We start from the raw sequence: 96,925 nt of genomic DNA, 5'->3' as shown, positions 1-96,925 counted from the left end.
GCTCCGTCAGACTTGCGTCCATTGCGGAAGATTCCCTACTGCTGCCTCCCGTAGGAGTCTGGGCCGTGTCTCAGTCCCAGTGTGGCCGATCACCCTCTCAGGTCGGCTACGCATCGTCGCCTTGGTGAGCCGTTACCCCACCAACTAGCTAATGCGCCGCAGGCCCATCCGTAAGCCACAGCTTGCGCCGTGTTTCATGATTCCTCCATGCGGAGAAACCAGCTATCCGGTCTTAGCTACCGTTTCCGGTAGTTATCCCGGTCTTACAGGCAGGTTGCCTACGTGTTACTCACCCGTCCGCCGCTAACCCCGAAGGGTCCGCTCGACTTGCATGTATTAGGCACGCCGCCAGCGTTCGTCCTGAGCCAGGATCAAACTCTCCAATAAAGATAAAACTTTATCGAACAGAGCTGATTAAGCTCAAATCTTAATGCTGACGAGAATTTTCATTCTCTTATTGCACTCACTCGTTGTTCAGTTTTCAAAGAGCAATTCCTCGTCGCTTCAACGTCATCCGTCAAAGGCGACTCGATTAATATACCACATCTTCAACTTTCAATGCAAGCTTTTTTAAAAAATTTCTTTTCGCTTGTCATTTCAAATTGCGCCGGCTCATGGCCGGAATAAGAATATATCATGGATCGCAATAAGAAATCAAGCATTATTTTCGAACATTTTTTCCCATCCAAGATTGCTTATCAGGCTGCTCCTATTGGTGGGGTGTCCGCTCGTTTTTAGCGGAATTAACGAAAAAAGCAACCGGCCCTTATATCGGGACCGGCTGCTTCTTCTTTCGTCAGCTTTCGCTATTCGTCATTATGCTCATGGCATGCATGCCATCACTTTCATGCTAGTAGCCCGTTGCGCCGGCAGAAGCCAGTTCATTCACAAGTTCTTGATGAATATGTCCATTGGTAGCCAGCACATGACGTACACCAAGATGATATGGATTCCCAAGGGTATCTGTAACCTTGCCCCCGGACTCCGTAATCAGCAGCGCACCTGCGGCCATATCCCATGAATTAAGGCCGATTTCCCAGAATCCGCTCAGACGACCTGCCGCCACATACGCCATATGAAGAGCGGCCGATCCGGCCACGCGAAGATTGCGCACCTTGGGACTAACGGCTTGAATGCCCGCAAAGTTCAACGGCAGCGCCCAGTTCCGGTCCGCCGGAAAGCCGGTCGCTATCAAGCTGTCGCTAAGTCGCAGCTCCTTGGAGACGCGCATGGTTCTCCCCTTCAAATAAGCTCCCTTGCCTTTCTCGGCAACGTACAGCTCGTCATGAACGGGGTTGTATACGACGCCGACGATAACCTCGCCATTATAGGCCAGCGCAATCGATACCGAGAAGAACGGAAATCCGTGAACGAAGTTCGTCGTACCGTCAAGCGGATCGACGATCCATAGATATTCCTCCCCGCTCACTTGATCGAGCGCCGCCTGGGAAGCGGCAGGTCCGGGCTCGACGCCTTCTTCCCCGAGAATCGCATGATGGGGAAAATGCGTTTGAATCAGGTTGCGGATCATCTTCTCCGCCCCTTTATCGACTTCCGTCACAAGGTCATGTACGGAATATTTTGTCTGCAGATTATTGTAGTCCCCCAATTTGCTTTGGATCCATTCCCCGGCCTTGGAGGCCGTGTTGATCGCAACCGCTGTGAAGCTCTTGCTTCCGACGGCAAAGGATTGGGCGTTCGTTTCGGACATCATCCATCATCCTTTTCTTTCCCACAGATTCCGCTTTCAAGAATTCTATGAAATCATTACTCACAGTATAGTTAATATACGAGTTTTTGGCTACAGCGTTTCACCCAAATTCCATCGTGGGATGTGACAAAAAAAGCAACCATCCGTTCCTCGGAACGGATGGCTGCCCGAAACCTCGCGGGGTTACACGCCTACAATATGGTAACCGTTATCCACATAGATCACTTCGCCCGTAATCCCGCGGGACAAGTGGCTCATCAGGAAGAGCGCGGTATCGCCCACCTCCGCGGTTTCGGTCGTGCGGCGCAGCGGAGCCTTCTCTTCGACCTGGCGGAGAATCGAGTTGAAATCCTTGATCCCCTTGGCCGCCAGGGTACGGATCGGTCCTGCCGAGATGGCATTCACGCGGATGTTAAACTGCCCGAGGTCGTTCGCCAGATACCGGACGCTCGCTTCGAGAGCGGCTTTCGCCACGCCCATCACATTGTAATTTTTCATTGCGCGCTCGGCGCCGAGGTATGTCATCGTCATGATGCTGCCGCCTTCGGTCATGAGCGGGTACAGCTTCTGGGCTACCGCCACAAGCGAGTACGCACTGATGTCATGCGCAAGCGCGAAGCCTTCGCGAGACGTGCCGACGAACAGGCCTTCCAATTCCTCGGTCTTGGCGAAAGCAATGCTGTGTACGATGCCGTGAAGAACGCCGAACTGTTCTTTAAGCGACTCGGCCAACCGGTCGATATCTTCATCCACGGTTACGTTGCAGGGAAGAATCGCCGCATTCGGAATCGTCTCCGCCAGCTTGCGGACCCGCTCCTCCACCCGTTCGTTCTCGTATGTAAACACCAATCGAGCGCCTTGACTCGCCAAGGATTGGGCAATCGCCCAAGCGATACTCCGGTCATTGGCGACCCCCATGACCACGATATTTTTACCGGCTACCAGATTCATAACCAACCGCTCCCCTCTCATCGCTTAATAGGGCTTGTTCCCTTTGAACTCTACCTCAAGGTACCCCATTTTACCGAATATTTCAAGAGAGTTTTACATTTCAAAAGAGGCCTGGCTCAGGATCGCGATTCCGGGCTCATCCTTGATTGAATCCATCAGGCGCAGCAGGGCTTCGTCTTTCATTTTGGCCTCCAGCATAAGGTCGAGCCTAGGGGTCAGCGGAGCGATTTCGCGCAAAAAGGGCAGCAGTTCAGCTGTGTCGACAAAATCGGCATGAGCCCGGACATCCTTCGTGTTCCTAGGACTCGACACATGAATTTTGGGCGGCAGCGGAGCCGGATCTTCGCCTTCGGCCAGCTGCGCCTTCTGGCCTTCCCACGTGCGCAGGATGCGGGGCCACAGCTCGCCGGCGGATTCGCCATCGTTATTCACGGCATGGTGATGCACATCCAGTACCATCGGCACGCCGACTTCTTCACAGACCTGGAGCGTTTCCCGGGCGGTGAACGTTTTGTCGTCGTTCTCCAGCGTCATCCGGCTGAGTATCCGTTCCTCCAGCCTTCCGAACTGCCGGATGAACCGATCCCGGGCCGCCGCTTTGTTCCCGTACGTACCCCCGATATGAATATTGCACATGGCCGATTCATCCAATCCCATCGATTCAAGCATCCGCACATGCCGGTCCAAGTCTTCACAGGAATGCTTCAACACGTCTTCCCGGGGCGTGCTGAAGACGGTAAAGTGATCGGGATGAAAGCTAAGCCGCATCCGGTGCATGCGCGCGTAAGCGCCCAGCTCGGCAAAAGCGCCGCTTAAGATTCGGATCGGGTCCCAGTCCGCCAATTCGCCATGACCCAATAGCGGAATAAGCCTCGACGAGCAGCGGTACATCTCGATGTCATACGCGCGGTTGTGCTTCAACAAGCGAAGCGTGTTATGTATGTTTTCCTCGGCGATCCGTTCCAGCTTGCGGATGCCCGCTTCCCGGTCTTCGAGCTTGGAGAAGCTTGTAAAGGTCATCGTCTTGGAAGGCGAAGCGTTCTTAACCAGCGTGGACATGGCCACGTACCCTAAGCGGACAATCATGCGGAAGGCTTCACTCTCCTTGAAGAAAACAGCTTAGGGTAGCTTGCCCTTTTTTCACAAAAAGGAACACACGCAAAAAGCCCTCCCGCCGCATCTGCGACAGAAGAGCTTCTTGGTTAAAACTATCGTTAAACCTGAGTCCGTTCTCCGAAAAACATTTCATGAGCGAGCGCCGTCTGAATGCGGGACTCCTCGTCGGTCAGCTTGCGCACCAGCTCCATCTCCACCTCGGTCACTTCTTCGCCCTGGAAGTTGATTTCCGCGATTGAAACGACAATCTTCACGATGGCGATGGCACGGTTGTCGGGGGTGTAGGCAATCACTTTCTGTCCCGTAGGAAACACGCGAAAGCCGCTTTTTACCATTTTGCCGCGTCCGTATTCCAGCAGCTCGTAGAGCTCCTGCTCCGATTTGAATTTGCAAACGGAATTGAATTCGGTTTGAAAACCCATGCCCATCGCTCCTTTGTATACGGCTAAGTTTCCTTTGCACAGCTTTAGCGTAAACAAAACAAGCACCTATTGCAAGCGGCCGGCGGCCTACAGGTCGAAGGAATAATGCAGCCGCTGCTTCTCGGCATGACGCTGCAGCGCCAGCTGAATGAGATGATCCAGCAGCTCTGCATACGGCTTGCCGGATTCTTTCCACAGCAAAGGATACATGCTGAACGGCGTGAAGCCGGGCATCGTATTGATTTCATTAATGAAGATCCGGTTGTCCTCCTTGCGCAGGAAGAAATCGACGCGGGACAGCCCCGAGCCGTCGATGGCGAGGAACGCCCGAACGGCCAGCTCGCGGATTTGCTCGGAGAGCTCTTCCGGAACTTCCGCCGGGATGATCATGGACGATTTGCCGTCGATATATTTGGCCTTGTAGTCGTAGAATTCGTTGGAGGATACCACTTCGCCGACCACGGACGCTTCCGGCTCGTCGTTGCCGAGCACCGCCACTTCCAGCTCGCGAGCGTTGATGAACTCCTCAACGATGACCTTGCGGTCGTAGCGGAACGCTTCATCTATAGCGTGCATCAGCTCATCGCGGTTGCGCGCTTTGTTGATGCCGACGCTGGAGCCGAGATTCGCCGGCTTCACGAAGCAAGGGTAGCCGATCACTATCTCGATTTCCATCAGGAAGAAGGACTTGTCCTTCTCCCACTGCGTCTTCGTGAAATGGCGGAACACGCACTGCGGCAGCCCTTCCTGGGCGAACACCCGCTTCATCATCACTTTGTCCATGCCTACGGACGAGGCAAGCACCCCCGTGCCGACATAGGCCATGTTGGCCATCTCGAGGAGGCCCTGGATCGTGCCGTCTTCGCCGAATGTGCCGTGCAGCAGCGGGAAGACCACATCGAACGGAGCGGACGGCGCCGCTTCTCCATTCGTTACAGAGGAAATGGTGGCCTGAGCCGGAGGCTCCGCCGAACGGAAGAATGGCTGCAGGGCAAACCCGCTGTCTTCCGCTCCGCCCGGTTCGAACGTGAGCGCCGCCACGGATTCGGCAGGTCCGGTAAGCATCGGGCCCGATCGCCATTCTCCCTGCTTCGTTATATAAAAAGGATGCACCTCGTATTTGTTCATATCGAATGCTTTGATCACGGCCAGCGCGGTCTGAAGCGAAACCTCGTGTTCTCCTGACTTGCCTCCGTAGATCAAGCCTACGCGAATTTTGTCGTTCATAGCAACCTCCGGATGAGATGTGGTGGAATTTCAGTGCATGGCTGCGGCTGAAAAAGCGAACCCTAGAATGAGCTTACAAGGTATCAAGGATATGTAAGAAGCGGTATCGCGTTCGTTCCGTCCATGCGGGGGAATCTGTGTAGCTCCAATACCGGTGCTTGCTGCTGACCGTATGCGCGTTGACGAGCGGCATGCCGTTCGGATCTATGGCCGTGACAACGGTGCTGTGCTGGAAGCGGCCGTCGCCCTCCCAGTCATAGCTGATGACGTCGCCAAGCTCCAGCTGCCCGGCGCTGCCGACCTCTACGGCCCGCAGCCCGCTGCGGCTCGTGAGCAAATAAAACTGAAGGCTGTCCGCCACGGCCCAGCTGAAGCTCCAATGCTCCTGGCCGCCTACGCGCCCGCGATACCACCAGCCCGAATTCCTTTTACCAGTATAGTTCATGGGGGCCCCGCCTGCAAAGAGGCACTGAGACACATAATTGCTGCAGTTGACCTCGAAGTGGATATAAGCGGGATTGCTCTGCTCCCACCAGCGGTCCGCGTATTCAGCGGCGCGCTCTCGATTGTAAGGGATTCTGGAGGCGGCTTGCATGGAAGGAATGACTCTCGGACTGAGAAAGGGAACCGATGGCGCGCTCATCAGCCCTACTTCGGCAAACGTATCGTCCGCCTGCATGAGCGCCCCCGGTACGGAGGCTCTGATCCGGAGCGCCTCCTCGGTATCGGCAGGCTCGATCCGCGCGATAACCCAGTCGCCGTCCCCCGGGACCAGCGTGACGCGCTCCTTCTCCACCCGCTTCTCCTCCACCTGATCTTGTCCGATCGTGCCGACGGAGGAGCGTTTCAGAATGATGTCCGCTATTACGCGCCCGTTCTGCTCCGAGGTGCCCGAGATGGAAAGACGGGTTTCATTCTTAAGGGGAACGAAACGCCTTCCTTTGTCCGTGTCCTCCCGCCGCGAGAGGAGCTTCGCCTGGGACTCCAGATAGGCGCGGTCCTCCACGAACGGCAGCATCGGCTCGGTCGAATAGTCGATGTCCGTTTGATTGCGGAAGTGAACGTAATCATAAAGCGTCGTTTTCCAAGACATGGGCACCCGGGCTCCCTTCTTCAGATCAGAATTCAGAATGGCGGCAAGTCGAATGCGCCCTCATCCGGCGATCAAGCATTCATTCCGAATTATATGAAGGGAAAGCTTTAAAAATGATTGATTTCAACCTTTACGAGCAGGGTGAAGTGGTTGTATACTGTAGTAAGAGTTAATTATGAAATCAAGTTTCACTAAGCGAAACAAGATGAGACAGCTGAATTTCTTTAAGGAGGAAATGCCACCATGTCTAACAAAGACCAATACTCGGTCCGCAAGCAGCTGAACGTCGGCGGTAAAACGTACAACTTCTACAGCTTGCCTGCATTCGAAGCGCAAGGCAACGGCAAAGTCGCCAACCTGCCTTTCTCCATCAAAGTGCTGCTCGAGGCGGCCATCCGTCAATTCGACGGCAAGGCGATTACAAGCGAGCATGTTAAACAAATCGCTGGCTGGGCTTCCGAGCGCGACGCGAACAAAGAAATTCCTTTCATTCCTGCACGTATCGTGCTGCAGGACTTCACGGGCGTACCTGTCGTCGTAGACCTCGCAGCCATGAGAGACACCATGAAGCGCGCCGGCGGAGATCCGAAGCGCATCAACCCGCTCGTTCCGGTCGACCTCGTTATCGACCACTCCGTTATGGTCGACGCCTTCGGCTCCAAGGACGCGATCGGCATTAACGAGAAGCTCGAATTCGAACGCAACGAAGAGCGCTACCGCTTCCTGCGCTGGGCGCAAACCGCATTCGACAATTTCCGCGCGGTTCCGCCGGATACCGGTATCGTGCACCAGGTGAACCTGGAGTACCTGGCTTCCGTAGCGGCTACCAAGACGGTGGACGGCGAAACGTACGTATACCCTGACTCCCTCGTCGGCACGGACTCCCATACGACGATGATCAACGGTCTCGGTGTCGTCGGCTGGGGCGTCGGCGGCATTGAGGCGGAAGCCGGCATGCTCGGACAACCGCTTTATTTTGTCACGCCGGAGGTTATCGGCTTCAAATTGACCGGTACGCTGGCTGAAGGCGCAACAGCGACCGACCTCGCCCTGACGGTAACGCAAATGCTTCGTAAAAAAGGCGTTGTCGGCAAGTTCGTCGAGTTCTACGGCCCGGGTCTCAGCAATATCTCCCTGGCAGACCGCGCAACGGTAGCGAACATGGCACCGGAATACGGCGCTACGATCGGCTTCTTCCCTGTGGACGCCGAGTCCCTCAACTACCTGAGAGGCACCGGCCGCGAAGAAGAGCAAATCGCCCTCGTGGAAGCTTACTACAAAGAGCAAGGCCTGTTCCGTACGGACGCTACGCCGGATCCGGTGTTCAGCGACGTCATCGAGCTTGACCTCGGCTCCGTCGTTCCTTCCCTGGCCGGCCCGAAACGCCCGCAAGACCGCGTCGAGCTGACGGGCATGAAGGAATCGTTCAACAGCATCATCCGCACGCCGATCGAAAAAGGCGGCTACGGCCTCTCCGACGAGAAAATCGCCGAAGTGGCGGACGTAAAGCATCCGAACGGCGAAACGAGCAAAATGGGCACCGGCGCCGTCGTCATCGCGGCGATCACGTCCTGCACGAACACGTCCAACCCAAGCGTTATGCTGGCGGCAGGTCTCCTCGCGAAGAAAGCCGTTGCCCTCGGTCTCCGCAAACCGGGCTATGTAAAGAGCAGCTTGACTCCGGGCTCCCTGGCCGTTACCGAGTACCTCGGCAACGCCGGCCTGATCGAGCCGCTGGAAGCGCTCGGCTTCCACGTAGCGGGCTATGGCTGCGCAACCTGTATCGGTAACTCCGGCCCGCTCCCTGAGGAAGTCAGCCAAGCGATCGCCGACAACGATATGACGGTAGCTGCCGTATTGTCCGGCAACCGGAACTTTGAAGGCCGCGTGCATGCGCAGGTTAAAGCCAACTATCTGGCCTCGCCTCCGCTGGTTGTGGCTTATGCTCTGGCAGGCACGGTCAACATCGACCTGGCGAACGATCCGATCGGCCACGATCACAACAACAAACCGGTCTACCTGAAAGACATTTGGCCGTCCAATAAAGAAATTTCCGATGCCATCCAAGCGGGACGCGGCGCTGCCCTGTACCGTGAAAAATATGCGGACGTGTTCCGTTCCAACAAACGCTTTAACGAGATTAAAGTTCCGCAAGGCGATCTGTACGAGTGGCCGGAGTCCACTTACATCGCCAACCCGCCGTTCTTCGCGAACCTCGGTTCCGAGCTGAACGACATCGCCGATATCCGCGGCGCGAAGACGCTGGCTCTGATGGGCGATTCCGTAACGACGGACCACATCTCCCCGGCGGGCAACATCAAAGTCGACAGCCCGGCAGGCAAATACCTGATTGAGCACGGCGTGAAGAAAGAAGACTTCAACTCCTACGGCTCCCGCCGCGGTAACCACGAAGTGATGATGCGCGGTACGTTCGCGAACATCCGCATCCGCAACCAAGTGGCTCCGGGCACCGAAGGCGGCGTAACGACTTACCTGCCGACCGGCGAAGTGATGTCCATCTACGATGCTTCCATGAAGTATCAAGAGCAAGGCACGAACCTCGTCGTTATCGCAGGCAAAGAGTACGGCACAGGCTCTTCCCGCGACTGGGCGGCCAAAGGCACGTTCCTGCTCGGCGTGAAAGCCGTTATCGCGGAAAGCTTCGAGCGGATCCACCGTTCCAACCTGGTCGGCATGGGCGTGCTGCCGCTGCAATTCGCCGAAGGCCACAGCTGGTCTTCGCTGGGAATCACCGGCACGGAAACGTTCGACATCGTCGGCCTGAGCAATGATGTGCAGCCGGGCCAAAAGGTCACGGTGAACGTTACGCGGACCGACGGCTCGACGTTCAGCTTCGAAGCGGTGCTTCGTCTGGACAGCTACGTTGACGTGGATTACTACCGCAACGGCGGCATTCTGCAAACCGTGCTTCGTCAAATCATGGCGTAAAGCCAGTTTCAAATCCCTGCTCCTCTATTCGAGGGCAGGGATTTTTTTCGTTATACGGGCCGGGCGGGGCTTCTCTATCCGGAGGCGGACGACAAGCGTGGTATAATCGGAATAACTGACTGTAGACTAAAGGAACGTGATGTTATGATTATTCTGCGGAGCTTGTGGGGCCGGCTGCTGCTCTCGCTTGCTTTACTAATCGCAATGCACAAGACGTTGACGGCGGGTCCGGCGATCAATATAGGCGTCGGATGGCTTGTGCTGTTAAGCTACCTTGCGCTGTTCTGGTACCCCCGGGATCGATGGAGTCCCGCCAAGCTTGCGGCTGCAGCCGTATGGTTAGGCTCTCTCCACCTGTTCAACGTGCTTGCGCTCGGCTCCGGCTTCTGGAATGTCTCCATGCAGCTCTTGCTGATCGCCTATACCGCAGTACGGGAGCGCTCCTCCTTCGGCACTTGGCTAAGCGCGGCCATTGCCCTTGAAATCGCGCTGCTTTCCTTATATTTTGGCGATTCGCTTCTGAGCCAGGTGTGGTTTCTAATGAGCATTGCCGGCGTCTATTTCGGCGTTCGCACCTCCCTTTACCGTTCGGAGCTCTACCGTTCGACCCAAGAGCATCTGCATGCCCTGCAGCACGCGCATGCGGAGCTGCAAGCCGCCACGGTCGCTTCCATGCAGTACGCGGTGCTGGAAGAGCGCAGCCGCATATCGCGGGATATTCATGATTCCCTCGGCCACAGCCTGACCTCGCTGATCGTACAGCTTCAAGCGCTCCAGTATATGGTGAAGGATGGCCGACCGGAAGCGCAGGAAGCCGTGAAAAGCATGCTAACCGTGGCCAGGCAGGGGTTAAGCGAGATTCGCTCCGCCATCCATGCAATGGCGGACGATCAGCAAAGCCTCGGCCTCGTTTCCCTCCGGGCCCTTGTGTCCCAAACGCGAAGTCATACAAATATGAACTGTACGTTCCAAGCCGACGAGACGCTGGAGCTGCCGACGGACGTAACCGTCGTCCTCTACCGCATTCTGCAGGAAGCGTTGACAAACATTACAAGGCATGCGGAGGCTTCGTCCGTACAAGTGACGGTCGAACAGCAGGAAGAGGAGGTCCATATGGAAATTGCCGACAACGGCAAGCTGACGCATATCGGAGCCGGGCTGGACGGCTTCGGGCTGCAGGGCATGAAGCAGCGCGCCGCGGCCGCCGGGGGCAGCTGCAGCTTTGCCGTGGGGAACCCGGGCGGCATGATCGTTCGGGTGCGCATTCCTATGAGCTTGAAGGGAGAGGAAACGAAATGAGCGGCGAACGGGAAATCTTGCGCGTGCTGCTAGCCGACGACCAGACTATGATTCGTCAAGGACTCGGGTACGTCATTCGAATACAGACGGATATGGAGGTCGTCGGAGAGGCGGCGGATGGCCAGGCGGCAGTTGAGCTGTGCTCCGCCCTGGAGCCGGATATCGTGCTGATGGACGTGCAAATGCCGAAAAAAACGGGGATAGAAGCGACGCGTGAAATTATGAAAGCTCAGCCCCAGACGAAGATCGTTATTTTGACGACGTTCGATGTGCACGACTACGTGATCGAAGGGATCCGGGCGGGAGCGGTCGGTTATTTGCTTAAGGACGCGGATACGGACGATATGCTCGAAGCGATCCGCGCCGCCTCCCGCGGTGAAGCGGTGTACCGGACGGCGAGAGCTGCGGAGGCGCTGTCGGAGGCCTTGCAGCAGAGCGGCGAAGCTTTGCCGCAGGACAGCAAGCGGCCCGGGCCGTTCGGAGGCGCACTGCTGGAGCCGCTTACGGAACGCGAGCTCGACGTGCTGCAGCACATGGCTTACGGCCTGCGCAACGACCAGATCGCGGCGAAGCTTACGATCTCCGAAGGCACCGTGAAAACGCATGTCCACCGGATTCTGCAGAAGCTGGCGGTGGAGGACCGGACCCAAGCGGTTGTCTTTGCGCTGCGCGAGGGCATGGTGGAATGACGTCCGGCTAGTGGCGGTCAACCGGAAATACCCCTCTATCCAGAGATAGAGGGGGCCCGAAGCAAAAGTTCGATAATAGGATAGACTCGCGCAAGGCCGCGATCGGGTTATGATGGGTTCATCCAAAAGACGCCGGCGGTTCCCGCCCGTCCGAAAACAAAGGAGAACCTACGATGACTTTGACTCATGTGCTTATCGGCCTTGCGATTATTTTCATGATCGTCAAAAGACAGCTCGGCACAAAGCCCATTAAAAAAAGAATGTTTGTTATGCCGCTTATTTTACTCGGATATGGAATTTATACTAGCCTGCAAATCCCGGATATGGATACGGCGGGATGGGTGCTGCTGTCTCTTGGAACCCTTCTCGGCATTCCGGTCGGGGCGGCTCAAGGCTACTTTACCCAAGTGTTTAAGTTGAACGGGGTATGGATGATGAAAGGCTCGCCGGCAGGCCTTGTCCTCTGGCTCTGCTCCATCCCCATTCGATACGGTTTGAAGTACGGTCTTAGTTTCGTTATTCCGACACATGCGTTATTTACCGGAGACCACGCCTTCGCCCCGTTTCTATTCTCGATTGCAGGGATCGTAGCCGGGCGTCTGTTGGGGATCTATTGGAAGCACCCGCAAGCCGCCCGACAGCTGGTGGAGGGAGCTTAGGATTACTTCACCATCTTGCCCATACGTCTGGACGCTTCCATTAATATGGGCGCGATCTCTTTCATCTGCTGCGGCGTCAGCCGGTTCGACGGGCCGGATACGGCCAAGGCGGCGACAAGCCGTTCGCCGCGGCCCATGATCGGCACCGCTACGGCGGCCGCGCCGGGCTCGCGCTCTTCCACGCTGGTGGCGTAGCCCAGCGCCCTCACTTCCTCCAGCTGCTGTCGGAATGCAGCGGGCTCTCCCGTCGCGGGCCACTGCGGATCGTGCAGCAGCTCCTGCTGCACCGCCGCATCCGCGAACGCGACCAAGATCTTGCTCGAGGCGCCGACATACAGCGGCAGCCTCGCCCCGATCGGAGCAACGCGGCGGATCGCCTGGTTGCTCTGTACGGCCTGGACGCGGACGCGCTCCAAGCCGTCCCGCACGTACAAGCTGACGGTTTCGCCTACCTGATCGCGCAGACGCTCCATCTCCGGAAGCAGGATCAGCGCCGGATCATCGCTGTGCGTCAAGTTGGCGGACAGCTCCCAGATACGGAAGCCAAGGCGATACCGCTCCGAGGCTTGGTCGCGGATAATAAAGCCTTTTCCCTCCAAAGAAGCGAGCAGACGGTGCACCGTGCTCTTGTGCAGCCCTACCCGTGCCGATATTTCGGTCAGGTTCAAATCCTCCGCTTCCGCGAAGCAAAGCAATATATCCAGCGCACGCTCCACCGCACGCACCGTTAATTTACCGTCTTCCATGATTGTTCCCACTCCCCGAGATTGCGTTTCACTGGTTGAAATCTATTATACCGGATATGCGGACAATTTCCTACAAGCATTTGTTGCCCGGCAGGAATGAGACGGCGGCTGCTCCCCGAAACGAATCCTTCCATTCTTACTGTTACAGGTACATTACAGCAAGTTTACATTTTCCGAGGTTTATTGACGGAAAAGCCTACAACTTATACTATTAAATTATCAGAATATTTCATCGTTACCGATCGATCGGAAATAAAGAGCACGCAAGGGTCAAGGTTACGCCGACGTCAACAATCCCCCATGGAACTCTCCAACACCGGTCGCCTTATCGTCACCAATTGCCACGACAGTCATCTCAGTTTCAACCGGGAGGGATCACATGGAAACGAACGCACAACCTTCTGTACCCATGAATCAACAAGCCGTCGGAACCGCCATCCGGCGCGTTTCTTTTCTGCGGAGACACCGGGCACTCCTTATTGCCCTGCTCTCCATATTCGTGTCGCTGTTCAGCCTGACGATGGCCTTTCATGCCTACGTCGCCTGGAAGCTGGCCCGTCCGCATATCGATCCGCTGCGCTCCAATCCGGCGAAGGCGATCGGCACCCCGTATGAGGACGTTACGTTCCCGGGTCTCGGATCCGGCTCCAACCTCTCCGGCTGGTACATTCCCGCCGAGTCGGGATCAGCGAAAGCCTCCCGTCAAACCGTCGTATTCTCGCATGGCTACGGAGGAAACCGCGAGGAAATTTGGGTGCCGCTGTACGATCTGGCCAAAGCCGCCCATCAAATGGGCTTCAACGTGCTGATGTTCGATTACGGCTATGTGCAGCCGCAGCTCAGCGTAACCGGGGGAATCCGCGAATCGGAGGAGCTGCTCGGCGCCGTCCGCTATGCCAAGGACCGCGGAGCCGACAAAGTATTCGTCTGGGGCTTCTCTATGGGAGCCGGAACGGCGCTGCAGGCCGCGCTGCAAACCCGGGATATCGACGGCATGATTCTCGATAGCACGTTCATACTCGAGCCCGATACGCTGTACCACAACATGAAGCAGGAAGCCAATCTGCCGAAATTCTCGCAGCCGCTCGTCCATATGTTTTTCCCGCTGCTGAACGGCGTAAGCCTGAACCAGATTCCTTACACCAAAGTGAAGGAGACGCAGTACAACATCCCGATTCTGTTCATCCACGGCAAGAAGGACCTGAAGGCGCCCTACGAAATGGCCGAGGAAATCTTCGCCAACCAGAAGGCCAATTCCGGCTCCGAGCTGTGGCTGCTCCCTAATGACGGACACGAGCTGATCTATAAGGCGCATAAGAAATCATATCTTCAGACGACGACCGGATTCCTCAAGGCGTTGTCCCAAGCGAAGAGCGAACCGGTGAAATTTAGTCAATCGCGTTAACATAGACCCGAACCTTCCCGAATACAATGTTCTCGTAGAACCGTCCTGCCTCGGTGCAGTAGTCGGGCGAGAACTTCGGGGAGGTTTTTTGTCATGCTGACCGTGTACGGCTCGTTAATGCCGCTCAGGCTGCTCGAGGAAATCCGCTTTTGGAAAATGCAGGAGAAGGAGCATACGGTAGTCATACGCGAGCTTGCCCCGACGCTGGAGCCGGGATACACCGCGCTGATGTCCCAATGGGAAGGCGTGTTCGCAAGAACGGAGGCTGCGGCCCAGCAATGGATTGAAGCGCTCGTGAGAAACCCGGCCGCGCTAAGCCCTTACGTGTACGGACAAATCAATGAGCTGCTGCGCGTGTCGATGGTGCAATCGCGGGAATGGATTCGCCATCTGTTTGATATCGAGGCGCAGAGCGCTCCCGTGCAATCGAATCCGATCGTGAAAACGGTCATCGAGCATATTATCCGGGAATCCGAGTATTTCCTCGGCGTACTGCATGCCGCAGCGCTGAGCGAGCAGGAGTCGGGGCCCGGCTTATGGCGGGAGCGCGGGAACGTGCTGGAGGATCATTCTTCCGCCGCCGCTCCGGCCGAGCGGAAGGAAGCTTACCTGCACCTCGTCCGCGAGGATACGAAGCCGGACGGCGCAGAACTGACGGCCACGCAGGAGGGAGTATGGTCTCAGGGCATTCGTCCGATGCCGCCGCAGGATAAGCCGGTGCCGATCGGCGGGCACAAGCTGCCCCCTCTGCCTTACGCGTACGACGCGCTTGAGCCCTATATCGATGCAGAGACGATGCGGCTGCACCATGACAAGCATCATCAATCGTATGTCAATGGGTTGAACAAAGCCGAGACGATGCTGGCGCGCGCCCGGGAGACCGGCGACTTCTCGCTGGTGAAGCATTGGGAACGCGAAGCGGCCTTCAACGGTGCAGGCCACTACCTGCACACCGTATTCTGGAACATCATGAAGCCCGGCGGGGGCGGCAAGTCTACCGGCGCGATTGCTGCGGAGCTTACGCGCTGGTTCGGCAGCTTCGAGGCGTTCCGCAAGCAGTTCAGCGCTGCTGCCGAGCAGGTGGAGGGCGGCGGCTGGGCGCTGCTCGTCTGGAGCCCCCGCAGCCACAGGGTTGAGATTCTACAGGCGGAGAAGCACCAGAACCTGTCCCAATGGGATGTCATTCCGCTTCTGGTGCTGGATGTATGGGAGCATGCCTATTACCTGAAGCATAAGAATGAACGGGCTCCTTATATTGCCGCTTGGTGGAACACGGTGAACTGGGACCATGTCAACGAACGTTACGCCGCCGCGCGGATGCTGAAGTGGACCGCATACTGAGGCTAGCCGGGCGGACAGATACGGGCAGGCTGAACACGACAAAAGCCCCGCCGACCGGTCTCCCGGAATCGGCGGGGCTTCTTGCAGCCCGCGAATGGATTAAACGCGAATTAATGACAAAAATTCGGCACGCGAAGCGGAGTCCGTCCGGAAAAGGCCGCGTACGGCCGATGTGACCGTCTTGCTGCCCGGCTTCTTCACGCCCCTTGCGCACATGCACAGATGCTCGCCTTCAACGACGACCATGCAGCCGTGCGGCTCCAGCTCTCCATCGATAATGTCCGCAATCTCGGACGTGATGCGTTCCTGCACCTGCAGACGACGCGTGACCGCCTCTACGAGGCGGGCGAACTTGCTGAGTCCGGCAATTTTGCCGCTCGGAATATATCCGATGTGGATTTTGCCGAAGAAAGGCGCCATATGATGCTCACATTGGCTGTAGTAGACGATGTCCTTCACGATCACAAGCTCCTCGTGCTTTTCATCGAACGCTACGCCAAGAATATCCTTCACGTCCGCCTCATAACCGGCGAAAATTTCCTCATACATCCGCGTTACCCGGGCCGGGGTGTCCAGCAGTCCCTCCCGGTCCACATTCTCGCCGATCAGACGCAGAATTTCCCGCACATGATGCTCGATTTCCTCGCGATGATCGGCTACCTTACTGTTCCGATACTCCTTAGCCGGCATAGCTCTAGCCTCCTCCTTCGTCCGCATCCATCGCAAACGGGTTCGAGATGACATCAGCCTCCTCTGTCAGCATACAAGAGGCCTGTTGATCCTCGATACAAAAAGCCCGAGCTTCCGGGCTTACGGACGGAATTTCTGTTTTTTCATCATTTGCTGCATCTTCTGCATTTGCTGCTTGTTCAGGTTATAGCCCATCTGTTTAGCCATTTGCTGCAGCATCTCCGGATTGTTCTGCATCTTCTCCATCTGCTTGCGCAAATAAGTAACTCCGGCAAAAAAACCGCCGACGCCCCCGACGATCAGAGCGACTGCAGCGGCGATCACATAACCCCACATCCGCTAATTCACCTCTACCCGATCATGATCTTTGAATTTGCCATTACCTCACATCATAGCATGTTAGCCCGCCAGTTACAAACACCTGTCCCCCTGAACGCAAGCTACTGCAGGACGCTGTCGATGAATACGGTCGTCTGCTTGGCCAGGTCCACTTCCTTGACTTCAAAATCGTTCGAGTCGCCGTTCCGGACCACTCGCACCACGGGCCGTCCCGGCAAGCCCCGATGCTGGCCGACGACCACGCCGGTCTCCCGCGTGGAGAGCTTGACCGAGGTGCCGGTCGGATAAATGGAGACGGTACGAAGGAATTGAATGACCACTTCCCGGTCGAGCTTGCCGCCGGCCAGTACCATCATATGCTCGCACGCTTCATGCGGCAGCATCCGTTTGCCCGTAGCCGCATCGAACAGCAAATTGTCATACGTGTTCGCAACGGCGACGATTTTGGCGTAAAGATGGATTTCCTCCCCGTTTAAGGCGCGGGGAACGCCCTGCCCGTCCATCGTTTCATGGTGCTGAAACGCGACGTGGGCAATCAGCAGGCTGAGCTCCCGCTTCTGCTTGAGCACTTCGAAGCCGCGCCAGGTGTGATGCTTCTTCGGATCCGGGCTTTCATCGTCGGTAACGAGCTCCAGCTTGCCGACATCATGAAGCAGCGCGCCGGTAGCGAGCTCCCGGAGCTGATTGGACGATAGCCCCATATGTATGCCGATCAAAACCGACATCATGCATACATTCAAGGAATGCACGTACTTTTCATTATCTTGCGAACGAATATCGGATAATTGCATAAGCACTTCTTTATTTTTCAGAATCTCCTCAAGCAGATGATCCACGCTAAGGTTGAGCTGCTTTGTATTAATTTCCTTGCCCGAGCGGATCGATTCATACGTCTCCCCCATGCGCTGCATGACGGCCCGCTTCGTCTCCTCGGATACGATATCGACAATCTCGACATCCTCGAAGAGCTCATCCTTGATATAGACCATCGTCACGCCGATCCGGCGCAAGGTCGTGATCATGAATACCGTCAGCTGAACGCCTTCGGACAACAGCACCGCGCCGTTTGCCGAAAATATCGTCCGTCCGAGAAACTGTCCCGGCTCCACATTGTCTACATGAATATATCTCATTCAGATTCGCCCCTTCAATGGAAAGCCCTCATGCTGCAACAAAAATGTTTTGATGGAAAGTCCGCCGCCGTATCCCACCATGGAGCCGTCCGCCCCGATCACACGGTGGCACGGAACGATAATCGGAACCGGATTCCGGTTGTTCGCACCGCCGATGGCGCGGACCGCCTTCGGCGAACCGATGCGGATGCCGATATCCTTATAGGAGCAAGCTTCCCCGAACGGGACCTCGAGCAACGCCGTCCATACCTTGCGCTGGAACGGGGTGCCCTGCAGGTCAAGCGCCAGGTCGAAGCGGTCAAGGCTGCCCGCAAAATAAGCCGTCAGCTGCTCCGCCGCAGCGGCGAGCGGCTGCGGATCGCGGAGCCACTCCCGCGTGCCGTACCAACGCTCGGACCAAGCCGTCAGGCGGTCCGACGTTTCCTTAAAGCCGCCAAACTCGATATGGCACAGTCCCTGACCGGGCTTCGAGCCGCTGGAAGCCAGGACCAAAGCGCCGATCGGCGTAGCCAGTTCGTCATACCGTATGCTCATGCCTCCGCTTCACCTGTCCCCTCACCTGCTACAGCCGCCTGCGCCTTCTCGATCTCTCGCCGGGCGGCGACGTCCGTCTCCTTGGCGACCGCCGCCGCAAGCGCCTCCGGCACGGCCTCGCCCCCGATCCGGCCGAGCGCCCAGGCGGCCGTCGCCCGGATCTCGGGACGCTCGTCCGCCCGCAGCAGCTCCAGCAGCTGCGGTACGCTGCTCGCGTCCCGGAAATTGCCCAGCGCCAGAATCGCGTTGCGCTGGATCGGCTTCTTGCCACGCCAAGCCGCGGCGCTCGTGCCGAACCGCTCCTTGAATTCGCGGTTCGACATCGACAGCAGCGGCTTCAGCAGCGGCTTGACCTGCTCCGGATCGGGCGCCAGCTCCGGATGACGATCGAAGTGGATGCCCTTGTTCTTCGGGCATACGATCTGGCACGTATCGCATCCGTACAGCCGGTTGCCGATCTTGCGCTTCAGCTCGTCATCCTCGATGATCCCCTTCGTCTGCGTCAGGAACGAGACGCACCGCTGCGCATTCAGCTGCCCCGGACCGACCAGCGCCCCGGTAGGGCACGCGTCGATGCAGATCGTGCAATCGCCGCAGCTGTCCGTGATCGGCTGGTCGGGCGGGAACGGAATATTCGTAATCATCTCCCCGAGATACACCCATGAGCCGAACTCCGGCGTTATGACTGCACAGTTGCTGCCGACGTAGCCGATGCCCGCACGCTCCGCCACCGCCCGGTCGACGAGGGCCCCGGTATCGACCATACTCTGCATCCGGGCCTCCGGCACCCGCTCCTGGATCCAGGCTTCGAGCCGTTCAAGCCGGCTGCGCAGCACGTGATGATAATCCGTGCCCCAGGCCGAGCGAGACAGCATCCCTCTATAAGCGCCGGGCTCGGAGCGCGGCGGATCCTTCAGCTTGGACGGATAGGCCACGGCGATGGAGATGATCGATTGCGGTTCCTCCAGCGACAGCGCCGGATTCACCCGCTTCTCGATATCCCGCTCCTCGAAGCCGGATTCGAACCCTTTCTCCCGATGCTTCAGCAGAATCCCCTTCAGCTCGGTGAACGGGTCTGCAGAGGCGAAGCCGATCTTGTCGATCCCAAGCTCCGGCGCCGCTTCTCTCAGCTCTTCCCGAAGACGAAGCCACTGCCCGTCGCTAACGTTCATGCTGTCCATTCCCTCCCTTCGGGCTGACTCCGATTCCTTACAAGCTTCTCCATTTGCCCAGCGGCCATACGATCCACTGCGCCTTACCCTCGATGTCGGTGAGCGGTACGGAGCCGAAGGACCGGCTGTCATAGCTGGCATTCCGGTGGCGGTTATCCCCCATCACGAAAATCTGCCCCTTCGCGACGGTGTAGGGCTCGAACCGTCCGTCCTCAATGACCGCGTCGGTATAGGTTTCCTTGACCTCTTCCCCGTTGACGTAGAGCTTGCCGGAGCGGACCGAGATTTCGTCTCCGGCGACGGCCACGACGCGCTTCACCAGAAACGGGTGAGCCTTATCGGTGCCTGTCGGTTCTTGAATGACAACGACCTCTCCGCGCTGAACGGAGCCGGTAATGCGTACGATTTTATTAATAAAGAGCCATTCTCCATCTTCCAGCGTCGGCTGCATGGAAGTTCCTTTCACGGTGGAGAGGTGGAATATAAAATGATGGAGCAGAAAAACGACAACCACCGCAAAGATGATCGACTTGAACCAATCCAGCGCCTCATGCAGCAGGCTTGATTCGGTTTCCCCCCGTAAGGGCGGGTCCAGAAGCTCCCGGTTTGCTTTCTTCGGGGACATGCTGTCCATCTTATTCCTCCGATCCGCCAGCTCTCCACTGCTCCCACAGTTTATAGTAGGCGTACACCGCCTCGTCATGAAACGGCGGCTTGCCGCCGCGAACGCGATCAAGCACTTCCTGCATCCCTTGCTTCACCTTCGCATCCACTACCGGAGAATAGTGGTAGCTGATCTTATGACGCTCATATTCCTCTTGATCCACGACGTGCACGTCCCCGTCCGGCATACGGATCACATCCAGATCGTAATCGATATAAGTAACGACCCGTCCCGAAACGTAAGGCGGCGATGCCACGTTGCAGTAATAGCGGACGCCGTGCTCTTCGATCAGCGCCACGACATTAAACCATATCTTGGGGATAAAGAACGATACCCCCGGTACGCGGCTAACCCATTCCTTGCCGTCCGCTTCCACGATCTTCGTCTGGCTGTTGATGAACACCATCGTTTGATCCGAGCGATGCGTTTCGTGAAGGGCCTCTTCCGGTACAAGCCAATTCTCCAGCCACATCCGATGCAGATGACCGTCATGTTTGAAGCTCTTTATAATAAAAGGAGTAAAATTCGCCATGACGTCCATACCTTTCTACAGCGGATTTAGGATAAGCATAATTAAGGTAAGAACGCCGAAGTTCTTCTTCATTCTAGAATAAACTTATGTTGCACCGCTTTCAAGGGTTGTCCGCTCCCATGGATACAAAAAAAGCATAACCCGAAGCCGCAGCGTCGAAGTTATGCCATATGGAATGATTGCTTGAAATTAATCTTATTTATCCGTTCACAATGCTGAGCCGATGCGGCGTGCGGGAAAAATCCGTGTCGTGATACCCGGCCTTCTCGTAAACCGGCAGCACCACTTCATTATGGACATCCACGGTAACCATGATGCGGCGTACCTTGCGCTGCAGGAACCGCTGGCGGAGCGACTCGATCAGAGCTTGACCGATCCCCCGGCGCTGATGCTCTTGTTCAACCGCGATGCGGTAGTAATACCCGTTGTCGTTGTCGATCGTTCCGACAATAACGCCTACGATCTCGCCCTCTTCCGCCGCGACAAGGACAAGCTCGCTGTCCCAGGACAGCTGTCTGGCGAAGGCAGCCATCGTTTCTTCGTAGCATTCATCCGAGAGCACGCTCTGAAAACAGTCGGTGACAGAAACATAATCTGACAGTTGAAAGGAACGAACCTGATAAGAACCGACTAGCATGATGAATTCCCCCGCAACATGGTTTGGTTAATATATAAATACGACAATTCTCGGAAAAATCCTGCTTAATCTTCAAAAAAAGTTTAGAATTCTTCAATTTTTTTTGAATTCCTTCTGAAAACGCTTTATTTTAAGCGTTTTCATTCTCTATGCTCATTCTCGCACGCGATTGCTTCGTTTCTTACCTGTTTCCATTCTATGCGGTTCGTTTTCGAAACATCCTCTTTTCCTTGGATGATTTTCGGCTTGCATAAAAGACGGCGCCTTGTGAAACCATATTCCGGTAATGATTACAGGGAAAGGAGGATCATTCAACCATGAGCAGCCAAATCAGACGCATGCAACAGCTGAACGATCTAAAGACGCCCGAGTGGACCTCGGAGGAGCTTCATTACCACCAGCGCGTAATGAGCGACCTCTCGCCCTGGCTGAATGCGCAGGGAACGGCGATGCTGAACCAGATTATCGACGAGCTCGTGAGCCGGGAGAAATAGACGGCAGTCCGGGTTACCGAGGCTTTCGCCGGCCCTGGGTGACTTAGTATACATACTTGTTGATTTTATATAGAAAATCGGCGATAATTGAATTGAAATACATATTACATTTTGGGAGGTATTTAAGAAACCATGGCACATCAATTACCAGCTCTTCCTTACGCCAACAACGCACTTGAGCCTCACATCGACGAAATGACGATGATGATTCACCACGATCGTCACCACAATACTTACGTCACGAACCTCAACGCGGCTCTTGAGGCGCATGCCGACCTCCAATCCAAAAGCGTTGAAGAATTGATCTCCGATCTGAAAAGCCTTCCGGAAAGCATCCAAACCGCAGTCCGCAACAACGGCGGCGGCCATGCCAACCACTCCCTGTTCTGGGAAACGATCGGCCCTAACGGCGGCGGCACTCCGTCCGGCAAGCTGGCTGACGCGATCAACAGCGAACTCGGCGGCTTCGATAAATTCAAAGAAGATTTCGCCAAAGCGGCAACGACCCGTTTCGGCTCCGGCTGGGCCTTCCTCGCCGTATCCAAAGACGGCAAGCTGAAAGTGTACAGCCTGCCTAACCAGGACAGCCCGATTATGGAAGGCGAAACGCCGATCCTCGGACTGGACGTATGGGAGCATGCCTACTACCTGAAATACCAAAACAAACGCCCTGACTACATCGCAGCGTTCTGGAACGTTGTGAACTGGGAAGAAGTCGGCAAGCGCTACGAAGCTGCCGCAAAGTAAGAATAATTGCTAACGACCGGTGAAGCCCTCGCTTCACCGGTTTTTTTTGCGTTGATAAGAATTTATAAGTTTTCACAACTTACAGCTTCGCATCAACCTTGATAAACGCGCTGGTCCTTGTAAGACAAGGACGGCGTAGCCGTTTATCCTGGATTCCTAGGCTCCTATCAGCCACCTGCTCTCAACATTTTTACCGTTATTGTTACGCAGGTTACAGAATGTTTAGGGATTTTATGGAATAATAATCATAACAAATTAAGTCTAAAGAACGATGCACCCCGCACCTTAATTCCTATCATTCCCAGAAGGAGAACCAGGTCTATGAGACTACTCCCCATCCCCTCCGTACGTCCAGGCATGAGGCTTGGAAAAGCGATTGTTTCCGACGAAGGCAAAACTTTGCTGGGCGACGGCATGGAGCTGACGCAAGGACTCATTCATAAGCTCCGGCAGCTTGGGTACCACCAGCTTTATGTCGTGGACCCGCGAACCGAAGATATCGTGACCCACGAGCCTCTTCGCGACGAGACGCTTCGCTTCGTCCGCACGAATCTGATCGGCCTCTTCCAGCAGCTGCAGCGGGGCGGACTGGCGACACCGGCGGACCGGAAGCGCTTCTCTGCGACGGCCGAGCGCTCCATTCAGCTCATCATGGAGGATTTGAACGACCGGTACTCTCCCGATGAGGACACGGTCATGCTGCTCCACTCGAACCGGCGGCATTTTACGATGGTGGAGCATTTCTTCCACAACGCGCTGAACGTCTGCGTCTACGCCGCACGCATCGCCATGCTGGAGCATTACGACGAGGAGAACACCGTCGCCTTCTCCATGGGCGCGCTGCTGCACGATATCGGCAATACGCAAATCTCCCCGGCGCTGCTGCAAAAGGCTTCCGCCCTCTCTCCGCTCGAATACGCGGAAATTCAGAAGCATACGGAATTCGGCTATCGGCTGCTGAAGGATTTGCCCGGCGTCCCGCCGCTCTCCGCTTTTTGCGCGCTCCAGCACCATGAGAAGATCGACGGTACCGGCTATCCGGACGCATTGACCGGCCCGGACATTCACCCTTTCGCCCTGTGGGTGGGCATGCTGGATGCCTACGACGCCATGACCAACCCGAGGCCTTACCGGCCCGCCATCTCTCCGGACCATGCGCTCGAGCTGCTGTTTACCTCGGCGGGTACGCATTACCCGAAAGCCCAAGTGGAATATTTCCGCAACCGTGTCGCCATTTACCCCCTGGGCGTCAGCGTCCGGCTAAGCACGGGAGAAACCGGCATCGTCTGCAAAATCAACCTGGCCCGCCATCGTCCCGTCGTCCGCGTACTGACGAACCCGAAAGGGGAAGATCTCTGTACGCCGTACGAAATCGATCTATCCCGCCATCTTCATATTATGATTCATCGCGTCGGCGAAGAGGCTCTGGTACATTCGTAGGATGAGCGCTATAATAAAAGCAACCAGACCTGTCCCGAAAAGGTGAAACTTAATGAGCAAATTGATCCCCCTCCTGCAGCAGGTTCCGCTGTTTCAAGATTTAACGGCTGCGGAGCTGGAGACGATCTCGCCTCTATTTGTAGAGCGCAAATATAAAAAAGGCACGATCCTGTTCTTCGAAGGGGACGCCGGAGACGAATTTTTTCTCATCCAGTCCGGCGTCGTCAAGATTTACCGCATCGATAATTCGAAGGAGATCATCCTCTCTCTCTTCCGGGAGGGCGATTATTTCGGGGAAATGGCGATGCTTCACAAGGGCAACCCGCGTTCGGCAACAGCCGAAACGCTCGAAGCGACTTCCGCTTATACGCTCGTCCGGGCCGAATTCCAGCAGTTTATGGAGCGCTCCCCCAAGCTGTGCCTTCGTCTGCTGGAGGTAACTGCGGAGCGTTTGCGCCGGGCCAACGAGCAAATCTACGATCTGACGTTTCTGGATGTACGCTCCCGTGCGGTGAAGACGATTGTGCGTCTGGCGGACGAGCATGGCGTGAGGAAGCCGAACGGGACTCTCGTGGATGTGAAGCTTACCCACCAGCAGCTGGCCAATATGATCGGAACCGTTCGCGAGTCCGTCACCAAAGTGCTGCAGGAGCTCCAGGAGGAGCATATTCTTTCGATCGACAAGAAGCAGATCCTCGTACGGAATATCGACGCCCTGCGGGCGATGATCTAAGCCGGTGGGCGTCAGCCGGACTTCACCGACCCCTTCAGCCCAAGTACATAGTTAATCGACTCCAGCACCCGGGCCGAGGCCGTCGGCTTGATGAGGAAGTCCCTTGCCTTAAAGTAACTTAAAGTAACTTAAAGTAACTTAAAGTAACTTAAAGTAACTTAAAGTAACTTAAAGTAACTTAAAGTAACTTAGAGTAACATAGTGTTACACTATGTTACGGTATGTTACTTTACCTCTCTGATCGCAGAAAGAGACCCACATCAACGGGATGTGGGTCTTAATTTATATATTAAAAAGGGGGTCGAGATTTATTATAAGCGCGATTCATTAATGCCACATGAAAATCAGATTGCATGTTGATTACAAATGTCACCGCGGCGGATCTTCAAGCGATCATTGTTCAATGAAAATAAACCTTTAGTCTGAAAATAAAGTATTAGACCGGAAAATATACAACGAACCCAGTACCATTGAGGTACTGGGTTCGTTTTGCAGTGCTCTCTAAAAGTGTGCATTTTCTCAAAATTGACTTATCTATATGAAAAACCATATAAAACTTCACCTGAATTTGCATCAATAACAAGATTATATTCATGATTAACGGGTACTTTCTGTTTGATAGATGAAACATGTCCTTTTTTTGTGATACCTTTAAAAGTTACAATATACACTGGGGTATCATTTAGTTTCCCGTCTATTTTTAGTTTAGGATTTTTCTCTTTTGCTGAATCTGAGAACAATGTAAGTTTATCGTTACTCAATAAATGATATTCAGCAATTATTTGTTTTGCTTCTTGAGCATAACCCTGAGCGTATTTTGATGCTAAATCAATAGCTTGCGCCTGTGTTATTGTTGGATTATCAATGGTTTTTTTTAGCTTTACTCCTTCTTTAGCTAGTCTTGAGATATCGTGAGAAGTTTGAACTGTACTCTCAGAGATGTTAGGTTGGGCCATCGCAACACCGATTGAACAAATGGAAACAATCGCCATAGTCATAATTAAAATATTTAGTTTCTTTTTCAACTCTAATCACTCCTATTTTATTAATAGCGCAACATTAGCTATTCCACGAGTACCAATACCCACTTGACCCACTTGAGAAATCTAATGAACTGCCAGTTTCGCTAAGTGGCGTCAATGAAGGTAGGTGCCAAACCCCACCTAATGATTGCTTTGGACATTAAACATTTTCAATTTGTCATTGGCTGTACCTATATATGGTACGCCAAGACTTGAAATTACCTTATAATATTCAAGATGATTTGCATTGATGGTTACAGCAGTTGAGCCTATTTGTGCAGTATCCTCATAACCTACCCAATATCCATTTTCAAGTTGCACTTTGTAAGTATGCGTACTTCCAGTAGCTGGACCAACAGTAGTGTCAGTTTCAGAATATGTCCCTGCATCAAAATAACCAAAAAAATAATGCGGGTTGGTTTAAAGAAAGAGATAGAGACTAACTTCCTTAAAAACAATAAGTTTTTATGAAAGATCAAAAGAAACTAAGTGTTATATGGGCTCCTTAACAAAACGCGGATTTCATAAAAGAGGAAAAATTCAGTAAGATCAACTGATTTTTCGTACGTAAAAGTTGAGTGACTGGCACAACACGGGCCCCTTTTTCAGTAAGTTGCCCAGCTATTCCGAGCAATCCAGAGAAAAACAAAAAACGGCCCTCTCGCAAACATGCGAACAGAGCCTTTTTTTTGCCATTGTTCCACGGAAAGAAAATCGCCGATCCCTCGCCTTGAATAGGGCGAGCGGCTTCGGTTCAGCTTTCAAAATAGGTATCCAATATACGCAGGAACACGTTCGGGAAAGCGAGCTGGTCCATGTCCTCGCGGCGGATCCAGCGGTAGTGCGATGGCAGCAGCGGCGGCACGTCGGCGCCGAGCGGCGAAGGCTCGGGCCTGCATACGTACACCTCCATATCCCAGCGGATATGGCTGAACGTATGCTCCGCGTGCATCAGCCACGCGGCCGGGCCAAGCCCGAGCCCGTCGGCCGCGAGCGCCGCGGCGAGCGCCTCGTGCGCAGCCGCAGCGGCCAAGGGCGCCTCCGGGGCGTTCTCGCCGGCTTTGGGAGCTTCCGTATGCGGAAGCTCCCAAAGCCGCGCGAGCAGCCCCTCGGCCGGCCGCTGGCGCACGAGGATGCGGCCCGCGTTCGGGCCGTCGCCGAGGATGAGCGAGACGACGCGGCGCTCCGGGCGCGGCGGCTTCGCCTTCTTCTTCACCGGCAGAGCTTCCTCCATGCCGGCAGCTCGTCCGGCGCAGTGCGCCATCACCGGACAGGTGAGGCAGTTCGGCGATTTAGGCGTACAGACGAGCGCGCCGAGCTCCATCAGCCCTTGGTTGAAATCGCCTGCCGCCCCTTCCGGTATGAGCTCCTGCGCCAGCTTTTCCATCGTCACCCGCGTGCTTCCCTTCATGATATCTTCCTCTATGAGGAAATAGCGGGACAGCACGCGCATGACGTTGCCGTCGACTGCGGGCTCAGGCTGGTTATAGGCGATGCTGAGAATCGCCCCCGCCGTATAGGGGCCTACGCCGCGCAGCGAGAATACCTCCTCCTTCGTGGAAGGCACGACGCCGCCGTACCGCTCGTGCACCTCGCGTACGGCGGTCTGCAGATTGCGGGCGCGGGAATAATAGCCAAGCCCTTCCCAGGCCTTCAGTACTTCCTCCTCCGGAGCCTCGGCGAGCGCTTCGGTCGTCGGGAATTTCTCGATGAACCGGTGAAAGTAAGGGATCACCGTGTCCACCCGCGTTTGCTGGAGCATGATCTCGGACACCCAGATATGATACGGGTTGCGGTTCCTTCGCCAAGGCAGATCCCGCTTGTGCCTGCGGTACCAGGCGAGGAGCTCCGCGGAAAAGTACGATTTTTGTTCCGTCAGTCGGTCTATGGTCATCGCTTGCAATTTCTCCTTCTCTTCTTCTCAATGCACACGTGTTCGGAGTATAATGAGGGCAACGGATTTGTAACTACTGATAAAAGAGAGGTGCCCTATGCTGACACCGGGTGAGATGGCTTCACGCCTGAACCGGCTGGTCTTGTCCATCCTGCTGGTAGGCCACCAGAAATGCGCGCCGGATTGGCATCAAAAAGCGCGCGCCATCAAATATTACTCGCTGTGGCTTGTCATCAAAGGCCGGGGTACCTTCACTATCGGGGGTACGCTTTATCCGGCTGAGCCGGGGAAGCTGTTCTGCTTCGCCCCAGGCATGGTCGTCGAACGGACCACCGACCCCGAGCAGCCGCTTGAATACTACTTCCTCCGCTTTCATTATACGGAATGTTACGAAGAGAAGGAACAGTGGATTGTAAACAGCGCCGAGGAATCCCGCTTCCCGCTGGAAGGAATGTATACGGTAACAAATACGCCTCAGCTCATCTACCTGTTCGAGCAGCTCGACATGCTGTGGAAGCGCAGAGGCCATATGACCGCCATGCGGCGTAAAATCCTGCTGCAGGAGCTGCTGCTCACCCTGGTGACGGACTTCCGCGCGCAGCGGGCCGCCGGCGATACGACCGCAACGATCGAACAAACGCAGGATTACATGATCGGCCATTATCAGGAACCGCTTACACTCGAAGGCCTTGCCCAAATGGCGGGTCTGAGCGTCAGCCACTACTCGCGGCTGTTCAAGAAATATATCGGCTACAGTCCGATCGATTACTTGACTCACCTGAGGGTAGACCGGGCGAAGGAACTGCTCGTGTTGTCGGATTACCGCCTTAAGTCGATCGCCGGCAGCGTCGGGTATACGGACGAGTTTTATTTCAGCCGAATTTTCAAAAAGGTCACCGGCGTCTCCCCCCGGGAATACGCCAAGAAACACCGCTTCACGCCGATTCAATGAGCGGCTCCGCCGGGTTTGACTTCACTTCGCGAAAAGTGTACTCTACGAAAGAGTTGCAAGAAGTACGGCGCTTTTTGAAGAGGTGAAGCAATGATGGAAAGGCAAAGGTCGGAACACGACATGAAGACCGGCCGGCTGGGCTCCGGCAGCCTTGGGGAAGCTTGGGCTTCCGCCCGGCCTTATGTCCCGTTCCTGTTCATTTGGGGCGGGCAGTGGCTTGCTTCGTCCGTGCTCGGCTTCTGGGGCCAGTGGCGGGAGGTCGAGGGCTACCAGCCGCTTACGCTGGCTGCGGCGATTGCGCTATCCGTCGCGGCACTGGCGTTTGAAGCAACCCGTTCCCGCCGCCGGCCAAGGCCGGAAGCTGCTCCGCTCTCGTCCCGTGCAGGGGCTCCCTTCCTGGGCGCGGCCGCCCTGCTCGCTGTGCTGCTCTATGTGCAGATGCTGGACTGGCATGTGCTGCCCTTGCTGAAGGGCATCGCGCTCGCGCTGGGTTACATCATCGCCGGCGCCCGCCTGTGCAGGCCGCTCCTGCTGCTGGGCCTATGGATGCTGATGCTGACCGCAACGGTAGGGTATTGGTATTTGGGCTATGCCACCATCGTACTGGACGGCTTCGGCGGCCTCAGTCTGATCGGAGCGGCTTGCCTGATCATTCTAGGATATAGGGGAGAGATGAGGACATGACACGCACACGAAGAAGCTTGACCCTGCTTCTCGGTCTAGCCGCCCTGATGTCGCTCTCGGCCTGCGGCGGCGCTGCCAAGAGCCCCGAGCCGTTCGGCGGCGGCAAGGCGGGAACGGCCGCCCCTGCCGATGCGATGGCCGGAGCATCGGAGCAGGTGCAGGCGATTTATAAGCAGAGCTGCATTTCCTGCCACGGCGGCGGGCTGGAAGGCCGTGTCGGTCCGGCCACCAACCTTCAGAAGGTCGGGGAACGGATGAGCAAGGACCAGATCGCCAAACAGATTACAAGCGGCGGCAACGGCATGCCGGGCTTCGGCACGAAGCTGAAGCCCGAGGATGTCGACGCGCTGGCTGCCTGGCTTGCAAGCAAGAAGTAAGAAAAACTCCTTATCGGAGTCTTTCAAAGTAGCCAGACCTTCGGTTTGCTCAGCAAACCCGCTTCGTAAGCAAGTAGTTTTTCATGGTACAGAAAGTCGCAGTCCGCTTTAATGCTTTAGCGAACTTATACTTTCTGTAGCGTTAAAGAAACCGTCCTGTTCCCCAGCTTGATTCGCTAGGTGGGCAGGGCGGTTTCTTATTGCGCCTCGGTTGACTCCACTATGGCATATGCCATCGCGCTCGTCCCGCTGTGCGTGATGCTGAGATGGACGGCAAACGTATGGGGCTGAAGCGACAAGCGGCACAGCGCCTCGGGGGCAATACTTACGATGGGCTTGCCTTTGGCGTCCGGCAGTACCTCGATATCCTGGAACGAGACCTCTTTGCCGATTCCGCAGCCAAGCGCCTTCACGACCGCTTCTTTCGCTGCGAACCGCCCGGCCGTATATTCGGCCAGCCTCCCCTTGCGCGATAACGCCAGCTCCCGCTCCCCGGGCGTCAGCACCCGCTGCAGGAAGCGCTCGCCGGCGGCTTGCCCCAATATCGCTTGAACCCGGGCGATATCCAATAAATCGGTGCCGATACCGATGATCATGGCGGATCCTTGTCCTTTCTGTAGTTCAGTGACGTTCCCTTGGTCTATGGGACCATGGTAGCTTATCCGGCCGGTAAGATCAAGGGAACGAGCCGCTCTTCTGCCGCACTTATTGCTCCGCTATCGCTCTACATAGGATACCCCACCTACTACTTACTGCATTTCTGGGCTTCTTATCAATCTGAGTGAACTTATGTTCACTTGTAATGCATATCCGGGCTTCTCGTTATCTGAGTGAACTTAGGTTCACTTGTAATGAAGCCAAGTTCACTATCAACCGCCAATAACCATACTTATCGGCTGTAATGAATCCAGGTTCGATACAAGTGAATCTGTGGGCGCCAAAATGACCCTAAGGTTCACTAAAGTCCCACATCTCCCGTTCAGTCCGCAAATAGCGCCCCCAGGTTCCTTACTAGTGAACCGTTGTTCACTAACTCCCCGCAAGCCCGCCCCTCCCCGGCACAATCGCCAAAAAGCCGCCGGCGCCCGCGGCAAGCTCCGTCCCAGCGGACAGAGGCGCGCGTAGTGCCGGCGGCCATCTATGCGGTGCTCAAATCACTACCGCAGCGGTTGCTTCTTATATCCCTGGAATCGAAGCCCGCTTGTGCTCCGTCTTCAGGTACTGCTTCTCCAGCTTCTCCTGGGCTTCAGCGGAAATTTGCTTGCCTTCCAGGTAATCGCTGTTGTCGCCATACGTAATGCCGAGCTCGTTCTCGTCGGTTTGGCCCTCCCACAATCCTGCGGTCGGCGCCTTGTCGAGCACGCTTTGCGGCACGCCGAGCGTGCTGGCCAGCTGGCGCACCTGGCGTTTGTTCAACGAGCTGAGCGGAGTGATATCCACGGCGCCGTCGCCATACTTGGTGAAGAAGCCGGTAATCGCCTCCGAAGCGTGGTCGGTGCCGACGACAAGCAGATTGAGCTCAAACGCCAGCGCATACTGCACCACCATCCGCGTTCTCGCTTTCACGTTGCCCTTGCCGCCGCGGCTGAGATGACGATGGATGCCGATGGACTTCAGCCCGTATTCCGCTTCCAGGGCAATTTCGTTCACCGCCTCCTCAATGTTCGTCTCCACCCGGTATTTCAGCTGAAATGCCTCCGCCACCGCATAGCTGTCCGAGATATCGACCTGCTCGCCATAGGGCTGGAACACGCCGACGGTTTTGTACTCGCGTCCCTTCTCTTCCGTCAGTTCGTCGGTCGCTTTCTTGCACAGGCCCGTTGCCACCGCGCTGTCGATCCCGCCGCTGATGGCGATCAGCAGTCCGTCCACTCCGGCTTTCAGCACATATTCCTTTAAAAAGTCCACACGTTTGCGGATCTCCGCATCCACATCAATCTCCGGCTTCACGCCCAGTTTAGCGATGATTTCCTGCTGCAGGCTCATAGCGCAACGCTCCCATCTTAAGTTAGAAGTCAGGCCTCGCGGCCGCTTCATTTTTCTACCAGTATACCAAACCTGCGGCTGCAAGGAAAAACAAAAACTCCCGCCACACCGGCGGGAGTTTAACGGACTTTATTTGCAGTATTGCTCGAAAGCGCCGATCAGGTCGTTCGCGATCATTTCGGCCGAACGGTCTTCGATCTGGTGACGCTGAATGAAGTGAACCAACTCGCCGTTCTTCATCAACGCGATGGACGGAGAAGAAGGCGGGTACGGAGCGAAATATTCGCGCGCTTTGGCCGTAGCTTCTTTGTCCTGCCCCGCAAACACGGTGAGGAGCCGGTCCGGCTTCACGGCGTTCTGGAGCGCCTTGGCCACGCCGGGACGGCATTGGCCGGCGGCACAGCCGCAAACGGAGTTCACGACGATTAACGTGGTTCCCTCTTGGCTGTCCAGCGCCTGGGCGACCTCTTCGGGCGTACGAAGCTCTTCTACCCCAATACGCGTCAATTCGTCGCGCATCGGCTGCACCATATCTTTCATATATGAATCAAACGAAAACGTCATGTTCGCCTTCACTCCTTATCAACATAAAGTTACCTACTTATTTATGTTTATTATACATCGACCAGGGGTGAAAGCAAAGCGACATCGCCTAAAAATTTTTGAAGCCCCTTATTCCTTGCGTTCCTCTTCGTCCTGCTCGGTTTCAGTCCCGCGGAAGCTTTTGTAAGCTACGTCCTTATCGGGATGCTGAAACGGATGTCCCTTAGGAGGGATCGCCTGCTCAAACAAATCGCGGTTCTCCGACGTCTGGAAGCCCACATCCTTATAAGGATGAACCCACTCGTCTCCCGACATGACGGACGGGTCGGTGTCTTTGCTCCAACGGTTCAGAGGCGAATTGTCCGATTCGTAGATGTGATCCCCGATCAGGACGCCGTGCTCATTGACGAAGGCTTCCTTCGGCCCGCGGCCCTGACGGAATTCCGGGCGAAACTCGATTTCAAAAGGGTCCAGCTCCGGATCGTTATTGCGGTTGTATTCGATATCCGTGCTAACCTTGTCATAGGTATCGTTCCGTATATCCTCGCTCATCGCAGCATCTCCCGTCCTTGTTAAGTCGAGGGACGATTCGGCCCGTTCAGCCTTTTATCCTGAACCCCGCTGTCCGCATCGGTTTTCGTTTTGTTTTGAGCCGCTTGCAGCTCCTGTTCTTTCGACGCATTCTTTTGCACTGTCATGGAACTCATCCCCTTTCGCTGTTATTAGTATGCTTTACCGCAGCTAAGCTCAGTCAACCTCCCGGCTTCAAAAACTGGAAGGTAAAAGACGAGTGGTTCAGTGTCGCAAACGCGTAGCCCTGCTGCTTGAAATAGCGGATGATCTCCGGCAGCGCCTCAACGGTCGTCGTTTTCCCGTCCAGATCGTGCATGAGCACGATGGCGTTCTTTTTCCCGCTGCTGTTCGCCCGAACCGCATCAACGATATCGGACTTCCGGGGAACGGCGGCGGCCGCGTCCGTAGAGCTTACGTTCCAGTCAAAATACCGGTACCCAAGACCCGACATTTCGCGGGTAATCTGAGACATGATGCGAGGCCCGCCGGCTTTGCGGCTCGGCACATTGTTCGAGCCCCCCGGAAACCGCAAAATATCCGGCTTTACCCCCGTTTCCTTGAGCAAGAATCGTCCCAGAGCCTCCGTATCCTCGCGGAAAGCCCGGACGGAGGAGTAAATCCGGCGGTAGTCGTGGCTGAAGGTGTGATTCCCGAGAGCATGGCCGGCAGCGGCGATTCTCCGGTACATCCCCCGGTATTCCGGTCTTGTTCTTCCGATAACAAAAAAGGTCCCGTGGATATGCTCATTCTCCAGTATGTTCAGGATCTTTTCCGTATTGGCGGAAGGTCCGTCGTCAAACGTCAGATAGGCGGTCTTCCCGCCCCCGTCCCGCGGAACGCCGATATCCCGATCATACGGCTTCGCTCCGTAGGCCTGCGTCATCTCCGCCGTGCTGAGCACCCCCGGCGCATACAAGCCGCTTCCTTCCTGCGGCTCTCGAAGCGTCTCCTCCCGCAGGACGGCGGACGGCTCTCCCCCCGCCTGCTGCAGATCGCCCGACTTTGCGATGCCGAGCAGTACCGCTATCCCGATCAAACCGGCTCCCGCCAAACCAAACCAGGCTTCTTTCCTCAGGCTCTTCCTCCCCCTCTCGCCAATGGAAACTATTCCATGGATAGTATGGCTAGAGGAATGGATGAGGCCGCTGTAAAGTTGTTGGAAGCCGTGGAATATTTTACAGCAATCGATATGCGTCAGCGGATCAACGGAAAGCAAGTACCAAATGGATGCCGCTTGCCGTCAGCCGCTCCGAATCGGCGGCAAAGCCTTGTGCGCGAAACCAGGCCGAAAGCCCCTCCGCGGAGGGGAAAGCTTCGCCAGGCTCGTTACGTGTGGCGTACCCTTCGCCCTCGGCCGTCCCTTCGCCGTCCATCCAATCGACAAGAGCGATCCGGCCGCGGCTCTTCAGCACCCGGGTCAGCTCGGCCAAGGCTAATGGCTGCTGCTCCGGTGTCAAATGATGAAGCGCAAAGCTGGTAGCGATAAAATCAAACCGTCCGTCCAGACAAGGAACGGCTAATAAATTCCCGTACCGGGTCTCGATACCCGGCACGCGCTCGCGGCAGCGCCGAAGCATCGACCGGGACTGGTCCATCCCCGTCATCGCTACGCCCGGACGGGCGAGCTTCGCGGCGAATGCCCCGTCACCCGTACCGGCATCCAGCCCGGCTTCCCCGGGCTGCGGCGACAACCGCGCCGCGGCGGCCTCCAACACGCGCTCATGCTCGGCTGCGGACGGCAGATGCATGGTCCGGCCGCCCTCCGGCTGGTCCCACCGTTCGGACAGCGCATCGAAGTTCCAGCGGTCGACCCAGGCTTCGCGAAGCGAGCTCAAACCTCTCGACCGGTCCGCCAGCTCGACCCAGCGGCGGGAGGCCGATGCCGGCTGCTCCGCAGTCCGCGCGATCATCTCGTCAAGCAGCAGCAGCGTCTCCCGAAGCTCCATCCATCGGACGAACATGGCGGAACGCTGCATCTCGAGATAATCGCGCACCTCCAGCCGGGCCGATAGCTCGCTGATTTTTATGGGGGGTCCCTCCTCCAAGCTTTGCGTAGCAAAGCTGCTTCGTAAGCATTATCTTAGGTTTTGCTTTAGCAAACCGCAGGCTATTGAGAAGCCCATGAAATAGAGAAATCTGCCTTGGTACTCCGGTGGGGTATCCCCTTCCGGCCGCTGTTGTTACCCGTAAAAATTTCAATTTATACGCTATACAGCGGTCATTTTCCGATAACAAAGGCGGACGCTATCGCTCCTGCAAGGGATACCCCACCTACTACCCTTTTGCATTTTTTCTGCATATCCGGGTTTCACGTCAATCTTGGGGTTTTGCTTCAGCAAAACCGTTTTTTCAGTATAAAGCTTCACGCCGCGTCAAAGTAAAGCCAAAAAGGCCGTATATGCTCCATGTCGTAACAAATTAGCTCGATTTTCCCGTTTAATGAGGTTCTGGCCCCCCATGAGTCCCGCTCAGAGGTTCCCCCTCGTATTGAGCGCCCTCTCCGATATACGATATAATGTATAGCAAGTATATCATCATAAAAATACATGTTCTCTCTCGGTAAATATACATCATGGCACGGACAGCATGCGCTGTTTCCGAATTTGAACATCCAAGGAGGTGTACCTATCGCCGCTGACGCGGCGGATAGGGAATGATTGAGTAGTGACCCGTTACCCTTATTGTTTAACGTGGTTTTGATTGTGGTTTTAGTGCTGTTGAACGGCTTCTTCGTATCGGCGGAGTTCGCCATGGTGAAGGTACGCAACACCCGGATCGATACGTTGGCCCAGAGCGGCAACATAAAAGCAAGATTCGCGCAGAAAATTTCCAATAACCTGAATGCTTATTTGTCAGCCTGCCAGCTAGGTATTACGCTCGCTTCCCTCGGACTCGGGTGGGTGGGCGAACCGACGGTTTCGGCCCTGCTGATGCCGGTCTTGAAAAGCTGGTTCAGCTTGAACGATGTCGCGATTCATACGATTTCCTTCATCATCGCGTTCTCGGTTATCACGGTATTCCACATTACGCTCGGGGAGCAGTTCCCGAAGACGTATGCCATCCGGCAGTCGGAGGCCATCACGCTATGGTCGGCCGCACCGGTGCTTGTGTTCTACAAGCTCATGTTTCCTTTCATCTGGCTGCTGAACGGATTGTCCAACTGGATGCTCCGGCGCGTAGGCATCGAGCCTGCGAACGAGCACGAATCGGCCCATACGGAGGACGAAATTCGCGTGCTGGTTCAGGAAAGCCACAAAAGCGGGTACATCGACAACACAGAGCTCACGCTTTTTGACAATATATTCGAATTTACGGAGACGAACGCAAGGGAGATTATGATCCCCCGGACGGAGATGGGCTGCTTGTACGCGAACCTGTCGTTCGAGGAGAACATGGACCTGGCGCTGAAGGAAATGCGCACGCGTTATCCGGTCTGCGACCCTGACAAAGACAATATTATCGGCTTCGTTCATATAAAGGACCTGCTGAAAGCCAAATCCGAATCTCCGGATATCCGCAGCATTGTCCGATCGATCACGAAGGTGCCCGATTCGATGCCTATCAGCAATCTGCTGAAGCTCATGCAGAAGAAGAAGGTGCAGATGGCGCTGCTGATCGACGAGTACGGCGGTACTTCCGGACTGGTCACGCTCGAAGACATCATCGAGGAAATCGTCGGCGAAATTCAGGACGAATTCGATACCGAGGAACGCCCGAGCATCGAGAAGAAGGACGAATGGACTTATTCCATCGACGGCAAGGTGCTGATCGAGGATGTAAACGACCAGTTCGGCCTCGACATTCCAAGCCAGGATTACGATACGATCGGCGGCTGGATATATTCCCAGGTCGAGATTCCGGCCAAGAAAGGCCAGTTGGCCTCCTTCATGGACTTATACGATTTCATTATTGAAGAAACGGACGATCTGCGGATTTCCAGGGTGCTTGTGCGCAAGACCCAACCGCAGGTGGAAACGGCATCCTAATCTATACGGAAACAAGGCTCCGAGGCGGCTCGGAGCCTTATTTCTTGTCGGAACGCTCCGGTTAGAGACCGTACCGCTGGAGCATCCGGATATGATTAAGCTTCCGCCCTAGTTCCATCATGTGACGTTTGCTCTCGTGAACGGCTTCCCTCGTTTGTTGAACCATTTCCGCATGCTCCTGCGATTTCTGCAGAAGGCCCCTATTCCTCTCTGCTAACAGGTTCATTCTAGCCTCCATTTCGTTCAAACTGAGTTTGTAGGAAGTGATAAGCCCGTGCATACGTTCTTCATTCTCCTTTATTTTCCAGAATTCGCCCCGGCCCGGGACAACGAAATTAGTATAGATGATCCGCTCCAAAAAGAATGTCGGAGTGAGCGGGCGAATCGCAACTATTTTTCAGAATTGCTGTCGCACGCTGTCTTATGACTTTCTTCGCGAAAAAGGTTACAATAGACTCGAAAACCATGGGGCCATCCCATGTCCGGGTAAGCGGGAGGATCAGGAATGAAATATGATGTAATCGTTGTCGGCGGAGGCTCCGCAGGACTGATGGCGAGCATTGCCGCCAGCGCGCATGGTGCCAAAGTGCTGCTTGTCGATAAAGGCGATAAGCTGGGAAGAAAGCTCGGCATTTCGGGGGGCGGCCGATGCAATGTGACGAATAACAAAGAAATGGACGAGCTGATTAAGCATATCCCCGGGAACGGGAGATTTTTATACAGCGCGCTCTCGAATTTCGGCAATAAGGACATTATCCGTTTCTTCGAGGACCTCGGCATCCGTCTCAAGGAAGAGGATAACGGCCGCATGTTCCCCGTATCGGATAAGGCGAAGACGGTTGTGGATGCGCTTGTGAACAAGGTGCGGGAGCTTGGCGTAGAGATTAAGGTGAACAGCCCGGTGGAAACGGTGCTTTTTGAGGGGGGCCGTACGGCGGGCGTGCTGCTGAGGAGCGGGAAGCGTATGTCCGGCCGATGCGTGATCGTAGCCAGCGGCGGAAAATCCGTCCCTCATACCGGATCGATCGGCGACGGGTATGCCTGGGCGGAGAAAGCGGGACATACGATCACAGAGCTGTTCCCGACCGAGGTGCCGCTGACGTCCAAGTCGCCTCTCATCCGAAGCCGGGAGCTGCAGGGGCTGTCCCTGCGAAGCGTGGCTCTGACCGTCTGGAGTCCCAAAGGGAAGAAGACGATCACGCATGAGGGAGATATGATCTTCACCCATTTCGGCATTTCCGGCCCGATTGCGCTGCGCTGCAGCCAGTTTGTCGTGAAGCAGCTCCAGGCCTCCGAGGCGAAAAGCGTGCTGCTGACCATCGATTTGATGCCGACCCGGAGCGCAGACGAGGTGTACAGGGACAGTCTCGAGCTCGCCAAGGCGGAATCCAGGAAGGCGGTCAAGAACTTGCTCAAGGGGTTTGTGCCGGAAAAGCTCATTTCGATTCTGCTGGAGTCATCCGGATTGGACGAGACGGTCACCTACGATCATATTCCCAAGCAAAAATGGCTGGAGCTTGCCAAGCTCATCAAGGCTTTTCCGCTGGAAGTGAACGGGACGCTCTCGATCGAGGAGGCTTTCGTGACAGGCGGAGGGGTGAACTTGAAGGAGATCGATCCGAAGACGATGCAGTCGAAGCTCATGGAGGGACTTTACTTCTGCGGCGAGGTGTTGGACGTTCACGGTTATACCGGGGGATACAATATTACGGCCGCCTTCAGTTCGGGATATACGGCCGGCAAGAGCGCGGCTCTCTCACTCTAGACTTCTGGGCGCTATCGCTCCTACAGGGGAATACCCCATCTACTACCTTTTGCATTTTTCTGCATATCCGGGTTTCTCGTCTATCTGAGCCTTTCCGCGGAAAGGCTCTTTCGCTTGGGTCCGGGGTCACGCCCATTACATACAAATATGCCTCCGCGCTTCAGCATGCGGAGGCCATCAACCCGTCTTCAACCGTATCATCCGTTTATAAATCCAGGAAGCTTTGGATCAAGAAATAAGGCAGGGTACCGATCGCGATAAAAGCAAACAAAAATCCTTGCAACATGGCTTTGAGGTTCTTCATCTATCATTCCTCCCGAAGTATTTTTTTGTCTAATTTGTGAACTTGTAATGATTATAAACCCCTTCTGTGAATTAAACATTACAAGAACCTTAATCCTGCATTAAAAAATGTAAAGCGCTCCCATTCCTCCCCTTCGGGACGACAAAAAGAACAGTCCCGGCCGGACATCCGAGACCTCTCATCAGCCGTTGTCGCCGCTACCTCTCCTGCTCCAAGTACGGCTCGATATGGACATGCACCTTCTCGATCCGATGCTCGTCCAGCATCCGTTTCTCGATATCGTCGCTGATCCCGTGGCTCTGCCCGACGGACAGCTCTGCGTTCACCTCGACGACCACATCGAGCAGCACGCTGCTGCCATGGACTCTCCCCCGGATATCGCGAATCCGCTTCACCCCCGGCGTGTCCGTAACGGTCTGACGGAACACCTTCAGCTTCGCGTCATCGAACCCGTCGGTTAGCGCGTGGGTCGCCTCCGAGAAGATATCCCAGGCGGTCTTGCAAATCACGATACCCACCGCCAAGGCGGCCGCGGGGTCGAGAATCGGAAGACCGAGCCGCGAGCACAGAATGCCTGCTGCTGCGCCTAAACTGACAAGGGCATCCGACCGGTTATCGTAAGCCGCCGCCATCAGCGACTGGCTGCCCACCCGCTTCGCCAATCGCCGGTTATACCAATAGACGAAGCCCATGACGACTGCAGAGCCCAACGCCACCCAAGCGGCGGAAAGATCGGGTATGCCGTCACTCCTGTCCCAAAAGCTGCGGGCTGCCTGAAGCACCACCTGCAGCCCGGCGACTGCCATCACGAAGGAAGCCACCATCGAAGCGATCGTCTCGGCGCGCATATGCCCGTACGGATGATCCGAGTCCGGCGGCTTGCGCGCCATGCGCAGCCCGATCAGCACGGCCATCGATACTGCGATGTCGGTCGTATTGTTAATGCCGTCGGCGGTCAGCGCTTCCGATCTTGTGAAGTAGCCCGTGCCGATTTTGACCAAGGACAGGATCACGTAGGCTCCGATACTGAGCAAGGCCCCTCTCTCGCCCTGCTTCAGCTTGTGCTCGTAAGATTCCACGACGGTTTCCCTCCATTCTTTCAAGCGGCAATCGATTCGTTACGCAGGTTCGTTACACAGGCAGTCTCCAAGGACCGCCCGCTCCCCGGCAAACGGAAACAGCGGCCCGACCCTTGCGGGTGAACCGCTGCCCAGTGCTTAGGCTATAAATGGACGCCCGCGTCGAAACGGTCGTAATCTTCGTCCGAAGGGTCGAACTTCCCCGTCTCGTCGTTATAAGCGCCGCTGGACTTATTCACGTAGTCGGAAGCGGACCGTTCCAGCTCGCTGTCCGCCCAGTCCTCATTAACGATATGCGCCGGTATAGGGATCATGCTCTCCATGTCGTAAGCCATCGAGTACGTCTCATGCTCATCCGCGGCACCCATTCCTTCGGCCAGCTCTCCGCCATGCGCCTGAGCGATTTCGAGCGCCGAGGTAAGGTCGTTCCGGTCAACCATGATATGGAGCGTTGGCCGCTCGGTCTCGGGATGCAGGCTTACCCGGTAGCCCAGCTCCTCCATCGTATCCAGAGCCAGCAAGGCTGCTCGCCTGGAATCGAATTGAAAAAAAATCGGTACGCCGCTCATCGCAAACGCCCTCCTTTGTCACATCAATTTTGGCAATGATCGGCTATAGCTTTCCCGGGCACCAGGAAATCTATTCCTCCGCTTCCGGCGGGACATACCGGAGATCGGGGAGGCATAGGATGATAGCGGCAGGATGTCCCTGCCCGCCCATTCCAAGAAAAAGAAGGGAGTACTGCCCCATGTCCACTTATCCGCCCGAACGGCCGGAAGCCGACGAGCCGAACCAAAGCGGCGCCGAACCGCCGAAAGCGACGGCAGATGATGTGCAAGCGAACAAATGGGCCGCCGTGCTGGCCTACATCCTGTTCTTCCTGCCGCTGCTGGCCGCCAAAAATTCCAGATTCGCCATGTACCACGCCAATCAAGGACTCCTCCTGCTGCTGGCCGCCATTGCAGCCAATATCGTGCTCGGCCTGATCCCGCTGCTCGGGCTCCTGCTCGTGCCGCTGGCCAACCTGGGCGTGCTGGTTCTGACGATTATCGGGATTCTGAACGCCGCTAGCGGGTTCTTGAAGCCGCTCCCGGTCATCGGTTCCCTTTTTACGCTGATCAAAGCGCCCTAGCCTGAACCCGCGGGATGAACGACGCCAAGCCGCCCTTGTACTATCCGAGGGCGGTATTTTTTTGCAACCAGGATAAACGGCTACGCTGTCCTTGTCTTATAAGGACCAGCGCGTTTACCAAGGTTGATGCGAAGCTATAAGTTACGAAAAACTTATATTCTTAATCAACTAAAAAAAAGACCGCTTCTGATTCTTAAGAGAACCAGATAACGGTCTTCGTTTCTTGCCGTTTCATTGTTAAAGCCCTTTCTAGGGCAGCCGACTATTTAGGCAGCGGGCCCCAAGTATGGTCGGGACGAAGGCAAACTTTTTCCGGAGGATGGGTATTGTCCACCGTGGCGACTTTGATGCAGCTTGATAAACCGGTCTCAAATTGGATTCCCTCATGCTTAAGCACTGCCGGCTTGGAGTACCGTTTCTTTTCCATAGCCTTTCACCTCCTTGGCATCGCATTGATACTTTTTGTATCATAACTTTATTATAGAAGCTCGTATTTGCGAAAAATAGGTATTTTTTGTAAATAGCCAACGCGATTTTTTTGCTGAAAGCAAGTGAATAGTGCTGTCTGATTGAAATTTTCATCGATTCTTAGCATGCGAAGAAAAAAGATTGCCGGTTGAAGCGGAACGGGCGAAAGCATTGTCTACTTAAAGCGGCTCCGGCAAAAATCAACTTTCCGCGGGATATGTACGCAAATCGGCTTTCTTGCTGCAGAACGATGGAATACCGTGTCAGAATGAAGTGAATTTAGGCTATAAAATGTATCTTTTCCGTTTGCCTAGCTCTCTGGAATTTGTTATCATTGACAAGTGGAAATTGTTATGACATATTAGAAAAGTAATAGAGATACTTTATCGCTTGAAAGCTTAAAAGCCGAAAAGTACCGAAAGCCGGAAAAGCTTGCCGGCCGCTTCGGATCAATTGCATGCCCGACCGAAGCGTCGTTCGGCCCCATTTTTGAGAGGAGTAATTGTACCATGACCAGAGACAATCACAGTATTCTCGACTGTACCATCCGTGACGGAGGATTAGTCAATAATTGGGACTTTAGCGTCCAATTCGTGAAGGACATGTATTACGGTCTGAGCGAAGCCGGCGTAGAATATATGGAGATCGGCTACAAAAACTCCGCCAAGCTGCTTAAAGGCGCCGATGCCGGTCCTTGGCGCTTCCTGAACGAGGATTTCCTAAAGGAAGTCATTTCGGAGAAGAAAGAAACGAAGCTGTCCGCTCTAGTGGATATCGGCCGCGTCGACGAGAAGGACATTCTGCCCCGCGAGCAAAGCCAACTGGACCTGATCCGCGTGGCCACCTACATTAAGGATGTAGACAAAGCGATCGACCTCGTGAATAAATTCAACGGCTACGGCTACGAGACTTCGATCAATATCATGGCGCTCTCCCACGTGATGGAGAATGACCTGAACGAAGCGTTCGAGGAAATTGCGAAGTGTCCGGTAGACGTTGTGTATGTCGTAGACTCCTACGGCAGCATGGATCCGAAGGACATCGACTACCTCATCTCGAAATTCCAGCGCCAGCTGCCGAATAAGAAGCTCGGCGTCCATATGCACAACAACATGCAGCTTGCCTTCGCCAACACGATCGTGGGCGCGAACAAAGGCGTGCAGTTCCTCGATTCCTCCGTATACGGCATGGGCCGCGCTGCGGGCAACTGCCCGACGGAGCTGATCGTCAGCTACTTGAAAAATCCTAAATACGACCTTCGTCCGTTGATCGACATTATCGAGAAGCATATGATTCCGATGAGCCAGAAGTGGGAATGGGGCTATGTTATTCCTTACATGGTGGCCGGCGTCCTGAACGAGCATCCGCGCGCGGCCATGGCGCAGCGAGCAAGCGACGAGAAGGATAAGCTGGTTGAGTTCTACGACAAGCTGACCTCTCCCGAAGTTATGCCGACCAACCATCATTCGGACTGATTCGGAGCAGGGGGATGACCCCGAACCTATCGCATAGCAGCACCCGGCACGGTTAGCCTATCGGCTCCTACTGCCGGGTGTTTATTCTTTTACAAGGAAGGGTGATACCATGCAAACTCTGGAGGCTCAAGTCTTGGCCGTACTGGCAGCGCGGGAGCTGGACTCCTTCATCACCCGCCGGGAACCTTCGATTGAGGTCGAGCTGGGCGGAATCCCGGGCGACCGTCATTACGGGCTGCTGCGGCCCGCTGACTCTCGGCAGAAGTTTTACCCGAGGAATACTGATCGCCAACCGGCTTCAGCTCAGCCTTGTCTCCGCAGAGGAGCTCCGAGCGACCGCTCTTGGGCTGGATATTGAAGACATTCTGCCGGAATCGCTGGGCGCCAATGTTCTGCTCTCCGGCCGCCCTGAACTGACGCAGCTGCCGCAGGGGGCTCGTCTCCTTTTTCCCGATGGGACGGGACTCATTTGCGAAGGCGAGAACCTGCCGTGCACCGGACCCGGCGAAGTGATCGCCGAAGCGCTGGGGCGGGAAGAGCTCAGCACCCGCTTCGTGAAGGCGGCGAAGAAAAAGCGCGGCATCGTATGCTCGGTGGAACGCGAGGGCCGGATCTCGGAGGGAGATGCCGTCCGCATTCTCATTCCTTAGGAGGCGGCTTATGAACGAGGAACGAATGGGCCCCGTCGCCATCCAGTACCGTCCCCCTTCCCGGCTGCTGAATCCGGCAAGCGGTTACTTGACGGGCTACACCCATACCCTGAATCCGTATGCGGGCTGTGCCTTCGCCTGCAGTTACTGTTACGTTAGAGAGATGCCCGTCGCCAAATTCCGCAAAGACGCCTGGGGAAGCTGGGTGGACGTCAAACAAAACGCCGCGCCCCTCCTCGCCAAAGAGCTCCGCCGTGCGAAGCGCAAAGGCCCGGTCACGGTGTTCATGTCCTCTTCCACCGATCCGTACCAGCCTGCGGAGTACAGCACCCGGCTGACACGCTCCCTTCTTGAGATCATGGCAGAGTCGGAGACGATGCCGGACTTCCTGCTCGTGCAGACGCGCAGTCCGCTGGTGACCCGGGACATCGATCTGCTGCAGCGCCTTGGCGAACGGGTGCGTGTGAGCATGACGGTCGAGACCGATCTGGAGCCCGTCCGCAAAGCATTTACACCGGCAGCGCCGCCCATCCCCGGACGGCTGCAAGCGCTGCGCCTGCTCGCGCAGGCCGGCATTCCGGCTCAGGTAGCCGTATCGCCCGTGCTGCCGTGCAGTGATCGGTTCGCCGCGACGCTCGCTTCCACGGGCGTCCACCGGCTATGCGTCGACGACTTCTTCCTGGGTGACGGCAGCCTGGGCAGGCGCACCGAACGGCTCGGCATTCGCCGCATTCATGACGCCGAAGGCTACGGCGCCTGGTATTCGCCGGACGCCATCCGCCGCGTGCTGGAGCAGCTGCGGCAGCATTACGACGACGGCGCCATCTTCGTCAGCCAGGCCGGCTTCCTGCCCTAGCTTCACGCGAGTCAAGGCTCAATCCGCAGGAAATACACCGGATCGCCTCTTTGGCCCAGCCGGTATTCCTGCGGGGTGGCTCCTACGAACGAACGGAACACCTTGATGAAATAGTTCGTGTAACCGAAGCCTGTTTCCCGCGCTACGGCATCGACGGTTTTGTCCGTGTGCCGGAGCAGCCAGGCCGCCTGCTCGACGCGGATTTTGCGCAAATACTGATTCGGCTTCAGTCCCGTCTTCTTCAGAAATTGCCGGCAGAAGTGATACTTCGTCAGACCGGCCGCCTCCGCCAAGTCGTCTACCGACAAATCCATCATATACTGGCCCTTCATCAGCTTCACGGCAGCCCGCATCGAATCGGGCAGCTCTTCCGTTCCCCGAACGATATCGCGTCCTTCCGCCAGCCGGTGCAGAGACATCAGCCATTCGTAAAGTCTGGCGGATATCGTGTATTTATCGAGCTGTGGTTGCCGGCAGATCTCGGCGTAAAGCTGGCTGAGCAGCCGCACGGGCTCCTGATGCCCTTGCAGCGACAGCACCGGCCCGAAGGCACGGGTCAGCTCCGTCCAATGGTTCAGCGCATCCGTACCCGCCACAAGCACATACAGAAACTCCCACCCCTCCCCTCCCTCCGGATAATAGTACTCCTGATCGCTCGGCACCACCGTGAAGAATCCCGTTTCCTTCGGCAGCGCAAAGGTACGTTCACCATCCCGAAACATTCCCCGCCCGCTCAGCGTGTATTGGAAGATGGCGAAGCCGCCGCCCCTGTGCAGTCCATGCCACCGGTACGACGGAGAGTTCACATGCTCCCAGCCGATACTGATCAGCCGCAGTGGCTGGCTGGGTGCGCTCAAATATTTAAAGCCGAAGCTGGTCCGTTCGTATGCTTCGTGAGGATACAGCACTATAGTCGCATCCTTTCGCTAATATGTTATCATTGTAACCCTTCGCGGATATGCCTTATTATGGAACTGAACCGGCTGACATGTCAATCGCGAAAGGTACATATTTGATATATATCGGAGGGATTACGATGATTCAAATTGCCATGATCGGTGCAGGAAGCATCGGCTTCACCCGCAGGCTCATGATGGACATTTTATCCGTACCTGAATTTCAGGATGCGCAATTTCGTTTCATGGACATCGATGAGGAAAATTTAACGATGGTGACGGGCCTATGCCGCAAAATGATCGAAGCGAACGGCCTGCCGGCGTCGATTCGGGCTACGCTTCATCAGCGGGAGGCGATCGCCGGAGCCGACTACGTCTTCTGTACGGCTCGCGTAGGCGGGCTGGAGGCGTTCCGCCGTGATATCGAAATTCCGCTGAAGTACGGCGTTGACCAATGCGTAGGCGATACGCTCGGACCGGGAGGCGTTTTCTTCGCCCTGCGGACGATCCCTGTGCTTCTGGATATTGCCCGCGATATGAGAGAGCTTGCTCCGGACGCGCTGCTCCTCAACTACTCCAATCCGATGGCGATGAACACGTGGGCTCTGCGTCGGGCCGGGGGCGTACGCGCGATTGGGCTTTGCCACGGCGTACAGCACAGCCATTCGCTGATCGCGAAGGCGCTTGGCCTTCCCAAGGAGCAAATCGACTATACGGCGTCGGGAATCAACCACCAAACCTGGTTCGTCAAGGTGTCCCATCGAGGGCGCAATCTGCTCCCCGAGATCCTGCCTTCGATGGAGCGGCACCCGGAGATCTCGCTGCAGGAACCGTGCCGCATCGATGTGCTCCGCCGCTTCGGATACTTCTCCACCGAATCGAACGGGCATTTGAGCGAATATTTGCCCTGGTACCGCAAGCGCGGCAAGGAAGAAACGGCCCGATGGGTCTATGACAAGGTATGGATCGGCGGGGAAACCGGCGGTTATTTGAACCATTGCCTGAGCCGCGGCGACGAATATAAGGAAAACTACCCGAAGTGGCTGAGCGGTGAAAAAGAGTTCATCCGGCTCGGCGAACGCTCGGAGGAGCACGGCTCCTACATCCTGGAGGCGCTTGAGACGGGAAGGGTGTACCGCGGCCATTTCAATATCGGGAACCGCGGCCTCATTACGAATCTTCCGGACGGATGTACGATTGAGATCCCGTGCTATGTGGACCGCAGCGGCATTCAGCCGACGTTCGTCGGCGATCTTCCGCTGGCCTGCGCTGCGACCTGCCGCACAAGTGTCAGCGTTCAAGAGATGGCCGTCGAAGCGGCGCTTACCGGAGACCGCACGCTCGTGAAGCAGGCGGTCCTGCATGATCCGCTGACCGCCGCGGTCTGCACGACCGACGAGGTATGGCGCATGTGCGACGAAATGTTCGAGGCGCTTGCGCCTTGGCTGCCTCAATTCAACGGTGAAGGCCGGACATGGCGCGACCTTCCGGAATGGAATCACGGCAGCTTATCCAAATCATAAGCGCAGGAAAGCACAAGGGGGGCTATCTCAAAAGTCATTTTACATTTTTTATGCCCCACATAGATTGCTGAGTTAGCAGAAAAGAAGCTTCCATCCTCACCTTGACAGTGGGTTTGGAAGCTTCTTTATTGGAATTTTGGGTCTAGTTGATTCCGCTAGACCCTTTTGGTACAGCCCCTTGTATGATAAGCTTCGGGACGCTTAACGGAAATCCGGCGGAATCCGGCGGGCAACCCCGGTCAGGATAGCCGCTTCAATCACCGCATGGCGTACCTTGGTCACGACTTGCTCGTTAAATATACTCGGAATGATATACTGCTCATTCAATTCCTTCTCCGTAACCACGGAGGCGATCGCTCTGGCCGCAGCAAGCTTCATCGGTTCATTAATGCGGCGGGCCCGGCAATCGAGCGCCCCCCGGAAGATTCCCGGGAAGCATAGCACGTTGTTGATCTGGTTCGGATAGTCGCTTCGCCCGGTACCCAATACCCGGACATGCGGAAGCGCTTGTTCCGGATCCACCTCCGGCTTCGGATTCGCCATCGCAAATACGATGCGGTCCGGCGCCATCGTCTGAAGATCCTCCGCGTTCAGCAGACCGCCGCGGGATACGCCGATGAAGACGTCGGCTCCCGGGAGCACCTCCTTCAGGCTGCCGGAGACGCCCTCAACCTGAGGCTGCTCCGCAAGCCACTGCCACATCGGATACGGGTAGGTTCCTCCGTTCACGATCGCACCATCCCGGTCAACCGGAACAAGGCGGGTTACGCCCGCGGCCAGCAGCATTTTGCAAATGGATACGCCGGCCGCACCGATGCCGTTGACTACGATCCGGACCGTTTCGATCCGCTTGCCGACGACCTTCAAGGCGTTGAGAAGACCTGCTACGACGACAACCGCCGTCCCGTGCTGGTCATCGTGGAATACCGGAATGTCGAGCTCCTCGGACAACCGGGTTTCGATTTCGAAGCAACGCGGCGAGCCGATATCCTCGAGGTTAATTCCGCCGAAAATCGGCGAGATCGCCTTCACGGTACGGATAATCTCCTCCGTATCCTTCGTGTCGAGACAAATCGGGAATGCGTCCACGCCGGCCAGCTGCTTGAACAGCATCGCCTTCCCTTCCATGACGGGAGCGGCCGCATGCGGTCCGATATCCCCAAGTCCGAGCACCGCCGTTCCGTCGGTTACGACGGCAACGGTGTTTCTTTTGATCGTCAGGGAATAGGCCTTGCGAGGGTTTTCGTGGATTGCCGTACACACTCTTGCTACCCCAGGCGTATATACACGGGACAAGTCATCCCGGTTCTTGATCGGCATGCTCGGTTGAACCCCGATTTTACCGCCCAGATGCACGAGGAAGGTCCGGTCCGAAACGTTGATCAGCTTGATCCCTGTGCGCTCTTTCAGCGCCTCCACGACCTGCGACTCCGCCGCCTCCGTTACGTCGACCGTGATGTCGCGGACGGAAGAGTCTTTGCCGGGCCGAATGACGTCAATGGATGTAATATCACCGCCAGCCTGACTGATGACGGCCGCTACGTCCCCGAAGGTTACCTGCTCATGATTCAACTCCACACGAAGAATTATACTGGTATGCGCCATTCATATCCCATCCTTATTATAAATTTTTCGACTTTTTTCTCACATATGATTGTCATAAGCTTAAGATAGCCCTATGTTAGCATGTCCTTCCTAACTCTTGCAATTCGCAATTTCTTATCAGGGCCATAAGACGATCTTTTATAGTAATCGCTTACTTAAAAGATTCCGCATTTCGTTTGGCGTTGTCCAGCATTTGTTTATCCATCGGCCCTTGATGCTTCTCCCGGATGATTCCGTTCGCGTCGATCACGTAAGTCGCCGGGTAGGCGTTCACTTTGTATGTCCGTCCCACGTCCCCCGAGCTGTCAAGCGCCACCGGGAAGCTCAGCTTCCACTCCTTCGTCCAAGCCTGAACGACCGGCACGCTCAGCTCCGTGCTCGTCGCGTTGATTCCAAGAACGATGGCGCCGGAAGCTTCGTTAGCGGAATGAAACTCCTTCAAATACGGGATTTCCGCTTGGCAGGGAGGGCACCAGGTTGCCCAAAAGTTCAGAAATACCGTCTTTCCGCGATAATCCGACAGCTTCACGACGGTCCCGTCCAGCTGCTTCAGCTCAAAATCCGGCGCCGTTTGTCCCACTTTTAGCCCCACCGATGCCGCCGCTTCCGCTCCCTGACGGCTCCCGAGATTTCCTGCCACAGCAGAAGCCAATGCAAAAACAAGCGCAACCGCCGCCAGCCTTTGCACCGCGGACCGGTATGCGACGGGCTCTCTCCGGCTAAGCCACCATCCGCTGATTGCAGCTCCGAGCAAGCACGGCAGGCCGGCTGTCAACAGGGTTCCTTCCCCTGTAAAGACGGCAAATGCCATTTTTACCGAATACCCCCCTATAATGGAAAGAGGAACCGAATCGATGTAAGGGATTATCGATTTTCGGTTTTTCCGCACGGCAAAGCCGACATAGCCAATTGCCGCCAAGAAGGCCAGGGCAATTCCTAAGGCTCCTCCGTTGAAATAAAGCAGCGAAGATGGATGCCGCAGCGCTTCCTTCCCTTGGACGAGCAGTACGCTCAGCTTCCAGACGAGCACCCAGATGAACAACGCATTCCATACATAAGAGCTTAAGCTTCCGCTCGCATCCGTCTGCTTTAACCGGAACGTCAGAAGGAGCATTCCGGCCAAGACCACTACCAGGGTGATCATAACATCCTTTTGCAAAATAAGCGGTCCCCATACGATTGATTCCATGATTGCTTTCACCGTTCCTCCTCTATGGTCTATAACCCCATTGTGAAACGACTTGAAACGCATGTCAAATCCGATACCGCTCGCGTTGTCCCGGCTTGCCGAGTCAAGCTTGACATCATACAACCAGAACTGCAGTAGGAATCATACCCATGAAAAAACAACTTACCGCATTGCTGCTTTCATCCGCTATCGCCTTAAGCTTCACTGCGGCTTTTACCGCCGAGCAAGCCCATGCCGCCGCCAATGCGACAATCGTAAGCGGCGTGAACCTACGAACCCAGCCGAGTACAAGCTCTAAGACGATCGGCATCCTGAAAGCCGGGGAGACGGTCGAGCTTCTGGCAAAGGCGAACAATTACTGGTATCAAGTCAAAGACGCCCAAGGCCGGACCGGCTATGTCTCGTCGAACAGCAAATATATAAAGCTGCTGTCTCCCGGCAGCTCCAGCGTCGGATCAAGCTCCAATTCGGGTACAAACCCGGGCACAAGCGGAAGCGGCAATGGCAGTGGCAGCACCACCGGAGGCTCGCATTGACTCCATTGCAGGAAAGCATTGGGAGTACCGCTTTATTTTCGGCGGTAGCGCACTTTAATCGCGATTTTCTATTTTTGTCAAAAACTACTTTCTCTACATCTGTCCACCCGTACATACGGGTGGTTTTTTATTATTTTTCCATATAAGAAAAACTCCTTATCGGAGTCCTTCAAAGCAGCCAGACCGTTTTTAGAGGTAGTTTTTCTTGGTATAGAAAGTTGCAGTCCGCTTTAGCGCTTTAGCGAACTTAAACTTTCTATAACGTTAAAAAAGGCTCTTCATCGGAAGAGCCCAGATTGACGATAAACCCGGATATGCAGAAAAAATGCTAAAGGTTAGGTGGGGTATCCCCTGCAGGAGCGATAGCGTCCGCCATTGTTATCGGAAAATGACCGCTGTAAACACGTATAAATTGAAAATTTTCCGATAACAACAGCGGCCGGAAGGGGATACCCCACCGGGTACCAAAGCAGCTTTCTTATCTCATGGGTTTCTCTACAGCCTGAGACTCTTCATCGGAAGAGCCCTTCGTTTCGAATCGATTACAGCCCAAGAATCGCGTCGATCATCGGCTTCGTCTCGCCGCCCGGATACATGACGTACAGCAGCACATACACGATTACCCCTGTCGGTGCCGTCAGAAGCCACATGACCGCCGTCACACGTCCGATTCGCTTATGCTTGGCGAACCGTTGGTTGAACGCATGGAGCAGGGTTACGATCCCGAACACGCCCGCGCACGTAGCCAGAAAGATATGAAAGAACAGGAATATATGATACGCCAGCTTCAAGCTATCCGGACCGCCGAAGGTTGTATTGCCGATAAAGACCGTCCGGCTTGCATAGATGAGGAAAAACGCCAACGCGAAGCTTGCGCTCCAAAGCATGAGCTTCCGGTGCTTTTCCCTCTCGCCCCGAAGAATCGCGGCCCAGCCGAAAGCCAGAATGACGGCGCTGATGACAATAAAGCTGGTACTGATCGTCGGCAAAATCATCATGATAAATCCCACCTAATTTTAAATAGACAAATGGTTATGCACTCAAGCCCCGTTCGTATTTCCTTGGGGATGTAAATAAGCCGAGTTTGGAAGCAGGTCTTCTTCCTCCTCCTTCTTCCGCTCCGTCCGGTACCACTTGAAGAAGGTGTGAGCCAGAGCGACGCCATAGACGATTTCCTGGATGATTTTCATAATGACGCCGCCCAGCTGTTGATCGTCAATGATAGGAAGCAGCAAGTACTGCTCCGGCACGTTCGCATACATGGCGTACATCGGATGAGACGCGAATATAATCAGCGCGCAGGCCGGCGTGAGCAGAATCCCGTTCAGAAATATATAGCCCAGTTTCTTCAGCTCCGACATTTGATTGTATTCCGGAAGCGGGCAGAACACCGGGAACCACATTTGGAACGCCGCCAGCAGGAAGACGATTTGATACAGAAGCATGAGCATCGCATGCGCCATCAGAAAGTCCATAATCTTCGGCATATGATACATAGAGAATATTAAGTTAAACGTAAAGAGCGAGACCAGGGGGGACGTAACGAAACGCATCATACGATCCGCCGTTTTCCCGCGAATCGCTCCGCGCAGCAGCCAGCCCGGCATTCCCAGCAGCAGGAAAGGCGGCATGATGAGATACAGCATCGACTGCTGCAGCATATGGGCGCTGAAGGAATAATGATGCCCGTAAAAAGAGATGGGACTCCCTTCGGCAGCGTACCAAATCGCAAGCCCCCCCAAAAACCAAGCCTGCTGTTTAAAGCCTGTTTGCTCATTTCCGGCAAAATGATAACGCCACCGGGTTACCGCCAAAGTATATAATACACCGACCACCACCAGCATGAGCATAAAGCCGGGGCTCCACAGCTCCGTAAACGTGCCTGCTCCCGCTTGCGCGATCTGACTACCATGCGTATGCATTTCGTTGCAACTCCTTTCCGTTCATCGATTTGGAACAATTATGGCTAATCTGTGAAATTTTTCCCAATCTTATGCAAAAAAGAGGGGCTTTATTGCAAAAGCCGCCTCTCTCTCTATTACCACCACAACCAGTAAACTGCTGCCGCCACGGCCGTCAGAGCAACGAAGCCTCCGAACGCAAGGCCCATAATCGGAAAGAAATGTCCTCTTTCCTTCATATGCATCCAGTACACCAGCTGGAAAAGAATTTGAACGATCGCGAGACCGACCAGGAACATGACGATAAAGGAACGGTCAAGGCCGCCGTAAAGCACGATCGCAAATGCGAGCATCGTCAAGACGATGGAAATAATGTAAGACAAGTAATGGTTCTTCGGTCCTTCCAGACGATGCCTCTCGTTACCTGCAGATGATGTATGTTGGCTGCTCATGTTACGGACCCACCTTCCCCATCAGGTAAACTACGGTAAAGATAAAGACCCAGACAACGTCGATAAAGTGCCAATACAGGGAGGCTACGTAATACTTGGGTGCCGTTACGACGGTTAGCCCTTTCTTGAAGCCTTGAATAATCAAGAGTCCGATCCATAGTACACCGAAGGCAACGTGCGCTCCGTGAAAGCCGACCAACGTATAGAAAGATGTAGCAAATGCGCTCTTGGTAAACGTGTGACCTTCATGCACATATTCCGTGAACTCATAAATCTCAAGTCCAAGGAATGCCAGGCCGAACAAAATTGTTACAGCCATCCATGCTTGCAGCTGTTGGAACTTTTGGCGGTGCATCGCCATGATGGCGAACACGCTTGTCAAGGAACTGGTAAGCAGGATGAATGTGGACAACGCTACGGTGTTCAGCTGGAACAAATGCTGTGCTGTCGGTCCGTCGGGCACTTGGTTGCGAAGCGCGATAAACGAGGCGAAGAGCGTACCGAACAATACGCATTCGCCGCCGAGGAACAGCCAGAAGCCCATAACCTTATTCTTGCCTTCCAGCGTTGCCGTTTCTGCGTGAGGTGGCAGGGCACCGCTTACTTCTTGATGTGCTGCACTCATGCCTTAACCCCCTTGTCGTTTAACTCCTCGGGCTCGATATGCCAGCCGTGGTCATCGAATACCGAGCGCAGGAACATACAGACGAGCACGATACCAAGACCGATAATGCTCACCGGGTAATGGCGGTAAATGAAGCCGTAACCCGAGATAAAGAACCCGATCGACATGACCAGTGGAAGAATGGAACCCGACGGCATATGAATCGATCCGATCGGCTCGGCCGGTGTCATTTCTTTGTTTCCTGACATTTTTTCTTTCCAGAAAGCGTCCAAACCGCGAACGAGCGGAGTTTGCTTGAAGTTATATTCCGGAGGCGGCGATGCGATCGTCCACTCCAGTGTGCGGCCGTCCCATGGGTCAGCCAGTGCGTTAGCCGGTTTGCTGTTTGTTACGATAATGTTGATAAGGAACACGATCATACCGATCCCCATCAAAAAAGCACCGATGGTCGAGATAAAGTTGCCCTGTTCAAGACCTACACCAGGTTGGTATGTAAATACCCGGCGCGGCATGCCCATCAGACCGAGGAAGTGCTGCGGGAAGAACGTTAAGTGAAACCCGATAAAGAATGTCCAAAAATGTATTTTCCCCATTGTTTCGTTGAGCATACGGCCGAACATCTTTGGCCACCAATAGTACGAGGCCGCGAACAGAGCGAGTACCAAACCGCCAACGATAACATAGTGAAAGTGCGCTATTACGAAGTAAGTATCGTGATACTGAAAGTCAGCTGCAGGAACCGCTAGCATAACCCCGGTTACGCCGCCCATAACGAAGGTCGGAATGAACGATGTTGCAAAGATGTTCGCCGTAGTGAAACGGATTTGCCCGCCCCACAACGTGAACAGCCAGTTAAAGATCTTAACGCCCGTAGGAACCGCGATCGCCATCGTAGCTACCCCGAAGATCGCATCTCCGACGGCGCCGATGCCCGTCGTAAACATGTGGTGAGCCCATACCATGAAGCCGAGGAATCCGATCAGTGCCGTAGCGAATACCATCGAGCTGTATCCGAACAGGCGTTTTTTGGAAAATGTTGCGACGATCTCAGAGATAATGCCGAATGCCGGCAGAATCAAGATATATACCTCAGGGTGTCCGAAAATCCAGAAAATATGCTCCCATAAAACGGTGTTACCACCCTTTGCCACATCGAAGAAGGCACCCTCGAATATGCGGTCGAACATCAGCTCAACAAGACCTACCGTAATCGCAGGAAACGCGAACAAAATCAGAAACGAAGTGATGAACGCGGTCCAAGTAAACAGAGGCATTCTCATGTAAGTCATTCCGGGAGCACGCATGTTGATGATTGTAACAAGGAAGTTAATACCTCCGATTAGCGTACCGATACCGGCAATCTGAAGACCTAGAACGTAGAAGTCGACGCCATGGAATACGCCTGTTTTATCCACAATTCCGGAAAGCGGAGCGTATGCTGTCCATCCTGCGTTAGGCGCCCCGCCCAGCAGCCAAGACGTGTTCATCAATACACCGCCCGCAAAAAACAACCAGAATCCTAACGCATTCACGAACGGGAACGCAACGTCACGCGCGCCGATTTGAAGCGGAACGACCGCATTCATGAAAGCGAAGATAACAGGCATCGCAGCAAAGAAAATCATTGTCGTGCCGTGCATTGTCGTCAATTGGTTGAAGGTATCGCCGATAAATATCTTTTGGTCCGGATACATCAGCTGAATCCTCATTAGAATCGCTTCAAGGCCGCCCATAAGGAAGAAGATGCCGCCGGCGATTAGGTACAATATACCGATCTTTTTATGGTCCACCGTGGTAAGCCAATCCATAAGCCCGGTGTGTCGTTTTACCGTGTGTGCGTGAGCCACCGTTTTTTACCTCCTTTTTCCTGCGCTCGTTACTTCAACGAATTCAAATATTTAATGACGTCGTTGATTTGATCGTCTTTCAGCCCCAGCTTCGGCATCGAGTTGCCCGGTTTCACGGATTGCGGATCGTGGATCCATGTCTTCAGGCTCTCGTCGTTGTGAGGCAGAATACCCGCAACGAGCTCACGGGAAGCAAAACCGTTCAGATTCGGACCTGCCCCAAGACCTTGAGCGTTCACTGCATGACAGGCCATGCAATTATCTTTAAAGATTTGTTCGCCGCGTTGGGCGTCCGCCGGAATGACCGCAGGCGTTTTCATTTTTGCTACCCACTTATCGAAATCGGCAGGATCCATCGATTTAACTTTAAAGTCCATCAAAGAGTGGGATGCCCCACAAAGAACGGCGCATTTCCCTTTGAATGTTTCAACATCATCCGCCTGCAAATAATAAACGTTAGTCAACCCTACGTTCGCATTCATCTTGCCGCCCAGCGACGGAACCCAGAAGGAATGCGTCACATCGGCAGAAGTGATTTCAAAAGCTATCTTCTTGCCGGTCGGAATGACAAGATCCTGCGCGGTAGCGATTCCAAGATCCGGGTATTGGAACTGCCACCAGAAGGCATGCGCCGTTACTTTGACATGAATCGCATCTTTGTCGTTACGGTGGTCTTCAAGCGCTTTAAAGGTGTACTGAACGGTAGGAACAGCCAGGATGAGGAGCAGGATGATCGGAATGACGGTCCAGACGATCTCCAGTACGTGGCTGCCTTCCACTTGTTTTGGAATGATGTCTTTGTCGCCTTTTTTCTTTCTAAAGCGAACGAGAACATACAAGTAAATTATAAATACGACCGCGACAACCAGGATCATAATTCCGAAGCTGAGCTTCATCAGGAACAGCTGATCTCTGGCCACGGGACCCCTTGGCTTAAAGGCGGAAATCGTACCGTCTCCACATCCCGTTAACAGCAACATCATCAACCCAAAAAGAGGGATGAAGCGCCACAGATTTTGCCATCGATTCATCTTATCAATCCCACCTTAGAAAGCAAATATTTTTCTAGCAAAATACACAAAAAAGGTCATAACTTGTCAATGAACCTAATCACCATATTAACTATAAATTCGTGTCTACTTTTTGTCAATGAATCTGAGGAAGTTCACAAATTGTTCTCAAACGGCGATTTTACTAGGTTTTATCGCAATAATCTCATCTTGGTTATTTCCATAAACCGGGTCTTTTATGCATCTTGCGCCCCTGATTTTGCATAGCATGGAATGTCCCTTTTCGATTCATCCTAAGACGGAAAACAGGTTATCCGGTTCCCTGCCGGCAACTTCAGAATTCCCACGCAGAAGGAGGATTATTCCATGCGTTCGGCTAAACTTATTGCAGCGGCTTTCATCGGCTCGGCGCTTCTCGCGGTCGCCGGCTGCTCCCCAAAGTACGACTATCCCAGCGCAAACAATTTTGGCAGTAAACGTGATCTTCCGCGGCAGGATACGTCCCGCGCTTATCAGACTCAGCAAGAGTATGCCCGCGTATCCCATCAAGTAACCAAGCTCGATATGAATCAATTTCTGTCCGACCAAGTGGCCGCCATGGATGGCGTAGGCAGCGCGATCGTTATGATGGGCGATCACGTCGCGTATACCGCCATTACAATCGATTCCACGGCTACTGGCACCAAGGGAGGCCCCGGGCCGAGAGAAACCAACAACTACGGCTGGGTCCGCGGCTTGTACAACCCGGCTCGTCCATACGATGATACGGCGTACCCGGACGACCTCATTACCGGCTTTAACGGGGACGAGACTGAAGCTCATCACGAGCACCTGTCCCACTTGTTCAAACAAAAGATCGCCGAGAAGATTCGTCTGCTTCAGCCGGATGTCTCCGACGTGTACATTACAGCGAACCGGATTGTCGTCAACGAATTCACCAAGCTGGCGCAAGAAGCCTGGCACGGCCGTTCCCTGGACCCTTACCGCGGCGAGTTCATTACGATGATGGAGCAGTTGTTCGGCACGAGTCGGACCATCCCTAACCAGGCGGAAAACAACGGCCGCGAATATTAATGAAGAAACTGCGCACGGGGTGCTGTGTGCAGTTTCTTTTTACCGCATGTTGCTGTAGAATGCAGAGGTGGGATGAGGCCCCGGTCCTCCCATCGAACTTCGCCTTGTTAGATTGTGCCAAAAACGACGATGCTTATACATAGGGATGGTGCATTTTTAAACGGCATACTTGAGCCCATAAGGAGATAATATAATGAAGAAAAAAAATTTCGCCACGCTCGGCTTGAGCGACCAATTGAATGATGCGCTTATCGGACAGGGCTATAGCGAGCCTACTCCGATTCAAAGCGAGGCCATTCCAACGATTCTAACCGGCATCGACGTCATTGGCCAGGCACAGACGGGAACAGGGAAAACGCTGGCTTTCGTTCTGCCGCTCCTCGAAATGATCGACCCCGGCAAGCCACATGTCCAAGCGCTGATCGTCACGCCCACCCGGGAGCTCGCCATTCAGATTGCCGAGGAAGTCAACCGCTGGGCTCCGCTCAAAGGAATTCGCTCCTTATCCGCGTACGGCGGTCAGGATGTGGAAAGGCAAATCCGCAAGCTGGAAGGCGCCATCCATATCATTATCGCGACGCCGGGCCGATTGCTCGATCATATTCGCCGCGAAACGGTTCAGCTGCATAAGCTGTCGACACTCGTCTTGGACGAGGCCGACCAAATGCTGCACATGGGATTTCTGCCGGAAGTGGAGCAAATTATTTCGGTAACGCCGAGCCGGAGACAAACGCTGCTGTTCTCGGCGACGATGCCGCAGCGCATTCGGGATTTGGCGAAAGCGTACATGCGGCAGCCGGTTGAAATCGAAGTGAAGGCGAAGCGGGTTACGCTGGACGAGATCGAGCAGGTCGTCGTGCAGACGACGGACCGCGGCAAGCTGGACGCGCTGTGCCATCTTATTAATGAAGAAAAACCGTATCTGGCGATGATTTTTTGCCGGACGAAGCTCCGGGCGACCAAGCTGAATCAGGAGCTGGCGGAGCGCGGTTATTCGACCGATGAGCTGCACGGGGACTTGTCGCAGGCGAAACGCGAGCAGGTCATGAAGCGATTCCGGGATGCCAAGATCCAGCTGCTGGTGGCGACGGATATTGCCGCGAGGGGTCTCGATGTGGAGGGCATTACACACGTATTCAATTACGATATCCCCCACGATGCGGAGAGCTACATTCACCGGATCGGCAGAACCGGCCGGGCCGGCCAGACCGGGAAGGCCTTCACCTTCGCGGCGCCGCGCGATGCGATGTACCTGGAGCAGATCGAGCGCGGGATCAAGATGACGCTCGGTAAGCAGGGCGGCCGCCGGAACGAAGCCGTAGCTGGAGCGCGCGGGCTGGAGGCAGGCCGGGCCAGCCGCGGCGGACGCGGAGCCGGTACGGGCGAGCGCGAGGCGCGGGGCGGCGCTAGAGGCGCTGCGGCGCTAGCGGGACGCGGACGCGGTGGGGACGCCGGCGCTAGCGGGCGTGCGGACGCCGGTGACTGGAGCGGCCAGCGCGAGGTGCGCGGTGGCGCTAGAGGCGCTGCGGCGCTAGCGGGACGCGGACGCGGCGGGGACGCCGGCGGACGCGGGCGCTCGGGCGCAGGCGACTGGGGCGGCCAGCGCGAGCCGCGCGGTGGCGCTAGAGGCGCTGCGCCTCAAGCGGGACGCGGCGGAGACGCGAACGCTCGCGGGCGTGCGGGCACCGGCGACTGGAGCGGCCAGCGCGAAGCGCGGGGCGGCGCTAGAGGCGCTGCCGCTCAAGCGGGGCGAGGACGCGGCGGAGACGCGGGCGGACGCGGACGCTCGGGAGCAGGCGACTGGAGCGGCGAACGCGAGCCGCGCGGTGGCTCTAGAGGCGCTGCGCCTCAAGCGGGGCGCGGACGCGGCGGAGACGCGGGCGGACGCGGGCGCTCGGGAGCAGGCGACTGGGGCGGCGAGCGCGAGGCGCGGGGCGGCGCTAGAGGCGCTGCCGCACAAGCGGGACGCGGCGGGGACGCGGGCGCTCGCGGGCGCTCGGGAGCAGGCCGCGGGACGGCGGCGCAGGGCGGACGCGGAAACCGCGGAACGCAAGGGCGCGGCGGTACCGGCGGACGGCGGCGGGAGCGCTAGACGGCGGGCCCGAACCCGTGGCACTCTTTACCTTGTCTGTGAAACCATGTAAAATGAAATGGAGGCCAATCGGCGGAGAATGCACACTTCCCAAAACGAAGGAGGCTTTCTATGTACGAATTGAAAGACAAGGAGCTTATTTTCGTATTTACAGGTCCGAACGGCGCAGGCCGCAGAACGGTGGCTCAAATGTCCGGCAGCACGCTGGGCATCAAACAAGTACTATCCTACACGACAAGGGCTCCGCGCCCGGCGGAATTGGATGGACAGGATTATCATTTTGTTACCATGGAAGAGTTTAAAGCTGCCGAAGAACGCAACGAATTCATCGAAGTCATCGAGCTTGCCGGCAACCGCTACGGCATTAAAGAGCAGGATGTGGCGGACATGGTTCAGAAGTACGGGACGGTCTATCTGGTTCTCAACCGTCACGGCGCCGAAACCCTTAAGGAGCTTTACGGCGAACGTATTGTGCGTATTTTTATTTACGCCGACCGGGATACTATTCTGAAGAGAGAGCAGGAACGGGGAGATACCCAGGAGCTCATCGACCGGAACATGTCGCAATACGATATCGAACTCGATTACAAGGACCAATGCGAGCATGTATTTGAAAACTTGGACCTGGCCCATACCGTGTTCGATTTAACGAAAGCGCTGGACGAAAACTACCTGCACCGAAAGCTGCTGGATTTGGATTAAGAATAAAGACAATCGACCGCTGCTCCTCTTGAAGAGCCGGCGGTCTTTTTTGCATTATACCTATCAACGGACGAACACGAAATACCCCGAGATGTTCCCCGTAGTTCCCGAGCCCGAAGCGAAGGATAGTGAAGTGCGCCCTGCCCCTCCGAACGGATGACTGTCGTTTCATGCTGCCCCGAAGTATAATAGAAGCTATATATAAGAAAACTCTTATCCAAGAGCTTTAAATTAAGAATTATCGTACAATTTTAGTTTCTATTTTTATAATTTTGTTTGTTTCGTTTTCGCTTCACAATGATTCGACATAAGTGAAGGAGGAACCACAGAGATGTCCATCATCAGCATTGAACCGACGCCGAGCCCGAACACGATGAAAATCAACCTGACCGATAGCCTGCCGGCCGGCGTTCGGCAAACCTTTCACCGCGATCAGGCGGGCTCCGCGCCAGAGCCGCTGAACAGGCTGCTCGAAATCGAGGGCGTCAAAAGCCTGTACCGCGCCGCGGATTTCATCGCGCTGGATCGTACGCCCAAGGGCGATTGGCAGCAAATCCTCGCTTCCGTACGGGATATTCTGGGGGCCGGGGGCGAAGCCGCCCCGACGAACGCGGCGGACGAATCGAACGGCGCTGCGGAGAATGCCTTCGGCGAGGTGCAGGTACGACTGCAGCACTTCCGCGGCATCCCGCTGCAGGTGAGGGTGTCGAACGGCAAGGAGGAACGCCGCGCCGCATTGCCCCAACGATTCAGCGACGCGGCGATACGGGGTGCGGCCGCTGCGCCGAATCTGATCAAGGAGCGGTCCTTGGACGAATGGGATGTTCGTTACGGCGAGCTGGAGGAAGTGCTCGGCGAAGTCGTCCAGGAGCTTGACGCCTCTTATTCCGACGAGCAGCTGGAGCAGCTCGTCCGCCAAGCCGCGGCGGGCCCTGTTGGCGGAGAAGCCAAGGAGCTGGCAGCCACCCAGCGGCGCAGCTTAAGCCTGGACGAAGCACGTGAAGAGCTGGCAGCGCCGGATTGGAAGCGGCGCTATGCCGCACTGCAGCAGCTGAAGCCTTCGGACGAGACGCTTCCGCTGCTGATTCATGCGCTTGACGACGACCAATCCACCGTGCGAAGATTAGCTACCGTCTACCTGGGTGATATCAAGGAGCCTAAGGTGCTTCCTTATTTGTTCCGGGCGCTTCAGGATCCGTCGGCCTCCGTTCGCCGGACGGCCGGAGACACGCTGTCGGATTTGGGCGACCCCGCCGCACAGGGAGCGATGATCCGGGCGCTGCGGGATCCGAATAAGCTGGTACGCTGGCGTGCAGCCCGATTCCTTTACGAGGTCGGGGATCTACAGGCGCTGGAAGCGCTCCGTCAAGCCGAGGAAGACCCCGAGTTCGAGATCCGAATGCAAATCCGGATGGCGCTGGAGCGAATCGAGGGCGGGCAAGCGGCCGAAGGCTCGGTTTGGCAGCAAATGACAAGAAGAGAACGCTAAGCATCGGCGTTCTCTTCTTTATTGTGCAGCGTTTGTCCCGGCATCGTCTCGCCAAGCTTGAGGAGATGGAGCCGCTCCGTCGCTAAGCCGCGCCGCTTCCATTCCGATTTCAGCCGGTTCAAGGCCTCGAGCGGAGTATCGTTGGACAGCTTATAGGCTCCGTAGTGCATCGGAACAAAATGCTCCGCACGACAGTCAATGAACGACTGTACCGCCTCCTCCGGAGTCATGTGCTGCATGTGCATGAACCATTCCGGCTCATAGGCCCCGATCGGCAGAAGTGCGATCCCGATGTCGAAGCGGTCCCCGATCATCTTAAACCCGGGGAAATACCCGCTATCTCCGGCGAAATAAATCGCCTTTCCGCATCCTTCCCCTTCGTACGGCTTAAGCACCCAGCCTCCCCAATGGGAGCGGTTGGCATCTGTCAGCGTCCTTCGCGTCCAGTGTTGGGCCGGCACAAAATGGAGCTCCATCCCCACAAGGCGCACTCTTCCCCACCAGCTCAGCTCGGTCACCCGGTGGAAGCCGCTCGTCATTAGCTTCGTACCGAGTCCCTCCGGCACGAAGAGCTGGAGGTGGTGATTGAGGCGGAGCAGCCTTTTCAATGAAGACAAATCCATATGATCGTAATGGCTGTGCGACAGCAGGACGGCATCGATACGAGGCAGCTCAGCCAGGTGAATGCCCGGCTCGGTCATGCGCTTGTCCAGGCCCATCCGTTCGGCCCAGACCGGATCGAGCAGCAGGTTGATACCGGCAATCTGCACCAAAAACGAGGAATGGCCGATCCAGGTAACCGTCGTTTCCGTCCGGTTGCCGCGCAGCAGCTCCAGCTGCCGGTTCTCGCAGTAAGGCACTTTATAGGAATAATCTTTTATTTTCGCTTTCTTCTGCCTGCGCCACTTCCGTACATCCCGCAGGGTTTTTGTATTCCGTACGCCGCCTAAATTTTCGAATCTTTGTCTCGGCACAAGGCACACCTCCCGGTTTCATACCGTCCTCTTGTTCTCTATTTCATTCGAACGAGGGCAGGCCGTTTCACAGGGTCTGTATTAGATTAACCGTCATGATCCGATCAGAAACTGATATAATTAGACCAGCAGATTAGACCGCCTGGAAAGGAAGACGTATCAAAAATGAAGCATCGGACATATACGATTTGCTCGGGAGGAACGCTGGGCAGCTGGGTGCTTCCTTATCTGAAGGAGGCCGGCGCGCTGATCGGCGCCGATCGTGGGGCGCTGTTCCTCGTCGATCACGGCTTCGTACCCGAAATATCGCTCGGCGATTTCGATTCGGTCACACTGGAAGAGCTGGAACGGGTGCGAAGCGGCAGCCGGCAATTCATTTCCTGTGATCCGGTTTGGAAGGACCTTACGGATACCGAAATGGCTTTTACATGGGCGCTGGAGCAGGGAGCCGAGGAGATTACGCTGTGCGGCGTGCTCGGCACCCGCTGGGATCATTCGCTCGCCAACGTCCACCTGCTCCGCAGGGCGCTGGATGCCGGCGTACAGTGCCGGATCGTGGACGAGCACAACGAGCTCCGGTTGATGGACGGCAGAGCCCCGCTCCGCCTCACACAGGGCCGGTACAGCCATGTATCGCTGCTGCCCTTAACGCTGTCGGTGAGCGGGATTACGCTGCACGGCTTCCGATACCCGCTTCGGGAGGCAACTTTGACCATCGGTCAATCGCTTGGGATCAGCAATGTGCTGACGGCCGGGGAAGGAACCATACAGGTGCGGGACGGACTCCTGCTCGTGATTCAGAGCTCGGAAGAAGAGGCATCCGGATAACATCGTGCCCGCATGGGCGCTCGAAAATTAGTCCGTTGCGCCACCTTCGTTCAAAATACGCTTCACCCGGCCGACCTGTCCGTCCTGCAGCCGAACCTTAATGCCATGCGGGTGATTCGGCGAATTCGTGAGAATATCTTTAACGATGCCGCGAGTCGTCTTGCAGGTACGCTGATCCTGCTTCAAAACAATATCGACCTCCAGTCCGGCGCGAATCGCGCTGCGCCTTTGGCCGTTCAGGCTGGACATCATCTTAAACCCTCCCTCAACAATTGAATTAAGTATTCCCCGATTGTACAGGAATCGCTCATCCCTCCGCAACTTTGTGATCGACTCCTTTCGCCGGATTGCCGCTTCTGTGCCGTATCCGTGAAAAAAGCTTCAAGCCGGAGTCTGGCCCCAGCCTGAAGCTTTTTTCAAAACCGTAGAGGTTTATCAACCGGTTAAATGTGAACCCGTACCGTAGCGCTCATGCCCGGCGCAATAGCCAACCCCTTGTATCCGTCAATCAGAATCGTAACCGGGATCACTTGGCGCACTTTGGTGTAGTTGGCGTTCGTATTGGAGGTCGGGAGCAGCGAGAACGTTCCCGCCGTGGTAAGGCCGATCTTATCGACCCGGCCGGTCAACGTCGTTCCCGGGAATGCATCGACATAAACATCGACGGCTTGCCCGGACTTGACATTGTTGATGCTCGCCTCATCAATATTGGCCGTAACCCAGAGGCTTCCCAGATCATATGCGCGCGCCAGCACCGTACCCGGGCTTACATATCCGTTCGGGACCACGCTCTGCTGCACGATGGTCGCCGTGATGGGGACATCAATATCCACTTTTGCCGGCGCAGCGGCGGCCGCCGTCGCACCAGGCTGGATGCTGCCTACCTTTTCTCCGCCGTTATAAGACTTCCCAACCTGCCCCGTCCATTCCACCAGCTTACCGGCCGTCAGCGCGGCGATCGTCACCTGTTGTCCGTCAATACGGGCATTGTCCGTTTTTACATAGTTGACCGATTCATTGTAATAATATGCCGCAGCTCCGCCGCCTGCCAGAATGACAAGAATGACGAAAATATTTACCAGCAGCATTTTGGAATTCATCCGAATATGCCCCCCGCTCGACCATTTTTTACAGCTTCGCTTATTTTTGGGCAGAGGACAATATTTTATACAAGACGGACGGATGAAAGGACACCGGAAACGATAAACCTAGCACTTCATTCTATTTATAATGAATGCTCCTCAATTCCATGAGCTGTTGCTCCAGGTTATCCCGACGGATGATACGGTCAAATTCAGATCCCTTCCGAGTGGAAGGAAGAGCGGCTTCGTTCATCATCTCTTCCGCCATTCGTTGGTCTATCCGCGGAAGAGCATGTCCTGCATCGTAAAAATTGTCCCGGTCGCGCGTTACCTCGCTTTCGTACATGAAATGGTGAACCTCTCCGAAGGAGTCTACGATATCCGAAATCCATCGTTCGTAATCCGCATAGTTGCCGTCCGTTACAAGCACTCGGAACATCTCTTGCGATACAGGCGTCGTGAATACGATGAATCTCGAATCGGGGTTGTTCTTTTTAATTTCTTGAAAGACGGGCGTCAAATCCTTGTAGCGGTAAGAGCCGCCGGATTGCTGCTTCGAGATGTCCAATACACGATTCCAAGCCGCGGGCTGCTGAGGCTTCTCTACATGAAACACGTTGTCTCGGCTAAAGTAAGGGATTGGATCCGAAGCACCTGAGGTTATCGTATTCCAAAGCACTCCAAGCGAGTATTTCACCGTGGCATAGCTTAAGAGCGCTTCCATTTTGTAGGGGAAGTGCTCGGTTAACCGGATATAGGAGGACAAGGGAACCTTTTGCTGATGCTCGTACATGAAAGCATTAGTGGCGTCGAAATCGAGGCCGATGAGAATCGTTTGAAACGGCTTTCCGTTCTTTCGTTTGGCAAATTCGATATAATCGTTATAATCCTCCGGATTCATGGCATAAACGGCAAAATTATAAGTTGTCATCGGCCGGAAATCGAACTGGTTTATCCACGCTACGCGACTGCTTCCGAGCAGCAGCGCTTCATAATCGAAGGGATGCCCTGCAATGTAATTTACCTTCTGCAGCCGAAGATCGAAAGGGCTTTGACGGTTGTTCCACCGGTTGGAATGGTCGAATAACCAGAGCGGATCCAACCAATAATTGAAAACAGCTATCAGAAGCAGCGGTACGGATACCATAAACATGCATCGTTTCAGCCATGCATTCGCATTCGTTTGCATCGACTTCGCTCTCCCTAGAATTGAAAGTATAGGAACTCGGAAATCTTCGTCAGGTTTACGATGGATACGACAGCCAGAACGGCGAAGAATACGGCGGTCCGCCAGTTGGGCTCGAATCGTTCGGTCAGTTGATTGGAGTTCGGCGCCAGCAGAACGAGCAAGAATCCTGCGGCGATCCATTTCACGCTGCCCGAGGTATTGCTTAACGGGAGGTGAGAGAAAGCCACTCCGCTGCATCCGAACATGGCCTTGAACACTTTCATCGCACTTGCCCAGTCCTTCGCGCGGAAGAAAACGCTTGTACAATTAATAAAGAGAAGCGTTACCAGCCAAGCCAGTACCCCAGGAAGCCGGAAGCCCGCTTTCTTCCAAATCCGATGCGTCGCATAGGCGACTCCATGCAGCAAGCCCCAGATCAAAAACGGAAAGCCGGCCCCATGCCATAACCCGCTGATCAGGAACAAAAGAATGATATTGATGCAGGCCTGCGCTTCCTTGGCCATCCATGGCAATCGTCTATATACGTTCATGTACATGAACCGGCTGAGCGGAACATAAACGTAGGTGAACAAAAAACGGCTGAGCGTCATATGCCAGCGCTGCCAGAAGTCTTGAATATTACGGGCCTTGATAGGGGAATTGAAATTGACGGGAAACCGGATATTCATCATGAGCGCCGCGCCCAGCGCCATATCCGAATAACCGCTGAAGTCAAAATAGAGCTGGAAGGAATAGCTCAGCGAAACGGCCCAGCCGTCAATCAAGGTGAGGCCGGGAAGCCGGTCGAACCCTTCCGTCGCCCAAACGGCGTACGTGTCCGCCAGCACGACTTTTTTGAACAGGCCGATGAAGAACAGATACAAGCCCATGCAAAGGTTCATTTCGTTCAGCGGATTTCTGGCCTGCGCCAGCTGCGGCTCGAGCTCCTTGAACAGAAGGATGGGACCTGCGATGAGCTTCGGAAAGAAGGCAATGAACATCGCATAGTGCAGGAAGCTGTCGTTTTTGAGCTTGCCACGGTAGCAATCGACCAAATACGAGATTTGCTCGAACGTGAAGAAGCTGATGGCCAGCGGCAGCGTCAGATGAAGCTGCGGAAGAGTCAAGCCGGCAGCATCGTTCACGATGCCGATAATGAAGTCGGAGTATTTGTAATAGCCCAGCAGCCCGACATTGAGCAGGATGCCGGCGGTGATGATGCGTTTCTTAGCGGTTTCCCCGACTCGCATAAGGCGGGTCCCGATCGCATAATTCACCACGATCGAGCCGAGCAGAACCGGAAGATAAGCCGCATTCCAGGAGCTGTAGAAGAACAGCGATCCTCCGAGCAGCCACAGCTTGGTAAGCACGGGACGACCTGTTCTTTGGAGCAAATAATATCCTGCCAGCATCCCCGGCAGAAAGAAGAAGATGTACTGCATGGAATTAAACAGCATCGTTCCCCCAAGATGGTCCGTCGTATCTGATAGCACTTTCGTTGTTTCTCTTGCTCCATGATACACTAATAAACCTAATGATACAATATGTATCATATAAAAAAATATGATGCCCTTTCCTCGGTAGACATCCGCAGCGCTTCTTGCTAAGCTTGCGGCGTGAGACGGTCCGGTAAGCATTAAGCTTCGGCAGACCGGCGCAAGCCGGCAGCTTGAAGATTCTCCTGGCGGGCAGCGCAAAGAGCCGCTCCTCCTCTTGGGGGGAGCGGCATTGATTCGCTTTGCATTTTTTTGCATATCCGGGTTTCTCGTAGAGCGGCTTTTTATATGTGCAGTTTAGGCTTCGGCTCAGCCCTGTCCTGCCCCGCAGCCGCTTCGCGGCCCGCCGCGCCGGATTGCAGCTGGTACATGCGGTAGTACCGTCCCTGCCGCAGCATCAGCTGCTCGTGATTGCCCCGTTCGACGATCTCGCCGCGATGGAGCACGAGAATCTGGTCGGCTTCCCGGATCGTCGACAGCCGGTGGGCAATGACGAAGGTCGTTCGGCCTTCGCTTACGACCCGCAGCGCTTCCTGGATCAGCCCCTCCGTCTCGCTGTCGATGCTGGCCGTCGCCTCGTCCAGGATGAGAATCGCCGGGTCGAACGCCAGCGCCCGTGCGAAAGATATCAGCTGCCGCTGCCCTGCCGACAGCGTGCTTCCCCGCTCCACGACGGGCTCGTCGTATCCGCCGGGGAGCTGCTCCACGAACGGCGCTGCGCCAACTTCGGCGAGCGCCTTGCGCACCTGCTCCGGTCCGATACGCTCGTTATACAGGCTCACGTTGAACTTCAGATCGCCCGCGAACAGGAACGGATCCTGCAGCACGATGCCCATGTGCTTGCGCAGCTCCTGCTTGGACAATCCCCGGATGTCCTGACCGTCAATACGGATAGCTCCCGAGGTCGGCTCATAGAAGCCTAGCAGCAGATTCATGATGGAGCTCTTGCCTGAACCCGTATGACCCACCAGAGCGATGGTTTCTCCTTTGCGCGCCTCGAAGGAAATATTCCTGAGCACGGGCTCGCCTGTTTTATAAGCGAATGTGATGTCATCGAATACGACGTGACCTTGCGGACGCGGCGCCTGGCCCGCATCGGCGATGTCCGCTCCCTCGAGATCCATCAGGTAGAATACCTTCTCCGCCGATACGACCGCCCGCTGCGCATTCAACAGCTGGTCGAAAATGCCGATGATCGGCTGGAACAAGCGCCCCGTATAATCGATGAAGGCGTAGAACACCCCGAACGAGATCGCCGTGTGCAGCGAACGACCGCCGAAGTACCAGATCGCGGCTGCCGTGAAGAGCGCGCCCACAAGCCCCGTAAAATTCCGGGAGGAAAGCGAGAAGACCCGGTTCTGCCATATTTGATTCCGGTACCGTTCATTGTTCAGCACCTCGAACTCCCGGCTCCGGTTCTTCTCCTGGCGGAACGCCTGAAGAATCGGCATAACCGCGATCGATTCGCTGATCATGGCGTTCATATCGCTGAGCCGCGCGCGCATGACGGCGACATATTTGCGCGAAAATTTCAGATGTACGATCATCACGACCGTAAACAGCGGCAGGAACAGAAGCGCCACCAGCGCCAGACGGACATCCAGCAGGAACAAAGCGATGTAAATGCCTGCAATGTTGATTGTGCTGACGACGAAGGTCGCCATGAAGCTCATGAACAGATCGCGCACGGCTTCGGTATCGTTGGCGATCCGTGAGACGACTTGACCGATCGGCGTGTTGTCGAAGAAGCGGATCGGGATGCGCTGAATATGCGCCATCAGGTCCATCCGCATCCGCTGAATGATGCGCATCGCCGTCGTCTGCAGCGTAAACGCCTGTACATAATGAAGGAGGCTGCCTGCAATGAGCAGCAGTACGAACAGCGCCAGCCAGCGGATGACCGGACCCGTATCCGGGCCGTAGAACAGCGCTGCATCGGCCGCGCTCAGCCGGACCGCCGGGTACACGGCGGTCTCCCCGCTGCCGCGAGTCACCCTCACCTGCGGCTGTCCGCCCGGAGCGCCGTCCGCCAGCGCCCAGCTGCCGTCAAAGGACTCCGGCTCGCGAACCAAATAGAGCCCCTGGTCCAGCGCCATAATGCGCACTTCCTTCCAAGCGGCCCGGTCCTCCGGAGCGCGGCCGCCTTCTAACCAATCCTGACGAACATACACATGTCCGCCGTAGCTCACCTGCGGCTGTCCGGGGGAAAGCAGACGCTCCTGATCCTTCAACTCATACCACGGGAGCTGGATCGCCCCGATGTGCCGGTCGATGATCGTCTTGGCGATAAACGGCCCGGCGAGCTCTGCGCCAACCGCACAGCAAAGCACGAGAAGAGCTGCGATAATTCGGTATTTAAACAAGAGCGAGTAGTTCAACAGCCTCCGGAATACCGGCCTTCGCTGCTCGTCTTTCAGGCCGTAAGCCCCGTCTTGTTTTTTATTGTCCTTCGTATTGGATTCGCTCAAATCATCACTTCCTTTCGGATGATCCATAAAGACAGGGCTCTGAAAGCTCCCGCCCTGCCCTTCCTTCATTTCCGCACTTCCCTATTCCATAGCTTCCAGCAGATTCGCTTCCAGCTGCTGCCGCTCGAATTGCTCCTTGTACCAGCCCCCGTGCAGCATCAGCTGCTCATGCGTGCCTTCCTCGATAATCCGGCCGTTGTCCAGCACGATAATCCAATCCGCGTGCATCACCGCCGACAAACGGTGAGTGGAGATCAGATTCGTCTTCCCGGCCCGTTCCTTCCGGATATGGCCGAGAATCGCACTCTCGGTCCGGGCGTCAACCGCGGAGAGAGAATCGTCGAGGATCAGAATCTCGGGCTGCGTGAGCAGCGCCCGGGCGATGCTCACGCGCTGCTTCTGCCCTCCGGACAGCATAACGCCGTTCTCGCCCACGATGGTCGCCAGCCCCTCCGGAAGCTGCTCTACATCCTGCGTGAACGACGCCATCTCGATCGCGCGAGCGATCTCTTGATCCGTCGCGTCCGGCTTCCCGAGCGCGATGTTGTCGCGTACCGATTTGGAGAGCAGCAAATGCTCCTGCGGCACATAGCCGATCCAGGCGCGCACGCGCTCCACGGACAGCCTCTCGATCGGCGTATCCGAGAGCAGGATCCGGCCAAGCTCCGCCGGATAGAAGCGGAGCAGCTGCTTCAGCAGCGTGGACTTGCCGCTGCCGGTCCGGCCCACGATGCCCAGCGTCTGCCCCCGCTCGAGCCGCAGCGATACTTCGGCCAGGCTATCCTGCACCGCACCGGGATAGCGAAACGTGAGGCCGCGGAGCTCGATCGTTTCCGGACGTTCGACCGTCTCCGGACGCTCGATGTCCTGCACCTCCGGCTCCTGGCTTAAGTTGCGCGTAAGCCGGTCCACCGAAGCGGTACCCCGCTGAAGCACGTTGATGAACTCGCCGAACGCGATCATCGGCCAAATCAGCATCCCGAGATAAATATTGAAGGAAACCAGCTGGCCAAGCGTAATTTCATTATGGAACACCATATAGGCTCCGTAACCGATACCGATCACGTAGCTCATGCCGACGATCACCGAGATAACGGGGTGAAACATCGCATTGATGGCCGCCACCCGGATATTTTTGCGCATGACGTCTTCCGTCACCCGGCCGAAGGCGGCAAGATCGTGCGTTTCCTGGACATAGGAACGGATGACCCTCATGCCCGAAATCGACTCGAGCGCCTGGTCGTTCATCTTGCCGAACGCCGTCTGCGCCGCGACGAACCGCCCCCGCATCTGCTTGCCGAGCACGCTGATCACATAAGTGAGCAGCGGCATCGGAATGAGCGCCGCCAGCATCAGCTTCCAGCTGATGAGCGTGATCATCGTCGTCACCACTACGCTGATCCCTACGATCGTATTGACCAGCGTCATGACGCCGTAGCCCGCCGTCTGTCCGATGGCCGGGATGTCGTTGGTCGCCAGCGCCATCAGCTCGCCCGTCGTATTGCGCTGGAAGAACGAGGGCGTCATTCGCATCAAATGCCTGAGCAACCGGTTGCGCAGCCCCTGCTCGAGCAGGAACGAGTTGCCGAACAACGTCGTAATCCAGATGTAGATAACGACATACAGCCCAGCCGCGAGTCCCGCCAGCAGCACCACGCTGCGGGTCAAGCCCTCCGGCGTCAGCGTTCCCGTGCGGATATCGTCGATCACGGTGCCGATCATTTTGGGAGGGATTATGTTCAGAACGTTTACCAAGGTCATCAGGCCGATGGCAATCGTGTAATACCCCCAGCGTTCGCGGAAAAACCAAGACAGTCTTCCGATAAAAGACATATGTTCACCTCATTATTCCAAATCATGCCCGTCTGAGCCTGAGGACTCTCATCTTAAGATACCATAATTTTACTGATGTGAACGGTAAATTCTTATTTTATTTGATCTCTCCCCAGACGAAAAAAGCGGACACCCTTCAACCGGGAATCCACCTTTGTACCATTTATAGAAAATAGAGTCCCCGCTTCTTACGGCAGCGCCCACCAGGCGGACACCCAATGGATCAGCGGCACCGCAGCCGCGGCCACCGCAATGGAAGGCAGCAGATTCGCGACGTTGATCCTCCGGAGCTCCAGCAGGTTCACGCCGACGCCCATAATGAGCACCCCGCCCACCGCCGTAATTTGCGCAATGACCTCGCCCAGCAGCGTCTGATCCATGACCGATGCGATGAGTGATGCGGCAAGTGCGATCGCCCCTTGGTACAGGAACACCGGCACGGAAGAGAACATCACGCCCACTCCCATGGTCGAGCCCAAAATAATGGACAGAAAGCCGTCCAGCAGCGATTTCGTATAGAGCACCTGGTGGTCGCCGCGCAGCCCGCCGTCCAGCGGCCCGAGAATAGCCATCGCACCGACGCAGTAGATGAGCGTCGCATTGACGAAGCCCGCTCCGATGCTGCGGCCCACCGCCGGCTCGTCCGCACCCGCCCGGCCCTTCCGAAGCGCTGCGGTGAACCGGTCGACTCCCTGCTCGAGCAGCTCGCCCAGCCGCTCCAGACCCCGGTCCACCTTCATCCATTCTCCAAGCACGCCTCCCAGCACTAGACTCGACACGATGAGCAGGAAATTACTTGACTTGAGCGTCATTGAAATACCTAAGGCGAGCAGTCCCAGCCCGATGCCCTGCATGACCGTCTGCCTGATGCTATCCTTCATCCGGTTCAGCGTCAGCCCGAGCAGCGTTCCGGCCACAATCGCCGCCGCGTTCACGATCGTTCCCCATAAAGCCATAGCCAGCTGTACAATCCTTTCGTCTCTGATGAAATATCACAATTGCTGTCCGGTACAGCGAAGCCGCCTAGCGCCTGTCTCATCATAACGCGGAGCGCCGCATTTGACAATGCCCCTTCCGGTCGGAGGATGGCCCGGGCAAAAGCGGGCATACTAACGAGCGAAATCCAAACGCAAGGAGGTTTCCAGTCATCATGGCAGAAAGCAAAGAAATGAATCCGGTCTCCGGCGAGGAAGTCGAAACCGACGGCATTTACGAGAACGAATGGGGACGCGAGGAAACGCTGAAGCGCGGCGACGAATTTCCGTTCGATCCGATGATGGGGCAGACGGAATGGGATCTCGTCAGCCTTGCGCTGGAGAGCCAGGAAGATGCTATGTACCAGGATACCAAGTCGAACACGAAGAAACGGATGCATATCGATTGGGGTACCCGCACCCCGAAATCGAATTACGGCGACAAATAGCAGCACGCTTACTGAATGCAAAAACCTAGCGGCTTCCCGCTAGGTTGTTTTAATGAGGCCGTATGAAGTTACGCGTTCATGATCTTAATCAAATTCGTCGAGCCCGACTTGCCTGCCGGCACGCCCGCAGAGACGATCACAAGATCGCCGGCTGCAACCAGTCCGGTCTTCTTGCCGCTCTCGACAGCGGAATCGAACATCGCGTCCGTCGACGTCTCCGATACGCCGAGCACCGGCGTGACGCCCCAGACGAGGCTGAGCCGGCGCAACACGCGCTCGTTCGGCGCGATCGCGACGATCGGCGTGCTCGGGCGGTACTTGGACACCATCCGCGCGGTAAAGCCGGATTCGGTCGGGGTAAGAATCGCCTTCGCCTCCAGCTCCAGCGAGGCGCCCACGACGGACTGGGAGATCACCTCGGTGATGTTCGGGGTCACTTCCGCGCTCCGCTTCAGATATTGCTCCTTGTAAGGCAGAATCGCCTCCGTCCGCTCCGCGATCTGGGCCATCGTCCGGACCGATTCGACCGGATATTTGCCCGCCGCCGTCTCGCCCGACAGCATAACGCAGTCAGAGCCGTCGAGCACCGCGTTGGCCACGTCGCTCGACTCCGCCCGGGTCGGGCGCGGATTGGTCTGCATCGAATCGAGCATATGCGTCGCCGTAATGACCGGCTTGCCTGCCTGGTTGCACTGCCGGATCATCTGCTTCTGAATGATCGGGACGTCCTCGACGGGGATCTCCACGCCGAGGTCGCCGCGCGCCACCATCAATCCGTCCGATACGGCCAGAATGGCCTCAAGCTCGTCCACGCCCTCTTCATTCTCGATCTTCGAGATGATCTGAATATGCCCTGCGCCCTGGTTCTCCAAGAGACCGCGCACCTCCAGGATGTCTTCGGCGCGGCGCACGAACGAAACCGCGATAATATCCAGGTCCTCCTCCACCGCGAAGCGGATGTGCTCGACGTCCCGCTCAGTCACGCCCGGCAGCGAAGTCCGCACGCCCGGCAGATTCACGCCCTTGCGGGGCTTGATAACGCCGCCGTTCACGATGCGGCAATGAATCTCCGTACCCTCGACCGATTCCACCCGCAGCTCGATCAACCCGTCGTCGATCAGAATGCGGTTACCCGGCTTCACGTCCTTCGTCAGCTCGGGGTAATTGACCGCAATGCGCTCCGCGGTGCCTTCGATCGCTTCCGTAGTCAGTGTGAGATCCTCACCTTCCTTCAGCAGGTAGGAGCTCTCCCGCAGCTTGCCGATCCGCACCTCCGGCCCCTTGATATCGACCAGTATCGCTACGGGCGCATTCAGCTCGGCCGCCGCCTGACGTACCTTCGCAATGCGTCCCCGCTGCTCGTCCAGATCGCCGTGCGCCATATTCAGCCGGGCCACATTCATCCCCGCCAGAATCATCTCCTTAAGTACCGGTACGGAGTCGCAGGCCGGCCCCATCGTACACACAATTTTCGTTTTACGCATCATCATTCGCTTCCCTTCCACGGTTTTTGTCGGAATTTGTTGAACTTATTGTAATCCTCCTCCGCCCATTTCTCCAAGAACTATAGTATGATAGATGTAATATAGTACGATTCTGGAATAGGAAATGGAGGCATCCGCACAATGCTTGAGATACGGGAAGTCCGGCATGACGCCGGGACGATGCAGTGGTATGAAGAAGAGCCGGAGCCAAGCGACCATTGGTCGCTTATTCTGATGGGCTACGGCCGCTGTATTTACTGGATCGAGGGGGAGAAGGTGCTGCTGGAGAAGGGGGATATTCTGCTCGTCCCGGCCGGGTCCGTCTTTTACGGCAAAAGCATTCCGTCCGTCTCGCACGAGAAGTACGCGGTTTCGTTCACGGTAAGCGACGCGTCCGCCGCAGCCCCGCCCCTTCCGCTGCTTGCCGGCACCGGCTTCAAGCGTCTGCGCTCCGCCAAGACCGAGCTGCTGCTGGCACGGGCCGCGGTCATGCACGAGCAGTGGCGGGAGAAGCTGCCCTATGCCGAGGTGCTGTGCGGTGCGCTACTGCTCGAATGCCTGACCTATGTGAACCGGGAGTGGGATCAGGGGCCGTTATCGTCGGTGAAGCACCGGCAGGCCGAGCAGATGAAGAGCTTTCTCAAGAACCGCTACAGGGGCAAAGTCACCAAGGAGGACCTCGCCGCCGTCATCGGCAAAAGCCCTAACTACGCCGCATCGTTGTTCAGCGAGATGACGGGGCAAACGATCAGCGATTACGTGCACGGGCTTCGCATCAAGACGGCCGTCTATCTGCTCCGCCATTCCGGCCTGACCGTAGCGGATATCGCCGAGCAGCTGGGGTACTGCGATGCGTCTTATTTTCACCGGACGTTCAAGAAGCTGACGGGCACGGCTCCCTCCGAGGTGATGAAGGAAAGGGAGACTCCGCTGCTGTAAATTATTCGCGGGTTCGAAGGAGCCGCCCGTCCGGGCAGCGAAAGTACTAGTATCCACTTCATACGGAAAGGAAGAATAATCATGTCTTTATCTCCCGGCACCGGATTGTTCTCCGGCGCTTTATTAGGCCAAACCCTCGCACCCTGCGGCTCGAATGTAATCCTGGCGGAGTGGAGGGCCCGGGGGACGACTCCCGGAGAAGCGCCTGAGCTTATCGCGCCGCGGCATGTTCACCATGAGGACGACGAAGCGTGGTATGTGCTGGAGGGTACCCTTGGCTTCGAGCTAGGAGATACGAGGCTGGAGGTCGGTGCGGGCGGCGCGGCCGTAGCTCCCCGCGGCACGCCGCACACCTTCTGGAACCCGGGCTCCGCCCCCTGCCGCTATCTGATCGTCATGACGCCGCAGATCAAGGCGCTGATCGACGCTACCCATGCCGCGCCCGAGCGCAGCCCGGAAACGATGCGGCGGCTTTTCGAGCTGCACGGATCGGAGCTGCTGTAACCGGCCGCGCAGCCAAGCTTAAGTCGATTCGCCGGTGCGCCGCGACGTTCCGGCATGCTTGCCGCCCGTGGCTTCGCTCATGTAATCCATATGCTTGAAGCCCCATCCGCACATATCGCTCAGGACCAGGCCCAGCGTTCTTCCGTGATCGGTCATCGAATATTCGACCTTCGGAGGGATTTCCTGAAACACCTTGCGTTCAACAAGTACATCCCGCTCCAGCTCCCGGAGCTGATTCGTCAGCATCCCTTGTGTGACATTCGGAAGCAGGCGTCTCAGCTCCCCGAAGCGTTTGGTCCCCTCATGCAGCAAGATAAACAAGATGAGCGGCTTCCACTTCCCCCCGATCACCTGCAGCGTCGCCAAAATTCCATCCCGGGAATACGATTCGTTAGCGCCTGAGCTCATTTCCTCCACTCTCCGTTCCTTCTTACTATAATCCTTTCTTTCACCATATCAAAGAATCCCTGTTTTATACAGTACTATGATTTTTTGTACCTAGTACGGTTTACCGTACCGAGACGGACTCCAAGCCGCATCCATCATACGTTTTTCCGGACTAAGTATGAATAAAAAGTGTACTTCCCAAAAATAAGAATCTAAACAATAATGAGGGTGTCGACGCAATGATTCAAAACGAGAGGGGAAAGGCAAAATGAAAATAATGGTGAACGTCGCTCATCCGAGCCTCGCAGCTTCCCGGGTTAATCAGCGTTTATCGTTTGAGCTCAGGAACCAATCCAATCTGCTTGTTCGCGATTTGTATCAGGAGTATCCGAATTGGGATATCGATGTGGAAAAAGAACAACGCTTGCTGCTTGCGCATGACCGGATTGTGCTGCAGTTCCCCTTTTATTGGTACAGCTGCCCGCCCCTGCTGAAAAAATGGTTTGACGACGTGCTCACCTTCGGATGGGCTTTCGGGCCTCAAGGCGACCATTTGAATGGCAAGGAGTTTGTGCTCGCTACTTCCGCTGGAGGACGCGAAAACACCTACCGTTCCGGCGGAGACAACTGGTTAACGATCAGCGAGCTTCTTAAGCCGATACAGAGAACGATTACCCGTTGTAACGGCACCTTCCTTCCCGCGTTCGTAACCTACAATGTTTCCCAAGCCACGGATAGCGAACTCGAACGAGAGGCAGCAAGATACGCGGAGCACGTCCTATCTCCCGCAAGCGCACTTGTGCATTAAAGCTTTCTGAACGCAATCAAGCACCCGGGCGGTTCGCTCAGGTGCTTGACATTTGTTTCGGGCTTCCCAAACCAGGATAAACGGCTACGCCGTCCTTGTCTTACAAGGACCAGCGCGTTTATCAAGGTTGATGCGAAGCTGTAAGCTACGAAAACTTATAAATTCTTATCAACCCAGGATAAACGGCTACGCCGTCCTTGTCTTACAAGGACCAGCGCGTTTACCAAGGTTGATGCGAAGCTATAAGCTACGAAAACTTATAAATTCTTATCAACCCAGGAAAAACGGCTACGCCGTCCTTGTCTTACAAGGACCAGCGCGTTTACCAAGGTTGATGCGAAGCTATAAGCTACGAAAACTTATAAATTCTTATCAACTAAGAAAAACCGGTCACCGCACGCCCATATTCTCACCGTCCGGGTCCGTGCCCTTCGTTTCTTTGCCGAAGATTCCGAGCACGGCCGCCCCGAGCACGATCGCGATGAAGAATACAAGAAAGATCGACGCCAATCCGGTCCCCCTGGAGACCAGCATTCCTACGAGATACGGGCCGAGCACGCCCCCGATCCGGCCGAACGAGGCGGCCAGCCCGACTCCGGTGGAGCGGACCGCCGTCGGATACAGCTCCGGCGTGTAAGCGTACATAGCCCCCCAGGCGCCGAGGTTAAAGAAAGACAGGAAGATGCCCGCCGAGATCAGCATCCCCTCCGTTTGGGCCGTACCGAACCAGATCGCGCATACCGCCGTCAGCAGCAAATAGGTGACGAGCACGAATTTACGGCCGGACCGCTCGATGAAGTAGGCTGCGGTAAAATAGCCCGGCAGCTGCGCCAGCGTCATGATGAGGACATACCCGAAGCTTTTGACGAGTCCGAAGCCCTTCAGCACCATCACCGTCGGAAGCCAGAGAAACATGCCGTAATACGAAAACACGACGGTGAACCACAGAATCCAGAGCGTGACTGTCGACCGGCGGTGCGGTGAAGACCATACGGAGGCGACGCGTTCGCCAAGAGACAGCTTGCGCTCCCGGCCGGTGAATCGGGGCGAATCCTGAATCGCCCGACGAAGATATAAGGCGTACAGCGCCGGCAGCGCCCCGATGACGAAGGCCATCCTCCAGCCGTAGGATGGAATGACGAAATAGGCGATCAGCGCGGCGAGAATCCAGCCGCAAGCCCAGAAGCTCTCGAGGAGCACGACGGCCCGTCCTCTCTCCTGCGCGGGCACCGACTCCGAGACGAGCGTAGAGGCGACCGGCAGCTCTCCTCCTAGTCCGAACCCTGTAAAGAATCGCAGCACGCACAGGACAATGAAGCTTCCGGCCAGCGCCGACAGCCCGCTCGCGGCGGAGAAGATCAGCAGCGTCCACAGCAGCACCGACCGGCGCCCGTACCGGTCGGCCAGCGAGCCGGCCACGGCGGCACCGACCGCCATGCCGATCGAGTTGATCGCGGTCAGCAGGCCGACCTGCTGCGCGCCCAAATGCCATTCGACCGCCAGCGCGGCTGCGATGAACGAGATGATACCTACATCCATTGCGTCGAACAGCCAGCTAAGCCCGGCGCTGATAATCAGTTTGCGTTGTTTAGGCTCCTTCATCAATACGGCATTGTTCATATAGGGAACCTCTTTCATTCGGTTTTCTTCTAATTTACCCTTTTTCCGCTAAAAGTTAAATAACTAGGCACGATGATATGGAAAATCGAGCGGGTCACCGCATTTTCCGGAAATTATCGATGAAAAAAGGGCCCATGGAAGGCCCTTTTCCGCTCTCTTTTTGACTCACCGGGATGGCTGGCATTTACTCCCTTAAGCTACGGGTTCGGCTTTTGATTCGGCTTTTTCCGCTTGAGTCGACAGTACCCCGCTCGAGATAAATACGAGCAGAGAGCAGGCCAGGCAGATCCCCGTAAAAATGCCTACAGCGGAATACCCGTTAAACGCCGCATAAAGCATTCCGGCCATCCAAGCTCCGAGCGTTGTCGCCGCATTCATGGTTGATGTGGCCAAACTTGAAATGGTGCCGCGAATGACCGGATTTAAGCTGTTCAGCAGCCCCACCATAAGCGGGAACAGAATACCGAGGATGGCGAAAATGAAAAAGTAAGCGCCTTTGACGATAGAAACCGACGACACATGAGGCAGCGCGACATAAGCCGCAATAACGATGAGCATCCCCGCCGCCATCGTCTGAAGCTGACTTAACGCTTTGATCACATAGGAACTGCAAATGCTGCCGAGCAAATTGCCGAGCCCCAAAAAAATGATCACATAGCCTGCCTCGTCAATCGTTAGTCCAAAGCGGTCCGTCATCCATTTCCCGAGGAAAGCAAAGGCGGCGCTGCCCCCCAGATGTACAAAAAAGTAGGCGAGGAAGGTGCCTCTCGCTTTGCCGCTTGTCAGCAGGGGAACGTATCTTTTGAATATAGAAGGCTTAGCCCCTTGCTGCACGCGCGGTTTCATGCCGGGTACCGCGAAATACACTGCTACCGCCAGCACCAGCGAGAATAGGCCGATGGCCCAGAAGGGAAGAGACCAATTGCCTGTCGCCAGCAGGCTTCCGATCGGCACGCCGAGCGCTTGAGAGACGGCGAGCCCCGCGTAGGCGAAGCCCAGCGCTTTGCCGATTTTGGCCGGGGGAAGGAGGGTCGGAATGGCCGCCCACACTTGCGGCGCCGTAAACGCCGCGCTGACTCCCGCCAAAAAACGGAACAAGATCATGGTCCAAAAATCAGAAGCGAACCCGCATAAGCATGTTGAAACTGCGAAGCAAGCAAGGCCGGACAGCAGCACTTTTTTTCGATCCCATCCATCGGATAAAGGTCCGGCGATCAGCGCAAACACCGCCGAGCCCAAGGTGTAGGCTCCTATCATCCATCCCGCCGTTTCGGTAGGTACGCCGAACCTGCTTTGCAGCGTCGGAATCAGCGGAGAGATCAGGAACGTATCCGTACCGATCACGAACATGACGAGAAAAAATAACGCAATGATTTTATTCATTTTCTTCACCCTTTACTTTTATATTTGATCTTGAACCTTATTGTAGGGGATAATAGTGACAATGATTGTCACAAAATCTAAAGATCATTGGAGCCATGTCATGTCTAAATCGAAACGTTTGCTGGAACTGATGATGACGGTTAACCGAAAACGGAAATTTACGGTGAAAGAGCTTGCCCGGGAGTTTGGCGTATCCACGAGAACGATGCTAAGGGACCTGCAGGAATTAAGCGGGATGGGGGTACCTCTTTACTCGGAGGTAGGTCCGCACGGCGGTTATCAGGTGCTCAAGGAAAGAATTTTGCCGCCCATCGCCTTTTCCGAAGAAGAGGCTGTCTCCATGTTTTTTGCGGTGTATGCGCTTCGACATTATTCTTCTTTGCCCTTTGAAGCGGAATCGGTTTCGGCATTGAACAAATTTTATTTGCACATGTCCGGGGACGTTCGCGATCGCATAGACCAAATGAAAAATCGGGTGGACTTCGTGACGCCGACGAGGCAGCAGGAATCCCCTTATTTATCGATCCTGCTGGATGCGGCCGTTCATCAAAAGGTATTGCTTATTGAATATGAATCGCGGGAAGATAAGGAGGGCCGAAAAATACAGCCGATCGGAATTTACGCCCATAACGGCTTGTGGTTTTGTCCCGCTTATTGCTTTCTTCGCAAAGATTATCGCATCTTCCGCTGCGATCGGATTCTTTCGGCGGCATATGATGCCGACGGTACGGAGCCCATGGATCTGCGGCATATCCATCTTGGAAATAAGGAGTCGGTATTTCAAACGGAGAAGGAATCGGCCGGGCTATATGCGGAATTGACTCAAAAAGGCGTCCAAATGTGCGAGGCCGTCTTATGGCTGGGCACCCATTTGCATACCCGGGAGGATGGCACCGGGTGGCTGGAAGGTCCGGTTCCTCAGAGCGACCTCGCATTTTATGCCAGATTTTTCATCGGACTCGGCAATGAGGCGACAGTAAAGCAGCCTGCGGAGCTGATAGGCCTTATGAAACGGCTGATCGAGGAAATCATGTCCAAATATGATTAGTCTCGATACGTGGTACTGGACGTATATAGGTGCTGCTCAACCGGGGAATTGTAACGCGGATTATAACGAGCGCTTGAAAAGAGACTTTCACTCCTTAGCCGATCGTGCGGCCAAACGCACAAAAGCCCGCCCTTTGGGGGCGGACAAAATAAATAAGATTTGATATATATTTTTCGTTTTACTATGGTTACCTTTTTTACTTACGACCGTAATCGGCCTTGATCTCGCCCCAAGCTTTCGTATCCCATTTGATAATCTTGTTAGGATATGAATTGCTGCGCAGCCAGGCTTCCGCCCGGTCCACCAGCTCCCAGATTTCCTTCGTCGTGTTGTCGCGTACCAGATTGGACGCCACCGTCTTCTTCCGCACCCAAGAGATCGCCGTCATGGAGTCGCTGTAGATCGTCATGCTGCTGCCCTTCTTCTTCAGATAAGCAAGCGCATGCACGATGGCGAGAAACTCGCCCATGTTGTTCGTCCCCTTCTTGATCGGCGGATGCTGGAAAATGACCTCGCCCGTCCGCGTCGAGACGCCCTTGTACTCCACGATACCGGGGTTGCCGCTGCACCCGACGTCGACGGACAGGCTGTCGAGCTCGACCTCGGACGGAAGCTCGCCCGGTACGGCGGTTTTGGCCGAGGCGGCCCGGGGCGCGCCGCCCGCCTTGGACGCAGCCGCTCCGAACGCCTTCTTCCAGCCGGCGGCGAAGGCGGCCTTCGCTTCCGCTTCGCTCTCGTAAGACTTGAACTTCGCCTGCGGGAAGCCGTTCGTCTGCGCCTGGCATTCCGCCCATGTCTTATATACGCCAGGCTGCCGGCCTTCCCATACAACGTAAAACTTTGACTTTGCCACGACCGTCCGCCTCTTTCCATACCCTGTTATCATTTAAGCCGCGGAGCCTACCCGTGGTGCTCCCGGCTCTGCAGCTGCTTGAAGAATTCGATGAAATAAGCACCGTATTTGAAAAATTTCGCTTCCCCGACGCCCTTGATCTTCAGCATGGCCGCCGGGTTCGTCGGCTTCACGCCGCACATCTCGCGCAAGGTGCTGTCCGGGAACACGATGTACGGCGGGATGCCCTCCCGCTTCGCGATCTCCGTGCGGACCTGCCGCAGCGCGTCGAACAGCTCCGTCTCGACGTCCCTCGCCGCCGGAGCCGCCTGAATGCGGATCCGGTGCACGACCTTCTCCTCCCCGGAGAGCACGGCGGCCGCCTTGGACGCCAGCTTGACGACCGGGTACTTGCCTTCCGTCAGCTGCAGGTAGCCTTCGGCGATCAGCAGCTGGATCAGGTCGACGATGTCCTTCTCGGCGCGGCTCTTCATGAGCCCGTACGTGCTGAGCTCGTCGAAGCCCATCTCGAGCACCTTCTTGGCGCGGGAGCCCTTCAGCACCGCCGCTACCAGCATCATGCCGAACCGCTCGCGCATGCGGCGAACGCAAGAGAAGATCTGCTGCGCCTCCAGCGTAATGTCCGTCAGCTCCAGATCCGGGCTGGCGCAGTTGCTGCACTGTCCGCAGTCCTCCTCCATCTCCCCGCCGAAATAACGGACGATGTACCGCTGCAGGCACTGCGGCGTATGGCAGTAATCGGCCATCTGCTGCAGCCGCCGGTACTCCTGCGCCTGCCGGTCCGGGTCGGCGACCGACTGCTCGATCAGAAACTTCTGGATGTGTATATCCTGCGGGCTGAACAGCAGCTGGCATTCGCTCGGCTCGCCGTCGCGTCCGGCGCGGCCCGCCTCTTGATAGTACGCTTCCATGTTCTTCGGCATGTTGAAGTGGAGCACATACCGGACGTTCGACTTGTCGATGCCCATGCCGAAGGCGTTGCTTGCGACCATCACCCGCACCTCGTCGTATAGGAACTGCTCCTGCGCCTCCGCCCGTTCCTTGTCCGTCATGCCCGCATGGTAACGTCCCGCCGCCACGCCTTGACGCTTCAGGTACTCGTACAGCTGGTCGACTTCCTTGCGCGTAGCGGCATAAATAATGCCCGCGTCCGACGCATGCTCGCGAATGAACGACGTCAGCACGTCGCGTTTGTTCTCGCCCTTCACGACGGTGAACGACAGGTTGTCCCGGGCGAAGCCGGTGACGAACACCTGCGGCTCCCGCAGCTTCAGGTGCAGGACAATGTCCTCGCGCACGCGGTCCGTCGCCGTCGCCGTGAACGCGGCCAGCAGCGGCCGGTTCGGCAGATGCCGGACGAGGTCGCTGATCCGTGTGTAGCTCGGGCGGAAATCGTGACCCCACTGCGAGACGCAGTGGGCTTCGTCGACCGCGATCATCGGCACGACGAGCTCCGACAGCAGCTCCAGGAACCGCTCGTGCTCGAGCCGCTCGGGCGCTACGTACAGCAGCTTGTATTCACCGCGGGCAGCCTTGCGGATCCGCGTCTCCACCTGCGCGTACGTCAGCGAGCTGTTGATATACGTCGCCGGCACGCCGATGCTGTCGAGGCCGTCGACCTGGTCCTTCATCAGTGAGATGAGCGGCGATACGACGATAGTCGTCCCGCTCATCAGAAGCGCCGGGATCTGGTAGCAGATCGACTTGCCCCCGCCGGTTGGCATAATGCCCAGCGTATCCGAGCCGCCGAGGATGCTGGCGATCACTTTCTTCTGGCCGGGCCGGAAATCCGGGTAGCCGTAATATTTTTTCAGCAGCGCTTGCGCTTCCTGCATGGTGCCGATCATGTATCGCTGCCTCCTTTTTGCTTAAATCGTGATTTATTCAACCGCCCGAATGCGGCGAGAGCGTACCGGTTGCCCGTCCCAGACGATCTTGGTCTCGGCTTTACGCGCCTTAACTTCCGGCTCCTCCAGGAGCAGGAAGAAATTCTTCGTCGGCAGCTCTCCGAGCCCATGCTTGGCGGACAGCTTGTCCAGATAAGGACGCATGTCCTCGAGATTGCCCGACATGTTGTCTCCTGCATTCGAGAAGGCATAGAGGGCACTGGCCACCGGCACTCTTTTGACCCGGTAGTATTGGACCGCCCGTAAGAAAAAGTCCCAATCCCAATAATGGTACATCTCCGTATCAAACAACCCCAGCTTCTCGTGCAGCGCCCTGCGGTACAGGCAGCCCGAGGAAACGAAGGTCGAGAATTTACGCATCGCCTGCACATCGTGCTCATAAGCGAAGACGAACCGGTTCGTCGCCCGGCGCACCCGATCCTCTACGACATAGTCGAAAATCTCCACATCGGAATAGACCATATCGCAATCCGCGATCTCCTTCAGCATCAGCTCTACATGGAAGGGCAGCAGCAGATCGTCGTCGTCGCACAGCATGATGTAATCGCCCCGAACCTGCGACAGGCCGCGATTCCGCGCATGGACATGCTTGCTGTTCACCTCCATGTCGAGCACGGTCAAATCCAGCTCCGGATACAGCTCCCGGACAAAGTGGACGGATTCCCCCGCATCGTTCACCATAATAATTTGCAAATGCTTGTAGGTCTGGGCCGCCAGCGACTCCAGCAGCTCGCATAAATAGTCCGGCCGGTTATAGGTCGGAATAATAACTGAAACTAAAGGATCGTTCATCCGTTAACGCCTCCGTTTGTCATGACTACTATTGCCATCCGTCTGACCGAAAAGCCGCTAGTACCACTATACAAAAAAATCGGCCGGAGGAAAACCGCGCTTTCGCTTCCGGCATTGCGAATAACGGCTAGGTCCCTGGATTAGACCGAAAAAAATAAAACCATCCGGATGACCGGATGGTCCTTAACTTGCCATTAGTGCGCCCACTGGGCATGGGTATGGGCTTCATTATAACCTCATCGTATTTTCTCTTTGCTTCTAAAAAGACTGAAGGTAAACTCCTTATCGTCTTGAGCTTTATTTTTGCTTTTTCCAAACGCATCCATGATTCCTTTTATAATAATCCCGATCACGAACAAGGTCAGGAATGATTTAAAATAGGTCCAGCTATTTAATTTGTAGATACCGAGAAGTACGAAAATCGGTTCTCCGATGAAAGCGTTGACGCCCGCCACAACCAAATCGGCGATTAAATACGCCCTCCATGTGCCGAACCATTGATACACCAAGGCAAGGATACATGGAATGAAAAGGAAGTTTACTGCATTGAGCGTTTTGAAAACGGTATAAATTCATGCGGATAGCTCCACCATTGAAAAAATTTTCCAAATTCATCAGTAAAACCGGCAATAGTAAAGCCGAACATGAACGCCAGGGTAATTTGCATCGTTCTTTTTCGGTCAATAAGGACGAGAAACAAAATGAAAGAAATCAGATTGACAAGAACGATAATACACCATTGAAGAGAGAATAAGTCATGACTCATCCACCAATCCAGTTCCATTCGATTTGCCTTACCGTTTAATTCATCGATTTCGTTCGGCATACCATTTCTCCTTATTGTATGATTATGACCGTTATTATTGATCAAAAAGGCTTAATTAATGTATGGATTGGCAATATAATAATCATTACAGAGAAATTAACAATGCTGCAGGAACTAAGCAATCGGAGCCGTGTATGCAGGGCTATTCCCTGCCAAAGGCCTGTGCTAAAATGGAGATACCAGCATGATCAATGAAGGAGGGATACGCTTTATGTCTACAAAGAAAAAAGATTCGTTATCCCGAGTAGAAGATACGCAAGGGGATTTCGCCGCCGCATCGGAAAGCGGCGAGCAAGCGGAGCAAACGCAGCCGGTTGCTGAGGAAGCGGCTGCCGCAACGAAGGTGAAGCCGCGTTCGCGCGCTAGAGTGACGGCGGGCGCGGACGCAGGCGACGATGCGGCGGTGAAGCCGCGTTCGCGCGCTAGAGCGGCGGCGGCCGAGGACGCAGGCGATACTGCGACGGTGAAGCCGCGTTCGCGCGCCAAGGCGGTGGCGGCCGAGGCGGCGACGGGCGAGCACGCAGGCGACGATGCGGCGGTGAAGCCGCGTTCGCGCGCTAGAGCGGCGGCGGCCGAGGACGCAGGCGATACTGCGACGGTGAAGCCGCGTTCGCGTGCTAAAGCGGCGGCGGCCGAGGCGGCTACGGGCGACGGGGCGGGCGACGAGACAGGCCTTGCCGCACCAAAGGAAGCAGAGTTTGCCTACACGGCTAGCGCTCCCGTCTTGGAGGCAAACGCTCCGGAAAGCCTGCAGCAGCTGTTGGAGGGCACGCTGAAGAAGAAAGAACGGAATGAGACGCACGACAAGTACCGCGTGTTTATTCGCAGGGACTTGAAGGAACGGCTGGAGGCGCTTGCCTCAAATCGCGGGAAGGGCTTCAAGACGCTGCTCCTGAATTACGGCTTAGAGAAAGCGCTCGATGAGCTGGAGCAGCTAAATGCGGCGCAGCGTGAGCTCGAATAAAGCAAGGCTTTCAGTAAACGTAAAAAGCCTGGGTCCGCTTCACTTCCGAACCCAGGCTTCTTTTTCCCTTTTATATTGGGAGCAGTGCAATCTCATCCCGCCGCTCCAGCCCCTCAACCATCTCATACCAGGCCGCCGGCTTTTGAGGAAGGACCGCATAATACGTCTTCAAGAACTGGCGGATCAGTGCGGCAGGAACCGCTTCCCTTACCGATTCCCCATCCTGCAGCGGCATGAAGCACAAATCCAGTCCGCTTACCGCTTCCCCATCGTTATGCCAGGAAGGATGAACGTATTCGAAATCGAGCTTGCGATACCCGAGATGCGCCAACACCTCGCGGCGGACGAACGGGTTCATCGCATGAATGCCCCCGAATTCGAGCGATTCGTTCAGAGACGGGTTATAAATTTCCGCGAACATCCCGAGCAGCTTTCCGCCGCAAGCCTCTACCACCGCCTGTAGATCCGCCATCCGCGCTTGCGCCAGGAAAGGCCCGATGCCAAGCCCGTCACGCCCAATGATAGTGAAATCCGTCATCGCAACCTGCATACCCTCGTAATAACGATACTCCGTCGCTCCGACAACGCTGCCTTCCTTCACTGCTACAAACACACGAATCCCGGGGTCCTTAAGCGTTTCCTCCCACAGCTTGTAATCAAGCACTTCCTCCGGAGGAAATACAGTCCCCATCAAATCGTGCATCTGCCTAAAATAAGGATCGTTAATATCCGTAATCCGATGGTATTCCAGCCTCATCGCCCACACTCCTATCGACTATATTATGAATGGAGCCATTATACCATACTTTTACAGCGCCCCCCCGATTTCTAACCTGCCGCCTCACTCCCCTGATTGCTTCCGATCAACGATTCCCGCTTCAAATGAAAACTACTTTACCCGTCTTACACCCTCTCCTGCATCTGTCGTACAATCTTAGTTACAAGCTTGCGCGGCAGGAAGCCGACCAGCTTGGTCAGCAGCTTGTATTGCAGGCCCGGTACAACGATCGTTTTGCCTCGCTTGAAGCCTTGGTATCCCTCTTCCGCGACCGCCGCAACGTCCATTACACCGCTCTTGAACAGCTTCGAAGCACCCAGCTGCGCCCGTTCGCCAAAGCCGGTAGCCGTCGGACCGGGGCAAAGAGCCGTGACCGTCACGCCCGTTCCGCACAATTCGTTCTCCAGCGCCTCTGTCAAAGAAAGCACATACGCCTTTGTGCCGTAGTAGACCGCCATCAACGGTCCCGGTTCGAACGATGCCACCGAGGCGACGTTCAGAATGCCGCCACGGCCTCGCTGCACCATCCCGGGAACAAACCGCTTCATCAGTTCCGTCAGCGCCCTGACGTTCAAATCGATCATACTGAGCTCGTCCGCCATATCCGTCTCCAGGAATGGGCCGTACAGCCCATATCCCGCATTGTTGACCAGGACGTCCGGAGCGATGCCCAGACCCCTAAGCTCCTCCTCCAAAAGCCGAGGCGCTTCCGGCTTCGCCAAATCCTGCACCGATATCAGAACATTCACACCATATGTCTGCCTCAGCGAAACCGCCAATTCCTCCAATTTGGCAGCGCTTCGGGCGACCAGCACCAAATCATGACCGTCCCGCGCGAAGCGTTCGGCCAACTCTTTTCCGATTCCGCTCGATGCACCCGTTATCAACGCGGTACCTTTGTGCATTCGCAGATCCTCCCATTCATTATGTTTAAATTCTTAAACATTTAATCAATGGATTCATCATAAGCCGCTTTAGACCCGCTTGTCAAATATCCAAATAGTAGAACCTGTTCGAAATAAGTTCCCAGCCTGCCACCTTGAGGCCAGCACTCCTTTAGCGAACCCAGGTTCCATAGTAACGAACCTGCATTCACTACGGCTGCGGATTCCGTCTTCTCGCGCACTCACTACAGCCTGGTTGCCGGCCAAGGAGCAGTATGACTTCGGAAGAGAAGGTTCGGGAGGCACAGCCAGGCGACGATGAAGCGTTCTTCTCGCTGATCAGCGAAGAGAAAGAGAAGCTGTATCGCATGCCTTCACTTATTTAAAGAATAAGCAGGAGGCGCTCGAGGCGATTCAGAAGCTGACCCGCAGGGCCTATATCCAGCTGAGAAAGCTCTTTCCTGCTTATTAGACTGCCGTGCGCCTTAAACGGTTTTCCTTTTTTTGATAAAAATAAAATCCGGAAGCCACCAGCTTCCGGACCTTCAACATACTTATGATTCGGCCGCTAGCGAAGCGAAACAGCCTTCCTATTCATCCAGCGGATCACGATGATCCGGGGCTGCGCTGCCGCGATGCTCGAGGAGCTTCCGAAACTTCACATAGCTTGCGATCCGCCACGGCACGACGTAGGCCACCGCGATCAGATAGAACAGCATTCCGAGCTCCGCGGGGTCCAGCCCCTGAAGATACGAGCGAAGCCCCAGCCGAATCGCCAGCAGCCCGACGATGGCGGCTATGAACGCTTTGCTTCGCCTGGTATAAATTTCACCGTCCTCCCGCACTTCATAGTTGGTCGTCAAGATCATCGGTATCGATAAAATAAATCCGAACAGCAGCGATAGCAGCACTTCCTTCACGGTTAAATGCAGCTGGGGATTCATGAAGCCCATCATCCCGATCAGCATAAATACTAGCGGCAGCAGCAGCCGGAACCCGCCCCCCTTGATCAGCTTGCTCATCGAGCGCATTCTCCGCCAGATGACCAGTCCCAGCACCAGTACGACGATCAAAACCGTATTCGCCTGCAACCTTATCCCATCCTTTCCGAAATCCGATCGACAGGTATCGACCGGTTTAGTCCGCCGGCAGGTTCTCAATTCTGTATTATACGGTATTTTTCCTTAAAATTCCTGCTCTGGCCTGCAAATCATGAGCATGCGAAGGAAAGGCGATGTTGGATAATCCGGCAGGAGAGCGCTCCGCTTGACCCTTGTCTCAGTGATCCGGTAAGCTGAAAACGATTGTTATCCCAATCACAGCCAAAGGAGCGTGCTGCCATGGACCGCCATAACGATAAACGCCCCACCGTTCGCAAAGATGATTCTGAACGTCCTACCATTCCATTGCCCAAGGAAACGCTGGAGGATGTAGATCTGCTTGCTGCTGCAGAGCTGAGCAAGCGCAGCGCGGCGGACGAGGCCTATGAAGAATTCGTGCGAAAAGGCGGCGTAGACCTGCTGCCGGGCAAAGGCAAACCTCTGGTTGTCCCTACTGGGGACATTATGGAAACGATCATGCGGCAGGCCAACGTCCCGCCCCCATGGATCATGCTGCGCAGAGAGCTCCAGGGTCAGCTCAAGAAAGCGGCCGAGCTGCTCCATGACTCCCCCCAGGACCCAGAAATCGACGAGCTGATTCGTACCATCAATGAGAAAATCGACCTCCTCAACAGCCGAGCCCCAGGATTATCCCAGCACCGCAAAAAGATCACCCGGAACAATCTGCAGGAGCAGCTGGAGAAGTGGATCTGAAGGCCCGGTTCAGCCCAAAATCAAACAAGCCCCGGCCCCCGTGCTTGAGCAACACGGGGATCGGGGCTTTATTTTTTACGCTTCCGGTTTAGAAGCTTTCGTTAATGATCAGGTCGGACAACGGGAGGCGTGCGGTCGGGTGAGCCGGGGATTCCGCTTTACCGATGGCAATCATCATCACAGGCAAGTAGCGGTCCGGGATGTTCAGCGCCTTGACAACGGCATCCTTGTCGTAGCCGCCCATCGGCACGGAGTCGTAGCCTTTCGCCTTCGCCGCCAGCATCAGCTGCATCGCTGCCAGAGAAGCGTTGCGCACAGCCTCGTCGCGAGCGACGTCAGGGTTGCCGGCGTAGGCGCCGTTGATTTGTCCGATCATCATATCGCGGAATTCCTGTGTCGCATCGGCGAATACTTTTGGTGCGGCAAGGTTTGCTTGCAGGTCACCGAGTACGATCACGGTTACCGAGGAATCGGACACCTGTTGTTGTCCGAAAGCGAGCGGCAGCAAGCGATCCTTGTTCTCCTGCTCGCGCACAACGAGGAAGCGCCAGTGCTGCAGGTTCCAGGAGGATGGGGCGCTTGCGGCCAGCTCCAGAATTTCGTTCCATTCCGCATCCGGAATCGTTACCCCGCGCTGGTATTTACGAACGGAATGACGGGCAAGTATGACTTCCTCAGCCGAAAGCTTTTGATCTATGGTACTCATATGAAATTCACTCCTATCTAACGGATTTTATATTTATACTTAGTATTCTATAACAATCAACTTACTTTTGTAAAGTTAATTATTCCTAAAATAAAGCTGCCTTCAAGACGGCCCTTTCCTTATTGTGGACTGCGGCCTCTTTTTTACGCCGGCAAAAAAAGGAAGCCGCCTTCTCGCTCACGGTTACACGTATCCGTACATTTTCCCTATTATACCTCCAAGCCTCTTCAAGGACAAAGACAAGCAGGTCCATGAAGTTACCGGACAACGGCGGAAAACTAAAGAAGCGCTTACATTTTGTCCCCCGATAGCGTATAGTAGAGATAATATCTCAGTACTCGCCTCTTGTCGCCGTAACGACCGCCGCACATCCCGTGGGGAAAGGCCTTGGCTTGCGAAGCAGTTTTTCCCCTCGTAAAAACGTTTGAGGAGGGATTTCCGTGCTCATGAACACAAGCGAGTTTTATGACGCCCTGCCCCTGAAAGCCTGCGACACCTGCGGCGAGACGATGGAAGAATTGGCCGACTGCTACAGCAACACCTGTCCGAAATGCAAAGGATTGACGTTCTACCCCTTAAGTCCGGTTACGCCCGCTACTCCCCCGTCCGATGCCGATCCGGCCTGAAAAAAGCTAAAAACCGCAGCTCCCCGGCACGGACGCCGGGGAGCTGCGGTTTTTCTATTGCACGCGGAGAGCCGCCGCAGGCTCCAATTCCGGCTCCGCTAGCAGACGAGTCTCCACCAGCAGCTGGGCGATCGACTCCAGCGCCCGTTCCGCCGACCGGACCGGGCGGATGCGGAGCGCCTCCGTCCGCATCCGTTCAAGCGCGTCCGGATGCCCCAGCAGCTCCAGCAGCTGCTCCCGCAGCCCGCGCGCATCCGAGGCTCTAGCTGCCACGCCGGCCTTCACCAGCACCTCGGCATTGTCTTCCTCCTGCCCCGGGATCGGCTTCACCAGCAGCATCGGGAGGCCCATCGTGACGGCCTCCGTCGTGGTGAGGCCCCCTGGCTTCGTCAAGAGCAGATCGGCGGCGGCCATCCACTCGTGGATCTCCTCCACATAGCCCAGCACGAACACCCGGTCGGGAGGCCAGCCCCGAGCCGCCCTCTCGAAATCCGTACGAAGTCCTTCATTGCTGCCGCAAATCAGCACCAGCTGCAGCCGTTCATACAGCCCCTCCGACCGCAGCAGCCTCCGTACCTCCTTCGCCAGCATCCCGCTTCCTCCGCCCATGACGAGCACGACGGGCAGCTCGGGCCGGAGCCCGAACCGTCTCCGCAGCGCGTCCCGCTCACCCGGCTCCCCGAAGCGCGGACGCACCGGAATGCCCGTGACCCGAACCGCCGATTGATGCACGCCGCGCCGACGCAGCGCTGCCGCCGCTTCTGCGGATCCGGTTAAATACAGATCGGTCCCCGGATTCATCCAGAGACTGTGATCCGTGTGGTCGGTAATGACCGTGACGAGCGGCACTTTCAGCTGCCCGCGCTCCTTGAGCAGGGAAACCGCCGCAGCGGCCAGCGGAAACGTGCAGATAACCGCATCGGGGGATCTCTCCTCGATAAGCGCGGCCAATCTGCCTAAGCCCAGCTCTAGGAACATGCGAAACGGCGCGGACAAGCCCTCGGTATGCCGCGTACGATGAAAGAAGTAGCCATAAACGGACGGCAGCTTCTCCACACCCTTCAGGAAGCTATACCGCATTACCGGGTGCAGACGGGGATAGACCTGCTGCGTAAAATCCACGATATCCGCCTGCATCCGCTGCCCTTGAGCTCCGCAAGCTTCGCGGAGCGCTACGGCCGCTTGCTTGTGCCCGTCGCCAAAATCGCCCGACAGCACCAATAGGCGCATCGGTTCTTCACCCTCACTCATCGTCATCCCCCCTGCATGTGCTGATTTTGCCATTTCTTTCTGATATAGTAATCGTTAAAAAGAGGTGATCCCCCTGGAAACCGTACCGGCCCGAAACAAACGAACCGAAACGCTTCTGATTACCGCCGTTGCGCTCGGTACACTGCTTAACCCGCTGAACACCTCCATGATCTCCGTCGCCTTGCCGCGGCTTCAAGAGGAGTTCCATCTTGCCTTTGCCGATATCTCCTGGCTCATTTCCACTTATTACCTAGCCAGTGCGGTCGGACAACCTATCATGGGCAAGTGGAGCGATTTGTTCGGACGCAAACGGGTCTTTATGCTCGGCTTAATTCTTGTAACCCTATCGTCTTGCCTGGCCCCGTTATCCCCGGGCTTCGGATGGCTGATCGGCTTCCGCATCATTCAAGCGATCGGCAGCTCGGCCATGTTTCCCGCCGGCATGGGCATTATACGCGCACAGATTACTTCCAATCAAGCGCGTGCGCTCGGCATTCTATCCATCTTCTCCTCGACCTCGGCCGCCTTCGGGCCGTCACTCGGAGGCTTTCTCGTCCATTACGGGGACTGGCCCTTCATCTTCCTGTTTAATTTCCCGTTCATTATCGCTTCCTTCGTCTTGGCCTGGAAGCTGTTCCCGTCCGATCCGAAGCGATCCGCGGGTACGACCGGCATGGACTGGGCAGGCGTGGTCTTCTTCTCCGTTACGATCTTCACGTGGCTGCTGTTCTTCTTGTCCTTTCAGGACGGCTTCACCCTATGGAAGCTTCTCGCCAGCGCCGTGCTATCCGTATTCTTCTACCGGTTCGAGCTACGCAAGAGCCAGCCGTTTATCGACGTCGCTTTCCTGAAGAAGCATGTTAATGTCACGCTCATTTATGTGCAGTTCATCCTGGTGAACATCGTCTTCTATTCCATCATGTTCGGCATTCCATCCTATCTGCAGCATGTCCAGCAAATGGATGCGCAGCAGACGGGCATCGTCATGCTGTCGATTGCCGGTTTCGGCGTCTTCATCACGCCGCTTGCCGGACGCTGGATCGACCGGAGCGGCTCGAAGCCCGCGCTGCTGCTGGGCACTGTTACCGTTATTGCCGGCACGCTGCTGCTGCTGACGATTCAAGACCGGTCGAGCGCCATAGCCATCTTCCTCGTATTGTCCGTGCTCGGCATCAGCAACGGCTTTAATAATCTCGGCATGCAGACGGCCCTGTACGATTTCGTATCCAAAGCGGAAACCGGCATTGCCTCCGGATTGTTCATGACGTCCCGATTCATGGGGACCATTCTGTCCTCCAGCCTGCTGGCCGCCCTGTTCGGCAAACAGATCACAACCCATCATCTGCACAGCATGGCTTGGGTGTGCGCCGTCATCGGCGTTCTGATGCTCGCGCTCACGCTGCGTATGCCCCGCCCGTCCCGCTCCGGGGCGAAAGCCCCTTCCGGTTGACCGGCGGGACGGGTTCAGGGGAAGGGAAACGGGCTAGTACCACTTTAGCGCAGCTCTTGCTTAAGCGCAATGCGCAGCTTGTCAGAAGAAGCATTCCTGCTTCGGCCCCATTTTATGCTATCAAGCTTCATAGAGATGACGAACGGCGGGAACGCACCTTGAAAACGCCGGCGTGCGCCGCCCGCCCGCGTCTCGGCCCGCTTCGGACAGGATCGCGGTTAGCCCCAGTACGGTTGACCGGCATTCACCGTTACGGCTGAATTTACCAGCCCCTCCCGGCTAATCCGGAAGCCCGCCCCTGTTCATCGCTTCCCTTGAACTCCTCGCCGCCCGGCCTTCCGGGCATCTTCTTCGTTCTACCTGCAAGCGCCTGTCCTCTTGCGGTCATGCTCATTTTCTTTTCCACAGCCGTGTGCCCAAATCCTGCTAAGACTTCAGCCCCTGCACCGCCTGCTTCAAGGCTTCATTAACTCTCGCGATTTCCACCTGCCCCTTCGGTTCGTCCGTCAGCTTGTACTTCGCTTTAAGCTGCAGGATCCGGTACACACTCTCATCGATCCGACGCTCCGTCAGCCGGCCTGAACGGACCGCCTCCTTCACAGCCTGCAGCGCCTGACGCTCCAAATCATAGCCGTGCCCTACCAACAGCACGTCGCCCCCCGCTTCCAACGAACGGACGGCGGCTTCACCGAGCTCGTACTTCTTCACAACGGCTCCCATCGTCAAATCGTCGGTCATCACCACACCTCCGAATCCGAGCTCCTTGCGGAGCAGATCCGTGATCACCGGCTTGGAGAAGGATGCCGGGTTCTCAGGGTCCAGCTTCGGAAGCAGGATATGCGCCACCATCACCGCATCCGCGCCCCCGCGGATCGCTTCGGCGAACGGCTTCAGCTCCAGCGAACGCAGCCGGGTCAAGTCATGCTGGAGCACAGGCAGGCCGATGTGGGAGTCGACCGAGGTATCTCCGTGTCCGGGAAAATGCTTTACCACGGGGATGACACCCTGCGACTGCAGACCCTGCAGCTCCGCCGTACCGTTGCGTCCTACGACGGCCGCATCCGCCCCGAACGAGCGGTCGCCGATCACCGGGTTGTTCGGATTGCTGTTCACGTCCAGCACCGGAGCAAAATTCAGGTTCAGCCCGAAGGCCGACAGCTCCCCGCCCAAAGCCCGACCGACCCCGTAGGAAGCGTCACGGTTGTCGGTAAGTCCGATCGTGCGGGCGGACGGCATCTTGACCAGCTCCCCCGGCATGCGGCTCACTCGCCCGCCCTCTTCGTCCAGGCTCAGCCAGAGCGGTACGGAGCTGCCTTTGTTCGCTTCCTTAAGAGCATTGAACAGCTGCAGCGCCTGAGCCGGGCTTTTCAAATTATCCTTGTAAAAAATAATGCCTCCCGCATCATCGTTCTTGATCAGCGATTCCATGTCGCCGGTAATCCGGTCTCCGTCTATGCCCGCAATCAGGAGCTGACCCAGCTTCTGGTCCAGCGTAAGCGAAGTGAGGCGTTCCCGAACCGGATCGGACGGCGGGGCCTGCGGCTTCGCCGTGCCTTCCGTCCCGGGAGAGCCCTGGCCTGAGCATCCGGTCAGCAGAAGGAACGTTACTAGAGCCGGCAGCGCGGAGGCGATCGGCAGAAGCGATTGGGGGGTGTTTCGCAGCATGAAGAAAGTCACCGGCTTTCGATCAGAATGCAAGAATACGCGTATAGATTAGCTTGGTCTTTTCCAGTCGTTTACATACGTGCTCCTTAATGCTTAAGGAACCTCATATTGAGCAGCCCGCTGCCCTGCGCGTTCATGGGCCGGCCCAAACGGATCGCATGCCGCTTCAGCAACCGCTTAACCCCCGCGGGCGTCAGGCCGGGATAACGCTGCAGCAGCTGGGCGGCGGCTCCCGCCGTAAGAGGGGTAGCCATGCTTGTGCCGGACAGCGCAAAATACCGCCGTCCGCGCCGGGCCGACGGCAGCAGCCGGTCCAGTACGGAACCAGGTACCCGCAGCGAGACGATGCCGACGCCGGGAGCGACGAGATCGGGCTTCATGGCCCCGCCCTTCGCCGGACCGCGCGAGGAGAAGCCCGCGACGCGCTCCGCGAGCGGGCGAACGCTTCGGCGGTCGTCCGCGGCGCCTGCGGTGATCGCAAGCGGGCTCGTGCCTGGCGAGGAGATCGTACCCGGGCGAGGGCCTTCGTTGCCTGCGGCCGCCACGATCACGAGCCCTCGCCGAACGGCGCGGTTCACCGCCTGGCAGAGCGGGTCCTGCCCGCAGGAGCCCGGCGCGGGCCCGCCCAGTGAGAGCGAAGCGATCCGGATGCCGTAGCGCTTCCGGTTGCGGATACACCAATCGATGCCGCGAATGATCGTGGAGTCGTAGCCGGTACCCTGCGCGTCAAGCACCTTAACGCCGATGATACGCGCCTGCGGCGCGGGGCCGCGGTAGCGTCCGCCGGACGAGAAGCCGTTCCCGGCGGCATCCCCCGCGCAGTGCGTGCCGTGGCCGTTGTCGTCGTAAGCTTTCGTCCGCCCGCCGACGAAATCCTTGAACGCGGCGATCCGGTTCGCCGGGCGGGTCAAGTCGGGATGCGGATACACCCCCGTATCGATAATGGCGATGCCGACCCCTCGGCCCGTCAGGCCCGCCGCTTGCGCCGCCGACGCGCCGATGGCCGGGGTCGCGATATCCAGCAGCATCCGCCGTTTACGGTCAGGAAATACACGGTACACGTGCTTGCACCGGTACAGCTTGCTAATCGCCTCCCGCGGTACGGTTACGGCCACCGAACGGATCAAGGGTAAATGAACGGGAGAACCGGTCTTATGAGGATGGATCTCTCTTTTTACCCGGTGCCAATGCTTGTCAAACACGAAGCCCTTTTTGAATTGGACGATGACGGCCGTATGCCGGTTTCGGCCAAGTTGTACCCTTTTCTTCTTTCCTTGTATAATCATCTGCTGGCTCACCTCCATAACAGCTTATGGGTGAAGGCCTGCTCCAGACTGCACATTCGCCCTGCCCAATGCAAAAAACACGATTCCACGAGGAATCGTGCGCCTTACTTGCCGTCACACGTAAATGTAGGTTCGCTTCCCGATGCGGCCGACAACCGAGCGGGAAGGCGGGGGGAACGGGAGCAGCGGGAGTCCGGGACCGGAGACGGCCGCTTGCTGGATGTAAAAGAAGTTCGGGTACGTCGCTTCGTCCAGCAGCCTGGCGGAT

General features: G+C 56.0%; 98 protein-coding genes and 1 rRNA gene (1 of these 99 running past the window's edge). 36 read left to right on the top strand and 63 right to left on the bottom strand.

Annotation, left to right across the window (positions count from 1 at the left end; translation table 11 throughout):
• The 7 genes from O9H85_RS17325 to O9H85_RS17295 form a co-directional block, all read right to left on the bottom strand.
• Positions 1-387: ribosomal RNA gene (locus O9H85_RS17325) — 16S ribosomal RNA — on the bottom strand; the annotation flags it as partial.
• Between the two features lie 463 nt (positions 388-850).
• Positions 851-1,711 carry an inositol monophosphatase family protein gene (locus O9H85_RS17320; protein WP_269882671.1) on the bottom strand — a complete coding sequence of 287 codons (861 nt, stop codon included), beginning with the start codon at positions 1,709-1,711 and terminating at the stop codon, positions 851-853.
• 183 nt (positions 1,712-1,894) lie between these two features.
• On the bottom strand, positions 1,895-2,662 hold the full coding sequence (gene fabI, locus O9H85_RS17315) for an enoyl-ACP reductase FabI (protein ID WP_269882670.1): 768 nt from the start codon (positions 2,660-2,662) through the stop codon (positions 1,895-1,897).
• Positions 2,663-2,755: 93 nt separating this feature from the next.
• Positions 2,756-3,748 (bottom strand): UV DNA damage repair endonuclease UvsE, encoded by a 993-nt coding sequence (gene uvsE / locus O9H85_RS17310; RefSeq protein ID WP_269882669.1) that lies wholly within the window; start codon positions 3,746-3,748, stop codon positions 2,756-2,758.
• Positions 3,749-3,876: 128 nt separating this feature from the next.
• Complete coding sequence (locus O9H85_RS17305; protein WP_269882668.1) at positions 3,877-4,200, bottom strand: hypothetical protein; 324 nt, start codon at positions 4,198-4,200, stop codon at positions 3,877-3,879.
• 87 nt (positions 4,201-4,287) lie between these two features.
• Entirely contained in the window at positions 4,288-5,427 is a 1,140-nt protein-coding gene (locus O9H85_RS17300) for a D-alanine--D-alanine ligase (protein ID WP_269882667.1), read from the bottom strand.
• A 73-nt stretch (positions 5,428-5,500) separates the two neighbouring features.
• Positions 5,501-6,520 (bottom strand): amidase domain-containing protein, encoded by a 1,020-nt coding sequence (locus tag O9H85_RS17295; RefSeq protein WP_269882666.1) that lies wholly within the window; start codon positions 6,518-6,520, stop codon positions 5,501-5,503.
• Positions 6,521-6,763: 243 nt separating this feature from the next.
• On the opposite strand from O9H85_RS17295, the gene acnA reads away from it, so the two are divergent.
• From acnA to O9H85_RS17275, 4 genes are all read left to right on the top strand, one after another.
• Entirely contained in the window at positions 6,764-9,469 is a 2,706-nt protein-coding gene (acnA, locus tag O9H85_RS17290; protein WP_269882665.1) for an aconitate hydratase AcnA, read from the top strand.
• Positions 9,470-9,613: 144 nt separating this feature from the next.
• Positions 9,614-10,768, top strand: a complete 1,155-nt coding sequence (locus tag O9H85_RS17285) for a sensor histidine kinase (protein WP_269882664.1) — start codon at positions 9,614-9,616, stop codon at positions 10,766-10,768.
• The gene (locus O9H85_RS17280; protein ID WP_269882663.1) at positions 10,765-11,457 is read left to right on the top strand and encodes a response regulator; all 693 of its coding nucleotides are present in this window, start codon (positions 10,765-10,767) and stop codon (positions 11,455-11,457) included. Before O9H85_RS17285 ends, O9H85_RS17280 begins: the two co-directional genes overlap by 4 nt.
• Positions 11,458-11,630: 173 nt before the next feature.
• Positions 11,631-12,116, top strand: a complete 486-nt coding sequence (locus O9H85_RS17275) for a hypothetical protein (RefSeq protein WP_269882662.1) — start codon at positions 11,631-11,633, stop codon at positions 12,114-12,116.
• A gap of 2 nt (positions 12,117-12,118) precedes the next feature.
• Here the strand turns inward: O9H85_RS17275 and O9H85_RS17270 are convergent, their stop codons facing one another.
• Positions 12,119-12,862 (bottom strand): IclR family transcriptional regulator, encoded by a 744-nt coding sequence (locus tag O9H85_RS17270; protein WP_269882661.1) that lies wholly within the window; start codon positions 12,860-12,862, stop codon positions 12,119-12,121.
• 379 nt (positions 12,863-13,241) lie between these two features.
• On the opposite strand from O9H85_RS17270, the gene O9H85_RS17265 reads away from it, so the two are divergent.
• Complete coding sequence (locus tag O9H85_RS17265) at positions 13,242-14,267, top strand: alpha/beta hydrolase (protein ID WP_269882660.1); 1,026 nt, start codon at positions 13,242-13,244, stop codon at positions 14,265-14,267.
• Between the two features lie 93 nt (positions 14,268-14,360).
• Positions 14,361-15,608 (top strand): Fe-Mn family superoxide dismutase, encoded by a 1,248-nt coding sequence (locus O9H85_RS17260; protein ID WP_269882659.1) that lies wholly within the window; start codon positions 14,361-14,363, stop codon positions 15,606-15,608.
• A 99-nt stretch (positions 15,609-15,707) separates the two neighbouring features.
• Here O9H85_RS17260 and folE read toward each other — a convergent pair whose 3' ends face one another.
• The 8 genes from folE to O9H85_RS17220 all read right to left on the bottom strand — a co-directional run bounded on the left by folE (position 15,708) and on the right by O9H85_RS17220 (position 21,309).
• The gene (gene folE, locus O9H85_RS17255) at positions 15,708-16,298 is read right to left on the bottom strand and encodes a GTP cyclohydrolase I FolE (protein WP_269882658.1); all 591 of its coding nucleotides are present in this window, start codon (positions 16,296-16,298) and stop codon (positions 15,708-15,710) included.
• A 120-nt stretch (positions 16,299-16,418) separates the two neighbouring features.
• Positions 16,419-16,634 carry a YneF family protein gene (locus O9H85_RS17250; protein WP_269882657.1) on the bottom strand — a complete coding sequence of 72 codons (216 nt, stop codon included), beginning with the start codon at positions 16,632-16,634 and terminating at the stop codon, positions 16,419-16,421.
• Positions 16,635-16,738: 104 nt separating this feature from the next.
• Positions 16,739-17,770, bottom strand: a complete 1,032-nt coding sequence (locus tag O9H85_RS17245; protein WP_269882656.1) for an HD-GYP domain-containing protein — start codon at positions 17,768-17,770, stop codon at positions 16,739-16,741.
• Positions 17,771-18,304 (bottom strand): methylated-DNA--[protein]-cysteine S-methyltransferase, encoded by a 534-nt coding sequence (locus tag O9H85_RS17240; protein WP_269882655.1) that lies wholly within the window; start codon positions 18,302-18,304, stop codon positions 17,771-17,773. It lies immediately after the preceding gene.
• The gene (gene queG / locus O9H85_RS17235; RefSeq protein WP_269882654.1) at positions 18,301-19,476 is read right to left on the bottom strand and encodes a tRNA epoxyqueuosine(34) reductase QueG; all 1,176 of its coding nucleotides are present in this window, start codon (positions 19,474-19,476) and stop codon (positions 18,301-18,303) included. The genes O9H85_RS17240 and queG overlap by 4 nt, the downstream gene beginning before the upstream one ends.
• A 37-nt stretch (positions 19,477-19,513) precedes the next feature.
• Positions 19,514-20,110, bottom strand: coding sequence for a signal peptidase I (gene lepB / locus O9H85_RS17230; protein WP_269882653.1), 597 nt, complete (start codon positions 20,108-20,110; stop codon positions 19,514-19,516).
• A 1-nt stretch (position 20,111) separates the two neighbouring features.
• On the bottom strand, positions 20,112-20,672 hold the full coding sequence (locus O9H85_RS17225; protein ID WP_269882652.1) for a DUF402 domain-containing protein: 561 nt from the start codon (positions 20,670-20,672) through the stop codon (positions 20,112-20,114).
• A gap of 199 nt (positions 20,673-20,871) precedes the next feature.
• Complete coding sequence (locus O9H85_RS17220) at positions 20,872-21,309, bottom strand: GNAT family N-acetyltransferase (RefSeq protein WP_269882651.1); 438 nt, start codon at positions 21,307-21,309, stop codon at positions 20,872-20,874.
• A gap of 317 nt (positions 21,310-21,626) precedes the next feature.
• Here O9H85_RS17220 and O9H85_RS17215 point away from each other — a divergent pair, with 317 nt between their 5' ends.
• The 4 genes from O9H85_RS17215 (at position 21,627) to O9H85_RS17200 (ending at position 24,723) form a co-directional block, all read left to right on the top strand.
• Positions 21,627-21,803, top strand: a complete 177-nt coding sequence (locus O9H85_RS17215) for a hypothetical protein (protein ID WP_269882650.1) — start codon at positions 21,627-21,629, stop codon at positions 21,801-21,803.
• A 132-nt stretch (positions 21,804-21,935) separates the two neighbouring features.
• Positions 21,936-22,550, top strand: a complete 615-nt coding sequence (locus O9H85_RS17210) for a superoxide dismutase (RefSeq protein ID WP_269882649.1) — start codon at positions 21,936-21,938, stop codon at positions 22,548-22,550.
• A gap of 321 nt (positions 22,551-22,871) precedes the next feature.
• Positions 22,872-23,990 (top strand): HD-GYP domain-containing protein, encoded by a 1,119-nt coding sequence (locus O9H85_RS17205; protein WP_269882648.1) that lies wholly within the window; start codon positions 22,872-22,874, stop codon positions 23,988-23,990.
• A gap of 52 nt (positions 23,991-24,042) precedes the next feature.
• Complete coding sequence (locus tag O9H85_RS17200; RefSeq protein ID WP_269882647.1) at positions 24,043-24,723, top strand: Crp/Fnr family transcriptional regulator; 681 nt, start codon at positions 24,043-24,045, stop codon at positions 24,721-24,723.
• Positions 24,724-25,253: 530 nt separating this feature from the next.
• On the opposite strand, the gene O9H85_RS17195 is transcribed toward O9H85_RS17200, so the two are convergent.
• Positions 25,254-25,748: a PepSY domain-containing protein gene (locus O9H85_RS17195; RefSeq protein ID WP_269882646.1), complete on the bottom strand. Its 495-nt coding sequence runs from the start codon at positions 25,746-25,748 to the stop codon at positions 25,254-25,256.
• A 751-nt stretch (positions 25,749-26,499) separates the two neighbouring features.
• Complete coding sequence (gene mutY, locus O9H85_RS17190) at positions 26,500-27,639, bottom strand: A/G-specific adenine glycosylase (protein WP_269882645.1); 1,140 nt, start codon at positions 27,637-27,639, stop codon at positions 26,500-26,502.
• A 97-nt stretch (positions 27,640-27,736) separates the two neighbouring features.
• Here mutY and O9H85_RS17185 point away from each other — a divergent pair, with 97 nt between their 5' ends.
• The 3 genes from O9H85_RS17185 (at position 27,737) to O9H85_RS17175 (ending at position 29,652) form a co-directional block, all read left to right on the top strand.
• On the top strand, positions 27,737-28,591 hold the full coding sequence (locus O9H85_RS17185; protein ID WP_269882644.1) for a helix-turn-helix domain-containing protein: 855 nt from the start codon (positions 27,737-27,739) through the stop codon (positions 28,589-28,591).
• Positions 28,592-28,681: 90 nt separating this feature from the next.
• On the top strand, positions 28,682-29,275 hold the full coding sequence (locus O9H85_RS17180; RefSeq protein ID WP_269882643.1) for a hypothetical protein: 594 nt from the start codon (positions 28,682-28,684) through the stop codon (positions 29,273-29,275).
• Entirely contained in the window at positions 29,272-29,652 is a 381-nt protein-coding gene (locus O9H85_RS17175) for a c-type cytochrome (RefSeq protein WP_269882641.1), read from the top strand. The genes O9H85_RS17180 and O9H85_RS17175 overlap by 4 nt, the downstream gene beginning before the upstream one ends.
• A 197-nt stretch (positions 29,653-29,849) precedes the next feature.
• Here O9H85_RS17175 and acpS read toward each other — a convergent pair whose 3' ends face one another.
• The 7 genes from acpS to O9H85_RS17140 all read right to left on the bottom strand — a co-directional run bounded on the left by acpS (position 29,850) and on the right by O9H85_RS17140 (position 34,799).
• Positions 29,850-30,248: a holo-ACP synthase gene (gene acpS, locus O9H85_RS17170; protein ID WP_269882640.1), complete on the bottom strand. Its 399-nt coding sequence runs from the start codon at positions 30,246-30,248 to the stop codon at positions 29,850-29,852.
• A 580-nt stretch (positions 30,249-30,828) separates the two neighbouring features.
• A complete protein-coding gene (gene nadE / locus O9H85_RS17165; RefSeq protein ID WP_269882639.1) occupies positions 30,829-31,638 on the bottom strand; it encodes an ammonia-dependent NAD(+) synthetase in 810 nt (269 codons plus the stop codon).
• 129 nt (positions 31,639-31,767) lie between these two features.
• The gene (locus O9H85_RS17160) at positions 31,768-32,202 is read right to left on the bottom strand and encodes a BrxA/BrxB family bacilliredoxin (RefSeq protein WP_269882638.1); all 435 of its coding nucleotides are present in this window, start codon (positions 32,200-32,202) and stop codon (positions 31,768-31,770) included.
• 108 nt (positions 32,203-32,310) lie between these two features.
• Positions 32,311-32,733: a DUF3905 domain-containing protein gene (locus O9H85_RS17155; RefSeq protein WP_269882637.1), complete on the bottom strand. Its 423-nt coding sequence runs from the start codon at positions 32,731-32,733 to the stop codon at positions 32,311-32,313.
• Positions 32,734-32,753: 20 nt separating this feature from the next.
• Positions 32,754-32,879: a hypothetical protein gene (locus O9H85_RS17150; RefSeq protein WP_269882635.1), complete on the bottom strand. Its 126-nt coding sequence runs from the start codon at positions 32,877-32,879 to the stop codon at positions 32,754-32,756.
• Between the two features lie 53 nt (positions 32,880-32,932).
• Complete coding sequence (locus O9H85_RS17145; protein WP_269882634.1) at positions 32,933-33,790, bottom strand: polysaccharide deacetylase family protein; 858 nt, start codon at positions 33,788-33,790, stop codon at positions 32,933-32,935.
• A gap of 166 nt (positions 33,791-33,956) precedes the next feature.
• Complete coding sequence (locus tag O9H85_RS17140; protein WP_269882633.1) at positions 33,957-34,799, bottom strand: class I SAM-dependent methyltransferase; 843 nt, start codon at positions 34,797-34,799, stop codon at positions 33,957-33,959.
• Positions 34,800-35,411: 612 nt separating this feature from the next.
• Here O9H85_RS17140 and O9H85_RS17135 point away from each other — a divergent pair.
• Positions 35,412-36,740, top strand: a complete 1,329-nt coding sequence (locus tag O9H85_RS17135) for a hemolysin family protein (RefSeq protein ID WP_269882632.1) — start codon at positions 35,412-35,414, stop codon at positions 36,738-36,740.
• A 61-nt stretch (positions 36,741-36,801) separates the two neighbouring features.
• On the opposite strand, the gene O9H85_RS17130 is transcribed toward O9H85_RS17135, so the two are convergent.
• On the bottom strand, positions 36,802-36,966 hold the full coding sequence (locus O9H85_RS17130; RefSeq protein WP_269882631.1) for a hypothetical protein: 165 nt from the start codon (positions 36,964-36,966) through the stop codon (positions 36,802-36,804).
• Positions 36,967-37,245: 279 nt separating this feature from the next.
• Between O9H85_RS17130 and O9H85_RS17125 the strand changes: the two genes are divergently transcribed.
• The gene (locus O9H85_RS17125) at positions 37,246-38,505 is read left to right on the top strand and encodes a BaiN/RdsA family NAD(P)/FAD-dependent oxidoreductase (protein WP_269882630.1); all 1,260 of its coding nucleotides are present in this window, start codon (positions 37,246-37,248) and stop codon (positions 38,503-38,505) included.
• Between the two features lie 501 nt (positions 38,506-39,006).
• Here O9H85_RS17125 and O9H85_RS17120 read toward each other — a convergent pair.
• The gene (locus O9H85_RS17120; RefSeq protein ID WP_269882629.1) at positions 39,007-39,888 is read right to left on the bottom strand and encodes a cation diffusion facilitator family transporter; all 882 of its coding nucleotides are present in this window, start codon (positions 39,886-39,888) and stop codon (positions 39,007-39,009) included.
• 143 nt (positions 39,889-40,031) lie between these two features.
• The gene (locus O9H85_RS17115) at positions 40,032-40,457 is read right to left on the bottom strand and encodes a hypothetical protein (protein ID WP_269882628.1); all 426 of its coding nucleotides are present in this window, start codon (positions 40,455-40,457) and stop codon (positions 40,032-40,034) included.
• A gap of 179 nt (positions 40,458-40,636) precedes the next feature.
• Between O9H85_RS17115 and O9H85_RS17110 the strand changes: the two genes are divergently transcribed.
• Positions 40,637-41,020 carry a hypothetical protein gene (locus tag O9H85_RS17110; protein WP_269882627.1) on the top strand — a complete coding sequence of 128 codons (384 nt, stop codon included), beginning with the start codon at positions 40,637-40,639 and terminating at the stop codon, positions 41,018-41,020.
• A 262-nt stretch (positions 41,021-41,282) separates the two neighbouring features.
• Here the strand turns inward: O9H85_RS17110 and O9H85_RS17105 are convergent, their stop codons facing one another.
• Positions 41,283-41,447 (bottom strand): hypothetical protein, encoded by a 165-nt coding sequence (locus tag O9H85_RS17105; RefSeq protein ID WP_269882626.1) that lies wholly within the window; start codon positions 41,445-41,447, stop codon positions 41,283-41,285.
• Positions 41,448-41,997: 550 nt separating this feature from the next.
• Between O9H85_RS17105 and O9H85_RS17100 the strand changes: the two genes are divergently transcribed.
• From O9H85_RS17100 to O9H85_RS17090, 3 genes are all read left to right on the top strand, one after another.
• Complete coding sequence (locus O9H85_RS17100; protein ID WP_269882625.1) at positions 41,998-42,963, top strand: aldolase catalytic domain-containing protein; 966 nt, start codon at positions 41,998-42,000, stop codon at positions 42,961-42,963.
• A gap of 191 nt (positions 42,964-43,154) precedes the next feature.
• Positions 43,155-43,613, top strand: coding sequence for an MOSC domain-containing protein (locus O9H85_RS17095; protein WP_333474211.1), 459 nt, complete (start codon positions 43,155-43,157; stop codon positions 43,611-43,613).
• A 25-nt stretch (positions 43,614-43,638) separates the two neighbouring features.
• Positions 43,639-44,469 (top strand): SPL family radical SAM protein, encoded by an 831-nt coding sequence (locus tag O9H85_RS17090; protein ID WP_409348156.1) that lies wholly within the window; start codon positions 43,639-43,641, stop codon positions 44,467-44,469.
• Positions 44,470-44,480: 11 nt separating this feature from the next.
• Here O9H85_RS17090 and O9H85_RS17085 read toward each other — a convergent pair whose 3' ends face one another.
• Entirely contained in the window at positions 44,481-45,377 is an 897-nt protein-coding gene (locus O9H85_RS17085) for an AraC family transcriptional regulator (protein ID WP_269882623.1), read from the bottom strand.
• A 128-nt stretch (positions 45,378-45,505) separates the two neighbouring features.
• On the opposite strand from O9H85_RS17085, the gene melA reads away from it, so the two are divergent.
• Complete coding sequence (gene melA / locus O9H85_RS17080; protein WP_269882622.1) at positions 45,506-46,888, top strand: alpha-glucosidase/alpha-galactosidase; 1,383 nt, start codon at positions 45,506-45,508, stop codon at positions 46,886-46,888.
• 201 nt (positions 46,889-47,089) lie between these two features.
• Here melA and O9H85_RS17075 read toward each other — a convergent pair whose 3' ends face one another.
• Together O9H85_RS17075 and O9H85_RS17070 are read right to left on the bottom strand one after the other, a co-directional pair.
• Positions 47,090-48,493, bottom strand: coding sequence for an NAD-dependent malic enzyme (locus tag O9H85_RS17075; protein ID WP_269882621.1), 1,404 nt, complete (start codon positions 48,491-48,493; stop codon positions 47,090-47,092).
• Between the two features lie 151 nt (positions 48,494-48,644).
• Positions 48,645-49,694: a peroxiredoxin family protein gene (locus tag O9H85_RS17070; RefSeq protein ID WP_269882620.1), complete on the bottom strand. Its 1,050-nt coding sequence runs from the start codon at positions 49,692-49,694 to the stop codon at positions 48,645-48,647.
• A gap of 137 nt (positions 49,695-49,831) precedes the next feature.
• On the opposite strand from O9H85_RS17070, the gene O9H85_RS17065 reads away from it, so the two are divergent.
• The gene (locus O9H85_RS17065) at positions 49,832-50,218 is read left to right on the top strand and encodes an SH3 domain-containing protein (RefSeq protein WP_269882619.1); all 387 of its coding nucleotides are present in this window, start codon (positions 49,832-49,834) and stop codon (positions 50,216-50,218) included.
• 542 nt (positions 50,219-50,760) lie between these two features.
• Here the strand turns inward: O9H85_RS17065 and O9H85_RS17060 are convergent.
• From O9H85_RS17060 to coxB, 6 genes are all read right to left on the bottom strand, one after another.
• Positions 50,761-51,216 (bottom strand): DUF420 domain-containing protein, encoded by a 456-nt coding sequence (locus O9H85_RS17060; RefSeq protein WP_269882618.1) that lies wholly within the window; start codon positions 51,214-51,216, stop codon positions 50,761-50,763.
• 42 nt (positions 51,217-51,258) lie between these two features.
• On the bottom strand, positions 51,259-52,140 hold the full coding sequence (locus tag O9H85_RS17055; RefSeq protein WP_269882617.1) for a cytochrome c oxidase assembly protein: 882 nt from the start codon (positions 52,138-52,140) through the stop codon (positions 51,259-51,261).
• Positions 52,141-52,256: 116 nt separating this feature from the next.
• Positions 52,257-52,571 (bottom strand): cytochrome C oxidase subunit IV family protein, encoded by a 315-nt coding sequence (locus O9H85_RS17050; protein WP_269882616.1) that lies wholly within the window; start codon positions 52,569-52,571, stop codon positions 52,257-52,259.
• Position 52,572: 1 nt separating this feature from the next.
• Complete coding sequence (locus O9H85_RS17045; RefSeq protein WP_269882615.1) at positions 52,573-53,196, bottom strand: cytochrome (ubi)quinol oxidase subunit III; 624 nt, start codon at positions 53,194-53,196, stop codon at positions 52,573-52,575.
• Entirely contained in the window at positions 53,193-55,043 is a 1,851-nt protein-coding gene (gene ctaD / locus O9H85_RS17040) for a cytochrome c oxidase subunit I (protein WP_269882614.1), read from the bottom strand. The genes O9H85_RS17045 and ctaD overlap by 4 nt, the downstream gene beginning before the upstream one ends.
• Before the next feature lie 29 nt (positions 55,044-55,072).
• The gene (coxB, locus tag O9H85_RS17035; RefSeq protein ID WP_269882613.1) at positions 55,073-56,074 is read right to left on the bottom strand and encodes a cytochrome c oxidase subunit II; all 1,002 of its coding nucleotides are present in this window, start codon (positions 56,072-56,074) and stop codon (positions 55,073-55,075) included.
• A 345-nt stretch (positions 56,075-56,419) separates the two neighbouring features.
• On the opposite strand from coxB, the gene O9H85_RS17030 reads away from it, so the two are divergent.
• The 4 genes from O9H85_RS17030 to O9H85_RS17015 all read left to right on the top strand — a co-directional run bounded on the left by O9H85_RS17030 (position 56,420) and on the right by O9H85_RS17015 (position 61,410).
• Positions 56,420-57,127, top strand: a complete 708-nt coding sequence (locus tag O9H85_RS17030) for a hypothetical protein (RefSeq protein WP_269882612.1) — start codon at positions 56,420-56,422, stop codon at positions 57,125-57,127.
• 193 nt (positions 57,128-57,320) lie between these two features.
• Positions 57,321-59,219, top strand: a complete 1,899-nt coding sequence (locus O9H85_RS17025; RefSeq protein WP_269882611.1) for a DEAD/DEAH box helicase — start codon at positions 57,321-57,323, stop codon at positions 59,217-59,219.
• Between the two features lie 111 nt (positions 59,220-59,330).
• A complete protein-coding gene (locus O9H85_RS17020) occupies positions 59,331-59,921 on the top strand; it encodes a guanylate kinase (RefSeq protein WP_269882610.1) in 591 nt (196 codons plus the stop codon).
• Positions 59,922-60,252: 331 nt separating this feature from the next.
• Positions 60,253-61,410 (top strand): conserved virulence factor C family protein, encoded by a 1,158-nt coding sequence (locus O9H85_RS17015; RefSeq protein ID WP_269882609.1) that lies wholly within the window; start codon positions 60,253-60,255, stop codon positions 61,408-61,410.
• Here O9H85_RS17015 and O9H85_RS17010 read toward each other — a convergent pair.
• A complete protein-coding gene (locus O9H85_RS17010; RefSeq protein ID WP_269882608.1) occupies positions 61,407-62,384 on the bottom strand; it encodes an MBL fold metallo-hydrolase in 978 nt (325 codons plus the stop codon). The genes O9H85_RS17015 and O9H85_RS17010 overlap by 4 nt on opposite strands.
• A gap of 165 nt (positions 62,385-62,549) precedes the next feature.
• Here O9H85_RS17010 and O9H85_RS17005 point away from each other — a divergent pair, with 165 nt between their 5' ends.
• The gene (locus O9H85_RS17005; RefSeq protein WP_269882607.1) at positions 62,550-63,212 is read left to right on the top strand and encodes a thiamine diphosphokinase; all 663 of its coding nucleotides are present in this window, start codon (positions 62,550-62,552) and stop codon (positions 63,210-63,212) included.
• Between the two features lie 27 nt (positions 63,213-63,239).
• Here O9H85_RS17005 and O9H85_RS17000 read toward each other — a convergent pair whose 3' ends face one another.
• From O9H85_RS17000 to O9H85_RS16970, 7 genes are all read right to left on the bottom strand, one after another.
• Positions 63,240-63,452: a YwbE family protein gene (locus O9H85_RS17000; RefSeq protein WP_269882682.1), complete on the bottom strand. Its 213-nt coding sequence runs from the start codon at positions 63,450-63,452 to the stop codon at positions 63,240-63,242.
• 203 nt (positions 63,453-63,655) lie between these two features.
• Positions 63,656-64,312: an HlyD family secretion protein gene (locus tag O9H85_RS16995; protein WP_269882606.1), complete on the bottom strand. Its 657-nt coding sequence runs from the start codon at positions 64,310-64,312 to the stop codon at positions 63,656-63,658.
• Between the two features lie 121 nt (positions 64,313-64,433).
• Positions 64,434-65,483, bottom strand: a complete 1,050-nt coding sequence (locus tag O9H85_RS16990; protein WP_269882605.1) for a hypothetical protein — start codon at positions 65,481-65,483, stop codon at positions 64,434-64,436.
• 14 nt (positions 65,484-65,497) lie between these two features.
• Positions 65,498-66,919 (bottom strand): MBOAT family O-acyltransferase, encoded by a 1,422-nt coding sequence (locus O9H85_RS16985; RefSeq protein ID WP_333474212.1) that lies wholly within the window; start codon positions 66,917-66,919, stop codon positions 65,498-65,500.
• Between the two features lie 323 nt (positions 66,920-67,242).
• Entirely contained in the window at positions 67,243-69,495 is a 2,253-nt protein-coding gene (locus tag O9H85_RS16980; RefSeq protein WP_269882603.1) for an ABC transporter ATP-binding protein, read from the bottom strand.
• Positions 69,496-69,507: 12 nt separating this feature from the next.
• Positions 69,508-71,259, bottom strand: coding sequence for an ABC transporter ATP-binding protein (locus tag O9H85_RS16975; protein ID WP_269882602.1), 1,752 nt, complete (start codon positions 71,257-71,259; stop codon positions 69,508-69,510).
• Positions 71,260-71,447: 188 nt separating this feature from the next.
• On the bottom strand, positions 71,448-72,215 hold the full coding sequence (locus tag O9H85_RS16970) for a DUF554 domain-containing protein (RefSeq protein WP_269882601.1): 768 nt from the start codon (positions 72,213-72,215) through the stop codon (positions 71,448-71,450).
• Between the two features lie 194 nt (positions 72,216-72,409).
• On the opposite strand from O9H85_RS16970, the gene O9H85_RS16965 reads away from it, so the two are divergent.
• Positions 72,410-72,682 (top strand): hypothetical protein, encoded by a 273-nt coding sequence (locus O9H85_RS16965; RefSeq protein ID WP_269882600.1) that lies wholly within the window; start codon positions 72,410-72,412, stop codon positions 72,680-72,682.
• Positions 72,683-72,750: 68 nt separating this feature from the next.
• Here the strand turns inward: O9H85_RS16965 and pyk are convergent, their stop codons facing one another.
• Complete coding sequence (gene pyk, locus O9H85_RS16960) at positions 72,751-74,166, bottom strand: pyruvate kinase (RefSeq protein ID WP_269882681.1); 1,416 nt, start codon at positions 74,164-74,166, stop codon at positions 72,751-72,753.
• Positions 74,167-74,307: 141 nt separating this feature from the next.
• On the opposite strand from pyk, the gene O9H85_RS16955 reads away from it, so the two are divergent.
• Positions 74,308-75,105: an AraC family transcriptional regulator gene (locus O9H85_RS16955; RefSeq protein ID WP_269882599.1), complete on the top strand. Its 798-nt coding sequence runs from the start codon at positions 74,308-74,310 to the stop codon at positions 75,103-75,105.
• An 81-nt stretch (positions 75,106-75,186) separates the two neighbouring features.
• Positions 75,187-75,609: a cupin domain-containing protein gene (locus tag O9H85_RS16950; protein WP_269882598.1), complete on the top strand. Its 423-nt coding sequence runs from the start codon at positions 75,187-75,189 to the stop codon at positions 75,607-75,609.
• A gap of 18 nt (positions 75,610-75,627) precedes the next feature.
• Here O9H85_RS16950 and O9H85_RS16945 read toward each other — a convergent pair whose 3' ends face one another.
• Positions 75,628-76,017, bottom strand: coding sequence for a winged helix-turn-helix transcriptional regulator (locus O9H85_RS16945; protein WP_269882597.1), 390 nt, complete (start codon positions 76,015-76,017; stop codon positions 75,628-75,630).
• Between the two features lie 247 nt (positions 76,018-76,264).
• Between O9H85_RS16945 and O9H85_RS16940 the strand changes: the two genes are divergently transcribed.
• Positions 76,265-76,804 (top strand): NAD(P)H-dependent oxidoreductase, encoded by a 540-nt coding sequence (locus O9H85_RS16940; RefSeq protein ID WP_269882596.1) that lies wholly within the window; start codon positions 76,265-76,267, stop codon positions 76,802-76,804.
• A gap of 390 nt (positions 76,805-77,194) precedes the next feature.
• On the opposite strand, the gene O9H85_RS16935 is transcribed toward O9H85_RS16940, so the two are convergent.
• Entirely contained in the window at positions 77,195-78,424 is a 1,230-nt protein-coding gene (locus O9H85_RS16935) for an MFS transporter (protein WP_269882595.1), read from the bottom strand.
• Positions 78,425-78,616: 192 nt separating this feature from the next.
• Entirely contained in the window at positions 78,617-79,807 is a 1,191-nt protein-coding gene (locus tag O9H85_RS16930) for an MFS transporter (protein WP_269882594.1), read from the bottom strand.
• Between the two features lie 100 nt (positions 79,808-79,907).
• On the opposite strand from O9H85_RS16930, the gene O9H85_RS16925 reads away from it, so the two are divergent.
• A complete protein-coding gene (locus O9H85_RS16925; protein ID WP_269882593.1) occupies positions 79,908-80,855 on the top strand; it encodes a helix-turn-helix transcriptional regulator in 948 nt (315 codons plus the stop codon).
• Between the two features lie 196 nt (positions 80,856-81,051).
• On the opposite strand, the gene rnhA is transcribed toward O9H85_RS16925, so the two are convergent.
• Genes rnhA through O9H85_RS16910 form a run of 3 tightly spaced genes read right to left on the bottom strand, consistent with a single transcriptional unit; the run spans position 81,052 to position 84,407 of the window.
• The gene (rnhA, locus tag O9H85_RS16920; RefSeq protein WP_269882592.1) at positions 81,052-81,708 is read right to left on the bottom strand and encodes a ribonuclease H; all 657 of its coding nucleotides are present in this window, start codon (positions 81,706-81,708) and stop codon (positions 81,052-81,054) included.
• Between the two features lie 47 nt (positions 81,709-81,755).
• On the bottom strand, positions 81,756-83,555 hold the full coding sequence (gene recQ, locus O9H85_RS16915; protein ID WP_269882591.1) for a DNA helicase RecQ: 1,800 nt from the start codon (positions 83,553-83,555) through the stop codon (positions 81,756-81,758).
• Between the two features lie 33 nt (positions 83,556-83,588).
• Complete coding sequence (locus O9H85_RS16910) at positions 83,589-84,407, bottom strand: glycosyltransferase family 2 protein (protein ID WP_269882590.1); 819 nt, start codon at positions 84,405-84,407, stop codon at positions 83,589-83,591.
• A gap of 188 nt (positions 84,408-84,595) precedes the next feature.
• Between O9H85_RS16910 and O9H85_RS16905 the strand changes: the two genes are divergently transcribed.
• A complete protein-coding gene (locus tag O9H85_RS16905) occupies positions 84,596-84,778 on the top strand; it encodes a hypothetical protein (RefSeq protein WP_269882589.1) in 183 nt (60 codons plus the stop codon).
• A 167-nt stretch (positions 84,779-84,945) separates the two neighbouring features.
• Here the strand turns inward: O9H85_RS16905 and O9H85_RS16900 are convergent, their stop codons facing one another.
• The gene (locus O9H85_RS16900) at positions 84,946-85,233 is read right to left on the bottom strand and encodes a hypothetical protein (RefSeq protein WP_269882588.1); all 288 of its coding nucleotides are present in this window, start codon (positions 85,231-85,233) and stop codon (positions 84,946-84,948) included.
• A 211-nt stretch (positions 85,234-85,444) separates the two neighbouring features.
• Here O9H85_RS16900 and O9H85_RS16895 point away from each other — a divergent pair, with 211 nt between their 5' ends.
• On the top strand, positions 85,445-86,197 hold the full coding sequence (locus O9H85_RS16895) for a hypothetical protein (RefSeq protein ID WP_269882587.1): 753 nt from the start codon (positions 85,445-85,447) through the stop codon (positions 86,195-86,197).
• Between the two features lie 70 nt (positions 86,198-86,267).
• On the opposite strand, the gene O9H85_RS16890 is transcribed toward O9H85_RS16895, so the two are convergent.
• From O9H85_RS16890 to O9H85_RS16880, 3 genes are all read right to left on the bottom strand, one after another.
• Positions 86,268-86,948, bottom strand: coding sequence for a GNAT family N-acetyltransferase (locus tag O9H85_RS16890; protein ID WP_269882680.1), 681 nt, complete (start codon positions 86,946-86,948; stop codon positions 86,268-86,270).
• 152 nt (positions 86,949-87,100) lie between these two features.
• Positions 87,101-87,880 carry an SDR family NAD(P)-dependent oxidoreductase gene (locus O9H85_RS16885; RefSeq protein ID WP_269882586.1) on the bottom strand — a complete coding sequence of 260 codons (780 nt, stop codon included), beginning with the start codon at positions 87,878-87,880 and terminating at the stop codon, positions 87,101-87,103.
• A 569-nt stretch (positions 87,881-88,449) separates the two neighbouring features.
• The gene (locus O9H85_RS16880; RefSeq protein ID WP_269882585.1) at positions 88,450-88,950 is read right to left on the bottom strand and encodes a cytochrome c biogenesis protein CcdC; all 501 of its coding nucleotides are present in this window, start codon (positions 88,948-88,950) and stop codon (positions 88,450-88,452) included.
• A gap of 249 nt (positions 88,951-89,199) precedes the next feature.
• On the opposite strand from O9H85_RS16880, the gene O9H85_RS16875 reads away from it, so the two are divergent.
• Positions 89,200-89,673, top strand: a complete 474-nt coding sequence (locus O9H85_RS16875; RefSeq protein ID WP_269882584.1) for a DnaJ family domain-containing protein — start codon at positions 89,200-89,202, stop codon at positions 89,671-89,673.
• An 88-nt stretch (positions 89,674-89,761) separates the two neighbouring features.
• On the opposite strand, the gene O9H85_RS16870 is transcribed toward O9H85_RS16875, so the two are convergent.
• On the bottom strand, positions 89,762-90,379 hold the full coding sequence (locus O9H85_RS16870; RefSeq protein ID WP_269882583.1) for a nitroreductase family protein: 618 nt from the start codon (positions 90,377-90,379) through the stop codon (positions 89,762-89,764).
• Between the two features lie 446 nt (positions 90,380-90,825).
• Here O9H85_RS16870 and yhfH point away from each other — a divergent pair, with 446 nt between their 5' ends.
• Complete coding sequence (yhfH, locus tag O9H85_RS16865) at positions 90,826-91,005, top strand: protein YhfH (RefSeq protein ID WP_269882582.1); 180 nt, start codon at positions 90,826-90,828, stop codon at positions 91,003-91,005.
• 54 nt (positions 91,006-91,059) lie between these two features.
• Here the strand turns inward: yhfH and O9H85_RS16860 are convergent, their stop codons facing one another.
• The gene (locus O9H85_RS16860; RefSeq protein WP_269882581.1) at positions 91,060-92,256 is read right to left on the bottom strand and encodes an MGDG synthase family glycosyltransferase; all 1,197 of its coding nucleotides are present in this window, start codon (positions 92,254-92,256) and stop codon (positions 91,060-91,062) included.
• Positions 92,257-92,320: 64 nt separating this feature from the next.
• On the opposite strand from O9H85_RS16860, the gene O9H85_RS16855 reads away from it, so the two are divergent.
• Positions 92,321-93,706, top strand: a complete 1,386-nt coding sequence (locus O9H85_RS16855) for an MFS transporter (protein WP_269882580.1) — start codon at positions 92,321-92,323, stop codon at positions 93,704-93,706.
• Between the two features lie 262 nt (positions 93,707-93,968).
• Here the strand turns inward: O9H85_RS16855 and O9H85_RS16850 are convergent, their stop codons facing one another.
• The 4 genes from O9H85_RS16850 to O9H85_RS16835 all read right to left on the bottom strand — a co-directional run.
• A complete protein-coding gene (locus tag O9H85_RS16850) occupies positions 93,969-94,112 on the bottom strand; it encodes a hypothetical protein (protein ID WP_269882579.1) in 144 nt (47 codons plus the stop codon).
• 20 nt (positions 94,113-94,132) lie between these two features.
• Positions 94,133-95,371: a beta-N-acetylhexosaminidase gene (gene nagZ, locus O9H85_RS16845; protein ID WP_269882578.1), complete on the bottom strand. Its 1,239-nt coding sequence runs from the start codon at positions 95,369-95,371 to the stop codon at positions 94,133-94,135.
• An 86-nt stretch (positions 95,372-95,457) separates the two neighbouring features.
• Entirely contained in the window at positions 95,458-96,657 is a 1,200-nt protein-coding gene (locus O9H85_RS16840) for a S8 family peptidase (RefSeq protein ID WP_269882577.1), read from the bottom strand.
• 114 nt (positions 96,658-96,771) lie between these two features.
• Positions 96,772-96,925, bottom strand: partial view of a protein-glutamine gamma-glutamyltransferase gene (locus O9H85_RS16835; RefSeq protein ID WP_269882576.1) — the 3' portion only. It continues 668 nt past the right edge of the window; 154 of the gene's 822 nt are visible here — the last part of the coding sequence; its start codon lies beyond the right edge, outside the window — the gene reads right to left on this strand; its stop codon occupies positions 96,772-96,774.

Source organism: Paenibacillus gyeongsangnamensis (genome assembly GCF_027533625.1).
GTDB lineage: Bacteria > Bacillota > Bacilli > Paenibacillales > NBRC-103111 > Paenibacillus_G > Paenibacillus_G gyeongsangnamensis.
Note: the sequence above shows the minus strand (reverse complement) of the source record. Positions and strands in the feature narration are given on the sequence as shown.

Coding starts and splice junctions, on each gene's coding strand:
- O9H85_RS17320 (WP_269882671.1), bottom strand. CDS start 1,711: ATGTCCGAAACGAACGCCCAATCCTTTGCCGTCGGAAGCAAGAGCTTC.
- fabI (WP_269882670.1), bottom strand. CDS start 2,662: ATGAATCTGGTAGCCGGTAAAAATATCGTGGTCATGGGGGTCGCCAAT.
- uvsE (WP_269882669.1), bottom strand. CDS start 3,748: ATGATTGTCCGCTTAGGGTACGTGGCCATGTCCACGCTGGTTAAGAAC.
- O9H85_RS17305 (WP_269882668.1), bottom strand. CDS start 4,200: ATGGGTTTTCAAACCGAATTCAATTCCGTTTGCAAATTCAAATCGGAG.
- O9H85_RS17300 (WP_269882667.1), bottom strand. CDS start 5,427: ATGAACGACAAAATTCGCGTAGGCTTGATCTACGGAGGCAAGTCAGGA.
- O9H85_RS17295 (WP_269882666.1), bottom strand. CDS start 6,520: ATGTCTTGGAAAACGACGCTTTATGATTACGTTCACTTCCGCAATCAA.
- acnA (WP_269882665.1), top strand. CDS start 6,764: ATGTCTAACAAAGACCAATACTCGGTCCGCAAGCAGCTGAACGTCGGC.
- O9H85_RS17285 (WP_269882664.1), top strand. CDS start 9,614: ATGATTATTCTGCGGAGCTTGTGGGGCCGGCTGCTGCTCTCGCTTGCT.
- O9H85_RS17280 (WP_269882663.1), top strand. CDS start 10,765: ATGAGCGGCGAACGGGAAATCTTGCGCGTGCTGCTAGCCGACGACCAG.
- O9H85_RS17275 (WP_269882662.1), top strand. CDS start 11,631: ATGACTTTGACTCATGTGCTTATCGGCCTTGCGATTATTTTCATGATC.
- O9H85_RS17270 (WP_269882661.1), bottom strand. CDS start 12,862: ATGGAAGACGGTAAATTAACGGTGCGTGCGGTGGAGCGTGCGCTGGAT.
- O9H85_RS17265 (WP_269882660.1), top strand. CDS start 13,242: ATGGAAACGAACGCACAACCTTCTGTACCCATGAATCAACAAGCCGTC.
- O9H85_RS17260 (WP_269882659.1), top strand. CDS start 14,361: ATGCTGACCGTGTACGGCTCGTTAATGCCGCTCAGGCTGCTCGAGGAA.
- folE (WP_269882658.1), bottom strand. CDS start 16,298: ATGCCGGCTAAGGAGTATCGGAACAGTAAGGTAGCCGATCATCGCGAG.
- O9H85_RS17250 (WP_269882657.1), bottom strand. CDS start 16,634: ATGTGGGGTTATGTGATCGCCGCTGCAGTCGCTCTGATCGTCGGGGGC.
- O9H85_RS17245 (WP_269882656.1), bottom strand. CDS start 17,770: ATGAGATATATTCATGTAGACAATGTGGAGCCGGGACAGTTTCTCGGA.
- O9H85_RS17240 (WP_269882655.1), bottom strand. CDS start 18,304: ATGAGCATACGGTATGACGAACTGGCTACGCCGATCGGCGCTTTGGTC.
- queG (WP_269882654.1), bottom strand. CDS start 19,476: ATGAACGTTAGCGACGGGCAGTGGCTTCGTCTTCGGGAAGAGCTGAGA.
- lepB (WP_269882653.1), bottom strand. CDS start 20,110: ATGGACAGCATGTCCCCGAAGAAAGCAAACCGGGAGCTTCTGGACCCG.
- O9H85_RS17225 (WP_269882652.1), bottom strand. CDS start 20,672: ATGGCGAATTTTACTCCTTTTATTATAAAGAGCTTCAAACATGACGGT.
- O9H85_RS17220 (WP_269882651.1), bottom strand. CDS start 21,309: ATGCTAGTCGGTTCTTATCAGGTTCGTTCCTTTCAACTGTCAGATTAT.
- O9H85_RS17215 (WP_269882650.1), top strand. CDS start 21,627: ATGAGCAGCCAAATCAGACGCATGCAACAGCTGAACGATCTAAAGACG.
- O9H85_RS17210 (WP_269882649.1), top strand. CDS start 21,936: ATGGCACATCAATTACCAGCTCTTCCTTACGCCAACAACGCACTTGAG.
- O9H85_RS17205 (WP_269882648.1), top strand. CDS start 22,872: ATGAGACTACTCCCCATCCCCTCCGTACGTCCAGGCATGAGGCTTGGA.
- O9H85_RS17200 (WP_269882647.1), top strand. CDS start 24,043: ATGAGCAAATTGATCCCCCTCCTGCAGCAGGTTCCGCTGTTTCAAGAT.
- mutY (WP_269882645.1), bottom strand. CDS start 27,639: ATGACCATAGACCGACTGACGGAACAAAAATCGTACTTTTCCGCGGAG.
- O9H85_RS17185 (WP_269882644.1), top strand. CDS start 27,737: ATGCTGACACCGGGTGAGATGGCTTCACGCCTGAACCGGCTGGTCTTG.
- O9H85_RS17180 (WP_269882643.1), top strand. CDS start 28,682: ATGATGGAAAGGCAAAGGTCGGAACACGACATGAAGACCGGCCGGCTG.
- O9H85_RS17175 (WP_269882641.1), top strand. CDS start 29,272: ATGACACGCACACGAAGAAGCTTGACCCTGCTTCTCGGTCTAGCCGCC.
- acpS (WP_269882640.1), bottom strand. CDS start 30,248: ATGATCATCGGTATCGGCACCGATTTATTGGATATCGCCCGGGTTCAA.
- nadE (WP_269882639.1), bottom strand. CDS start 31,638: ATGAGCCTGCAGCAGGAAATCATCGCTAAACTGGGCGTGAAGCCGGAG.
- O9H85_RS17160 (WP_269882638.1), bottom strand. CDS start 32,202: ATGACGTTTTCGTTTGATTCATATATGAAAGATATGGTGCAGCCGATG.
- O9H85_RS17155 (WP_269882637.1), bottom strand. CDS start 32,733: ATGAGCGAGGATATACGGAACGATACCTATGACAAGGTTAGCACGGAT.
- O9H85_RS17150 (WP_269882635.1), bottom strand. CDS start 32,879: ATGACAGTGCAAAAGAATGCGTCGAAAGAACAGGAGCTGCAAGCGGCT.
- O9H85_RS17130 (WP_269882631.1), bottom strand. CDS start 36,966: ATGAACCTGTTAGCAGAGAGGAATAGGGGCCTTCTGCAGAAATCGCAG.
- O9H85_RS17125 (WP_269882630.1), top strand. CDS start 37,246: ATGAAATATGATGTAATCGTTGTCGGCGGAGGCTCCGCAGGACTGATG.
- O9H85_RS17115 (WP_269882628.1), bottom strand. CDS start 40,457: ATGAGCGGCGTACCGATTTTTTTTCAATTCGATTCCAGGCGAGCAGCC.
- O9H85_RS17110 (WP_269882627.1), top strand. CDS start 40,637: ATGTCCACTTATCCGCCCGAACGGCCGGAAGCCGACGAGCCGAACCAA.
- O9H85_RS17105 (WP_269882626.1), bottom strand. CDS start 41,447: ATGGAAAAGAAACGGTACTCCAAGCCGGCAGTGCTTAAGCATGAGGGA.
- O9H85_RS17100 (WP_269882625.1), top strand. CDS start 41,998: ATGACCAGAGACAATCACAGTATTCTCGACTGTACCATCCGTGACGGA.
- O9H85_RS17090 (WP_409348156.1), top strand. CDS start 43,639: ATGGGCCCCGTCGCCATCCAGTACCGTCCCCCTTCCCGGCTGCTGAAT.
- melA (WP_269882622.1), top strand. CDS start 45,506: ATGATTCAAATTGCCATGATCGGTGCAGGAAGCATCGGCTTCACCCGC.
- O9H85_RS17075 (WP_269882621.1), bottom strand. CDS start 48,493: ATGGCGCATACCAGTATAATTCTTCGTGTGGAGTTGAATCATGAGCAG.
- O9H85_RS17065 (WP_269882619.1), top strand. CDS start 49,832: ATGAAAAAACAACTTACCGCATTGCTGCTTTCATCCGCTATCGCCTTA.
- O9H85_RS17060 (WP_269882618.1), bottom strand. CDS start 51,216: ATGATGATTTTGCCGACGATCAGTACCAGCTTTATTGTCATCAGCGCC.
- O9H85_RS17055 (WP_269882617.1), bottom strand. CDS start 52,140: ATGCATACGCATGGTAGTCAGATCGCGCAAGCGGGAGCAGGCACGTTT.
- O9H85_RS17050 (WP_269882616.1), bottom strand. CDS start 52,571: ATGAGCAGCCAACATACATCATCTGCAGGTAACGAGAGGCATCGTCTG.
- O9H85_RS17045 (WP_269882615.1), bottom strand. CDS start 53,196: ATGAGTGCAGCACATCAAGAAGTAAGCGGTGCCCTGCCACCTCACGCA.
- coxB (WP_269882613.1), bottom strand. CDS start 56,074: ATGAATCGATGGCAAAATCTGTGGCGCTTCATCCCTCTTTTTGGGTTG.
- O9H85_RS17030 (WP_269882612.1), top strand. CDS start 56,420: ATGCGTTCGGCTAAACTTATTGCAGCGGCTTTCATCGGCTCGGCGCTT.
- O9H85_RS17025 (WP_269882611.1), top strand. CDS start 57,321: ATGAAGAAAAAAAATTTCGCCACGCTCGGCTTGAGCGACCAATTGAAT.
- O9H85_RS17020 (WP_269882610.1), top strand. CDS start 59,331: ATGTACGAATTGAAAGACAAGGAGCTTATTTTCGTATTTACAGGTCCG.
- O9H85_RS17015 (WP_269882609.1), top strand. CDS start 60,253: ATGTCCATCATCAGCATTGAACCGACGCCGAGCCCGAACACGATGAAA.
- O9H85_RS17005 (WP_269882607.1), top strand. CDS start 62,550: ATGAAGCATCGGACATATACGATTTGCTCGGGAGGAACGCTGGGCAGC.
- O9H85_RS16995 (WP_269882606.1), bottom strand. CDS start 64,312: ATGAATTCCAAAATGCTGCTGGTAAATATTTTCGTCATTCTTGTCATT.
- O9H85_RS16990 (WP_269882605.1), bottom strand. CDS start 65,483: ATGCAAACGAATGCGAATGCATGGCTGAAACGATGCATGTTTATGGTA.
- O9H85_RS16985 (WP_333474212.1), bottom strand. CDS start 66,919: ATGCTGTTTAATTCCATGCAGTACATCTTCTTCTTTCTGCCGGGGATG.
- O9H85_RS16980 (WP_269882603.1), bottom strand. CDS start 69,495: ATGAAGGAAGGGCAGGGCGGGAGCTTTCAGAGCCCTGTCTTTATGGAT.
- O9H85_RS16975 (WP_269882602.1), bottom strand. CDS start 71,259: ATGTCTTTTATCGGAAGACTGTCTTGGTTTTTCCGCGAACGCTGGGGG.
- O9H85_RS16970 (WP_269882601.1), bottom strand. CDS start 72,215: ATGGCTTTATGGGGAACGATCGTGAACGCGGCGGCGATTGTGGCCGGA.
- O9H85_RS16965 (WP_269882600.1), top strand. CDS start 72,410: ATGGCAGAAAGCAAAGAAATGAATCCGGTCTCCGGCGAGGAAGTCGAA.
- pyk (WP_269882681.1), bottom strand. CDS start 74,166: ATGCGTAAAACGAAAATTGTGTGTACGATGGGGCCGGCCTGCGACTCC.
- O9H85_RS16955 (WP_269882599.1), top strand. CDS start 74,308: ATGCTTGAGATACGGGAAGTCCGGCATGACGCCGGGACGATGCAGTGG.
- O9H85_RS16950 (WP_269882598.1), top strand. CDS start 75,187: ATGTCTTTATCTCCCGGCACCGGATTGTTCTCCGGCGCTTTATTAGGC.
- O9H85_RS16945 (WP_269882597.1), bottom strand. CDS start 76,017: ATGAGCTCAGGCGCTAACGAATCGTATTCCCGGGATGGAATTTTGGCG.
- O9H85_RS16940 (WP_269882596.1), top strand. CDS start 76,265: ATGAAAATAATGGTGAACGTCGCTCATCCGAGCCTCGCAGCTTCCCGG.
- O9H85_RS16935 (WP_269882595.1), bottom strand. CDS start 78,424: ATGAACAATGCCGTATTGATGAAGGAGCCTAAACAACGCAAACTGATT.
- O9H85_RS16930 (WP_269882594.1), bottom strand. CDS start 79,807: ATGAATAAAATCATTGCGTTATTTTTTCTCGTCATGTTCGTGATCGGT.
- O9H85_RS16925 (WP_269882593.1), top strand. CDS start 79,908: ATGTCTAAATCGAAACGTTTGCTGGAACTGATGATGACGGTTAACCGA.
- recQ (WP_269882591.1), bottom strand. CDS start 83,555: ATGATCGGCACCATGCAGGAAGCGCAAGCGCTGCTGAAAAAATATTAC.
- O9H85_RS16910 (WP_269882590.1), bottom strand. CDS start 84,407: ATGAACGATCCTTTAGTTTCAGTTATTATTCCGACCTATAACCGGCCG.
- O9H85_RS16900 (WP_269882588.1), bottom strand. CDS start 85,233: ATGCCGAACGAAATCGATGAATTAAACGGTAAGGCAAATCGAATGGAA.
- O9H85_RS16895 (WP_269882587.1), top strand. CDS start 85,445: ATGTCTACAAAGAAAAAAGATTCGTTATCCCGAGTAGAAGATACGCAA.
- O9H85_RS16885 (WP_269882586.1), bottom strand. CDS start 87,880: ATGCACAAAGGTACCGCGTTGATAACGGGTGCATCGAGCGGAATCGGA.
- O9H85_RS16875 (WP_269882584.1), top strand. CDS start 89,200: ATGGACCGCCATAACGATAAACGCCCCACCGTTCGCAAAGATGATTCT.
- O9H85_RS16870 (WP_269882583.1), bottom strand. CDS start 90,379: ATGAGTACCATAGATCAAAAGCTTTCGGCTGAGGAAGTCATACTTGCC.
- yhfH (WP_269882582.1), top strand. CDS start 90,826: ATGAACACAAGCGAGTTTTATGACGCCCTGCCCCTGAAAGCCTGCGAC.
- O9H85_RS16860 (WP_269882581.1), bottom strand. CDS start 92,256: ATGAGTGAGGGTGAAGAACCGATGCGCCTATTGGTGCTGTCGGGCGAT.
- nagZ (WP_269882578.1), bottom strand. CDS start 95,371: ATGCTGCGAAACACCCCCCAATCGCTTCTGCCGATCGCCTCCGCGCTG.
- O9H85_RS16840 (WP_269882577.1), bottom strand. CDS start 96,657: ATGATTATACAAGGAAAGAAGAAAAGGGTACAACTTGGCCGAAACCGG.